The 115,343-nt window shown below is 53.7% G+C and carries 114 protein-coding genes, 5 tRNA genes and 1 riboswitch (2 of these 120 running past the window's edge); of the genes, 95 read left to right on the top strand and 24 right to left on the bottom strand.

Features of this window, described 5'->3' with window-relative positions:
• The 3 genes from IEV29_RS04975 to IEV29_RS04965 form a co-directional block, all read right to left on the bottom strand.
• A protein-coding gene (locus IEV29_RS04975; RefSeq protein ID WP_188380131.1) for a hypothetical protein crosses the window boundary here: on the bottom strand, positions 1-275 show its 5' portion. Its footprint begins 238 nt before the window's first position; only the first 275 of its 513 coding nucleotides appear in the window; the start codon lies at positions 273-275; the stop codon falls past the left edge of the window.
• A 253-nt stretch (positions 276-528) separates the two neighbouring features.
• Positions 529-975, bottom strand: coding sequence for a helix-turn-helix domain-containing protein (locus tag IEV29_RS04970; protein ID WP_229726236.1), 447 nt, complete (start codon positions 973-975; stop codon positions 529-531).
• A gap of 182 nt (positions 976-1,157) precedes the next feature.
• A complete protein-coding gene (locus tag IEV29_RS04965) occupies positions 1,158-1,451 on the bottom strand; it encodes a hypothetical protein (protein WP_188380129.1) in 294 nt (97 codons plus the stop codon).
• Positions 1,452-1,765: 314 nt separating this feature from the next.
• Here IEV29_RS04965 and IEV29_RS04960 point away from each other — a divergent pair, with 314 nt between their 5' ends.
• The 4 genes from IEV29_RS04960 (at position 1,766) to IEV29_RS04945 (ending at position 7,127) form a co-directional block, all read left to right on the top strand.
• The gene (locus IEV29_RS04960; protein WP_188380128.1) at positions 1,766-4,267 is read left to right on the top strand and encodes an ABC transporter permease; all 2,502 of its coding nucleotides are present in this window, start codon (positions 1,766-1,768) and stop codon (positions 4,265-4,267) included.
• A 63-nt stretch (positions 4,268-4,330) separates the two neighbouring features.
• Positions 4,331-4,744, top strand: coding sequence for a group II truncated hemoglobin (locus IEV29_RS04955; protein WP_188380127.1), 414 nt, complete (start codon positions 4,331-4,333; stop codon positions 4,742-4,744).
• A gap of 60 nt (positions 4,745-4,804) precedes the next feature.
• Positions 4,805-6,271, top strand: coding sequence for a DNA recombination protein RmuC (locus tag IEV29_RS04950; protein ID WP_188380126.1), 1,467 nt, complete (start codon positions 4,805-4,807; stop codon positions 6,269-6,271).
• Positions 6,272-6,357: 86 nt separating this feature from the next.
• Positions 6,358-6,530: riboswitch (FMN riboswitch) on the top strand.
• A gap of 99 nt (positions 6,531-6,629) precedes the next feature.
• Positions 6,630-7,127 (top strand): 6,7-dimethyl-8-ribityllumazine synthase, encoded by a 498-nt coding sequence (locus IEV29_RS04945; protein WP_188380125.1) that lies wholly within the window; start codon positions 6,630-6,632, stop codon positions 7,125-7,127.
• A gap of 76 nt (positions 7,128-7,203) precedes the next feature.
• Here the strand turns inward: IEV29_RS04945 and IEV29_RS04940 are convergent, their stop codons facing one another.
• Entirely contained in the window at positions 7,204-10,059 is a 2,856-nt protein-coding gene (locus IEV29_RS04940) for an Rne/Rng family ribonuclease (protein WP_188380124.1), read from the bottom strand.
• 695 nt (positions 10,060-10,754) lie between these two features.
• Here IEV29_RS04940 and IEV29_RS04935 point away from each other — a divergent pair.
• From IEV29_RS04935 to IEV29_RS04920, 4 genes are all read left to right on the top strand, one after another.
• The gene (locus tag IEV29_RS04935) at positions 10,755-11,771 is read left to right on the top strand and encodes an RluA family pseudouridine synthase (protein ID WP_188380123.1); all 1,017 of its coding nucleotides are present in this window, start codon (positions 10,755-10,757) and stop codon (positions 11,769-11,771) included.
• Positions 11,772-11,856: 85 nt separating this feature from the next.
• Positions 11,857-12,516 carry an HAD-IA family hydrolase gene (locus IEV29_RS04930; protein WP_188380122.1) on the top strand — a complete coding sequence of 220 codons (660 nt, stop codon included), beginning with the start codon at positions 11,857-11,859 and terminating at the stop codon, positions 12,514-12,516.
• A 7-nt stretch (positions 12,517-12,523) separates the two neighbouring features.
• Positions 12,524-12,892, top strand: coding sequence for a Rieske (2Fe-2S) protein (locus IEV29_RS04925; protein WP_188380121.1), 369 nt, complete (start codon positions 12,524-12,526; stop codon positions 12,890-12,892).
• Positions 12,893-12,920: 28 nt separating this feature from the next.
• Positions 12,921-13,919: a S49 family peptidase gene (locus tag IEV29_RS04920; RefSeq protein ID WP_188380120.1), complete on the top strand. Its 999-nt coding sequence runs from the start codon at positions 12,921-12,923 to the stop codon at positions 13,917-13,919.
• A 239-nt stretch (positions 13,920-14,158) separates the two neighbouring features.
• Here IEV29_RS04920 and IEV29_RS04915 read toward each other — a convergent pair whose 3' ends face one another.
• Together IEV29_RS04915 and IEV29_RS04910 are read right to left on the bottom strand one after the other, a co-directional pair.
• Positions 14,159-14,905, bottom strand: a complete 747-nt coding sequence (locus IEV29_RS04915) for an SAM-dependent methyltransferase (RefSeq protein ID WP_188380119.1) — start codon at positions 14,903-14,905, stop codon at positions 14,159-14,161.
• A gap of 17 nt (positions 14,906-14,922) precedes the next feature.
• Positions 14,923-15,531: a Maf-like protein gene (locus IEV29_RS04910; protein ID WP_188380118.1), complete on the bottom strand. Its 609-nt coding sequence runs from the start codon at positions 15,529-15,531 to the stop codon at positions 14,923-14,925.
• A gap of 102 nt (positions 15,532-15,633) precedes the next feature.
• On the opposite strand from IEV29_RS04910, the gene IEV29_RS04905 reads away from it, so the two are divergent.
• The 27 genes from IEV29_RS04905 (at position 15,634) to IEV29_RS04775 (ending at position 37,831) form a co-directional block, all read left to right on the top strand.
• The gene (locus IEV29_RS04905) at positions 15,634-16,137 is read left to right on the top strand and encodes a YceD family protein (RefSeq protein ID WP_188380117.1); all 504 of its coding nucleotides are present in this window, start codon (positions 15,634-15,636) and stop codon (positions 16,135-16,137) included.
• 116 nt (positions 16,138-16,253) lie between these two features.
• Complete coding sequence (gene rpmF, locus IEV29_RS04900; protein ID WP_188380116.1) at positions 16,254-16,436, top strand: 50S ribosomal protein L32; 183 nt, start codon at positions 16,254-16,256, stop codon at positions 16,434-16,436.
• A gap of 147 nt (positions 16,437-16,583) precedes the next feature.
• A complete protein-coding gene (gene plsX, locus IEV29_RS04895) occupies positions 16,584-17,672 on the top strand; it encodes a phosphate acyltransferase PlsX (RefSeq protein WP_188380115.1) in 1,089 nt (362 codons plus the stop codon).
• A complete protein-coding gene (locus IEV29_RS04890) occupies positions 17,669-18,655 on the top strand; it encodes a beta-ketoacyl-ACP synthase III (RefSeq protein WP_188380114.1) in 987 nt (328 codons plus the stop codon). Before plsX ends, IEV29_RS04890 begins: the two co-directional genes overlap by 4 nt.
• A 44-nt stretch (positions 18,656-18,699) precedes the next feature.
• On the top strand, positions 18,700-19,632 hold the full coding sequence (gene fabD, locus IEV29_RS04885) for an ACP S-malonyltransferase (protein WP_188380113.1): 933 nt from the start codon (positions 18,700-18,702) through the stop codon (positions 19,630-19,632).
• Entirely contained in the window at positions 19,632-20,372 is a 741-nt protein-coding gene (fabG, locus tag IEV29_RS04880; RefSeq protein WP_188380112.1) for a 3-oxoacyl-ACP reductase FabG, read from the top strand. The genes fabD and fabG overlap by 1 nt, the downstream gene beginning before the upstream one ends.
• A gap of 128 nt (positions 20,373-20,500) precedes the next feature.
• The gene (acpP, locus tag IEV29_RS04875; protein WP_009664389.1) at positions 20,501-20,740 is read left to right on the top strand and encodes an acyl carrier protein; all 240 of its coding nucleotides are present in this window, start codon (positions 20,501-20,503) and stop codon (positions 20,738-20,740) included.
• A gap of 30 nt (positions 20,741-20,770) precedes the next feature.
• Positions 20,771-22,012 (top strand): beta-ketoacyl-ACP synthase II, encoded by a 1,242-nt coding sequence (fabF, locus tag IEV29_RS04870; protein WP_188380111.1) that lies wholly within the window; start codon positions 20,771-20,773, stop codon positions 22,010-22,012.
• A gap of 46 nt (positions 22,013-22,058) precedes the next feature.
• Positions 22,059-22,556 (top strand): protein YgfX, encoded by a 498-nt coding sequence (locus IEV29_RS04865; RefSeq protein ID WP_308632707.1) that lies wholly within the window; start codon positions 22,059-22,061, stop codon positions 22,554-22,556.
• Between the two features lie 55 nt (positions 22,557-22,611).
• Entirely contained in the window at positions 22,612-23,241 is a 630-nt protein-coding gene (rpoE, locus tag IEV29_RS04860; protein WP_188380109.1) for an RNA polymerase sigma factor RpoE, read from the top strand.
• A gap of 64 nt (positions 23,242-23,305) precedes the next feature.
• Positions 23,306-23,878: a sigma-E factor negative regulatory protein gene (locus tag IEV29_RS04855; RefSeq protein ID WP_188380108.1), complete on the top strand. Its 573-nt coding sequence runs from the start codon at positions 23,306-23,308 to the stop codon at positions 23,876-23,878.
• Positions 23,879-23,883: 5 nt separating this feature from the next.
• Positions 23,884-24,888 (top strand): MucB/RseB C-terminal domain-containing protein, encoded by a 1,005-nt coding sequence (locus IEV29_RS04850; protein WP_188380107.1) that lies wholly within the window; start codon positions 23,884-23,886, stop codon positions 24,886-24,888.
• A gap of 29 nt (positions 24,889-24,917) precedes the next feature.
• Positions 24,918-26,384 carry a DegQ family serine endoprotease gene (locus IEV29_RS04845; RefSeq protein WP_188380106.1) on the top strand — a complete coding sequence of 489 codons (1,467 nt, stop codon included), beginning with the start codon at positions 24,918-24,920 and terminating at the stop codon, positions 26,382-26,384.
• Positions 26,385-26,445: 61 nt separating this feature from the next.
• Positions 26,446-26,703: a glutaredoxin family protein gene (locus IEV29_RS04840; RefSeq protein ID WP_188380105.1), complete on the top strand. Its 258-nt coding sequence runs from the start codon at positions 26,446-26,448 to the stop codon at positions 26,701-26,703.
• 179 nt (positions 26,704-26,882) lie between these two features.
• Positions 26,883-28,676 (top strand): translation elongation factor 4, encoded by a 1,794-nt coding sequence (gene lepA, locus IEV29_RS04835; RefSeq protein WP_188380104.1) that lies wholly within the window; start codon positions 26,883-26,885, stop codon positions 28,674-28,676.
• Entirely contained in the window at positions 28,673-29,584 is a 912-nt protein-coding gene (lepB, locus tag IEV29_RS04830) for a signal peptidase I (RefSeq protein WP_188380103.1), read from the top strand. Before lepA ends, lepB begins: the two co-directional genes overlap by 4 nt.
• 19 nt (positions 29,585-29,603) lie before the next feature.
• Positions 29,604-29,999 carry a DUF4845 domain-containing protein gene (locus IEV29_RS04825; RefSeq protein WP_188380102.1) on the top strand — a complete coding sequence of 132 codons (396 nt, stop codon included), beginning with the start codon at positions 29,604-29,606 and terminating at the stop codon, positions 29,997-29,999.
• A 41-nt stretch (positions 30,000-30,040) separates the two neighbouring features.
• A complete protein-coding gene (rnc, locus tag IEV29_RS04820) occupies positions 30,041-31,018 on the top strand; it encodes a ribonuclease III (RefSeq protein ID WP_188380101.1) in 978 nt (325 codons plus the stop codon).
• Entirely contained in the window at positions 31,015-31,917 is a 903-nt protein-coding gene (gene era / locus IEV29_RS04815) for a GTPase Era (protein ID WP_188380100.1), read from the top strand. Before rnc ends, era begins: the two co-directional genes overlap by 4 nt.
• Before the next feature lie 9 nt (positions 31,918-31,926).
• On the top strand, positions 31,927-32,742 hold the full coding sequence (recO, locus tag IEV29_RS04810) for a DNA repair protein RecO (protein WP_188380099.1): 816 nt from the start codon (positions 31,927-31,929) through the stop codon (positions 32,740-32,742).
• A 10-nt stretch (positions 32,743-32,752) separates the two neighbouring features.
• Positions 32,753-33,526, top strand: coding sequence for a pyridoxine 5'-phosphate synthase (locus IEV29_RS04805; protein ID WP_188380098.1), 774 nt, complete (start codon positions 32,753-32,755; stop codon positions 33,524-33,526).
• Between the two features lie 11 nt (positions 33,527-33,537).
• A complete protein-coding gene (gene acpS / locus IEV29_RS04800) occupies positions 33,538-33,930 on the top strand; it encodes a holo-ACP synthase (protein ID WP_188380097.1) in 393 nt (130 codons plus the stop codon).
• Positions 33,927-34,988 carry a beta-N-acetylhexosaminidase gene (gene nagZ, locus IEV29_RS04795; RefSeq protein WP_229726235.1) on the top strand — a complete coding sequence of 354 codons (1,062 nt, stop codon included), beginning with the start codon at positions 33,927-33,929 and terminating at the stop codon, positions 34,986-34,988. The genes acpS and nagZ overlap by 4 nt, the downstream gene beginning before the upstream one ends.
• 23 nt (positions 34,989-35,011) lie before the next feature.
• The gene (gene uvrC, locus IEV29_RS04790) at positions 35,012-36,895 is read left to right on the top strand and encodes an excinuclease ABC subunit UvrC (protein ID WP_188380096.1); all 1,884 of its coding nucleotides are present in this window, start codon (positions 35,012-35,014) and stop codon (positions 36,893-36,895) included.
• A gap of 57 nt (positions 36,896-36,952) precedes the next feature.
• On the top strand, positions 36,953-37,540 hold the full coding sequence (gene pgsA, locus IEV29_RS04785) for a CDP-diacylglycerol--glycerol-3-phosphate 3-phosphatidyltransferase (protein ID WP_188380095.1): 588 nt from the start codon (positions 36,953-36,955) through the stop codon (positions 37,538-37,540).
• 59 nt (positions 37,541-37,599) lie between these two features.
• Positions 37,600-37,675: transfer RNA gene (locus tag IEV29_RS04780), tRNA-Gly, on the top strand.
• Between the two features lie 80 nt (positions 37,676-37,755).
• Positions 37,756-37,831, top strand: a tRNA-Gly gene (locus IEV29_RS04775).
• A 178-nt stretch (positions 37,832-38,009) separates the two neighbouring features.
• On the opposite strand, the gene IEV29_RS04770 is transcribed toward IEV29_RS04775, so the two are convergent.
• The 10 genes from IEV29_RS04770 to hisC form a co-directional block, all read right to left on the bottom strand.
• Positions 38,010-41,150 carry an error-prone DNA polymerase gene (locus IEV29_RS04770; protein ID WP_188380094.1) on the bottom strand — a complete coding sequence of 1,047 codons (3,141 nt, stop codon included), beginning with the start codon at positions 41,148-41,150 and terminating at the stop codon, positions 38,010-38,012.
• Positions 41,151-41,215: 65 nt separating this feature from the next.
• Entirely contained in the window at positions 41,216-42,697 is a 1,482-nt protein-coding gene (locus tag IEV29_RS04765) for a Y-family DNA polymerase (protein WP_229726234.1), read from the bottom strand.
• Positions 42,627-43,412: a translesion DNA synthesis-associated protein ImuA gene (gene imuA / locus IEV29_RS04760; RefSeq protein WP_188380093.1), complete on the bottom strand. Its 786-nt coding sequence runs from the start codon at positions 43,410-43,412 to the stop codon at positions 42,627-42,629. The genes IEV29_RS04765 and imuA overlap by 71 nt, the downstream gene beginning before the upstream one ends.
• A gap of 172 nt (positions 43,413-43,584) precedes the next feature.
• Positions 43,585-44,112 carry a hypothetical protein gene (locus tag IEV29_RS04755; RefSeq protein WP_188380092.1) on the bottom strand — a complete coding sequence of 176 codons (528 nt, stop codon included), beginning with the start codon at positions 44,110-44,112 and terminating at the stop codon, positions 43,585-43,587.
• Positions 44,113-44,235: 123 nt separating this feature from the next.
• Entirely contained in the window at positions 44,236-44,913 is a 678-nt protein-coding gene (locus IEV29_RS04750; protein WP_229726233.1) for a hypothetical protein, read from the bottom strand.
• A complete protein-coding gene (locus tag IEV29_RS04745) occupies positions 44,910-45,887 on the bottom strand; it encodes an MlaD family protein (RefSeq protein ID WP_188380091.1) in 978 nt (325 codons plus the stop codon). Before IEV29_RS04745 ends, IEV29_RS04750 begins: the two co-directional genes overlap by 4 nt.
• A gap of 16 nt (positions 45,888-45,903) precedes the next feature.
• Positions 45,904-46,719 (bottom strand): MlaE family ABC transporter permease, encoded by an 816-nt coding sequence (locus IEV29_RS04740; RefSeq protein ID WP_229726232.1) that lies wholly within the window; start codon positions 46,717-46,719, stop codon positions 45,904-45,906.
• Between the two features lie 80 nt (positions 46,720-46,799).
• On the bottom strand, positions 46,800-47,012 hold the full coding sequence (locus tag IEV29_RS04735) for a DUF2970 domain-containing protein (protein ID WP_188380090.1): 213 nt from the start codon (positions 47,010-47,012) through the stop codon (positions 46,800-46,802).
• A gap of 43 nt (positions 47,013-47,055) precedes the next feature.
• The gene (locus tag IEV29_RS04730) at positions 47,056-47,532 is read right to left on the bottom strand and encodes an SRPBCC family protein (RefSeq protein ID WP_188380089.1); all 477 of its coding nucleotides are present in this window, start codon (positions 47,530-47,532) and stop codon (positions 47,056-47,058) included.
• 35 nt (positions 47,533-47,567) lie between these two features.
• Positions 47,568-48,629, bottom strand: a complete 1,062-nt coding sequence (gene hisC, locus IEV29_RS04725) for a histidinol-phosphate transaminase (RefSeq protein WP_188380088.1) — start codon at positions 48,627-48,629, stop codon at positions 47,568-47,570.
• Between the two features lie 113 nt (positions 48,630-48,742).
• Here hisC and IEV29_RS04720 point away from each other — a divergent pair, with 113 nt between their 5' ends.
• The 3 genes from IEV29_RS04720 (at position 48,743) to oxlT (ending at position 51,670) form a co-directional block, all read left to right on the top strand.
• Positions 48,743-49,465 carry a pseudouridine synthase gene (locus tag IEV29_RS04720; RefSeq protein ID WP_188380087.1) on the top strand — a complete coding sequence of 241 codons (723 nt, stop codon included), beginning with the start codon at positions 48,743-48,745 and terminating at the stop codon, positions 49,463-49,465.
• A gap of 389 nt (positions 49,466-49,854) precedes the next feature.
• Positions 49,855-50,169: a hypothetical protein gene (locus IEV29_RS04715; protein WP_188380086.1), complete on the top strand. Its 315-nt coding sequence runs from the start codon at positions 49,855-49,857 to the stop codon at positions 50,167-50,169.
• Between the two features lie 190 nt (positions 50,170-50,359).
• Positions 50,360-51,670: an oxalate/formate MFS antiporter gene (oxlT, locus tag IEV29_RS04710; protein WP_188380085.1), complete on the top strand. Its 1,311-nt coding sequence runs from the start codon at positions 50,360-50,362 to the stop codon at positions 51,668-51,670.
• A 71-nt stretch (positions 51,671-51,741) separates the two neighbouring features.
• Here oxlT and IEV29_RS04705 read toward each other — a convergent pair whose 3' ends face one another.
• Positions 51,742-52,266, bottom strand: coding sequence for a hypothetical protein (locus tag IEV29_RS04705; protein WP_188380084.1), 525 nt, complete (start codon positions 52,264-52,266; stop codon positions 51,742-51,744).
• A 149-nt stretch (positions 52,267-52,415) separates the two neighbouring features.
• On the opposite strand from IEV29_RS04705, the gene rpsO reads away from it, so the two are divergent.
• The 21 genes from rpsO to IEV29_RS04600 all read left to right on the top strand — a co-directional run bounded on the left by rpsO (position 52,416) and on the right by IEV29_RS04600 (position 72,273).
• The gene (rpsO, locus tag IEV29_RS04700; protein ID WP_188380083.1) at positions 52,416-52,685 is read left to right on the top strand and encodes a 30S ribosomal protein S15; all 270 of its coding nucleotides are present in this window, start codon (positions 52,416-52,418) and stop codon (positions 52,683-52,685) included.
• 225 nt (positions 52,686-52,910) lie between these two features.
• On the top strand, positions 52,911-55,046 hold the full coding sequence (gene pnp, locus IEV29_RS04695; protein ID WP_188380082.1) for a polyribonucleotide nucleotidyltransferase: 2,136 nt from the start codon (positions 52,911-52,913) through the stop codon (positions 55,044-55,046).
• A gap of 132 nt (positions 55,047-55,178) precedes the next feature.
• Positions 55,179-55,925 carry a triose-phosphate isomerase gene (gene tpiA / locus IEV29_RS04690; RefSeq protein WP_188380081.1) on the top strand — a complete coding sequence of 249 codons (747 nt, stop codon included), beginning with the start codon at positions 55,179-55,181 and terminating at the stop codon, positions 55,923-55,925.
• A gap of 55 nt (positions 55,926-55,980) precedes the next feature.
• Positions 55,981-56,367: a preprotein translocase subunit SecG gene (secG, locus tag IEV29_RS04685; RefSeq protein WP_188380080.1), complete on the top strand. Its 387-nt coding sequence runs from the start codon at positions 55,981-55,983 to the stop codon at positions 56,365-56,367.
• 73 nt (positions 56,368-56,440) lie between these two features.
• A tRNA-Leu gene (locus IEV29_RS04680) sits at positions 56,441-56,525 on the top strand.
• A gap of 120 nt (positions 56,526-56,645) precedes the next feature.
• Positions 56,646-57,005 carry an NADH-quinone oxidoreductase subunit A gene (locus IEV29_RS04675; RefSeq protein WP_188380079.1) on the top strand — a complete coding sequence of 120 codons (360 nt, stop codon included), beginning with the start codon at positions 56,646-56,648 and terminating at the stop codon, positions 57,003-57,005.
• Between the two features lie 3 nt (positions 57,006-57,008).
• Positions 57,009-57,485 carry a NuoB/complex I 20 kDa subunit family protein gene (locus tag IEV29_RS04670; protein ID WP_188380078.1) on the top strand — a complete coding sequence of 159 codons (477 nt, stop codon included), beginning with the start codon at positions 57,009-57,011 and terminating at the stop codon, positions 57,483-57,485.
• A 15-nt stretch (positions 57,486-57,500) separates the two neighbouring features.
• Positions 57,501-58,097: an NADH-quinone oxidoreductase subunit C gene (locus tag IEV29_RS04665; RefSeq protein WP_188380077.1), complete on the top strand. Its 597-nt coding sequence runs from the start codon at positions 57,501-57,503 to the stop codon at positions 58,095-58,097.
• Positions 58,097-59,350, top strand: coding sequence for an NADH-quinone oxidoreductase subunit D (locus tag IEV29_RS04660; protein WP_188380076.1), 1,254 nt, complete (start codon positions 58,097-58,099; stop codon positions 59,348-59,350). The genes IEV29_RS04665 and IEV29_RS04660 overlap by 1 nt, the downstream gene beginning before the upstream one ends.
• A 28-nt stretch (positions 59,351-59,378) precedes the next feature.
• A complete protein-coding gene (gene nuoE / locus IEV29_RS04655) occupies positions 59,379-59,858 on the top strand; it encodes an NADH-quinone oxidoreductase subunit NuoE (RefSeq protein WP_188380075.1) in 480 nt (159 codons plus the stop codon).
• Entirely contained in the window at positions 59,855-61,150 is a 1,296-nt protein-coding gene (gene nuoF / locus IEV29_RS04650) for an NADH-quinone oxidoreductase subunit NuoF (protein WP_188380074.1), read from the top strand. The genes nuoE and nuoF overlap by 4 nt, the downstream gene beginning before the upstream one ends.
• A 57-nt stretch (positions 61,151-61,207) precedes the next feature.
• Positions 61,208-63,544, top strand: a complete 2,337-nt coding sequence (nuoG, locus tag IEV29_RS04645) for an NADH-quinone oxidoreductase subunit NuoG (protein WP_188380073.1) — start codon at positions 61,208-61,210, stop codon at positions 63,542-63,544.
• The gene (gene nuoH / locus IEV29_RS04640) at positions 63,544-64,617 is read left to right on the top strand and encodes an NADH-quinone oxidoreductase subunit NuoH (protein ID WP_188380072.1); all 1,074 of its coding nucleotides are present in this window, start codon (positions 63,544-63,546) and stop codon (positions 64,615-64,617) included. The genes nuoG and nuoH overlap by 1 nt, the downstream gene beginning before the upstream one ends.
• A 28-nt stretch (positions 64,618-64,645) precedes the next feature.
• Positions 64,646-65,134: an NADH-quinone oxidoreductase subunit NuoI gene (nuoI, locus tag IEV29_RS04635; protein ID WP_188380071.1), complete on the top strand. Its 489-nt coding sequence runs from the start codon at positions 64,646-64,648 to the stop codon at positions 65,132-65,134.
• Between the two features lie 40 nt (positions 65,135-65,174).
• Positions 65,175-65,816 carry an NADH-quinone oxidoreductase subunit J gene (locus IEV29_RS04630; RefSeq protein WP_188380070.1) on the top strand — a complete coding sequence of 214 codons (642 nt, stop codon included), beginning with the start codon at positions 65,175-65,177 and terminating at the stop codon, positions 65,814-65,816.
• 10 nt (positions 65,817-65,826) lie between these two features.
• Positions 65,827-66,135 (top strand): NADH-quinone oxidoreductase subunit NuoK, encoded by a 309-nt coding sequence (nuoK, locus tag IEV29_RS04625; protein WP_373868088.1) that lies wholly within the window; start codon positions 65,827-65,829, stop codon positions 66,133-66,135.
• Between the two features lie 28 nt (positions 66,136-66,163).
• On the top strand, positions 66,164-68,254 hold the full coding sequence (nuoL, locus tag IEV29_RS04620) for an NADH-quinone oxidoreductase subunit L (RefSeq protein WP_188380068.1): 2,091 nt from the start codon (positions 66,164-66,166) through the stop codon (positions 68,252-68,254).
• A 21-nt stretch (positions 68,255-68,275) separates the two neighbouring features.
• Positions 68,276-69,766, top strand: coding sequence for an NADH-quinone oxidoreductase subunit M (locus tag IEV29_RS04615; RefSeq protein WP_188380067.1), 1,491 nt, complete (start codon positions 68,276-68,278; stop codon positions 69,764-69,766).
• Between the two features lie 108 nt (positions 69,767-69,874).
• A complete protein-coding gene (nuoN, locus tag IEV29_RS04610; RefSeq protein ID WP_188380066.1) occupies positions 69,875-71,359 on the top strand; it encodes an NADH-quinone oxidoreductase subunit NuoN in 1,485 nt (494 codons plus the stop codon).
• An 18-nt stretch (positions 71,360-71,377) separates the two neighbouring features.
• Complete coding sequence (locus tag IEV29_RS04605; RefSeq protein ID WP_188380065.1) at positions 71,378-71,683, top strand: DUF2818 family protein; 306 nt, start codon at positions 71,378-71,380, stop codon at positions 71,681-71,683.
• Between the two features lie 26 nt (positions 71,684-71,709).
• Positions 71,710-72,273 carry an NUDIX domain-containing protein gene (locus tag IEV29_RS04600; RefSeq protein WP_188380064.1) on the top strand — a complete coding sequence of 188 codons (564 nt, stop codon included), beginning with the start codon at positions 71,710-71,712 and terminating at the stop codon, positions 72,271-72,273.
• Between the two features lie 42 nt (positions 72,274-72,315).
• Here the strand turns inward: IEV29_RS04600 and IEV29_RS04595 are convergent, their stop codons facing one another.
• Entirely contained in the window at positions 72,316-73,995 is a 1,680-nt protein-coding gene (locus IEV29_RS04595) for an electron transfer flavoprotein-ubiquinone oxidoreductase (protein ID WP_188380063.1), read from the bottom strand.
• A gap of 156 nt (positions 73,996-74,151) precedes the next feature.
• Here IEV29_RS04595 and IEV29_RS04590 point away from each other — a divergent pair, with 156 nt between their 5' ends.
• From IEV29_RS04590 to IEV29_RS04505, 18 genes are all read left to right on the top strand, one after another.
• Entirely contained in the window at positions 74,152-74,928 is a 777-nt protein-coding gene (locus tag IEV29_RS04590; RefSeq protein ID WP_188380062.1) for an SDR family oxidoreductase, read from the top strand.
• Positions 74,929-74,989: 61 nt separating this feature from the next.
• The gene (locus IEV29_RS04585; RefSeq protein WP_188380061.1) at positions 74,990-75,853 is read left to right on the top strand and encodes an alpha/beta fold hydrolase; all 864 of its coding nucleotides are present in this window, start codon (positions 74,990-74,992) and stop codon (positions 75,851-75,853) included.
• 111 nt (positions 75,854-75,964) lie between these two features.
• Positions 75,965-78,238: a RelA/SpoT family protein gene (locus tag IEV29_RS04580; RefSeq protein ID WP_188380060.1), complete on the top strand. Its 2,274-nt coding sequence runs from the start codon at positions 75,965-75,967 to the stop codon at positions 78,236-78,238.
• Positions 78,239-78,299: 61 nt separating this feature from the next.
• Positions 78,300-78,376: transfer RNA gene (locus IEV29_RS04575), tRNA-Val, on the top strand.
• Positions 78,377-78,637: 261 nt separating this feature from the next.
• Positions 78,638-79,717 carry a dTDP-glucose 4,6-dehydratase gene (rfbB, locus tag IEV29_RS04570; RefSeq protein WP_188380059.1) on the top strand — a complete coding sequence of 360 codons (1,080 nt, stop codon included), beginning with the start codon at positions 78,638-78,640 and terminating at the stop codon, positions 79,715-79,717.
• On the top strand, positions 79,714-80,634 hold the full coding sequence (gene rfbD, locus IEV29_RS04565; RefSeq protein ID WP_188380058.1) for a dTDP-4-dehydrorhamnose reductase: 921 nt from the start codon (positions 79,714-79,716) through the stop codon (positions 80,632-80,634). Before rfbB ends, rfbD begins: the two co-directional genes overlap by 4 nt.
• Positions 80,615-81,508, top strand: coding sequence for a glucose-1-phosphate thymidylyltransferase RfbA (gene rfbA, locus IEV29_RS04560; protein ID WP_229726323.1), 894 nt, complete (start codon positions 80,615-80,617; stop codon positions 81,506-81,508). The genes rfbD and rfbA overlap by 20 nt, the downstream gene beginning before the upstream one ends.
• Complete coding sequence (gene rfbC, locus IEV29_RS04555) at positions 81,505-82,050, top strand: dTDP-4-dehydrorhamnose 3,5-epimerase (protein ID WP_188380056.1); 546 nt, start codon at positions 81,505-81,507, stop codon at positions 82,048-82,050. Before rfbA ends, rfbC begins: the two co-directional genes overlap by 4 nt.
• A gap of 248 nt (positions 82,051-82,298) precedes the next feature.
• Positions 82,299-84,206 carry a threonine--tRNA ligase gene (gene thrS, locus IEV29_RS04550; protein ID WP_188380055.1) on the top strand — a complete coding sequence of 636 codons (1,908 nt, stop codon included), beginning with the start codon at positions 82,299-82,301 and terminating at the stop codon, positions 84,204-84,206.
• A gap of 54 nt (positions 84,207-84,260) precedes the next feature.
• Positions 84,261-84,788 carry a translation initiation factor IF-3 gene (gene infC / locus IEV29_RS04545; protein ID WP_373464206.1) on the top strand — a complete coding sequence of 176 codons (528 nt, stop codon included), beginning with the start codon at positions 84,261-84,263 and terminating at the stop codon, positions 84,786-84,788.
• Positions 84,789-84,943: 155 nt separating this feature from the next.
• A complete protein-coding gene (gene rpmI / locus IEV29_RS04540; protein WP_188381073.1) occupies positions 84,944-85,141 on the top strand; it encodes a 50S ribosomal protein L35 in 198 nt (65 codons plus the stop codon).
• A gap of 23 nt (positions 85,142-85,164) precedes the next feature.
• Positions 85,165-85,524 (top strand): 50S ribosomal protein L20, encoded by a 360-nt coding sequence (gene rplT, locus IEV29_RS04535; RefSeq protein ID WP_188380054.1) that lies wholly within the window; start codon positions 85,165-85,167, stop codon positions 85,522-85,524.
• 141 nt (positions 85,525-85,665) lie between these two features.
• Positions 85,666-86,682, top strand: a complete 1,017-nt coding sequence (pheS, locus tag IEV29_RS04530; protein ID WP_188380053.1) for a phenylalanine--tRNA ligase subunit alpha — start codon at positions 85,666-85,668, stop codon at positions 86,680-86,682.
• A 96-nt stretch (positions 86,683-86,778) separates the two neighbouring features.
• Complete coding sequence (gene pheT / locus IEV29_RS04525) at positions 86,779-89,208, top strand: phenylalanine--tRNA ligase subunit beta (RefSeq protein WP_188380052.1); 2,430 nt, start codon at positions 86,779-86,781, stop codon at positions 89,206-89,208.
• Between the two features lie 20 nt (positions 89,209-89,228).
• On the top strand, positions 89,229-89,645 hold the full coding sequence (locus tag IEV29_RS04520) for an integration host factor subunit alpha (protein ID WP_188380051.1): 417 nt from the start codon (positions 89,229-89,231) through the stop codon (positions 89,643-89,645).
• A gap of 3 nt (positions 89,646-89,648) precedes the next feature.
• The gene (locus IEV29_RS04515; protein ID WP_188380050.1) at positions 89,649-90,038 is read left to right on the top strand and encodes a MerR family transcriptional regulator; all 390 of its coding nucleotides are present in this window, start codon (positions 89,649-89,651) and stop codon (positions 90,036-90,038) included.
• 60 nt (positions 90,039-90,098) lie between these two features.
• A tRNA-Pro gene (locus tag IEV29_RS04510) sits at positions 90,099-90,175 on the top strand.
• Between the two features lie 186 nt (positions 90,176-90,361).
• Complete coding sequence (locus IEV29_RS04505) at positions 90,362-90,646, top strand: hypothetical protein (RefSeq protein ID WP_188380049.1); 285 nt, start codon at positions 90,362-90,364, stop codon at positions 90,644-90,646.
• Between the two features lie 80 nt (positions 90,647-90,726).
• Here IEV29_RS04505 and IEV29_RS04500 read toward each other — a convergent pair whose 3' ends face one another.
• The gene (locus tag IEV29_RS04500; protein ID WP_188380048.1) at positions 90,727-90,909 is read right to left on the bottom strand and encodes a hypothetical protein; all 183 of its coding nucleotides are present in this window, start codon (positions 90,907-90,909) and stop codon (positions 90,727-90,729) included.
• Positions 90,910-91,277: 368 nt separating this feature from the next.
• Between IEV29_RS04500 and IEV29_RS04495 the strand changes: the two genes are divergently transcribed.
• The 4 genes from IEV29_RS04495 (at position 91,278) to IEV29_RS04480 (ending at position 93,835) form a co-directional block, all read left to right on the top strand.
• A complete protein-coding gene (locus tag IEV29_RS04495) occupies positions 91,278-91,445 on the top strand; it encodes a hypothetical protein (protein WP_188380047.1) in 168 nt (55 codons plus the stop codon).
• Between the two features lie 42 nt (positions 91,446-91,487).
• A complete protein-coding gene (locus IEV29_RS04490) occupies positions 91,488-91,964 on the top strand; it encodes a nitrate reductase associated protein (protein WP_188380046.1) in 477 nt (158 codons plus the stop codon).
• A 270-nt stretch (positions 91,965-92,234) separates the two neighbouring features.
• Positions 92,235-93,368, top strand: a complete 1,134-nt coding sequence (locus IEV29_RS04485) for a M14 family metallopeptidase (protein ID WP_188380045.1) — start codon at positions 92,235-92,237, stop codon at positions 93,366-93,368.
• Positions 93,365-93,835 (top strand): CYTH domain-containing protein, encoded by a 471-nt coding sequence (locus IEV29_RS04480; RefSeq protein WP_188380044.1) that lies wholly within the window; start codon positions 93,365-93,367, stop codon positions 93,833-93,835. The genes IEV29_RS04485 and IEV29_RS04480 overlap by 4 nt, the downstream gene beginning before the upstream one ends.
• A 12-nt stretch (positions 93,836-93,847) precedes the next feature.
• Here the strand turns inward: IEV29_RS04480 and IEV29_RS04475 are convergent, their stop codons facing one another.
• From IEV29_RS04475 to IEV29_RS04455, 5 genes are all read right to left on the bottom strand, one after another.
• Positions 93,848-95,083, bottom strand: coding sequence for a DUF2863 family protein (locus tag IEV29_RS04475; RefSeq protein ID WP_188380043.1), 1,236 nt, complete (start codon positions 95,081-95,083; stop codon positions 93,848-93,850).
• Positions 95,084-95,226: 143 nt separating this feature from the next.
• Entirely contained in the window at positions 95,227-97,950 is a 2,724-nt protein-coding gene (acnA, locus tag IEV29_RS04470; RefSeq protein ID WP_188380042.1) for an aconitate hydratase AcnA, read from the bottom strand.
• A gap of 161 nt (positions 97,951-98,111) precedes the next feature.
• Complete coding sequence (locus IEV29_RS04465; protein WP_188380041.1) at positions 98,112-98,600, bottom strand: hypothetical protein; 489 nt, start codon at positions 98,598-98,600, stop codon at positions 98,112-98,114.
• 54 nt (positions 98,601-98,654) lie between these two features.
• Positions 98,655-99,626, bottom strand: coding sequence for an HpcH/HpaI aldolase/citrate lyase family protein (locus tag IEV29_RS04460; protein ID WP_188380040.1), 972 nt, complete (start codon positions 99,624-99,626; stop codon positions 98,655-98,657).
• Positions 99,627-99,700: 74 nt separating this feature from the next.
• Positions 99,701-100,690, bottom strand: coding sequence for a malate dehydrogenase (locus IEV29_RS04455; protein WP_188380039.1), 990 nt, complete (start codon positions 100,688-100,690; stop codon positions 99,701-99,703).
• A 311-nt stretch (positions 100,691-101,001) separates the two neighbouring features.
• Between IEV29_RS04455 and IEV29_RS04450 the strand changes: the two genes are divergently transcribed.
• From IEV29_RS04450 to IEV29_RS04385, 14 genes are all read left to right on the top strand, one after another.
• Positions 101,002-101,778, top strand: a complete 777-nt coding sequence (locus IEV29_RS04450; RefSeq protein ID WP_229726231.1) for a GntR family transcriptional regulator — start codon at positions 101,002-101,004, stop codon at positions 101,776-101,778.
• 127 nt (positions 101,779-101,905) lie between these two features.
• Positions 101,906-102,316 carry a succinate dehydrogenase, cytochrome b556 subunit gene (sdhC, locus tag IEV29_RS04445; RefSeq protein WP_188380037.1) on the top strand — a complete coding sequence of 137 codons (411 nt, stop codon included), beginning with the start codon at positions 101,906-101,908 and terminating at the stop codon, positions 102,314-102,316.
• Positions 102,316-102,681, top strand: coding sequence for a succinate dehydrogenase, hydrophobic membrane anchor protein (gene sdhD, locus IEV29_RS04440; RefSeq protein ID WP_188380036.1), 366 nt, complete (start codon positions 102,316-102,318; stop codon positions 102,679-102,681). The genes sdhC and sdhD overlap by 1 nt, the downstream gene beginning before the upstream one ends.
• A 1-nt stretch (position 102,682) precedes the next feature.
• Entirely contained in the window at positions 102,683-104,461 is a 1,779-nt protein-coding gene (gene sdhA, locus IEV29_RS04435) for a succinate dehydrogenase flavoprotein subunit (RefSeq protein ID WP_188380035.1), read from the top strand.
• 10 nt (positions 104,462-104,471) lie between these two features.
• A complete protein-coding gene (locus tag IEV29_RS04430; RefSeq protein ID WP_188380034.1) occupies positions 104,472-105,182 on the top strand; it encodes a succinate dehydrogenase iron-sulfur subunit in 711 nt (236 codons plus the stop codon).
• Positions 105,183-105,215: 33 nt separating this feature from the next.
• Positions 105,216-105,485 carry a succinate dehydrogenase assembly factor 2 gene (locus IEV29_RS04425; protein WP_188380033.1) on the top strand — a complete coding sequence of 90 codons (270 nt, stop codon included), beginning with the start codon at positions 105,216-105,218 and terminating at the stop codon, positions 105,483-105,485.
• A 64-nt stretch (positions 105,486-105,549) separates the two neighbouring features.
• Positions 105,550-106,845 carry a citrate synthase gene (gltA, locus tag IEV29_RS04420; RefSeq protein ID WP_188380032.1) on the top strand — a complete coding sequence of 432 codons (1,296 nt, stop codon included), beginning with the start codon at positions 105,550-105,552 and terminating at the stop codon, positions 106,843-106,845.
• A gap of 200 nt (positions 106,846-107,045) precedes the next feature.
• Positions 107,046-109,904, top strand: a complete 2,859-nt coding sequence (locus tag IEV29_RS04415; protein WP_188380031.1) for a 2-oxoglutarate dehydrogenase E1 component — start codon at positions 107,046-107,048, stop codon at positions 109,902-109,904.
• A gap of 60 nt (positions 109,905-109,964) precedes the next feature.
• A complete protein-coding gene (odhB, locus tag IEV29_RS04410) occupies positions 109,965-111,227 on the top strand; it encodes a 2-oxoglutarate dehydrogenase complex dihydrolipoyllysine-residue succinyltransferase (protein WP_188380030.1) in 1,263 nt (420 codons plus the stop codon).
• A 50-nt stretch (positions 111,228-111,277) separates the two neighbouring features.
• Entirely contained in the window at positions 111,278-112,705 is a 1,428-nt protein-coding gene (gene lpdA, locus IEV29_RS04405; RefSeq protein ID WP_188380029.1) for a dihydrolipoyl dehydrogenase, read from the top strand.
• Positions 112,706-112,714: 9 nt separating this feature from the next.
• Positions 112,715-113,119, top strand: a complete 405-nt coding sequence (locus tag IEV29_RS04400; RefSeq protein WP_188380028.1) for a hypothetical protein — start codon at positions 112,715-112,717, stop codon at positions 113,117-113,119.
• A gap of 117 nt (positions 113,120-113,236) precedes the next feature.
• Positions 113,237-114,328: a cell division protein ZapE gene (gene zapE, locus IEV29_RS04395; protein WP_188381072.1), complete on the top strand. Its 1,092-nt coding sequence runs from the start codon at positions 113,237-113,239 to the stop codon at positions 114,326-114,328.
• 43 nt (positions 114,329-114,371) lie between these two features.
• On the top strand, positions 114,372-115,049 hold the full coding sequence (locus IEV29_RS04390; RefSeq protein ID WP_229726230.1) for a hypothetical protein: 678 nt from the start codon (positions 114,372-114,374) through the stop codon (positions 115,047-115,049).
• Between the two features lie 232 nt (positions 115,050-115,281).
• Positions 115,282-115,343: the 5' end (the start) of a cold-shock protein gene (locus IEV29_RS04385; RefSeq protein WP_188380026.1), read on the top strand. The gene runs 142 nt beyond the window's last position; the window shows 62 of its 204 coding nt (coding positions 1-62); it begins with the start codon at positions 115,282-115,284; its stop codon lies off the right edge, out of view.

Below are 115,343 nucleotides of genomic sequence, written 5' to 3'. Positions count from 1 at the left end.
TTTGCACGACGTTGTCGCACTACACACGCATCTTTTACTGAATCGGCAGGCTCGGTATGCGGATTGTTGAAGTAGACGCGGCCTTCTGCATCAGTTATCTTGATAATTGCGCCGTGTGATAGTGGCCTGATCAACATGCTGCGAACGGCATTGCAGGTGCAGGAGAGAAGTGTGCACAACTCCCGTGTCGTGCGCGGTTGCTGTTTGATCAGATCAAGTGCGACTGCGACTTTAGTGCCTGCCCGGGGTCGATAAGAGAGATCCAGTTTTGCCATCTTTAGTCTTATGCCCCAGGACGACGTAAGTGGCGGGCATACAATAAATAAATTGCATCAAGGAAATTTGCAGTACAGATTATGCGCGAATGAGTGGCTTTGTCAATTCGTGAATAGTTATCAATTGTTAATGTTGAAAATTCCGAATCCGCCATGAACGATCGTATGCGGCAACGATATCAATCGTCAACGCAAGCATGAAACACTTTTTCAGCAATTCGTGGAGGTGCCGTCACACCAGCGATTGATAACCTTATTTGGCTCTTCGGTTGGTCCCGGAAGGCTTGGTATCTGCGTCGGCCTGCTGTACAGAGAACGGATCGGCAATCACATCAATGATTTTGATGATCTGATCGAGTTTGTAGTCGGGCAGGTTTTGCATGATCTTAAGTGCATCCGCGATGCGCGCGTCTACTGCGGGCGGAATCTGCGCTTCAGTGTGGGACAAATACTGAGGACCTTCGCCTTCGTTCAGCCAGATGAAGGATACCTTGCAAGCCTTCGCAAGCTTCTTGATCGTTTCGGTTTCCGGTCCTTTGACGCCAATATCTTTGAGAATGCGACTAATTGTTGCTTGCGGAACGCCGGACAAGCGCGAAAGCTCGCTTTGAGACTTGATTCGTGCAGCTTTCATTGCCTGATCGAGGCGATTTCCTATATTCATGCGGCCGACTATACATACGCGCATAGAGGCGATCAAAGTTCAATCCATTCTTCGATTGAAATTTAATCCATTCGCGCATAGATGCGCGTGATTCTGAAACGTCTGATCGATCTTTTCCGATCATTTTGTACGTTCGCTGCTTGCGAGCGAGGCAAATTTTCAGAGGCAAAACACGCTGCATCGGGAGTATGGGCCGGAGTGCCCTATGCTTTCGATGCTCACTCATCTTGCGCGTCGGGCTTCATGACTTTTTGCACGCTTTCCTTATTAAGGACGCTGCCCCAGGATTCGATGCGGTAGATATCGCCAAATTTGTGAATCACCATGCCGTACTGTTCGCACAGTTTTTCAACGCCGGCATCAATCAGCGTTTTGTCGATGCCGGTCAGATCATCCAGAGCGGTAGGGGTAGGACGCTCCAGCAGATCGATGGCACATGCCAGAACAAACAGTCGCCTTGCATCGTCGTGCGGATACTGTGGAATGCCGAATTGATTGACACCGATCTCCATGATGTTCTCTCCTCATTGGTGGCGAGCACAGGTGACAAATGTTTTTGACTGTTTTACAGATGTCTGCTGCCGACAAGCATGGGCGTGATTGGATAAATTCCCTGCCTCGCTATCTCTTGACTGCAGGTCGGCACAAAAATTCCGCGCTTGCACAGGCAAGGTGGATTTTGGGCAGGGCGGCAGCGTATGTCCGTCCTTTTCGGCGGCCATGCTGCTTTTGCGCTAGGCTAGCATCTTGTTGTTGTACTGATTGGTACGGCAAGACACCCCCAGGTATTTGGTCGCCTGTGACCAGTTATTAGAAACGGACACGAATGCTATTGCAATCTTTACGTATGACAAGGCGCGACTGGCGTGCTGGCGAGTTGCGTTTTCTGCTGGTGGCATTGATCGTGGCGGTCGCCGCCTTGTCTTCAGTTGGTTTCTTTGTTGATCGCATGCGTAGCCAGCTTGAGCGCGATGCCAATCAACTGCTGGCAGCGGATCTGGTGATCCGTACCGATGAGCCTGTTGCAGAAAGCTTTCGTGCAGAGGCGGAAAAGCGAGGTTTGCAACTTGCTGATACGACGGTCTTTCCCAGCATGGCAACAGTTGGTGAGGGTGATGACAGTGCATCCAAGCTCGCATCCATCAAAGCCGTTAGCGCTCTCTATCCTTTACGTGGTGCGATCAGGATTGCCGATGCGCCGGGAGGGGAGGGACGTGTGGCCGCGCAGATTCCCGCCGCCGGCACAGTCTGGGTGGATGCGGCCTTACTGACGGCATTGAATGCCCGCCTTGGTGATGCCCTAAGGCTGGGTGACAAGACATTCCGTATTGAAAAAATCATTACGCTTGAACCGGACCGCGGTGCGGGCTTCATGAATTTCGCACCGCGCGTGATGCTGTCAAAAAGCGATCTGGCGGCAACCAATCTGATCCAGTTCGGTTCGCGTGTGAGTTATCGATTGCTGATTGCCGGACCTTCTGCGGCAGTGACGGATTTCAGCAAATTTGTTGAAGAGCAGATCGATCTACAAAAGTTGCGTGGCGTAAGGCTGGAGTCACTGGAATCCGGTCGTCCCGAGATGCGTGCGACCCTGCAGCGTGCAGAGCAATTTCTTTCTCTCGTCGGCTTGCTGTCGGCCATGCTGGCGGCGGTGGCGGTAGCCATGGCAGCACGCCGCTTCATGTTGCGTCATGTGAATGCTTGCGCGATGTTGCGTTGTTTGGGGATGACGCAAAATCAGGTGACGGGTTTATTTCTGCTTGAGTTTTTGCTGGTCGGATTGGCTGGCAGTGTGCTGGGTGCACTGGTGGGTTTTGGTGCGCATTTTGTTTTGATTGAATGGCTCGGGCGCCTGGTCAGCAGTGAGTTACCTTCGGCATCGATCATCCCGGCGCTGCAGGCTGTGATGACGGGACTGATCCTGCTGGTCGGGTTTGCCATTCCGCCGATCCTGCAATTACGCAATGTGCCGCATAACCGCGTGATCCGGCAGGAGCAGGCATTGCCCCAGGCGATGACCGTCACGACCTATGCACTGGGTTTGCTGGCATTCGTCGGACTGCTGTTATGGCAAGCGGGTAATGTGCGTCTTGGGTTGATGACGGCGGCTGGTTTTCTTGGAGGATTGGGAGCTTTTGCCGCGATCAGTTGGGGCGCACTGAAATTTTTGCAGTCGTTGCGCGCGGCAACCAAGCATCCTAACTGGCGTTTTGCACTTACCTCATTGCAGCGACGTCCTGGCGCAACTGTAGTTCAGATCGTGGCGCTTGCGCTGGGTTTAATGGCCTTGCTGCTGCTCACCGTGATTCGTGGTGATCTGGTAGACGCTTGGCGTCAGGCCACGCCGCCGGATGCGCCTAATCGTTTCGTCATCAATATCCAGCCGGAACAGAAAGCACAGATCGAAGCCCGGCTGCAGCAAGCTGGTGTGCAGAAGGCGGAGCTGTTCCCGATGATTCGCGGCCGTTTGCTTGCGATCAATGACACGACGGTCAATGGCGAGTCCTTCATCGAAGATCGCGCCAAGCGCCTGGTCGATCGTGAATTTAATCTGTCGACCATGATGACGATCCCGGAGGGGAATGCGATCAAGAGCGGGCATTGGTATGACAACAGCAAGCCGGAAGCATCGGTCGAATCGGGACTGGCGAAAACCCTGAACCTCAAGCTGGGCGACAAGCTGCAGTTTGATATAGCCGGAGAAAAAGTGGATGTCACGATCACCAGTTTGCGTGATCTTGAGTGGGGATCAATGCGCGTCAATTTCTTTGTGATCATTAATCCGTCGGCAATGCAGGATATGCCGCAGACATGGATCACGGCGTTCAATCTGTCGCCAACGCAGATGGCATTGGATAATCAGTTGACGCGTGACTTTCCCAATTTGACGGTGGTTGATATTGGTAGCGTGGTCAAGCAGATTCAGGATGTGGTTGATCAGGTGGTGACAGCCGTGGAATTCCTGTTCCTGTTCACCCTGGCATCAGGGATGTTAGTGCTGTACGCCGCTCTGGTCAGTTCGCAGGATGAGCGCAAGCGCGAAGCAGGTCTGTTGCGGGCACTGGGCGCAACGCGCACGCAGCTATCGCGATCACAATGGATCGAGTTTGTACTGGTTGGCGGCCTTGCGGGCCTGCTGGCAGCCGCAGGCGCGACGGCAGTTGGCTGGAGTCTGGCGCGTTTTGTCTTCGACTTTGCGTGGGTCTTCAGTCCGGTGGTGTGGATCGCCGGCATTTCGGCAGGTGCGGCGTGTGCATTCATCGGTGGCTGGGTCGGTTTGCGGCATGTCTTGAAACAACCGCCGTTGCAGACATTGCGCGAAGCCTGACGATGCGTTTGCATACGCTGTTTGCCGGCTTCATCGCGACGTGATGCGGTATCATAGCGAGCTATGAGTACTGAACAATCTACCGAACAAGCAGTCCAGCGCACGCTTTACGATTTGCTGGATGGCGAGACCGGCGTACGCGCGCTGGTTGACCGTTTTTATGATCTGATGGATCTGGAGCCGGCGTTTGCCGGTATCCGTGCCATGCACCCTCCGTCACTCGACGGTTCACGCGATAAGCTGTTTTGGTTTCTGTCCGGCTGGACCGGTGGCCCTAACCTGTTTGTCGAACGTTTTGGTCATCCACGTTTGCGTGCGCGTCATTTGCCGTTTGCGATTGGCATCAGTGAACGCGATCAGTGGTTGCAATGCATGGATATGGCGCTGGCGGAAGAGGGCATCGTGCCATCGTTGCAGGAACCATTGCGGAAAGCCTTTGCGGAAACCGCCGACTGGATGCGCAATACACACGGCTGACCCGCGTGTTGGTACGACATCCATCCTGATGGCATGTGTTGATTTTTATCTTTCCCTCTCATGACTGAATCTCAATTTTTCATCCTGTTGGCGATCATGGGCATCGGTGTCGCCCTGCAAATCGTCGTGCTGTTGCGCGGCAAGTCAGGGGAGGGCACCGCCAAGCTGATGGAATTGCAGAACGCTCTGCAAAATAGCCAGCAACAACATGCCGAACGCAGCGAGCGCGTTTTACGCGAGCAGGTGCAGTCGACCGCGCAGGCAACGCGACAAGAGCTTGGCACGAACTTCACACAGTTTCAACAGGCGCTGGCTGCCCAGTTGACCAGTGTGGCGACGGTGCAGAATAACCAGATCGATGGATTTGCCCAGCAACTAGCCAAACTGAACGAAGCCAACGCGCAGCAACTGGAAGCAATGCGTCAGTCGATTACCTTGCAGGCACAAGCCGGCAGGGAAGAACAGGCAATTGCATTGCAGCGTTTCGGCGAAACACTGAATCAGACGTTGACGGCACTGACCGAATCGAATGCGCAACGCATGGCGGAAGTGCGCGCCACGCTGGAAAACAAGATTCGTGATCTGCAGACCGACAATGGTGCGCGTCTCGAAGAAATGCGCAAGACGGTCGATGAGAAACTGCACGCCACGCTCGAACAGCGTCTGGGCGAATCCTTCAAACTGGTTTCGGATCGACTGGAAAAAGTGCATCAGGGGTTGGGCGAGATGCAGCAACTGGCGATTGGCGTCGGTGATCTCAAACGGGTACTCACCAACGTCAAGACCCGTGGTACCTGGGGTGAAGTACAACTGGAGATGCTGCTGGAACAATTGCTGACGCCGGACCAGTACGCCAAGAACGTGGAAACGATTCCGCGTAGCGGCGCGCGTGTCGAATTTGCCGTCAAATTGCCGGGCAAGGACGATAGTAACGAACCGGTCTGGATGCCGATCGATGCCAAGTTTCCGAAAGAACAGTACGAGCGCCTGGCCGACGCCGCCGAACGTGCCGATGCGGATGGCGTGGCCGCTGCAGGTCGTGAGCTGGAAGTGGCCATTCGCGGCGAAGCACGCAAGATCGCCGAAAAATATCTCTCGCCACCTCTGACGACTGATTTCGCCATTCTGTTTCTGCCAACCGAAGGCTTGTATGCCGAAGTCATGCGGCGCCCCGGTCTGGCCGACGAGTTGCAACGCACGTGTCGTGTCAGCATCGCAGGTCCTTCGACCTTGTCGGCTTTGCTGAACAGCTTGCAGATGGGTTTCCGTACTTTGGCTCTGGAAAAGCGCTCGTCTGAAGTGTGGCAGGTATTGGGGGCGGTCAAGACCGAATTTGGTAAATTTGGCGAAGTGCTGGCGACGACCAAGGCGACACTGGAACGCGCAGCACGCAATATCGAGCAGGCAGAAACGCGTACGCGCCAGATGTCACGCAAGCTCAAATCGGTTGAAGCATTGCCGACCGAAACCGCGCAGCAATTGCTGGGTGCCGATCTGCTTGGTGATCTGACTGACGACAACGAATGAAAAAATCAGGGCACGCCCTGCAGCAATTTTTCCGGCGTGCTACAGTCTCGCTTCCGATTGAGAAACGACAAATCTCATCTTGATCGGAGCGTTCTCGGGGCGGGGTGCGATTCCCCACCGGCGGTAATGCTGGATGTTCAGCTAGCCCGCGAGCGCCTGACCGGATGTCCTTCCGCTGTTCTGCGGAATCACCGGCAGGGTCAGCAGACTCGGTGTGATTCCGGGGCCGACGGTATAGTCCGGATGATAGAGAACGGGAGGACTTTCGTTGCGTGCGCGTTGGCGTGATGCATCCGTTTTCCCGCTTTGACTTCAAAAAATGCCCCTGTTACTTGAATCGGCAAACAGGAGCCTGAACATGCAGCAAGCTATCGATATCAAATCGAAATCCGCACGTCGCGTCGCCTTCGTGCAATCCACCTGGCACAAGGACATCGTCGATCAGTGCCGTCTCGCTTTCGTTGAAGAAATGAAAAACCGCGGTTATGCCGAAGACGCGATCGACTTCTTTGAAGTCGCTGGCGCCTTCGAGATTCCTTTGCATGCAAAGGTGCTGGCCAAGAGCGGTCGTTACGCTGCAGTTGTGGCCAGCGGTCTGGTTGTCGACGGTGGAATCTATCGCCACGAATTCGTCGCGCAAGCGGTCATCAGCGGTTTGATGCAGGTACAACTGGAAACCGAAGTGCCGGTATTGTCCGCAGTGCTGACGCCACATCATTTCCATGGCGAAGAGCATCAACAGTATTTCCATCAGCACTTCCTGACCAAAGGAAAAGAAGCGGCGCATGCTTGCGCTGATACGATTCAACGCCTTCAGCAGATTGATCTGCTTTTGCAAAATCGTATCGCCGCATAATTCGGGAGTCGGGGCACAAAAAAAGGGGAGCCATTTGGCTCCCCTTTTTGTATGGCAGGTGATTGACGTCTTCGGATTAGCGTTGTGTTTCGACTTGAATCAACGGTTCGGTCGACAGCGGCGGCAATGGTTTACGTTCACGTGGTACGCGTGCCGGCACGACAATTTTCGCCGCTTCTTGCTGCGCCAAACGCAACTTTTCCGGATCGGTTGAAGCCAGTTCCAGACCAGCTGCACGCAATACAGCATCCAGGTCAACAGCGCTGCCATTGGCATGACCATTGACGACGGGACGTGCTGCTGCTGTTGGCGCTTCTTCGATGACGGGCGCAGGGGTTGGCACAATTGCTGGCGCAACCGCTTCAACAACGATATCGCTGACAGGTGCCACGACGGGCTCTGCGGCGGCGACAGGTTCTGCTGCGACAGGTGCTGCTTCCACGGCTACATCAGTGACGGTTTCTGCAGAAGCTACGACTTCTTCCTGTACTGGCGCAACTTCCTGTGGTGCTACCGGTGCAGCAATCAGACTATCCAGCACGCTGACCGGCGCTTCGACTGCCTCCGTTGGTTCTTCAGCTTTGGCAGGTTGAACAGCTGCTTCGGCAACGGTGACAGCAGCGACAGCAACGGCAGCAATTGCCGCTGTGTTGTCGGTCGCGATCTCTGTGTCACCAGATTCGCCAGTTTCGTTTTCCGTTGCGGTTTCGGTATTGTCACGATCACGGCGATTACGGTTGCGGCCGCCACGACGACGACGACGACGTGGCTGATCCTCAGCAGTTGCTGCTTCGATCGGTTGACCATTCACATCCAGAATCACGGCTTCAGTCGCTTCTGAAACCGGCGCAACTGGTGCGGATGTCGGTGCTACGGCGGCGATCACTTGTTCGCCTTGCTCCTTGGTTGCATCCTTGTTGCGTTCTTCACGTGGTGGACGTGGCGTGCGTTCACGGCGGCCTTCGCCACCTTCGCGCGGTTCACGTGCCTCGCGCGGTTCACGCGGCGGCCGTGGTGGGCGCTGTTGTGTCTGGGCTTCAGCGGCTGGTGCTGCCGGCGCAGCTTTGGTCGCGCCTTCTTCACGCTCCTCACGATCACGGCCACCACGGCCACGATTGCGTCCGCGCTGGTTGCGATTGTTGCCACTGCGTTCGCCACGCTCACGTGTGGCTCGTGCATTCTTCTCTTCGGCCGCGGCAGGTGCCGGTGCTACCGGCACAGCAGGCGCGCCACTGAAGAATGCGATCAGTTTCTGGAAGAAACCTTGTGGTTTTGCAACGGGTGCAGCCACTTCTTCCGGCTTACGTTCAAAGATCGGTGCAGGTTGATCGGGTGTAATGCCTTTAACGACAGCTTCCTGACGCGGTTTGGCAACTTCGTCCTTGTTGCGCTTGCCGTAGCTGATGTCGGTGTCGACCTGTTCGCTCATCATGTAGCTGGCTTTCGCATCTTCCAGACGCGGATCGTCGTGCTTGATGCGTTCGAGCTTGTAATGCGGCGTTTCCAGATGCTTGTTCGGAATCAAGATGACGGAAACGCGATGACGTGTTTCCAGTTTCAGGATCTCGCCACGTTTTTCGTTCAGGAGGAAAGCCGCAACATCGACTGGCGTTTGCACGTGGATCGAAGCCGAGTTTTCCTTCATGGCTTCTTCCTGAATGATACGCAGGACTTGCAGTGCGGAAGATTCGGTATCACGGATGTGGCCGGTGCCGTTGCAACGCGGGCAGGTCACGTGGCTGCCTTCGGACAGCGATGGACGCAGACGCTGACGGGACAGTTCCATCAGACCAAAGCGTGAAATCTTGCCCATCTGTACACGGGCGCGATCATGGTGCAATGCCTCTTTCAGACGCGATTCGACTTCGCGCTGATTCTTGGCATTTTCCATGTCAATGAAGTCGATGACGATCAGGCCACCCAGATCGCGCAGACGCAACTGACGCGCGACTTCATCAGCGGCTTCGCAGTTGGTGTGGAAAGCGGTGGTTTCGATATCGCTACCGCGGGTTGCACGTGCCGAGTTGACGTCTACCGATACCAGTGCTTCGGTGTGGTCGATAACAATAGCGCCGCCCGATGGCAGCGGTACGGTACGCGCATACGCGGTTTCGATCTGATGTTCGATCTGGAAGCGCGAGAACAGCGGCACGTCGTCGCGGTAACGCTTCACGCGATGCACCATGTCCGGCATCACGTGGCTCATGAACTGCTGCGCCTGTTCGTAGATGTCGTCGGTGTCGATCAGGATTTCGCCGATGTCTGGCTGGAAATAATCACGGATCGCACGGATGACCAGCGACGATTCCTGATAAATCAGGAAGGCGCCCGGTGCCGACTTGCCTGCGCCTTCGATCGCACGCCAGAGTTGCATCAGGTAATTCAGATCCCATTGCAATTCGTCGACGTTACGGCCGATACCAGCAGTACGGGCAATTACCGACATGCCTTGCGGCAAATCGAGCTTGTCCATCGTTTCGCGCAGTTCCTGACGATCTTCGCCTTCGACGCGGCGCGATACACCGCCACCGCGTGGATTGTTTGGCATCAGGACCAGATAGCGGCCGGCCAGCGAGATGAACGAGGTCAGGGCTGCGCCCTTGTTACCGCGTTCTTCCTTTTCGACCTGCACCATGAGTTCCTGGCCTTCACGCAAGGCATCTTTAATCGATGCGTTGCGGACGTCGATGCCTTCCTTGAAGTAAGTGCGGGCGACTTCCTTGAATGGGAGGAAGCCGTGGCGATCTTCACCGTAGCTGACGAAGCAGGCTTCGAGCGAAGGTTCGATACGGGTGATGACACCCTTGTAGATATTGGACTTGCGTTGTTCGCGTCCGGCGGTTTCGATGTCGATGTCGATGAGTTTTTGCCCATCGACAATGGCAACACGCAGTTCTTCCTGCTGTGTCGCATTAAAAAGCATGCGCTTCATGTTATTGCTCCGCGACCCTAAGGTCATTAGGTTGTCGACGTCGTGTTTGCATCAAGTATGACGAGCTCGCAGTCAGCCAGACGGGCGCATATGCATCGATGAAAACACCATCGGAATTTGCGCAATCTGCAGCGGACGAGCACACATCGTTGACGCTTTGACACGTCGTTACACAACATTTGGTACAGGGGATGTACGCGAGGCAGGAAGGGCTGGGGATGAAATTGCCTTGAATGTGTGAGGCTCAGCGCAAAGCGCTGCCATCACAACGGGCGCGGATGCAATCGAAAGGATGCCGTGATTAACCCAGATTTACGCATTGGCTCGGTGCGCCTCGCTTGAACGAGCACAACAGACAAATTAGACACAAACGCTATTCAGCGACGCAGTGTCACGTGAAAAGTGGGGCAAACGGCAAAACAAATTCAACCACATCAACCAGCAAGCTGTTCGTATTCGACGAGCTTGCCGGACTTTTATCCTAACAATCCAGACATTCTTGACCAACACCCAAGTGCGTTATCCGATTGCAACAACGGTGCAACCTTGACTCGCACAGGGGCGGTGCATACACATCTTTTCCATCGAATTTGCGAAAATGGCGAGGCCGATGGAGACGCCCCTGTGTAGAATGTGCTTTTTATTCTTACACTTGCACCGGCGCTTTGCCGAGGCGAATCGATTATATATTCAAAATGAAGGACTTAGCGAGATTTTCAGGGAAAGAGGTGAAGAAGCCTTTGCCGTCCCAATCCGCACAGGTCCCAAACCCTGCGGCAGCCCAAGTTCAGCTCATTACAATTTCCGATGAGGAAGCCGGTCAGCGTATCGATAATTTCCTGTTACGTATCTGTAAAGGCGTTCCCAAGAGTCATATATATAGAGTGCTGCGCTCTGGCGAAGTGCGTGTCAACAAAGGTCGGATAGATCAAACCTATCGACTGGCTGAGGGTGATATGGTCCGCATCCCCCCAATTCGCGTGGCGGAGAAGGCGGCCAACACTGCACCGGGCGCAGAGTTCAAGATCATTTTCGAAGACAGCCATTTGCTCATTATCGATAAGCCGGCCGGTGTTGCCGTGCATGGCGGATCGGGCGTCAGTTATGGTGTGATCGAACAGTTGCGTGCATCGCGACCAGACGCCAAGTTTCTGGAATTGGTGCATCGTCTGGATCGTGAAACGTCCGGCGTGTTGTTGCTCGCGAAGAAACGTTCTGCGCTGACCAATTTGCATGAGCAAATCCGTGATGGGGAGCCGGACAAGCGCTATTTTGCTTTGGTGCAAGGCGAGTGGAAAAACTCGCGCCAACACATCAAATTGCCATTACATAAATATTCGACGCCAGATGGTGAGCGGCGTGTGCGGGTGCAGGCAGACGGCATGCCGTCGCATACTATCTTCAACTTACGTCAGAAATATGACGGTTACGCCTTACTGGAGGCCGAGCTGAAAACCGGTCGCACACACCAGATTCGCGTCCATCTGGCTTCCAGTGGTTTTCCGATTGCGGGTGACGACAAATATGGTGACTTTGCCTTGAATCGTGCCCTGCAGAAGGCAGATGGAGATCGCGCGCCACTCAAGCGCATGTTTCTGCATGCACATCAGATTACCTTCGTGCATCCGGAAAGCGGCAAACAGATGACCTTCAATGCGCCATTGCCGCCGGAATGTGATCGCTTTCTTCGCAGCCTGAGTAAAGTCGAATAAGCGATACGCAGTCTGCACTATGTATCGTTTTCTATTTACTTGACTGCAAAACGCAAAGGAGAGGTGAGCATCCGTCACCGTTGTCATGCCAAAGAAACAATTTGATTTCATCGTATTCGACTGGGATGGAACCCTGATGGACAGCACGGCAACGATTGTCCAGTGCATTCAGTCTGCCGCACGGGACCTGGGCTTGCCCGTGCCCGATCAACGCAAGGCCTCGCATGTCATCGGCCTGAGTTTGCAGAGTGCGATGGAAGCGGCCATTCCAGATGTTGATCCGAGCTTTTATCCGCAGATCATCGAGCGCTATCGTTATCATTATCTGACGCAGGATCACGGGCTGACCCTGTTTGACGGCGTGCGTGAGATGCTGACAGATCTGGCGGGGCAGGGCTATTTTCTGGCAGTCGCGACGGGAAAAAGTCGCGCAGGACTGGATCGTGCACTGGCTGTCTCCGGACTCAAGCCATTATTTGATGCGACACGCTGTGCTGACGAGACATTTTCCAAACCGCATCCGGCAATGTTGCAAGAGTTGACGCATGAGCTCGGGCAAGAGATGAACCGCACAGTCATGATTGGCGATACCACGCATGATCTGTTACTGGCAAAAAACGCCGGTGCGGCCGGTATCGCGGTGCATTACGGCGCGCATACGGCAGATGACCTTTGTGCGTTGCAGCCCTTGTTCGCTGCCAATTCCGTGGCGGAATTGCACACATGGTTGAATCAGCACGCGTGAGGCAAGGATGAGTCTTCCGATTCCCGTTTGTGATGCAGAAACTCTTACAGAAGGTGGCAAGGGCATCCGTTTTCCCGTAACGGCGGGTGGTGAAGATGCTACCGGTTTTGTCGTCCGTTACAGTGGCAAGGTCTTTGGTTATCTGAATCGTTGTGCCCATGTACCGATCGAACTTGACTGGAACAAGGGTGAATTTTTTGAATCGTCGGGCCTGTATCTGATTTGTGCCACGCACGGTGCGATGTATGAGCCGGAAACGGGCCTGTGCAAATTTGGTCCATGTCGCGGTCGCCGTCTGCGTCTGCTGCATGTCATAGAGAAAGATCATCAGGTATTCTGGCAACCGGATGATTACGTAACGCCTGCGCGTGCATGAGCCGCGCGGGAACCTTTAGAGTGCAATTATGAGCAACGATTTCGATCAGGATGGATTGGCAAACGGACGTGCGAATGCTACGCCGCGCAAGGATGGCTGGGAGCGCGAAGTACTGGAAAAACTCGCATTCGCCACAATCAAGGAGCAGCGTGCGCGTCGTCGGTGGGGCATTTTCTTCAAGTTGGCAACGTTGACGCTTATCTGTTTCGCCATCTGGACCGGCATGAACAGCGCCAGCGACGGCAAGGAAAACGTCGGACCGCACACGGCACTGATCAAGATTGATGGCACGATCGAAGCAAAAGGTGCAGGCGATGCAGAAACGGTCATTTCGGCCTTGACCAAGGCATATGCCGATCCCGGTGTGGTTGGCATCATTTTGCAGATCAATAGTCCGGGTGGTAGTCCGGTGCAGGCGGGCATCATCAATGACGAGATAACACGTCTGCGTGCCGAGAATCCGAAAAAGCCGCTGTACGTTGTGGTGGGTGAGGTCTGCGCGTCCGGTGGTTATTACATTGCCGCGGCAGCCGATCGCATTTACGTCAACAAAGCCAGTATCGTCGGTTCGATCGGTGTATTGATGGATGGTTTTGGTTTCACCGGGGTGATGGAGAAGGTTGGTGTCGAGCGTCGTCTGTTGACGGCAGGTTCCAACAAGGCCTTCATGGATCCTTTCAGTCCGCAGTCCGATACGCAAAAAATCTATGCGCAGGACATGCTGAATGAAATTCATCAACAGTTTATCGACGTGGTGCGCAAGGGACGCGGCGCTCGTCTGAAGGAGACGCCGGATACCTTTTCCGGTCTGGTCTGGAGTGGTGCGAAATCAGTGGAGCTCGGTTTGGCAGATGGCTTTGGTACGGTAGAAAGCGTGGCGCGTGATCAGCTTAAGTCCAACAATATTGTGGACTACACGCAGCGCGAAGGATTGTCTGACCGTGTACTGAGAAAATTCGGCGCTGCTGCTGGTGCTGCTGCCATCAAGGCAGCGCTGCCAGAGATGACGACGCCGACCTTGAAATAATGCACAGGAAATGCGTGTAAAGTTGTTTTCACGTTCCCTTGATTTTTTATGCGACTGGACTATATTGAAGGCGTCACCATCATCCAAAGATGCAAGGACAACAGCATTGATAACACTGGGTTATTAATGGTTGACGTCAGGTGACACCATCGGGTCCATGACCCATTCAGATGCCTTCTCGGAAGGCAGGCAAAGCGGCGATGAAACATCGCCGCTTTGCATTTTATCTGCAGAAAATTTCAATCAGCCAATAGTAAAAATACTGTTGGCCGCTTATGGAATTCTGGCGTTTTGCCGCCCGCCAAGTCCGCTTTCCATCTTGCTGCAGTTTGCGTCTTGATCGCTTCGGTTTCGAGCGTCAAATCGGTTGCGACACAGATCAGTGTGTTGGCCTGGCAGGTCGCGGCCAGTGTTTCGAGCATGGCCGTATTTCTGTAGGGCGTTTCAATAAAAAACTGTGTCTGCTTTTCGTTGCGGGCGCGCTCTTCCAGCTGCCTGATGCGTTTCATGCGCGCCGCAGCGTCAACCGGCAAATACCCATTGAAGGCAAAATTTTGTCCACTCAAGCCGCTTGCCATCACTGCGAGCAATAGCGATGAGGGGCCAACCAGCGGTTTGACGGTGATGCCATGGGCATGCGCCAGTCGCACCAGATTGGCACCGGGATCGGCGACGGCAGGTACGCCCGCCTCCGAGATCAAGCCGCCATCCGCACCTGCAAGAATGGGTTCCAGTAATTGTGGCAATGCCTTTTTATCCGTATTGATATTAAGCTCGGCAATGCGTATTTCCTGCAATGGTTTGCTTAAAGGATGCTGGTCGTTGATTAGCTTCAGAAATGCGCGTGTTGTCTTGGCATTTTCGGCCACGAAGTAATCGAGTCGCGCAGTAATGGACTGAACCTCAGCGGGAATAATGTGCGCCAATGGTTGCTCGTGACTTGATAGTCCAAGTGTATTGGGGATCAGATAAAGAATGCCAGGCATAAATGGGGTAAAAACACTCAGTGAAAAAACGCGATACCGGCGCGACGTAACATGCTTGTCAATGCGATCAATGGCAGACCGGTGAGGGCGGTCGGATCGTTGCTTTCCACGCTTTCCAGGATGGCGATACCCAGGCCTTCGTTCTTGGCACTGCCGGCACAATCATAGGGTTGCTCTGCGCGCAAGTAGGCATCCAGTTCGTGATCGGGGAGATTGCGGAAGGTCACGCGCGTTTGAATGTTGTCGACTTGAACAGGAGTGAGCGCGTCTGACCGATTGTCGACCAAACATAAGGCGGTATGAAAAATAACAGTGCGGCCCCGCATCATTTGCAGTTGTTGCAATGCATTCGCATGATTGCCGGGCTTGCCAATTTGCTTGCCATCCAGCGTGGCGACCTGATCCGAGCCGATAATCAGGGCGTTTGGAATATGAGCGGAAATTGCTGCAGCTTTTGCTTGCGCCAAGCGTAAAGCGGTCGCTTCCGGGGATTCTCCAGCCAGAGCCGCCTCGTCGATATCTGGTGAAATCGTGTCAAAAGGCAAACGCAGGCGCGACAGCAATTCCTTGCGGTAAATGGAGCTTGAGCCAAGAATCAGGCGCGGTTGTGTGTCAGAAGAAGACATTTTTCGATTTATTTGAATGACCGCTCAATAAAAGCACGCTAACGCTTTGACGAATAAGGAAAAAGCCTGTTATTATCGCAGGTTTTCCGGGTTCGGCCAGTCATGAGCGCTTCAGTCATCGACGTTTTTGAGTTTTGTCGGCATGCGGAGCAGCGCGATGGTGTGCTGTCCGGGCAGGATTTGCCTCGATTGCTGGAGGAGTCTGCTGATAAAAATCAGGTGCCGACGGTTTCCTGGTCGTTGCAGGGCGGTGTCAATCAGTATGGGCATCCACAGATTGCGATGCAGGTTTCTGGCAAGACGACCTTGGTTTGCCAGCGTTGCATGAAGCCATTGGACTATGTGTTCGAGTCGGCGCAAATGCTGGTGCTGGCAAAGTCGGATGCGCAAGCGGACGAAATTGAAGCATTGCTGGATGATGAGTCTGTCGATGTAATCGTCGGCGATAAGGCAATGAAAATTGCAGACTTGATCGAGGATGAGGCGTTGCTTTCTCTGCCATCGTCACCGCGCCATGAGATTTGTCCGGATCAGAATGCAACCGCATTTCTGGAAGAAGTGAAAAAGCCTTCTCCCTTTGATGTTCTCAAAGGATTGAAGCAGTAATTCGCGATGCCTGCGCTGTGCAGGTGTTGGTTTGGTAGCAAGAATTGTCGATTTGCAGCAGTTGTGCAAAGCGAATATGTTAGAATTTTCGAACTTAAGGTTTAGGAGTCGTAATCATGGCTGTTCAGCAAAACAAGAAAACCCCGTCCAAACGCGGCATGCATCGCTCGCACGACTTTCTGGTCGCGCCACAGTTGAGCACCGAACAAACCACGGGTGAAACGCATATGCGTCACCACATCAGCCCTAACGGCTTCTATCGCGGCCGTAAAGTACTGAAAACCAAAAACGACGAATAATCCATTCTCGTTAAGGCGAAGAAAGCGGCGCGTTGAGTTCATGACTTTGGCGCCGTTTTTTCATATGCTGATCCAGCGCATTACGTCATTTGATCAAGCCGAATTTCCGGTCCTTTGTGCGGCTGGACTGCGCCCTGAATCAAACCGATGACAATTAAAATATCTATCGACTGCATGGGTGGCGATCACGGCCCGGCAGTTACTATTCCTGCCGCTCTTGCGTTCGCCGAGAGCGAACCGGAAGCCGAGCTTATTCTGGTCGGCCCTGAAGCAGTGCTTTCTCTGGAGTTGGAAAAACTCAAGGCGTCTCATCATCCCCGTTTGCGTATCGTCAACGCCACCGAAGTGGTGACGATGGAGGATACGCTTGAAGTCGCTTTGCGTCGTAAGCGTGATTCGTCCATGCGTGTGGCAATCAGCCTGATCAAGGATGGACGCGCCGATGCCTGTGTTTCCGCAGGGAATACAGGCGCCTTGATGGCAATCTCCCGCTACGTTCTGAAAACGATTCCTGGTGTCGATCGGCCTGCGATCTGTAGTCTGATGCCGAATCAGAAGGATCGTCCTACCTACATGCTCGACCTTGGTGCCAACGTCGATTGCGAGCCGCAACATCTCCATCAGTTCGCCTTGATGGGTTCTGCATTGGTTTCCGCGATGGAGGGCAAAAGCCGTCCGACGGTCGGTCTGTTGAATGTTGGCGAAGAAGACATCAAGGGCAATGATCTGGTCAAGCAGACTGCATTGTTGCTGCGCGCCGATCACGAGAAAGGCACGCTGAATTTTTACGGAAATGTTGAAGGCGATGACATTTTCAAAGGCACGACTGATATCGTCGTCTGCGATGGCTTTGTCGGCAATGTGACGTTGAAGGCTTCCGAGGGCCTGGGGCGTTTCGTCAAGAGTGTGCTGACGAGCGAATTGAAGAGCGGTCCGTTGAACATGCTCGGCGCGATCATTGCGCGTGGCGCATTGAAGAAGATTTCGCAGCGACTGAATCCGTCCCGCTACAATGGCGGCAGTTTGCTTGGTTTGCGCGGCCTGGTATTTAAAAGCCATGGTGGTGCGGATGCTTACGGCTATCAGTGGGCAATCCGTCGCGCATTCGATGCAGCCAAGAATGATCTGATTTCCCGTATTTCGGTCAAAATGACCGATTTCATGCCGCAGCCTCTGATCGCTGTCGAAGCAGATCGGATGATTGCAACAGAAGACATAGAACATAAAACCGCATGACTCTCCATAGCAAAATCGTCGGGACAGGCAGTTATCTGCCGCCCAATCGTGTGACCAATCACGATCTGGCAGCCCAATTGGCTGCAAAAGGTATTGAAACTTCGGACGAGTGGATCGTCTCTCGTAGCGGCATCGCTGCGCGTCACTATGCCGCCGAAGGCGTACAGTCGAGTGATCTGGCTGTCGAAGCTGCCAAGAAGGCGCTGGAGATGGCGCAGTTGTCGGCCAATGATATCGATCTCGTGATTCTGGCAACCTCTACCCCGGATTTTTTCGGTGGTTTCCCCAGTACGGCTTGCGTTGTGCAGCGTAAACTCGGCATCGATAATGGTTGTCCTGCATTGGACGTGCAGGCAGTCTGCAGCGGTTTTGTCTATGCATTGACGACTGCTGACAAGTTCATCAAATCCGGTGCGCACAAGAATGTGCTGGTGATCGGCGCGGAAGTGTTTTCACGCATTATCGACTTCAGTGACCGCACGACTTGTGTCTTGTTTGGTGACGGGGCTGGCGCTGCGGTACTGACCGCATCGGAAGAGCCGGGCATTCTGGCAACCAAGTTGCATGCCGATGGCAGTTACGGCGATATCCTTTGTGGCCCCGGACGCATTAGTAATGGTGTACTGGAGGGTAGCGCGTTCATGTACATGGATGGTCAGGCCGTCTTCAAGCTCGCGGTCGGCCTGCTGGACAAGGTTGCAAACGAAGCACTGGAACTGGCCGGTATGCAATCGTCCGAGGTTGACTGGATCGTGCCGCATCAGGCCAATATCCGCATCATGCAGGGCACGGCGAAGAAGCTGGGGCTGGGCATGGATAAAATGATTGTCACGGTGGATCAGCATGGCAACACATCTGCTGCTTCGATTCCGCTGGCGCTCGATGTCGGTGTGCGCGATGGGCGTATCAAGCCCGGCCAGAACGTCATGATGGAAGGCGTTGGCGGTGGCTTTACATGGGGCGCAGTCCTCGTTCGCATGTGACATGCCTTCACGGCACCTTCCCATAAAACAGAAATAGAGACAGCATGACAAAATTTGCATTTGTTTTTCCCGGCCAAGGTTCTCAGGCGATTGGCATGTTGAATGGCTTTGCCGATAATGCGGTTGTGCAGCAAACACTGGCAGAAGCCTCGGATGCCTTGCAGTTTGACCTGGCTAAATTGATTGCCGAAGGTCCGAAGGAAGAGCTGGATCTGACGACCAATACGCAACCGGTGATGTTGACAGCCGCCGTCGCGATGTATCGTGCATGGATTGCTGCCGGTGGCAAGGCGCCTGCTGTGGTTGCAGGACACAGTCTGGGGGAGTACTCGGCGCTGGTTGCTGCTGGTGTCATTCCATTTAAGGACGCGGTGCCGCTCGTACGTTTTCGTGCCAAGGCGATGCAGGAAGCAACGCCGGTCGGTTTTGGTGGCATGGCAGCGATTCTTGGCTTGTCCGACGCAGATGTGTTGGCAGCTTGTGCAGAAGCTGCGCAGGGCGAGGTTGTCGAGGCTGTCAATTTCAATGCGCCGGCGCAGGTAGTGATCGCCGGTCACAAGGCTGCGATTGAACGTGCATGTGAGGCAGCCAAAGCCAAAGGTGCAAAACGCGCCTTGCCATTGCCGGTTTCGGCGCCGTTCCATTCGTCCTTGCTCAAGCCAGCCTCGGATCGTCTGCGCGAATATCTTGCTCCGCTCGCTTTCACAGCACCGAGCGTTCCCCTGATCAATAACGTGGATGTCGCCATTGTGAACGACGTCGATGGCATCAAGGATGCGTTGGTGCGCCAGGCTGCAAGCCCTGTACGTTGGGTTGAGACCGTACAGAAGATGGCGGCAGATGGGATTACGGATGTTGTAGAGTGCGGTCCGGGCAAGGTACTCGCTGGTTTGACCAAACGGATCAATGGTGACGTTGCAGGTCATGCCATTGTTGATCAGGCATCGTTGGATGCGGTTTTGGAGGCGTTGAAGTAATGGAAAAACAACTGACAGGTCAAATTGCGCTGGTAACGGGTGCTTCGCGCGGGATCGGACGCGCCATCGCGCAGGAACTGGCAAAGCAGGGCGCCAAGGTTATTGCGACGGCGACGTCGGAATCGGGTGCTGCCGCAATTTCGGCGTATCTCGGCGAGAATGGCAAAGGAATTGTTCTCGATGTTACGGACGCGGCCCGTACGGCAGCCGTCATTGACGAGATTCAAAAAGAGGTCGGCGCGGTGACAATTCTGGTCAACAATGCCGGCATCACGCAAGATCAACTGGCAATGCGTATGAAAGACGACGAGTGGGATAGCGTTATTTCCACCAATCTGACGGCAGTCGGTCGTTTGTCCCGTGCGGTTTTGCGCGGCATGATGAAGGCAAAACAAGGCCGTATCATCAACATTACCTCGGTGGTTGGTTCTGCCGGCAATCCAGGGCAAATGAATTATGCCGCTGCCAAAGCCGGTGTGGCCGGCATGAGTCGTGCGCTGGCGCGCGAGATCGGTAGCCGCAATATCACGGTTAACTGTATCGCTCCCGGCTTTATCGATACGGATATGACCAAGGCATTGAGTGAAGATCAGATCAATAGTCTGCAACAGCAAATCCCGCTGGGTCGTCTTGGACAGCCCGAGGATATCGCTGCAGCAGTCGGTTTTCTGGCTTCGCCACAGGCAAGTTACATCACTGGTACCACGTTGCATGTCAACGGCGGTATGTACATGAGCTAAGTTGTATTAAGTTAGGTGCTTTTGACTTCTGTTTCGACTTTCTTCGTGACAAAAGCCAAAAGTAAATTATCGGTGCGCAAACCTGCTAAAATGCGCGCACTTTCTGTAACCACTCATTGGAGTTAAACATGTCGGACATCGAACAACGCGTTAAGAAAATCGTCGCTGAACAACTGGGCGTCGCTGAAGCAGACATCAAAATCGAATCGTCTTTCGTTGACGATCTGGGCGCCGATTCTCTGGATACCGTTGAACTCGTCATGGCACTCGAAGACGAATTCGAAATGGAAATCCCTGACGAACAAGCTGAAAAAATCACCACGGTGCAACAGGCGATCGATTACGCCAAGGCACACGTCAAGGCCTAATTTGTTTTTGAACGACTCCAGGAGAATTGCTTGAGCCGCTCTAGTAAACGTCGTGTTGTCGTCACTGGTCTGGGTTGTATTTCCCCCGTTGGCAACAGCGTTGATGAGGCTTGGAATGCTCTGATCGCCGGCAAGTCCGGGATTGCGAACATTACCAAATTCGATGCATCGGCTTTCAGCACGCATTTTGCGGGCGAAGTGAAAGACTTTCGCATTGATGACTACATCCCTGCGAAAGAAGCGCGCCATATGGATACCTTTATCCATTACGGTATCGCTGCTGGCATGCAGGCAGTCAAGGACAGTGGTCTGGTTGTAACGGAAGAGAATGCCGATCGTATCGGTGTTCTGGTCGGTTCGGGCATTGGCGGCTTGCCAATGATCGAGGAGACGCACGCAGAACTGACCAACCGCGGTCCACGTCGCATCAGTCCATTTTTCGTACCTGCTTCGATCACCAACATGATCTCGGGGCACCTTTCGATCATTTACGGTTTTAAAGGCCCGAATCTGGCAATCGTCACGGCGTGTACCACCGGTTTGCATTCGATCGGCGCTGCCGGTCGCATGATCGAATACGGGGATGCGGACGTCATGATTGCAGGTGGTGCGGAATCGACGATTTCACCACTTGGCTTGGGTGGCTTTGCCGCTGCGCGTGCGCTGTCGTCACGTAATGACGATCCGGCAACGGCATCGCGTCCCTGGGACAAGGATCGTGACGGTTTTGTCCTCGGTGAGGGCGCCGGTGTCATGGTTCTTGAAGAGTATGAGCATGCCAAAGCGCGTGGCGCGAAAATCTATGCGGAGTTGGTAGGTTTCGGTATGAGTGGCGATGCCTACCATATCACTGCTCCAAACATGGATGGTCCGCGTCGCAGCATGGTCAATGCATTGAAAAATGCAGAGATCAATGTGGATCAGGTGCAGTACCTGAACGCACACGGTACGTCGACGCCTCTGGGCGACAAGAACGAGTCGGATGCGATCAAGGCTGCATTTGGTGATCATGCAAAAAAACTCACCGTCAATTCGACCAAGTCGATGACGGGCCACTTGTTGGGTGGCGCCGGAGGGCTGGAGTCGGTCTTCACGGTATTGGCTGTGCATCATCAGATTTCACCGCCAACCATCAATATCTTTAATCAGGATCCGGAGTGCGATCTTGATTACTGCGCAAATACGGCCCGTTCCATGCCGATTGAGTACGCCATGAAGAACAACTTCGGTTTTGGCGGCACCAACGGTACGCTGATCTTCGGCAAGGCCTGATAGAAATCCGATTGCCCGAAAGGGGAATCGGATTTTTTCTCTTCTCATGTCAATTGCGGTTACTGCCCTGATTCATCCGTCGCGATGTTTGTCGATGATGGTGGGCATCATGTTCAGCTTGATTCTGCTGATCGCAGCGTTGATTGGTGTGGGTGCAGTTGGTGATTTGCTTCTGATAACGAGATTGCTGCTGGCACTCATGATTGTTGTCATGGCGGCATTGTTATATCGACATTGGTATCGCCGTCGTGCTTCTTGCAAGTTAAGTATTTCAGGAACAGGTCAGATTCGCTTGCAGCGATTGAATGCCGGGCGGAGTGAGCAGAATCTGGAAGAAAGCGAGTCAATGACTCTGCTCCCTGCATCAACGCTTTGGCCGCACTTGTTGATTTTGCATTTGCAGGATACGCAAGGCAGTATCGAAGTAGTATTGATCATGCGAGATTCTGTTTCGCAAGAAACCTTTAATGCCTTGCTTGTGGCCAGTCGTTGGTTGAGTAATCGACAACCAGAGACTGAGCCGCCAGCGATGCGGCAAAATTAATGTAGGAATCCGCGAACTAATCAAGTTACGCTCAGTCAATAGCACGACCGCGTGCATGTTGCAGCATTACAAGGGACTAGGATTGACGACAGAACGCGATATTGATCAACAGCTAGTCGAGCGCGTACAAGGCGGCGACAAAAAAGCTTTCGAGCTGCTGGTGACCAAATACCAACGAAAATTGATGCGACTGGTATCGCGGCTTGTACGCGACCAGGCGGAAGCTGAGGATGTTGTGCAGGAGGCATTTATCAAGGCCTACCGTGCGCTCCCGCAGTTCCGCGGCGACTCTGCGTTTTATACGTGGCTGTATCGTATTGGTATTAATACAGCAAAGAATTATCTGGTAACCCAGGGGCGTCGTGCGCCGACATCAACCGAGGCAGATGTCGAGGAGGCCGAAACTTTTGACGATGGCGACCACCTAAGAGATATCAACACGCCGGAATCGTTATTGGCGACCAAGCAGATTGCTCAAACCTTGAATGTTGCAATGGGGGAGTTGCCGGAAGAATTACGGATGGCAATTACACTGCGTGAAATTGAAGGGTTGAGCTACGACGAAATTGCTGAATCGATGGGTTGTCCGATTGGCACGGTACGTAGCAGGATCTTCCGGGCGCGAGAGGCGATCTCGGAAAAATTAAGACCGTTGCTGGATACGGCAATCGACAAGCGCTGGTAACAATAAAAACAGATTCACTTTTTGCTGCAAATACAGGGGTAGCCTTAATTTTTTCGAGGTTGTAATGAATACGATGAATATGACGCGGGAACAGATTTCTGCCTTTGCCGACAGTGCACTGGACGACAGTCAGATCGACATGGCGCTGGTAGCGTTGCGTCAACCGGAAGGTCGTGCTGCGTGGGACGAGTATCACCGGATTGGTGATGCGCTGCGTTCCGACGAGTTGAGTGTGCCAATGAGCGCCGATTTCAGCGCCCGCATGTTCGCGCGGCTGGATGCCGAACCCACCATCATGGTGCCGGCAGTCAAGCAGGCTGTCGTGGCACGCAAGAGCGCGGCAAAACGCTTTGCGATGCCTGGCATGGCCGCCGCGGCTGTTGCTGTTGTTGCGTTTCTCGCCGTCCCTAACATGGTGCCGCAGCAACCTGCGACCGTCGCCTCGGCGCCTGTCGTCGCAACCGTTGCTTCTGCTTCGCCGGAAGCTGTGACGACTGTTGCAAGCGATGAAGGTGAAGTACTGCGCGATCCACGCATCGATGACTATTTGCTGGCGCACCAACGTTTCTCGCCGTCTGTCTACAGCACTGCGCAATATGCTCGTTCAGCGACGTTCGCTGTTGAATCGGAAAAATAATTGTTATGCGGCAGACATTAGGTCTCTTTAAATTCGTCGTTCTGTTTTCGGGTTTTCTGGCTTTCACTGCGCATGCCGAGTCTGTTGATTCTGTCAACGACTCGCGCGAGGCGCAGGTATGGTTAAAGAAGATTCAATCCTCTGCCCAGAAACTCAATTATTCCGGGACCTTTGTCTATCAGCAGGGTAATCAGGTGCGCACCTCGCGCATCTCGCATATTCGCAGTGGCAAGAATGAGCTGGAAAAGCTGGAAATCTTGGATGGCAAGCCGCGCGAATACATTCGTAACAATGAAGAGATCGCCTGCTACATTCCGGAGACCAAGTCGATTCGTGTTGAAAAACGTGTTTCCCAGGATGTGTTCCCTGCAATTCTTGGCGCGCATCCGAATGAACTGGTCGATCACTACGCGTTGAAGCAGGGCGAAGTCGGCCGTGTTGCAGGACATGATTGCCAGACCGTGTTGCTGACGCCAAAAGACAAGCTGCGTTACGGGTATAAGCTCTGGATCGAGAAATCGACCGGCTTGTTGTTGAAGGCGCAGACCTTGAATGAAAAAAATGAGGTCGTTGAGCAGATCGCCTTTACCCAAATCGTGATCGGCAACGTTGATCCGGCCTCCGTCAAAACGAGTTTCAAAAATACGCAGGGCTGGCGGGTCGACAATGCCGTCATGAGTGAGGCCAACCTGTCTGGCTGGGCAGTCAAGGCAGTCCCGCCTGGCTTCAAAAAAACACGCGAGATGAAACGACTGATTACCGACACGCCAGCGGATGCCAATGCACCTGCCAGCTCGCGTGAAGTATCACAAATCGTCTATTCCGACGGATTGGCAGCCATTTCTGTCTTTATCGAAGCGGGCTCGCAAAGCCGTACCGAAGGTTCGATGCAGCAGGGTGCCATGAATATCGTCGGCAAACGCCAGGGTGATTACTGGCTGACCATCGTTGGCGAAGTGCCTGCCGCTGCCATCAAGCAGGTCGCAAACTCGATCGAGTTCAATCCCTGATATTTCGTTCGCTCCCTTGTAGGTGAAATATGAAACAACTCCGCAAACATTTGTCCGTTGCGCTGCTGGGTGTTGCTGGCGTATTTGTCATTCCAGCGGTTGCTCCGCTTTCACTGGCTGTGGCGGCGACATCCGTTGCCGGTCTGCCGGACTTTACCGACCTCGCCGAAAAGGCGGGACCCGCAGTGGTGAATATCCGCACGGTTGAGCGCGTCAAGACCAGTCAGAGCGGCTCCTCCGCACAAGATGAGGAAATGCAGGAGTTCTTCCGTCGCTTCTTCGGCGCACCTTTGCCGCAATTGCCATCGCCACGCAATCGTCGCTCCAATCCGGGTGCGGAAACAGAAGAGCAGGTGCCGCGTGGTGTCGGTTCTGGTTTCATCATTTCTGCCGACGGTTACATCATGACCAACGCACATGTGGTTGATGGTGCGGATGAGGTGTTTGTCACGCTGACCGACAAGCGTGAATTCAAGGCGAAAATCGTTGGTGCCGACAAACGTACAGACGTGGCGATCGTCAAGATCGAAGGCAGCAACCTCCCGCGTCTGGTGATGGGAGACTCTGAAAAGATTCGCGTTGGTGAATGGGTAATGGCAATCGGCTCGCCTTTCGGCCTGGATAACACGGTAACGGCGGGCATCGTTTCCGCCAAGGCGCGCGATACGGGTGACTATCTGCCGTTGATTCAGACGGATGTCGCGGTGAATCCGGGCAATTCCGGCGGTCCGCTGATCAATATGCGCGGCGAAGTGATTGGTATCAATTCGCAGATTTACAGCCGCTCGGGCGGTTTCATGGGTATTTCATTTGCGGTGCCGATTGATGAGGCGATGCGCGTCGCCGATCAACTGCGTACCACTGGCAAAGTCACGCGTGGTCGCATTGGTGTGCAGATCGGGGACGTGACCAAGGATGTGGCGGAGTCGCTGGGATTGCCACGTGCGCAAGGCTCCTTGGTGCAGCGTGTGGAGCCGGGCGGTCCTGCAGAAAAAGCCGGTGTCGAGGCGGGCGATGTGATTCTCAAATTTAACGGTACTTCGATCGAGCGCTCCAGTGATTTGCCTCGCCTGGTTGGTGCGACCAAACCTGGTTCCAGATCCACGCTGACTGTCTGGCGCAAAGGTGCCATGCGTGATTTGTCCGTGAACATCGCCGAACTGGAAGCAGATCAGGCCGTTGTGGCACAGCCGCAAAAACCGAAAGGTCCACGGACGGCGAATGCCTTGGGTCTGGTTGTTAGCGAATTGACGCCACCGCAGTTGAAAGAACTGAAAATCGACGGAGGTGTACTGGTGGACCTGGCAGAAGGGGCATCAGCGCGCGCAGGTCTGCGTTCGGGCGATATCGTACTGCGTCTGAATAACACCGACGTCAAGGATGTGAAGCAATTCAACGAGCTGGTTGCCAAACTGGATGCGAAGAAGACCGCCTTGCTGCTGGTGCGGCGAGGTGATTCATCGCAGTTCGTCACAGTCAAACCCTTGTCGCCATAAGGCGACGCACAACAAGGCTGCATGCTGATCGAGCTGCAGCCTTTTTTCTTTAGGTGCTTGTGTGCGACGGCTGATCCTGTACTCGCGTAGCTACTGCCATCTATGCGATGACATGCGGTTGGCGTTGCTGGCGCTGAGTCCGACGGTTGCGCAGTGGCTGGAGGTCGTGGATGTCGACCACGATCCTGCCGCATTGGCTTTGTACGATGAATTGGTGCCGGTGCTGATCGGTCAGGATGATCGTGCCGAACCGCGGATGCTTTGCCATTATTTTCTGAATGAAGCAGTTGTACGTGAATTTATGGCTGATGCGACATGATGCTGCTCGCGTATGCATAAAGCGAAAGTGCATTGCGGACGATGTGCTTGTATGCAATTTGCCGGCTTTTTGCCTCTGAAATCCGGTAGAATGCCGGGTTGTCATCCCTCTGTTACAGGGCGCTCGCCGGGGAAGGTTTCCTCGCTCGTGGCGCTTTTTTTGTAGTTGCCAATCGGTTAATGAAGAATATCCGCAATTTTTCCATCATCGCGCACATCGATCACGGTAAATCCACCCTGGCTGACCGCATCATTCAATTGTGCGGCGGCCTGTCCGAACGCGAGATGGATGCGCAAGTGCTCGACTCGATGGAGTTGGAGCGCGAGCGTGGCATCACCATCAAGGCACAGACTGCCGCGCTGCAATACAAGGCACGCGATGGCGAAGTCTATAACCTGAATCTGATCGATACACCGGGCCACGTTGACTTTTCATATGAAGTCAGTCGCTCCCTGTCGGCTTGCGAAGGCGCTTTGCTGGTCGTCGATGCCTCGCAAGGCGTGGAAGCACAGACGGTCGCGAACTGCTATACCGCACTCGATCTGGGTGTGGAAGTCGTGCCGATTCTGAACAAGATCGATTTGCCGCATGCCGATCCGGATAATGCCAAGAAGGAAATCGAAGACGTCATCGGTATCGATGCCAGTGACGCGACCGTTTGCTCGGCAAAAACCGGTCTTGGTGTCGAAGACGTCCTGGAAAGTCTGATCGCCAAAGTGCCGCCGCCAAAGGGTGATCCCGACGCGCCATTACAGGCATTGATCGTCGATTCCTGGTACGACTCGTACGTCGGTGTCGTGATGCTGGTGCGCGTGGTCAATGGCACCTTGCGTCCGAAAGACAAGATTCTGTTGATGGCTACCGGTTCGCAGAATCTGGTTGAGAACATCGGCATCTTTACGCCGCGCTCCGTGTCGTTGCCGCAACTGACGGCCGGCCAGGTAGGTTTCATCATCGCGGGTATCAAGGAACTGACAGCCGCCAAAGTGGGTGACACCGTCACGCTGGCAAGCAAGCCGGCACCTGAGCCGCTGCCTGGTTTCAAGGAAGTGCAGCCGCAGGTGTTTGCGGGCCTGTTTCCGGTCGAGGCCAACCAATACGATGCACTGCGTGATTCGCTGGAAAAGCTCAAACTCAATGACGCTGCGCTGATGTATGAGCCAGAGGTTTCGCAGGCGCTGGGCTTCGGTTTCCGTTGCGGTTTCCTTGGTTTGCTGCACATGGAAATCGTGCAGGAGCGTCTGGAGCGCGAGTTTGACATGGATCTGATCACGACCGCACCCACCGTGGTGTACGAGGTCGAGATGCGCGATGGCTCGGTGATCCGTGTCGACAATCCATCCAAGATGCCCGATCCGTCGAAGATCAACGAAGTGCGTGAACCAATCGTTACCGTCAATCTGTACATGCCACAGGAGTATGTTGGTTCGGTCATGACCTTGTGTAACGGCAAGCGTGGTGTGCAGATGGACATGGCCTATCACGGCCGTCAGGTCAAACTGATCTATGAAATTCCAATGGCAGAGATCGTGCTTGATTTCTTTGACCGTCTGAAATCGACGTCGCGTGGCTACGCGTCAATGGATTACGAGTTCAAGGAAAACCGCGCCTCGGATGTGGTCAAGGTCGATATGCTGATCAACAGCGAGAAAGTCGATGCGCTGGCGATCATCGTGCACCGTGCCAATGCACCTTATCGTGGACGTCAGGTCGCGGCGAAGATGCGTGAACTGATTCCACGTCAGATGTTTGATGTAGCAATCCAGGCGGCCATTGGTGCCAATATCATCTCGCGTGAAAACGTGAAGGCGTTGCGCAAGAACGTGCTGGCCAAGTGTTATGGCGGCGATATCACGCGTAAACGCAAGCTGCTCGAGAAGCAGAAGGCCGGTAAGAAGCGCATGAAGCAGGTGGGTTCGGTTGAGATTCCGCAGGAAGCGTTTCTGGCCATTCTACAAGTGGAAGATAAATGACATTGCAAGACATCCTCGGCAATTTTTCGCTGATTCTGTTTGTTCTGACGATCGGCACCGGCATTATCTGGGTACTCGACAAGTTCTATCTGTCGAAACAGCGTGAAGCCAAGGCGAACGCGGTCCTGGCCGAATTTGACGCACGTAATGCCAAGCTGGCGGGTGAGGGCGTCAAGCCGGACGATACCGGTCGTGCCGCACTGAAAGCGGATTTGCTGCGTCAACCAACCTGGATCGAGTATTCGGGAAGTTTTTTTCCGGTTATCGCCCTGGTTTTCTTTCTGCGTTCCTTCCTGTACGAACCATTCAAGATTCCGTCGACCTCGATGCTGCCTACACTGGAAGTCGGCGATCTGATTCTGGTCAACAAATACCAGTACGGTATCCGTCTGCCGATCATCAACAAGAAAATCATCAGCATCAGTGATCCGCAACGCGGTGATGTGATGGTTTTCAAGTATCCGGAAAACATGGCCCTTGATTACATCAAGCGTGTGGTGGGCGTGCCAGGCGACACCGTGGCGTACAAGGACAAGAAGCTGACCGTCAACGGCGTGCCCGTCAAGTACGAAGGCTTGCCTGATTATCTGGATCAGGAAACCCTCAGCTACTCCAAGCAGTTCCGTGAACAACTGGGTGAGGCGAGCCACCAGATTCTCAATAACCCACGCGCACCATCCTATGTGCCGAATCCCCATGATTTTCCAAACCGGGAATTGTGTACGTACGATGCAGAAGGCTTTACCTGCAAAGTGCCGGATGGACAATATTTCATGATGGGTGATAATCGGGATAACAGTCTGGACAGCCGCTATTGGGGATTTGTGCCGGATAAAAACATTGTCGGAAAGGCATTTTTTATCTGGCTGAATCTGGGTGACCTGGGACGGATTGGTCGCTTCCATTAACGCAGTCGGGGAGGACTGTATGGCATCTTCAGCGTCGTTTTTCAGCCGCAAACAGCAAGGCGTCAGCCTGACCAGCCTGATTTTGCTGCTTGCCGTGGTCTGTATGGTTGCGGTTCTGGCAATGAAGATCACGCCAACAGTCACCGAGTATTTTTCTGCCAAGAAAGCAATTGAAAGCGTCAAGGCTGGTGGCGGTTCCTCTCTGGAAATGCGCGCAGCCTTTACCCGTCAGGCAGAAGTCGGCTATATCACTTCCCTCAAGGCAAGTGATTTGAATATTGTGCGCAATGGCGACGTGGCAGATATCAGTTTTGCCTACCAGAAAGAAATTCACCTGGTTGGCCCGGTCAGCTTGCTGATCGACTATTCGGCGTCAACCAACCCAAGTCGAACCGGCAAACCTGCGGTACCATGAGCAGATGAAAACGCGCATTGCGCGCCTCAAACGATAGAACAATGGATTTGACGTTATTGCAAACCCGGCTGGGTCATACATTCAAGGATGCTGTGTTGTTGCAGCAGGCTTTGACGCACCGCAGTCATAGTGGGGTGCATAACGAGCGGCTTGAGTTTCTGGGGGACTCCATCCTCAACTGCGTGGTTGCGTCCCTGCTGTTTGATCGCTATACGAAGATCGATGAAGGTGACCTTTCACGCCTGCGTGCCAATCTGGTCAAGCAGCAGTCCTTGTACGAAATCGCGCAGCGTCTGGAGCTGTCACATTTTTTGCGTTTGGGCGAAGGTGAGCTGAAGTCCGGAGGATTCCGTCGTCCCTCAATTCTGGCCGATACGCTGGAAGCATTGTTCGGTGCGATCTATCTGGATGCCGGTTTTGATGTGGCGCGTGATGTGATTCGTGCGCTGTATATTCCGATCCTTGATTCGGTTGATCCGAAAACCTTGGGTAAGGATGCCAAGACCTTGCTGCAGGAATACCTGCAAGGCAAAAAAATTCCACTGCCCCAATACAATGTGGTCGCTACACACGGTGCGGCCCACAATCAGGAATTCGAGATCGAGTGTCTGGTACCAAAACTCGATATTCAAGTCTTCGGTACTGGTGGCAGTCGCCGGGCCGGTGAGCAGGCTGCCGCCAAATTGGCGCTGGAAGCCGTACAAGCTGCGCTGGCCAAGACGCCAGCCACGGCACGCAAGAACAAACCGCGTACCGCACAATTGAAGCTGGCGGGTATTGCAACCGTTCAGACGGATGCGGCAACGGATGAGCAACGCAAGGCCGCATCAAAATCGCCACGTGCGGATGGCAAATCAGGCAAGGCTGATGAAAAATCGCAGGATGCGGTCGCCGAAAAGCCGGCTGAACAAATCGTGGACGAGCGCCAGCAGAGCCTGATTGCCGAACCGAATCGTGCACGTGATGGTGATCCTGATGTGGCACTGTCTCCTTCTTCTTCCCATACAAAAATTGCATGACTGAATCTAACGCGCTGTCCGACTTCCGCTGTGGCTATATTGCGATCGTCGGCCGCCCCAATGTCGGCAAATCGACGCTGATGAATCAACTGATCGGAGCCAAGGTCAGTATTACCTCGCGCAAGGCACAGACAACACGTCACCGCATTACCGGCATCCAGACGCTGGAAGATGCGCAGTTTGTGTACGTCGATACCCCGGGGTTCCAGACACGTCATTCCAACGCCCTGAACAAAACATTGAATCGTACTGTCACCAATACGCTGACTGCGTCGGATGTGATTCTGTATGTGATCGAAGCCGGGAGGTTTGGTCAGGCAGATCAACAGGTGCTCGACCTCATACCCGCCGATGTGCCATGCATTCTGGTGATCAACAAGTCGGATCGCATCAAGGACAAGGCTGGCTTGATGCCGTTTGCCCAGCAGGTTGCTGCCAAGCGCGATTTCACGGCGATTGTGCCGGTGTCTGCCAAATTGCGGTTCCAGCTCGATAATCTGCAAGGCGAAATCAAAAAGCACTTGCCGCAAAATCCGCCGATCTTCGATGAGGACGATATTACCGATCGCAGTGAAAAATTCCTCGCAGCAGAAATCGTACGCGAAAAAGTGTTCCGTTTCGTTGGCGATGAATTGCCCTACACAAGCACGGTTCTGATCGAACAGTTCGAGCAGGAAGGTGATTTACGTCGAGTTTTTGCGGCAATTCTGGTTGAGCGCGACACCCACAAATCGATGGTGATTGGCAATAAAGGGGCGCGTCTGAAAGACATTTCTACCCAGGCACGCCTTGATATGGAACGCTTGTTCGGTGGGCCGGTGTATCTGGAAATCTGGGTCAAGGTCAAATCCGGCTGGGCCGACAACGAAGCCGGTCTGCGTGCGTACGGCTACGAATAATCAGGCGCAATGGCCGCACTCTCTGCCGACAGCACTTCTTCAGTGAGCGCTTCCGATGTCCGGAGTGCGCCAGAACCCGTGGCAAAATCCTCGCGTCGCAAGCCGCCGGAAAAAGAATTGCGGATTGCTGATCAGCCAGGCTTCGTTCTGCACAGCTACCCCTACAAAGAAACCAGTCTGATCGTCGATGTATTTTCACGGGACCATGGCCGTATCGCGCTGGTTGCCAAAGGTGCCAAACGGCCACATTCGCAACTACGAGGTGTCCTGCAAACCTTTCAACCGCTTTCAGTCAGCTGGAGCGGAAAATCAGAAGTCCGCACTCTCACCAAGGCCGAATGGGTTGGCGGTTTGCTGCCCTTGGAAAAATCCGCATTGCTATGCGGTTTTTACCTGAACGAACTGCTGGTCAAACTGCTGGCGCGTGATGACCCGCATCCTGCCTTGTTCAATCATTATGTCAGTGCACTCAATCACCTGGCACATGATGAGCCACCTGCCATTGTCTTGCGTAAATTCGAACGTGCCTTGTTGCGAGAAAGCGGCGTGGCAGGAGACTGGACGCGTTGTACCGTCAGTGGAACACGAGTCCTTGCCGATCAGCTCTATGTCGTCGATCCCGAATCCGGTCCACGGCCGGCGCGGGTTGCGGATACCTGGCCCAAGGTGCTCGGCAAGACGCTGCAGGACATGGATAATGAAGATTACGCCGATGCGGCGACGCAAACGCAAAGCAAGTTTCTGATGCGTTTTCTGCTCGCACATCACTTGAATGGCACTACATTGAATACACGGCAGATCCTGATCGATCTGCTGCAGCTATAACGGAACCAGCATGAGCTTTCTGCAACCGAATCATCCGACGATCGAACTGGGCATCAATATTGATCACGTCGCGACCTTGCGCAATGCACGCGGTACGGTTTACCCCGATCCCTTACAGGCTGCGCTGTTGGCTGAAGAGGCAGGTGCGGATGCGATCACACTGCACTTGCGCGAAGACCGCCGTCATATCAAGGATGCGGATGTCGAGCTGATTCGTCCGCAGTTACGCACGCGCATGAACCTGGAGTCGGCGGTGACTACCGAGATGATCGATTTCGCCTGCCGCATTTTGCCGCAAGATGTTTGTCTGGTTCCAGAGCGACGGGAAGAGGTCACGACAGAAGGTGGGCTGGATGTCGTGCGTTATTTTTCCGATGTCAGTGCGGCGGTGCGACAACTGCAGGAAAAAAATATTCGCGTCAGCCTGTTCATTGATCCTGATGCGGAACAGATTCAGGCTGCAAAAGAGGCCGGCGCGCCCGTCATCGAATTGCATACCGGACGCTATGCCGAAGCGCATGCGCAAACAGAACAGCTTGCGGAGTTGCAGCGCATAGAATCTGCCGTGCGCGAGGGAATGAAGCACGGCCTCAAAGTCAATGCAGGTCATGGTCTGCATTACACCAATGTACAGGCGATTGCTGCGATCCCGGATATTGCCGAACTCAATATCGGTCACGCGATCGTGGCACATGCGGTCTTTGCCGGTTGGCAAAATGCGGTGCGCGAGATGAAGGCGATCATGGTTGCGTCGCGCCTGTCGGCACACTCGTCGCCACGCTGAGGAGCGCGTTTGTGATTTACGGTATTGGCACGGACATCATTCAGATTGCGCGCGTTGAAGCGGCACTCGGTCGCCATGGTGACCGGTTTGCCGAGCGCGTGCTCGGTGAGCAGGAGCTGGAGAAATACCATCGCCGCAAAGCCAAGGTGGAAGCCCGCGGTTTACGTTTTCTGGCAACACGCTTTGCCGCCAAGGAAGCTTTTTCCAAGGCGATTGGTCTGGGCATTCGAATGCCAATGACCTGGCGCGCGATGCAGGTGCTCAATGCACCCAGCGGTAAGCCGATCGTGGTCACCAGCGGCAAGCTGCAAGCCTTCATGGAAGAGAATGGGTTGAGTGCCCAAGTAACGATTACCGATGAGGTCGACTATGCCGTCGCCTTTGTCATTGTGGAGAAAAAATGAACGCAGTCGTCCATGCCAATCTGCCAGATGCATTCGGTCCTGTAATGCTTGATGTTGTCGGCACGAGCTTGAGTGACGATGACATTCGCCGCATTCGCGATCCGCTTACGGGTGGCGTGATTCTGTTCGCGCGCAATTATCAGAATCGCGCGCAGCTGACTGCCCTGACATCCGCCATTCATGCAGCACGTCCAGGCATCGTGATTGCAGTCGATCACGAAGGCGGTCGCGTGCAACGCTTCAAGACCGATGGATTTACGCATCTGCCATCGATGCGCAAGCTTGGCTTGTTGTGGGACATGGATGTACTGGCGGCCACCAAGGCGGCAACCGATGTCGGTTTTGTGCTTGCGAGCGAATTACGCGCATGTGGTGTGGATTTGTCTTTTACGCCGGTGCTGGATCTGGATTATGGCGAGTCGGGCGTGATCGGTGATCGCTCCTTTCATCGCGATGCGCGTGTCGTGACCTTGCTGGCAAAAAGCCTCAATCACGGCTTGATGCTGGCGGGTATGCTCAATTGCGGGAAACATTTTCCGGGACATGGTTACGTCAAGGCCGATTCGCATCTCGAAATTCCGGTGGACGAACGCTCGCTGGACGAGATTCTCGCGGATGATGCCGCGCCCTATGGCTGGCTCGGTTTGAGTCTGGCGGGTGTGATGCCGGCACATGTGATCTATCCCAAAGTCGACAAGAATCCTGCCGGTTTTTCACGCAAATGGTTGACGATGTTGCGTGAAAGATTCGGCTTCAAAGGCATCATCTTCAGTGACGATCTGAGCATGGAAGGTGCCAGTGTGGCCGGCAATGTTGTCGATGGCGCGCAGGCAGCGCTGGCTGCTGGCTGCGATATGGTCCTGATCTGCAATTCGCCCGACAAAGCGGATCAATTGTTGGCTGGATTGCGCATGAAACCGGGTAAAGAGGCAGCAGCATCTTCTGCACGCATCGCCGGACTGGCGCCTTCCACCTCGGCGTTGGATTGGGATTCTCTGCAGCAGGATGCGCGCTATCAGGCAGCGAAGAAAACGGCGCTCGAACTGGCGGCAGGCTAAGTCAGATGACGCAGGAAACGGACATGTCCGACCAACCGCCAGAGAGACGGGAGCAAGAACAGGATGCGCCAGATGCGCGTGCCATCGTGCTGGCGACGGTTGCCAAGTTACCGAATCTGCCCGGTGTTTATCGTTATTTCGATGCCGAAAATAATCTGCTGTACGTCGGCAAAGCCCGTGATCTGAAGAAACGGGTTTCCAGCTATTTCCAGAAAAATCTTGCCAGTCCACGCACCGCATTGATGGTGGAGCGTATTGCGCGACTCGAAACCACGGTCACGCGTAGCGAAGCCGAAGCGCTGCTGCTCGAAAACAATCTGATCAAAACGCTGCAGCCACGGTACAACATTCTGTTCCGCGACGATAAATCGTATCCGTATCTGAAGATTACGGGACAGGCGTTTCCGCGCATGGCGTATTACCGTGGGGCGGTCGACAAGAAGAATCAGTATTTCGGTCCGTTTCCCAGTGGCTGGGCCGTCAAGGAATCGATGCAGATTCTGCAGAAGGTATTTCTGCTGCGGACCTGTGAGGATTCGGTCTATGCCAACCGCACGCGTCCATGCCTGTTGCATCAGATTCATCGTTGCAGCGCACCGTGTGTCAATTTCATCAGCAAGGAAGAGTACGCGCTTGATGTTGAGAACGCTGCCAAGTTCTTGCGTGGGCGTCAGACCGAAGTGCTGGAAACTTTGCAGGCAAAAATGCTGGCGTATGCCGAAGAGATGAACTTCGAGCAAGCGGCTGTTGTACGTAACCAGATTACGGCCTTGTCACGCGTGTTGCATCAGCAAAGCATGGATACGGGCAGCGAAACCGACATCGACATCGTTGCGGTCGTGGTACAGGGCGGACGCGCCTGCGTCAATCTGGCGATGGTGCGTGGCGGTCGTCATCTGGGCGATCGTGCTTACTTTCCAACGCATGTCGACAGCGCGCCGACGAATGCGGAAGAGTCACTGGCTGCCGAAGTGATGAAAGCATTTCTTGCGCAGCACTACATCGACAAGTTCGTGCCGTCTTCACTGATCGTGAATACCGAGTTTGACGATCCCGAGTTGATGCTGGCGCTGATGGCGCAATGCGGGCATCGCATCAATCTGATCTTTCAGCCGCAAGGTACGCGCCGTCAGTGGCTGGAGATGGCGCAGAAAGGTGCCGAAATTTCGCTGGCGCGTCTGCTATCCGAACAGGGTTCGCAGCAAACGCGCACGCGCTTGCTGATTGATGCGCTTGGTATTGAAGTCGAGGATATCGAAACATTCCGCGTCGAGTGTTTCGATATCAGTCACACGCAGGGTGAGGCAACGCAGGCGTCATGCGTGGTGTTTCATCATCACGCCATGCAGAATGGCGAATATCGTCGCTACAACATCAACGACATTACACCGGGCGATGATTACGCTGCCATGCGGCAGGTACTGCAGCGACGGTACGAGAAAGTCGCCAATGGTGAGGGCGTGATGCCGGATGTGGTGTTGATCGACGGCGGTAAAGGTCAGGTCGAAATGGCGCGTCAGGTGTTCACCGAGCTTGGTCTCGACATCAGTCTGATCGTCGGTGTGGCCAAAGGCGAAGGGCGCAAAGTGGGTCTGGAAACGCTGGTTTTTGTCGATGGACGTGCGCCGCAGGAACTTGGCAAGGAATCCGGTGCTCTGATGCTGATTGCGCAGATTCGCGACGAAGCGCATCGCTTTGCGATTACCGGTATGCGAGCCAAGCGAGCCAAGGCACGTCAAACATCGCGTCTCGAAGAAATCGAAGGAATCGGTGCCAAACGGCGACAAAAACTGTTGGCACGTTTTGGTGGCTTACGGGGCGTGATCGATGCCAGTGTGGAGGATTTGGCGTCGGTCGAGGGCATTTCGCGTCAATTGGCGGAAGACATTTACAAGCAATTGCATTAGATTACGGGGGCGGCGCCTTATGGCGTATGCTGTACCGACTGGAAAACAAGTTCTGCCATGCCTTTCAATATCCCGATTCTCCTTACCTGGTTGCGTGTTGCGCTGATCCCGCTGATGGTTGGCGTGCTGTATATCCCCGATTCCTGGCTGGGTTCGTTCAACAAGACGCAGGGGCTGATCGCCACCGTTATTTTCATCGTGGCTGCACTGACGGACTGGATTGATGGCTTTCTGGCACGTCGCTGGAATCAGACCTCGGCATTTGGTGCATTTCTCGATCCGGTCGCCGACAAGCTGATGGTGGCGGGTGCCTTGCTGGTGCTGATTGAATTGCAGCGTGTTGATGCCATCATTGCCTTCATCATTATTGGCCGCGAGATTACGATTTCTGCCTTGCGCGAGTGGATGGCACGGATTGGTGCTTCCAAGTCGGTAGCGGTCAGCTCGCTGGGCAAGATCAAGACGGCGGCGCAAATGACGGCAATTCCAATGTTGCTTTATTACGAAGATATTTTCGGTATCAATCTGCAATTCTGGGGCGACAAGCTGTTATGGGTTGCCGCGGTGCTGACGGTATGGTCAATGTTTTACTACTTGCGCAAGGCGTGGCCACTGATCAAAGAGAAGGGTGGAAATTTGCTGTAAATGGCAAGCAAGATTGCTTGACAAGTGAAGGCATTCCTCTATAATGCACACCTGTCGATGCGGGAGTAGCTCAGTTGGTAGAGCGATACCTTGCCAAGGTATAGGTCGAGAGTTCGAGACTCTTCTCCCGCTCCAAAGTTTCTAAGAAGGAAGCTGATCCAGGCTTCCTTTTTTAATCTGATGGGTGCGCATAATCCCATCGACAAAAAGTTTATGCGGGAGTAGCTCAGTTGGTAGAGCGATACCTTGCCAAGGTATAGGTCGAGAGTTCGAGACTCTTCTCCCGCTCCACATACGGTAGAGTTTTTCGGAACTTCACTATAAAAAAGGAACCTTGGGGTTCCTTTTTTATTTCCATTTTGCCTTTTTCACAGCGTGCTTCCTGCAGGCATAGATGAACATTGCTTTGTCAGCAGAGTTGCGCCTCCGGCTTGCCCAAACGGGTATGTGATTTTTTCCTTGCACAGCATTATTGAAAATCACGACTGTTGATATTCAAAGCGCCCAGCAAATGGGAATGATCCACGATGCGCTTGGCAACCAGATGATGCACGTCGTCCTTGGTTTGCCAGATGCCATAGACCGTCATCAGCTGCGCATTGAGAATTTCCTTGCGCTGCTTTTCAATCAGATCCGGCCAGATGATGACGTTGGTGATGCCGGTTTCATCTTCCAGTGTGACAAACATGGTGCCTTTTGCTGTTGGTGGTCTCTGACGCATGGTGACGATTCCCGTTGTACGCGCAATTTTTCGATTGGCAAAACCACGCATTTCCAGTGCGGTTGATAAATTCATTTGCTTGAGTCGGGGTCGCAACAGGGCAAGCGGATGCCGCTTGAGGGTGAGCCCGACACTGGCGTAATCAGCCACGATTTCCTGTCCTTCACTGGCAGACGGGAGGATGAGAGGTGCTTCGTTGATGGGGGCATCACGCAATAGGGCCGACGCAGGTCGCATTGCCGAGACATCCCATTTGGCCTGTCGACGATGGCCACTCAATGGCAATAACGCATTGGCGCGTGCGAGTGCGCCGAGTTCGAACTGATCGAGTTGCGCGCGACGTGCCAGATCATCGATGCTGCAGAATGGTTGCTGCATGCGTGCACGAACAATCCGCGCCGCGCTGTCTGAGGAAAGTCCCTTGATCATCGACAATCCGAGACGTACTGGCGGCATGTTCGAATGGATATCTTCCAATGTACATTCGATATCGCTTTGCATGACATCAACGGGATAGACAGGCACGCCATGACGTTTAGCATCTTGCACGAGCTGGGATGCAGAATAAAAGCCCATTGGTTGCGAGTTCAGCAAAGCAGCCAGAAAGACGGAGGGATGATGCCGCTTGATCCAGGCGGATATATAGACCAGCAGGGCAAAGCTGGCGGCGTGCGATTCCGGAAAGCCGTATTCACCGAAACCTGCAATCTGTCTGATCAATCGTTCGGCAAACTCAGGCTCGAAGTTGTTTTTTGCCAGACCGGCTCTCAGTTTGTCGTTGTATTCCTCTAGCGTGCCTTTGCGTTTCCAGGCTCCCATGGCACGACGCAGCTTATCGGCCTCACCGGGCGTGAAGCCTGCCGCATCGATAGCGATCTGCATGACTTGCTCTTGAAAGATTGGAACGCCATGCGTTCGTTCCAATGCATTTTTAAGCTCATCACGCAGGACAAGTTCTCCCCTGGGAATGTGCCGCTGTGTCAAATATGGATGTACCATGCCGCCCTGTATCGGGCCGGGACGCACGATAGCGACCTGTACGACGAGGTCATAGTATTCACGTGGACGCAGGCGCGGCAACATCGACATTTGTGCACGTGACTCGATCTGGAAGACGCCAATGGTGTCGGCTTGGCAGATCATGTCGTAAGTGTAGGGATCTTTATCCGGGATGTTGCGTATCTCGTAAGCTGGCTCATTCAGGCGTACACGCAGCATATCGATGGCACGTCGTATGGCGGACAGCATGCCAAGTGCCAACACATCGACCTTGATCAGTTTGAGCGATTCAAGATCATCTTTGTCCCATTGAATGACACTGCGATCTTTCATTGATGCATTCTCGATCGGGACGAGCCTCGCCAGATTGTCGCGCGCAATGACAAAGCCCCCGACGTGCTGAGAGAGGTGGCGTGGAAAGCCGATCAACGTTCCGGTTAATTCCACCAGTTTTTGCACGATGGGGGATTGCGGGTCAAAACCGCATTCCCGCAATCGCTCTTCGCGTACTTCTCGTCCATCCCACCATTTGTGTGAAGTGGATAGGCGATTAACCTGATCGAAATCCAGTCCGAGTGCCTTGCCAACATCCTTCATGGCGGAGCGTGGGCGGTAGGTAATCAGTGAGGCGGCAAGCGCGGCACGATGGCGGCCGTACTTTTGGTAGATGTACTGCATGACTTCTTCACGGCGCTGATGTTCGAAGTCGACATCGATATCCGGTGGTTCGTCACGCTCGCGTGAGATGAAGCGCTCAAACAAGACGCTGCTCTGCTCCGGATTGACGGCGGTAATGCCAAGGCAAAAGCAGACCACGGAATTGGCTGCGGAACCGCGTCCCTGACAAAGGATGTTACGGCTGCGCGCAAATTTGACGATGTCATAGACCGTCAGAAAAAAAGGTTCATAACCCAGCTCGGTAATAAGCGTGAGTTCATGTTCTATCTTTCTCTGAATATCTGCGGGGATGCCTGTCTCGCGCCAATGGTTGGCTGCACCTTCATAAGTCAGACGCCGTAAATAGCCGGACAGGGTTTCGCCCTGCGGTACGATTTCTTCCGGATACTGGTAGCTGATCTCGGTCAGAGAAAAATTGCAGCGCGCGGCAATGCGGAGGGTTTCCTGCAACAAGTCGGCGGCATATATCTGCGCCAGTCGCATCCGTGATCGCAGATGCTGTTCGGCATTGGGCTGCAGGTCCAGGCCGCAATCGGCGACCGTTTTTCCCAGTCGGATGGCTGTCAGTGTGTCCTGCAAGGGCTTGCGTGAACGGACGTGCATGAGCACGGCACCGCTTGCGGTGAGCGGCAATGCGGTTGCTGCGGCAACCGCGTGTAGCTGTGCCAGCCAGGCATCGTCATCCGACCAGTACAACAATTCGACGGCTATCCAGGCACGAGTCGGAAACGTCCGGGCAAGCCATTGCGCCTGCTCTTCAATGATCTTCTGATCTGTCCCGCGCTGTGGAATCAGGAGGGCGAGGCAATCCGGCAGTCCGGCAAGATGTGGTGCGGACGACAACGTGTTCGCATGCTCCAGATCGTGACGATGCAGTTCGTAACGGCCTTTTTCGGCACGTCGGCGTCCGATGGTGATGAGCTCGGACAGGTTGCCGTAACCGTTCAGATTGGTCGCCAGCAGGACGACCTTGGTACCGCAAGCGAGGGTGATCTCGCTGCCAAGAATCAGGCAAAAGTTGTCGCCTCGTTTTTTTGCTTCTACGTGTGCACGTACAACGCCAGCGAGCGAGCATTCATCGGTGATGGCAATGCCGCGGTAACCCAATTGAAATGCGCGCTCGACCAGTTCTTCCGGGTGTGAGGCACCGTGCAGAAAGGTAAAGTTGGACTGGCAATGCAGCTCGACATAGTCAGGTAGTGCATGGGACATGTGTAAGCCTGAAATTTATTTACTCATGTGTATGAGCGCCAATGAGGTGTCGCATGCATGAACGCTCATCCAAACAAGCCGTGCAAGAACCAGCGCGGACCATCGTCTTCCGTGCCAATGCGCGTGCGAAAAATCCAGAGCAGCAAATGTTGTTCATTCTCGGCAATGAAATAGTCACGTGTGGCCAGTGCGTCATCCCACCAGCCGGCTTCAATGCGTTCTGGTCCGGTGAGCAACAATAATGGCGAGTGATAAACCGGCTTGTGCTGACGGGTACGCAGTGGCAGTGGTTGCGGCAATAACCAGCTTGGTCTGGTTGCGGCGCTGAGAGGCTGTCGACGCGATCTGTTCTGCTGTTGGGGCGATACGTTGAACACACTGCTTGCGACATTGCTGTATTCCGGTCGATGGTCACCCCATGGTGCAAGTTGCTTGACCGCGTCTTTCCCCAGGCGATTCTGCAGGCGTTCGATCAGACGACTACTTGATTCTGACTGCGATGCAGATGTGGCAAACAGTTCGGTATTCGGTGCGGCCTGTTGCGCAATCTGATCGGCATGCAGTGACAGTTCGATCACAGGTGCATGCAATGTCAGCAGCGCCAGCCGCTCGCGCAGCAGAAGCGTCAAATGCTCCGGGTCGCGACTTGCCATGCCCAGCACAATCGTCAGAGGTGTGCGTTGATGATCACGTCGACGACTCGATTCGTGATGCATCCAGAGCGTGATGCCCGAGACAACTGCGTGACGGGCGGTCAGCCAGCCAGTGAGTTGCAATACCAGACGGCGTGCTGCAAATAACAGCGATTCGGCATGTTCTACGCGGGATATCAGCTCTAGTCTTGCCTGAAAAATCGTGGGCGCTTCAAACCATGCGTGGGCTTCGGTTTCCTTGCCATATGCGCGATCGATTTCGGTCAGCAGCAGTTTGCCGAAACGACGTGTGATGCCAGCGCGCGGCAATTGCCGCAATTGGCCGAGTGTGTGACAACCAATACCATGCAAGGTGTCGATCCAGGGTTGAGCATGAGTGAGTACATGGACCGGCAGAGAATCGAGTGCGTGCTGTTCGTCGTGGAATGTTTTTTGTGACGGACATTGTGCGAGCAGCCAGGCGGCAGTCGCTGTGGAGGCCATGGCAAGATTGCCGTGCAAGCCCAGTTGCCGGATGCCCTGCAACAAGCGGTGCGCAATATTGTCGGCACCGCTGAACAGACGCAGGCTGGCAGCGACTTCCGCCAGCAGTCCGCATCCGCGCAGGGTGACGTGCGGTGTAAAGTGCAGGCTCCATAGTGCGGCTTCGTGCAGGGCACGTATTTCTTCCGGTGGCGTGCGTGGAACGATTTCCAGCTGAGCGTTCAGCGCACGCGCATTCCCCTCCGACATGCCAGCACGAATGCCCGCATCAAGCGCTGCCGTATTACACCAGCCAATGCGCTTGTGGTCCGAGACAGCCAGCGGTAACTGTGCAAGTTGCTCAGATGCGTACCGGCATCGCAGCACGATGTCGAGCGGCAGTTGCGGCAAGTGCAGCGCGATCCACAGCATAGGAAGGGACTGGAAAAACGGGTTTGCTCATGGCGCGTGTTGCAAATGGCGTCACGAGAATATCGGGGATGGAGAGCGGAACGAGAACAGGTTCTGTATGGACAGGGCCACGGCGTTTAATGATCTCGACCGACATGCGTCCGCTTGCCGCAGGCCGACATACCATGCGTAACGGTGCCGGTGAAGATTGCGTGCTGTCTTCCAGCGGACGGAATACAAACGTCAGGCCATCGCCATTGGCTGCGGCCAGTTGCAGGCGTCGCAAATGATCGGTGCGTGCCTTGGGCAGCCAGCATAACAGGGCGCCAAAGCTGGCGCTCTTGAGCGCCTGTTCTACTGCCCAGATGCGATCGGTTGGTTTGTCTGCCTCGATCAGCAAGACGTGTTTGAGATCAATACCCAGTTCGGTCAGTGCAGCCGCAAAAGGAATATGCGGTGGTGCCAGCAGAATGACGCTTTTACCGGCCTTGGTCAGTTGCGAGAGCGTGGGTGCCAGCAGACGTAATTCGCCAATGCCCGGATTCGACAAAAGTAATTCGATCAGTACAGAAGGTGGCCAACCGCCGTTGGGCAATTCCTTGTCGAGCAGACGAAAGCCGGATGCCACAGGCCTGGTTTGGCTTGCGCCCATCTGATTGCCACGCCAGACATTGTCCGGCAGTGTCGCCAGAATGGATGGTTGCGAATGTGCTTGTGCTGTCGAAAGGGCTGCCATGAAAACCTCCAAATACGATCGGAATAGCGCGCTACTGGCGTAAGCGCACGATCAATATACTGTATATTCATACAGTATAAAAGGTCTGTCTGGCATTTAACCGAAAATATTTATCGGCGTTGTTTTTTGCCTCCGTGGTGGATGGACTGCGCTCAAGCGCCGTGACGTGGCGTTATTTGCTTTGTACTTCCTTGACGATTTCGTTGCTGAGTGCTTCGACTTGCTTGTCCGTCATCGGCGAGAAAATGCCCTGCCATGCGGAAGACGTCGTGTTGTAGTTGCGTTCACCCAGCAGGGCGCCGGTGCGGGCATTGATGAACTTGACATTCGCATCGACGAAGGCATTGCCGGAGAAGGCGCCGAGGCCGTAACGGGTGCCAGTGCCGATATAGCGATAATCCTTGATCTGGACGGCGATGACCGTGCCATCCTGACCAGTCGCGCGTGGTTTGCCTTCCTGTTCGCTGTAGCCGGCACCAATGCCGCTTGCCGCTGTTTTCATGCCGTATTGCCAGGCTGCTTTCAATTTTTCCCAGTCGCCGCCAGCGGTGTGCTGTTTATCGCCGCTCAGGTTGAGGGTGATGTTTTTGGCGGATGCGGCGGATGTTTTGATCGCGGGTGCGCTGGATGAGGTGTTGTTGACGGTCGCAGCACAGCCGGTCAGGAGGAAGAGGGTGAGGGGCAATCCAAGCATTTTCATTTGTCGTTCTCCAAGGGGGCAAAAGAAAAGATATCAAAAAGACATCTTTTTTATCATAACCCAACTTGCAAGAACTTCAAAATGTGCTGGCTTGTGTGTGTTCCTTTGGGAAAGGTCGGGAAATTAACGCGGCGTTGACTTGCTTGACTCAATCAACGCCATGCGGCGACGTATGCGTTGCGCTTCTTCTGCGGCACCTGCTTGCTCGGCACGCATTGCTTGCACGTTCAGCCAAGCCAGTAACGGACGTTGCCATCCTTGTGCCGAGGCAGTATCCACGGCCGTTTGCAGAACGGTAGGGGTTGCGCGATGACTGCGAAATAGCACGCCGGCAGCAATCAGGCGCGCGAAGGGATCGTCGATGCCTTGCAATGCGGCTGCGGCGGCAGTGTCACTTGAGGCAGCAGCCGTCGAACGTTGTGTTGTTGGCAGGAGGGAGACTTCCTGTGTTGTGATCGTTCCTGCCAGATAATCGGCATAGGCGCGTTCCTCTGCGGACGCATCCTGACGCAATCGGGTGAAACCGGCGCAGTCTTCCAGAATCAGACTGGCCACACGTGCTGCGCAGCGTGTCAGTTCCAGTCGTGCCAGCAGGTCAATCTTGCCGGTGCGAGCGACTTCCTTGTAGGCGAGCGCAAACTCCTGTTGCTCGACACGATCATTGCCTTCGAGGTAGGCGGTGGTTGATCGTTCGATGCCGCTTTTGGCCTCCATCTGCCAGTCGGGGGCGGGTGTGCCGGCACAGGCCGTCAGCAAGAATAGCGAAACCAGAATGGTTGTGCGTGAAAGAGAGAACATCATGGCAGTTTCAACTCCGTATCACGTGCAAATGGCCATTTGCGGTTGAGTTCATTGACCAGTTGTTCGACCTTGCGCACGCTTTTATCGACATCGCCGCGCAAGGTGTCCAGATCAGCCGTTGCTGCACGGGCGTTACCGGCAACTGCTTGTGCATCCGTCAAAACGCTGTCGAGTTTTTTCAGACTCTGACGCGCTTCGCCGAGCATGGCGTTGAGCTGGACGATGGTGGCCTGACTGTCGCCATCCTTGCCGAATACCTGCGCATCGGCCTTGGCCAGCAAACCGTCGACGCGAGTGAGCACGCTATTGGCGCGGTCAATCGTGACGACCATTTTCTGTGCATCCTTTTCATTGCCGAGCAAGGCACCGAGCGCACCATTCGGCCCGTTCAGTTTTTCGGTCAGCGCCTGTACGTTGGCCAAGGTTGCATAGAGCGAAGATTGCGCGTCGCTCAGGCTGTTGAGGTTTTCGATCAGTTGCTTGGCGGATGCAACCAGCAAGGGGATTTCTGCCGCGACGTCGCCGACCAGCAAGACACGCTCGGCACCGGCTTCCAACGGCGGGTCATCCGGCAAACCGGTGAACGCGCGCAGTTTGGCGCCACCAACGATTGGTTTTTCCATCGCGAAAACGCTGGAACTGCGTAGCCAGTGCGCATCTTTTTCGGCAACAGCGACGATCATGCGTGCCTTGCCATCCTTGCCCAGTTCAATGCGGCTGACCCGTCCGATCGGAAAGCCGGAGAATGTCAGATCCATGCCTACTGTCACGCCCTCCGCATCGTCGGCCAGCAATACCAGATCCTGCGTGGATTCGAACGCGCCGCGTGCATACATCAGATAACCAATCGCGCTGCAGATCATCACGACCAGAAAGACAAGCAGCATGGCTGCCTTGAACTCAAGATTGCCGGGCGCAAGTGCAGCGGCAGTCGATGGCGGCAGGGAGTCGGATGGGGGTGTTTGTTCAGGCATGAATACTTGACCGGAGTTAGTAGTAGTTGCCCATCAAGGAGGCAATTTCAATCAGCAGTAAAACGGCAAAAAGCCGCACCATGGCAGCCAGTTCGTTGGCGGCTTTGGAGCGGCTGTGCAATGGCACACCTTGCGTTGAGTACAGCGCCGATGCAATCGGAATCAGGGAAACGGCCAGGCTGAAAAAGACCGTCTTGAGAACAAAGATCATGGTCACGGCGGGATTGAAGATTTGCCCGACGATGCGTGTGTAGCCGGGTAAAGCCCAGTGATTGAAACCATAGATCGATAGGTAAGCAAGAATCAGTGTCAGGATGCAACTCAACGCCGCCAGCATCAGAACCGAAAAAATACCGGCAGCGGCGCGAGGAAAAAACTCCAGTCGCAACGGGTCAAGGCCTTGTGCACGCATGGCATGCAGGTCGCCGCGCGCGCGCATCTCAGCCAGTTCGACGCCGTCGGGCAAGGTGCGACGCAGGGCGATGAAGAGTGCGGCCGTCAGCGGAATCAACTCGAGCACCAGCACGCGCACGACCATCTCCAGCGCATAGCGAGACAGGCCGTAGCTGACCGCCGTGACGACCACAATACGGATCAGGATCAGACTGATTAACGCGGATAGAACAGTGAACCAGATCAGGTTGGCATTGGTACCCAACACAATCTGATAGGCGACAGCGCGGCGATGTTCACGGCGATAGCTGGCCGGTGAAAACATCAGTGACAACATCATTACGCCGAACAGCAGGGTGCGCCAGCTACCGACAAGCCAGCGCTGGGCGCTGCGGCTCATGCGGAAAAGCGGATTGGATGTCGAAGCCTTGACGATCATAGTGGCATGGTAGCAGCGATTTTTATGCCAGACATGTGGAAGTGTTGACGCGATGGGAAAGAAGGTGCTGCGATTCGCGCTTATCCGGTCGCCAGAGATACCAGTGCCAGTAGCAGTGCGATGAACAGCGCTGCGCCAATCAGTGCGGCAAGGATGACGTAGACAGGATTGAGTCCGGTGACATCCGTCTCGTAATCGCTGCGTCTTCGCAAACCGATGAATGACCAGAACACGGCGATCAACGTGGCGATGAAGGATTTCTTTTGCGGCGGTTGTTTGTTTGGCTCCTGCATCACAACTCCTCGTTCAGGTTAGTGATGGTGCAATGATGGTCGGTCAGAGCGTGGCGAGTAATTCGGCCAGTTGATCGGCGCATTTGCCCCAGCCTTCATGGAACCCCATTTTTTCATGTGCTTCACGATCTTCGACACGCCAATGGACGACACGCGCGGTGTATTTGGTTTTGCGTCCGCCGTCTGCTGCTTCGAAGGTGATGATGCCGGTCATGAAGGGTTTTTCCGATGGCAGCCAGGCGCTGATATAGGCATCCGTAAATACCAGACGTTCATTGGGTATGACGTCCAGATAGATGCCTTGATTCGGATACTCATTGCCATCCGGATCGCGCATGACAATCAGGTTGCTGCCGCCAGCACGCACGTCGTTTTCCACCCTGGCGATGCTCCACGGCCTGGGCACAAACCATTGTTTGAGCAGTGCCGGATCCGTCCATGCCTTGAAGACGAGAGCAGGTGGCGCATCAAACGTACGACTGAGTATCAGTGTGCGATCTGCGGGTGTTGCTGTCGTCATGGCATTCTCCTTTGACCCGGCATGCAACCGGTGGGTTAGGTGGTGAGCTGCGTTAATGCTTCGATCAATTTACTGCATTCTTCCTGCGTGCCGATGCTGATACGCAAATACTGGTTGATGCGTGGATGCTTGAAGTGGCGCACGATAATGGCACGTTCGCGTAATCCTGCCGCTAGCTGTTCCGCAGAAAATGCGGAATGCGTGGCAAAGACAAAGTTGGCGCTGGATGGCAAAACGGAGAATCCGAGTTTTTGCAGCGCTTGCGTGGTTTGTTCGCGGTTGGTGATGACGTCGGACAGCGTTTTCTGAAAGTATGCTTCATCCTGATAACTGGCGATGGCGCCAGCAACGGCCACGCGATCCATTGGATAGGAATTGAAACTGTTTTTCACGCGTTCCATACCATCGATCAAATCCTTGTGGCCAACAGCAAAGCCGACACGCAGGCCTGCCAGTGAGCGCGATTTGGAGAAAGTGCGCACGACCAGCAGATTCGGATAGCGCTGTGTCAATGGCATGGCCGTTTCGCCTCCGAAGTCGACATAGGCTTCATCCACAACGACCAGCGTGTTTGGTTTGGCGATCAGCAGATTCTCGATGGTCGAGAGTGGTAATGGAATACCGGTTGGTGCATTCGGATTCGGGAAGATGATGGCACCGCAGTCACGATCAATGTAATCGGCCGTACTGATTTCCATCTGCTGCGTGAGCGCGACTTCGTCATAGTCGATGCCATACAGCTTGCAGTAAACCGGATAGAAGCTGTAAGTGATGTCAGGGAAAAGCAGTGGCGCATCATGCTTGAGCAGCGCCATGAATACAAAAGCCAGTACTTCATCGGAGCCATTGCCGACAAAAATTTCTTCAGGTTTGACCTTGTGATAAGCGGCCAACGTCTGCTTGAGCTGTGAAGAGTCCGGGTCAGGGTAGAGGCGCAATGAATCCGCAGTGACCGCGTGCATGGCCGCCATGACTGCTGGCGAAGGCGGATACGGATTTTCGTTGGTATTCAGTTTGATCAGACCGCTGACCTTCGGTTGTTCGCCGGGAACATAGGGTGTCAATGTGCGTACCAGCGGGCTCCAGAATTGGCTCATGCATTTTCCTTTAAAGATAGAGCGTTATTCTATAGCGAGCCGGAGCTGAAAATGATGTTGATGGACAGAAGTCGCGCAATGACTGGCTCAGGCGCTTCTGGTAGAGTGCCGCCATGAGTAAATTGTCCCTTGACCGCATCCTGCAATCGCAGGGATTCGGCACCCGTAAATATTGTCGTAATCTGATCGAAGACGGCGAAGTCAGTATCAATGGCGAGATTGTCGATGACTACCGTGCGACATTCGATACGACTGGCCTGCATTTCACGATTTTTGATGAAGAGTGGGAGTATCGCGAGCATGTTTATATCGTGCTCAACAAGCCGGCCAACTTCGAATGTTCACGCAAGCCCAGCCATCATCCGGGTGTGCTGACGTTGTTGCCGGAGCAGTTCACATGGCGCGAGTTGCAGCCGGTGGGACGTCTGGACCATGATACGACCGGGATGCTGCTGATGTCGGACGACGGGCCATTCATCCATGCTCAGTCTTCGCCCAAGCGACATATTCCGAAAGTCTATGTGGCGACGACCCATGAACCGGTTACGGATGCCTTGATTGCACAACTGCTGGATGGCGTGCAGTTGCATGACGAACCCGCGCCGCTGGCGGCACAGACCTGCCGCAAGGTCGATGATTATCAGATCGAGATCGTGCTGGAGCAGGGCAAATACCATCAGGTCAAGCGCATGCTGGCAGCGGCTGGCAATCACTGCTCGGCATTGCGCCGTATTGCAATTGGCGAGTTGATGCTGGATGCGTTGGATCTGGCCGAGGGAGAGTGGACTTATCTGGACGAAGCGCAACTGGCGCTGTTACGACCTGCTCAGTCTTGATATCTAATGAAGGGGCAGAATCTGCGTGATTTTGCCCTCGCTTGTTTTCTGGTGAACGTTCGTTTGCCGTTCTGCTTGCAGCCTGTTTTCGTTTCTCTGCTTGTTCCCTATCTTTTATCCACTTGTGGCGCCGGATGACGATGTGATCGTTCGTTCGTGATTCCGTACACCCAGACCGGATAAGGGTTTGCGGCGGATAGTCATCTTGTCATGTTGCCCCTTTCTGACGGTTTCTGAATATCAGTCAGTCGCGGCTTGAATATCTTCCGACATTTATTTTTAAATCGCACTATAATCAATTCACTGTCATAACAGATATTCACAAATGAAATTGTTTTGAAATATTTCAAGAGTGTTGAATTGTCTTTCTGATACTTGCCTTTGATGCCATGAAATCGCGTTCCCTGATGACCTTATGTCTTTCGCTTCTGCTGCTGTTCTCGCAGCAGATGGCGTTCGCGGGTGCGCTCGACCATGTGCAGCGAACGGCATTCGATCACCAGTGCACGATGGAAGAGGGCGCAGCCGCTGATGGCGAGCTCTTCAAGCATCTGGCGATTGACGAATGCGACGACGCGCCTACCAGTGCCGTTTATTCGCAGGCAGTCCACAAGACTGTCTTCCATACAGCAGCAGTAGCTTTCGAGCAGCTGTTCTACGTCACTCCTTCTCACTACTTCTCGCGCGCTCCGCCGCGCCTCTAGCGGATAGTCGGCGCAGGCATCGTTACGGCGGTGTGCACTGCAACGAAACGAACAGACGGCTCAGACCGTAGCGTTTTTGCAGTCCCTGATGCAGCCGGATCACGGCTATCCGCAGTCATCCAGAACACGACCTGATCGGCCCTGTGCGGCCCGACAGGAACAGGACTTCATGACTTGAGAGGTAGTAATAATGAATAGCACGCAAACTGCAGTCGCCAATGCGGGCGGCACAGGTTACAAAAATCGCTGGGCCCAACTGTTCATCGGCATCATTTGCATGGCCTTTGTCGCCAATCTGCAATATGGCTGGACCTTGTTTGTTACACCAATGGACGAAGCACACCACTGGGGCAAGGCAGCCATTCAGCTGGCATTCTCGATTTTCATCGTGACCGAAACCTGGCTGGTGCCAATCGAAGGTTATCTGGTTGATAAATTCGGTCCGCGTCCGGTGGTTGCGGGCGGTGCGATCTGTGCCGGCCTTGGCTGGATCATCTACAGCTTCGCGTCGACCTTGCCAATGCTGTATGCCGGTGCCGTTGTCTCCGGTATTGGTGCCGGTTGTGTCTACGGTACCTGCGTGGGTAATGCGCTGAAGTGGTTCCCGGATCGTCGTGGTCTGGCTGCTGGTCTGACTGCTGCCGGTTTCGGTGCCGGCGCTGCGGTCACCGTGATTCCGATTGCCAACATGATCCAGACCTCGGGATACGAAAAAACCCTGCTGACCTTCGGCATCATTCAGGGCGTGGCGATTTTTGTTCTGTCGATGCTGTTGGTGAAGCCTGTCGCACCGAAAGCTGCTGTTGCCAAAGCCGGTACTGCCAACAAGAAGGACTACACGACCAAAGAGATGCTTGGCATGCCGATTTTCTGGGTGTTGTATGTGATGTTCGTGCTGGTGGCTTCCGGTGGCCTGATGGCAACGGCGCAGCTTGGTCCCATCGCAACCGACTACGGTCTGGCTTCGTTGCCTGTCACGCTGTTCGGTGTGACCTTGCCCTTGCTGACGATGACCCTGTCCATCGATAACGTGGCAAACGGTATTACGCGTCCATTGTGCGGTTTCGTTTCCGACAAGATCGGTCGTGAAAATACCATGTTCATCGTCTTTATCGGTGAAGGCTTGTCGCTGCTGGGCCTGATGACCTGGGGCCATAACATGTATGCCTTCATGGTGTTTGCTGCACTGATCTTCCTGTTCTGGGGTGAAATTTTCTCCATCTTCCCGGCAACCTGTGCCGATATCTTCGGTTCCAAATTTGCCGCCGGTAACTCCGGTACGTTGTACACGGCAAAGGGGACGGCTGCATTGCTGGTGCCGTTGGCTTCGGTATTTGCCGTGAATGGCAACTGGAGCCGCGTGTTTGTTGCGGCTGCCGTGATCACGATCGCTGCAGGTTTGTCGGCCAAGCTACTTCTCGGTCCGATGCGCAAACGTCTGCTGGCCAAGGAGGCAGGCCTGGCGCAGCAGGAAGAGGCGCAACAGGGCGTGGCAGCTTAATACGTTGTTTTCGCGTCTAATGTGAAAAAAGCCGATGCATCTGCATCGGCTTTTTCATTGGGCGACTGAAATCAGCTGCCAAAAAAACCAAACATGCCATCGTTTTCAAAGCGCAGATCTTGCGTGTTTTGCATCAGCGTGACGATGCCATTCTGGTTGAAGTGAATGTACATGACGGAATTCCACGCACCGCTTTCCCTGTAGTGGTAAGACCAGACTTCCAGTTGCTGGCGCGGCAGATAGGAGGTTTCGGATGGATGCCCCACTGTACGCAACACATCCATTTTGGTTGCGCTATTCAGCGTGATTTTCGCAAAGTGCTGTGTAGTCAGCACCTGTTCGTACGAACGCAACTTGCGATCGGGCCCAAATTTGGCAAGATGAGTGGCCTGTCCCCAGGGATTGCGGTTGTACTCAAGAATGTCGCCATCGTCGCTCGGAATGCGTGCAGTCGGTGCTCCCAGTTGGCTGATAACCTGCTCTTCAGTCTCGCCAAGTTGCAATGCGGCAGGTTGCCAGACGGCACATGCGCTCAACGCAAGCGTTAAAATGGCGGCAGCGGCGGTCTGTACTATTGTTTTTTGGCTACTTTTCATCGTTTTCCTCTGAAATCAGGCAAGAAGTTTGAAGCGGGCCTGCATTTTCCGTTATACTCCCGCCTTGGTCATTTCGACCAAATCTATTAATTGTTGTTCACGATGTGCCGGGGTTGTGACTCCACGCATCGCATGTGAAAGGTCTTATCATGTCGCTCGAAAAATCCGCAAAGGCAAGCATTGTTGCCGATAACGCACGCAGCCAAAACGATACCGGTTCGCCGGAAGTGCAAGTCGCTCTGCTGACCGCACGCATCAATGACCTCAATGGTCACTTCAAAGAACACTCGAAAGATCACCACTCCCGTCGTGGTCTGATCATGATGGTTAATCGTCGTAAAAGTTTGCTCGCTTACCTGAAAAGCAAAGATCTGAATCGCTATCGCGATCTGATCGCCAAGCTCGGTCTGCGTAAGTAATTCGTTGCAGCATATTATCCAGCTTTACTGAAAGTGCCTGCGTCAGTTCTCTGATGCGGGCATTTTGTTTTTTGCAGTTTGCTTGTGTAGGGCGAAGTGGCAGTGAAAACCGGAATTGATAACCGGAGTGGAGCAGGAGATTAAACGATGCATGTTCCGTGTGTCGTTGTGGTGAGGTGAACGACAGCCCCTGAAAATCTGTCGGCAAATTAGAAAGGAACATCCGTGTTTAATAAAGTCACCAAAACTTTCCAGTACGGCCAGCATCAGGTCACGCTTGAAACGGGCGAAATCGCTCGTCAATCTACGGGCGCCGTACTTGTATCGGTTGAAGATACCGTTGTTCTGGCAACCGTTGTTGCCAAGAAGGATGCCAAGCCAGGTCAGGATTTTTTTCCGTTGACCGTTGATTACATCGAGAAATCGTATGCAGCCGGCCGTATTCCAGGCGGCTTCCTCAAGCGTGAAGGTCGTCCTTCCGAGAAGGAAACGCTGACCTCGCGTCTGATCGATCGCCCAATTCGCCCATTGTTTCCAGAGGGCTACCTGAATGAAGTGCAAATCATCGTGCACGTTCTGTCGGTCAATCCGGAAATCGATCCGGACATTCCAGCCATGATCGGTGCATCGGCTGCCTTGTCGGTTGCCGGTATCCCATTTGCCGGCCCTGTCGGTGCTGCCCGTGTTGGCTATATCGATGGCCAATATGTTCTGAACCCAACCGCAACGCAATTGACCAAGTCGCAACTGGATCTGGTTGTTGCGGGTACCGAGCGCGCTGTGTTGATGGTGGAATCGGAAGCGCAGCAACTGTCAGAAGAAGTCATGCTGGGTGCCGTTGTTTACGGTCACGAGCAAATGAAAGCCGTGATCGATGCAATCCATGAACTGGTGCGTGATGGCGGCAAGCCGGAAGTCCAGTGGTCACCGGCACCGAAAAACGACGCGCTGATCTCGCGCGTTGCGCATTTTGCAGAAAGCAAGCTGCGCGCTGCCTACCAGACCAAAGACAAGCAGGCACGTACGACGAAGCTGAAAGATGCCTCTGCTGAAGTGATGGCGGAGCTGGCAGCTGAAGCCGCATCGATCGGTGGCGAAGCGCCGGATGCCGCTGAAGTCGGCAATATCCTGTTCGATCTGGAAGCCAAGATCGTTCGCTCGCAAATCCTCGAAGGCGAACCACGTATCGACGGTCGCGACACCCGCACCGTTCGTCCGATCTCGATCCGTACGGGCGTATTGCCACGTACCCACGGTTCGGCATTGTTCACACGCGGTGAGACGCAGGCACTGGTCATCGCCACGCTGGGTACTGCACGCGACGAGCAAAAGATCGATGCACTGATGGGTGAATACTCGGATCGTTTCATGATGCACTACAACATGCCTCCGTTTGCAACCGGTGAAACCGGTCGTGTCGGCACGCCGAAGCGTCGTGAAATCGGTCACGGTCGTCTGGCCAAACGTGCACTGGTTGCTGCGTTGCCAGCGCCGGAAGAGTTCAGCTATTCGGTACGTCTGGTATCGGAAATCACCGAATCCAACGGCTCGTCGTCGATGGCGTCGGTTTGCGGCGGCTGCCTGGCGCTGATGGATGCTGGCGTACCAATGCAATCGCACGTTGCTGGTATTGCGATGGGTCTGATCAAGGAAGGCAATAAATTTGCCGTTCTGACCGATATTCTGGGCGACGAAGATCACCTCGGCGACATGGACTTCAAGGTTGCCGGTACGGCAAACGGTATCACCGCGCTGCAAATGGATATCAAGATCCAGGGCATCACCAAGGAAATCATGCAAGTCGCACTGGCGCAGGCAAAAGAAGGTCGCGTGCACATTCTGGGCGAAATGGAAAAAGCGCTGCCAAGCGGTACCGCTGGCAAACTGTCCGACTTTGCGCCACGCCTGATTACCATCAAGATCAATCCGGAAAAAATCCGTGACGTCATCGGTAAAGGTGGTGCGGTGATTCGTGCATTGACTGAAGAAACCGGTACGCAGATCGATATCAGCGATGAAGGTGTTGTTACCATCGCTTCCGTTGATGCAGCTGCAGGTCAGGAAGCCAAGCGTCGTATCGAAGAGCTGACCGCTTCGGTTGAAGTTGGAAAAATCTACGAAGGTACGGTTCTCAAGCTGCTGGATTTCGGCGCCATCGTGCAAGTCATTCCAGGCAAAGACGGTTTGTTGCACATCAGCCAGATTGCCAACGAGCGTGTCAACGCCGTTGCCGACTATCTGAAAGAAGGTCAGCAAGTTCGTGTGAAAGTGCTCGAGACGGACGACCGTGGTCGCTTGAAATTGTCCATGAAGGCAGCGGTTGCGGATGAAAATCCGGAGCCGGCAGCTGTTCAGGAATAAGCAGCATTGCTTCGATAAGCCGCCCGACGCGCAAGCCGAGGGCGGTTTTTCTTTGCGGTAATCGTTGCTTCAGTTTGACCGTGCTCTGTGCAGCGGGCTAGAATAGCGGGTTATTGGAATTCTGGATTACTTATGCGCCGCAAACTCGTCGCAGGCAACTGGAAAATGAATGGCAGCCTGGCTGCCAATGCTGCGTTACTGGCGGATGTGAAAGCCGATTTCGCAAGTGAGGCCTGTGATGTTGCGGTGTGTGTGCCGGCACCTTATCTGGCACAGTGCCAGGCTTTGCTGGATGGTAGTCCGATTGCGCTGGGCGCGCAGGATGTATCGAAGCATGAAGCGGGCGCGTATACGGGTGAAGTTTCCGCTGCGATGCTGCTGGAGTTCGGCTGTCGTTATGTCATCGTTGGTCATTCGGAGCGGCGTGCCGCTTTCGGTGAAAGTGATGAACTGGTAGCAGATAAGGCAGCACGTGCCATTGAGGCGGGATTGGTGCCGATCGTGTGCGTGGGTGAAACACTGGCGCAGCGCGAAGCAGGGCAGACCGATACGGTCATTGGGGCGCAAATCGATGTGGTGCTTCACCGTCTTCTGTCCGGCACTGTTGATCGGATTGTTGTAGCATACGAGCCGATTTGGGCGATTGGTACCGGTAAAACGGCCACGCCGCAAATGGCGCAGGATGTGCATGCAATGTTGCGCAAACGCATACAAGCGGTTGATGCGCAGGCTGCGAATGTTGTTCGAATTCTGTACGGCGGTAGCATGAAGCCGGACAATGCCGCAGAGTTAATGGCGATGCCGGATATTGATGGCGGCCTTGTTGGTGGTGCGGCATTGAAGGCCAAGGATTTTCTCGCGATTGCGTGTGATGTGTAATGGCGAAGCAATAACGAGTTTATTTACGATTATCTAGAACTGGAAGTTAAATTAAATGAATAGCATGCATACCCTCATCGTCGTCCTGCAGGTGCTGTCGGCACTGGCGATCATTGGCCTTGTGCTATTGCAGCATGGTAAAGGTGCTGATATGGGTGCGTCGTTTGGTTCTGGTGCATCCGGTAGTTTGTTTGGTGCAACAGGTTCTTCCAACTTTCTCTCGAAGATGACGGCGCTTGCAGCGGTCATCTTTTTTTCGGCAACGCTGGGTCTGGCATTTGTAAGTAATGCGCCTGCCACTGTTGGTGGTGGTGTGATGGAAAACGTTCCGGTTTCTGACGTTCCTGGTGCTGCACCCGCTGCGCCGGCAAGTTCTTCCGTGCCGGGTGAAAAACCAGCGGCGCCAGTCGGAAATGATCGTTCCAACGAAGTGCCAAAATAACTTTGTGTTCTTCCTGTTTTGATGTGATTGCACATTGAATAAAAGCATCAAAGCAGGTTAAAATAGAAGTCTTGCCGACGTGGTGAAATTGGTAGACACGCTATCTTGAGGGGGTAGTGGCGAAAGCTGTGCGAGTTCGAGTCTCGCCGTCGGCACCATAAAATTTAAAAGGCCAGCAAGGGTGAGTCCAAGCTGGCTTTTTATCGACAGAGTCCTGGGCTCCGTCAAACAAGTATTTTTGCGAAATTTGCCAACCGCTTAGCCAATATACTGTCATCGTGAATCTCGAAAACTATTTCCCCGTCTTGCTTTTCATTTTGGTGGGCATCGCTGTTGGTGTCCTGCCTCAGATTCTCGGGCGCGTTCTGGGTCCGTACAATCCTACTGCACAAAAACTTTCTCCTTACGAATGCGGCTTTGAGGCATTCGAGGATGCGCGCATGAAGTTCGATGTGCGCTATTACTTGGTTGCGATTCTTTTCATTCTCTTCGATCTCGAAGTTGCCTTCCTGGTTCCTTGGGCGGTAGCCATGCATGATGTCGGAATGGTGGGATTTTGGGCGATGATGATTTTCATTGGTGTACTGACCCTGGGTCTGGTGTACGAATGGAAAAAAGGCGCGCTGGATTGGGAGTAAGTCATGGCAATTGAAGGCGTATTGAACGAAGGTTTCATCACCACCACGGCTGACAAGCTGATCAACTGGACGCGTACGGGCTCGCTGTGGCCGATGACGTTTGGTTTGGCGTGCTGCGCGGTGGAAATGATGCATGCAGGTGCGGCGCGTTACGATCTGGATCGTTTTGGTGTGGTGTTTCGTCCCTCGCCACGTCAGTCCGATGTGATGATTGTTGCCGGTACCTTGTGCAACAAGATGGCGCCAGCCCTGCGCAAGGTGTATGACCAGATGCCGGAGCCGCGCTGGGTGATTTCGATGGGTTCCTGCGCAAACGGTGGTGGTTACTATCACTATTCCTACAGTGTCGTTCGCGGTTGCGATCGTATTGTTCCTATTGATGTGTATGTGCCTGGCTGTCCTCCGACTGCCGAGGCGCTGCTGTACGGCATTCTGCAATTGCAGAACAAGATTCGTCGTACCTATACGATTGCTCGATAAAGACTGCGGTTAGATATGACGACCAAACTCGAACTTCTCGAAGCGGCTCTGCGTAACGCGCTGGGTGATCAGCTTCAAACTTTGACGGTGGCGCTGGGTGAAGTGACCATCGTTGTCAAGGCGGCAGATTATCTGTCTGCCATGCGTGTGCTGCGTGATCACTCGGATCTGCGTTTCGAAGAGCTGATCGATCTCTGTGGCGTGGATTACTCGACGTATGGTGATGGCGTCTGGGAAGGTCCGCGTTTTGCCGCGGTTTCCCATTTGCTGTCGATCTCGCATAACTGGCGTCTGCGTGTGCGTGTATTCGCGCCGGATGATGAGATGCCGGTAGTTGCTTCGGTTATCGATATCTGGCCGGCAGCAAACTGGTTTGAACGTGAAGCATTCGACTTCTACGGCATCCTGTTTGAAGGTCATAACGATCTGCGTCGCATTTTGACCGACTACGGCTTTATCGGCCATCCTTTCCGTAAGGATTTCCCTGTCTCTGGTTACGTTGAAATGCGTTACGACCCTGAGCAAAAGCGCGTGATTTACCAGCCGGTCACGATTGAGCCGCGTGAAAACGTGCCACGTGTGATCCGTGAAGAACAGTACGGGATGAAATAATGGCTGAGATCAAGAATTACACACTGAACTTCGGTCCTCAGCACCCAGCAGCACACGGCGTGTTGCGTCTGGTGCTTGAGTTGGATGGTGAAGTCATTCAACGTGCGGATCCGCATATCGGTCTGCTGCATCGCGCAACCGAAAAGCTCGCTGAACAAAAAACCTATCTGCAATCTGTGCCTTACATGGATCGACTCGATTATGTGTCGATGATGTGCAACGAGCACGGTTACGTGATGGCGATCGAAAAACTGCTGGGTCTGGAAGTGCCTTTGCGTGCCCAGTACATCCGCGTCATGTTCGATGAAATCACCCGTATCCTGAATCACCTGATGTGGATCGGCGCACATGCGCTGGACGTGGGCGCAATGGGCGTGTTCCTGTACGCATTCCGTGAACGTGAAGATCTGATGGACTGCTATGAAGCAGTGTCGGGTGCACGTATGCACGCTGCTTATTATCGTCCAGGTGGCGTCTATCGTGATCTGCCGGACAGCATGCCGCAGCACAAGGCTTCGGTCGTGCGCAATGCAAAAGCGATCCAGAAACTGAACGAAAATCGTCAAGGCTCGCTGCTGGACTTCATCGAAGATTTCACCAATCGTTTCCCGACTTATGTCGACGAATACGAAACCCTGTTGACAGATAATCGTATCTGGAAACAGCGTCTGGTTGGTGTGGGTGTGGTTTCGCCTGAGCGTGCGAAGGCAATGGGCTTTACCGGTCCGATGTTGCGTGGTTCCGGTATTGAATGGGATCTGCGCAAGACCCAGCCTTACGAAGTTTACGACCTGCTGGATTTTGACATTCCTGTCGGTACCAACGGCGATTGCTATGACCGTTATCTGGTACGTGTCGAGGAGATGCGTCAGTCCAATCGCATCATCAAGCAATGTATCGAATGGCTGCGTAACAACGCTGGCCCTGTCATGACCGACAACCACAAAGTGGCACCGCCATCGCGTGTTGGCATGAAGTCGAACATGGAAGATCTGATTCACCACTTCAAACTCTTTACCGAAGGCTTCCACGTGCCGCCAGGTGAGGCGTATGCGGCGGTGGAGCATCCGAAGGGCGAGTTTGGCGTTTATCTGATTTCCGATGGTGCCAACAAGCCATATCGCATGAAGATTCGTGCGCCAGGTTTTGCGCACTTGCAGGGCATGGATGAAATGTCCAGAGGCCATATGCTGGCAGATGCTGTGACCATCATTGGTACGCAGGATATCGTGTTTGGTGAGATTGACCGCTGATCCGCGGGCAATGAGTAGAGGCATAAAAATGCTGTTATCAGAACAAGCGTACAAAAAAATCGATCGCGAGATCGCCAAGTTCCCACCAGAGCAGCGTCAGTCTGCCGTGATGGCAACGCTGGCGATTGCGCAAGTTGAAACCAACTGGTTGTCGCCGGAAGTCATGCAGGAAATCGCTGACTATCTGCGCATGCCTGCCATTGCGGTTCAGGAAGTCGCGACTTTCTACAACATGTACAACACCAAGCCGGTTGGCAAATCGAAAATCTCGGTTTGCACCAATCTGCCTTGCCTGCTGTCGGGCGGTGAGCGTGCAGCGCACTATCTGAAAGAAAAGCTGGGCATTGACTATCGTGAAACGACCGAGGACGGCCAGTTCACGCTGCTGGAAGGCGAGTGCATGGGTGCCTGTGGCGATGCGCCGGTCATGCTGGTCAACAATCATCGTATGTGCAGCTTCATGTCGAACGAAAAAATCGATGCTCTGGTAGAGGAACTGAAGAAATGACCAGCTTGCACAATCGTCATATCAAGCCGTTGATTTTTGCAAATCTGACTGGCGATAACTGGGGTTTGCAAGACTACGTCAAACGTGGCGGCTACGAATCTCTGAAGCGTATTTTGAGCGAAGGCATGACGCCTGATCAGGTCATCGCTGAAGTCAAGGCATCGACGTTGCGTGGTCGTGGTGGTGCGGGCTTCCCAAGTGGCTTGAAGTGGAGCTTCATGCCGAAGAACTACGAAGGCCAGAAATATCTGGTCTGTAATTCGGATGAAGGCGAGCCTGGTACATTCAAGGATCGCGACATCCTGCGTTACAACCCGCATTCGGTGATCGAAGGTATGACGATCGCTGCCTATGCGATGGGTGTGACGGTCGGTTACAACTACATCCGTGGCGAGATCTTCGGCGAATATCAACGCTTTGAAGAAGCGCTGGAGCAGGCGCGTGCGGCCGGTTTCCTCGGCGATAACATTCTGGGTTCGTCTCATAGTTTTCAGCTGCACGCATTCCATGGTTACGGCGCCTACATCTGCGGGGAAGAAACCGCGTTGCTGGAATCGATCGAAGGCAAAAAAGGGCAGCCGCGCTTCAAGCCGCCTTTCCCAGCCAGCTATGGTTTGTTTGGTAAGCCAACCACGATCAACAATACCGAGACGTTCGCTGCTGTCCCGTTTATCTTCCAGGTAGGCGCAGAAGCTTATGCCGGACTGGGCAAGCCAAACAACGGCGGCACCAAGATTTTTTCGGTGTCAGGCGATGTGACCAATCCTGGCAACTACGAAATTCCTCTGGGTACGCCTTTCGCGACCTTGCTTGAACTGGCAGGTGGTGTACGCGATGGCAAAAAACTCAAGGCAGTCATCCCGGGTGGCTCTTCCGTGCCTGTCGTGCGCGGTGACGTCATGATGGCAACCGATATGGATTACGATTCGGTCGCAAAAGCAGGTTCGATGCTGGGCTCCGGCGCAGTGATCGTGATGGACGAGACCCGTTGCATGGTCAAGTCACTGTTGCGTCTTTCGTATTTCTATTTTGAAGAATCCTGTGGTCAATGTACGCCGTGCCGTGAAGGTACTGGCTGGTTGTATCGCATGGTGCAGCGTATCGAAAACGGTCAAGGTCGTGCAGAAGACCTCGACATGCTCAATTCGATCGCTGACAACATCCAGGGTCGTACGATTTGCGCACTCGGCGATGCGGCCGCAATGCCAGTTCGCGCAATGATCCAGCAGTTCCGTGAAGAGTTTGTGTACCACATCGAGCATAAGCATTGCTTGGTGCCCGCTTACGTATAGCAGCCCACTTCGTATATTGATACCTAGTGAGAACACTGACGCAGAAAAAGCAAAGCCATGGTTGAAATTGAAATAGACGGCAAAAAAGTCGAAGTGCAGGAAGGCAGCATGGTTATGGATGCTGCCAACAAACTCGGCACATACATTCCGCATTTTTGCTATCACAAGAAACTCTCCATCGCGGCAAACTGCCGCATGTGCCTCGTCGAGGTAGAGAAAGCGCCTAAGCCGCTGCCAGCGTGTGCAACGCCGGTTGCACCGGGCATGATCGTTCGCTCCAACAGCGAAAAAGCGGTCAAGGCTCAGAAGGGCGTGATGGAGTTCCTGCTCATTAATCACCCGCTTGATTGCCCGATCTGCGATCAGGGTGGTGAGTGTCAACTGCAGGATCTGGCCGTTGGTTATGGCGGTTCGGCTTCGCGTTACGAAGAAGAAAAACGCGTCGTGGTCCCGAAAGACGTCGGTCCGCTGATCTCGATGCAAGAGATGAGCCGTTGCATTCACTGCACACGCTGCGTTCGTTTCGGTCAGGAAGTCGCCGGCGTCATGGAGTTCGGCATGCTGAACCGTGGCGAGCACGCTGAGATCACTTCGTTCGTTGGCAAGACCGTTGATTCCGAACTGTCTGGCAACATGATCGATTTGTGTCCAGTTGGTGCACTGACGTCGAAGCCTTTCCGTTACAGCGCTCGTACCTGGGAGCTGTCGCGTCGCAAATCCGTCAGCCCGCACGACAGCCTTGGCGCCAATCTGATCGTTCAGGTTAAGGCCGGCAAAGTCATGCGTGTATTGCCGCTCGAAAATGAAGACGTCAATGAATGCTGGATTTCGGACAAGGATCGTTTTGCCTACGAAGGTCTGAACAGCGAAGAGCGTCTGACCAATCCGATGATCAAGCAGGATGGCAAGTGGCAGGAAACGGACTGGCAGACTGCATTGGAGTATGTGGCGCACGGTCTGCGTAACATCCGTCACGAACATGGCGCTGATTCGATCGCTGCCCTGGCGACGCCAAACTCGACACTGGAAGAAATGTCGCTGCTGCAGAAACTGGTACGCGGCATCGGTTCCGACAACGTTGATTTCCGTCTGCGTCAATCGGATGCATCGCTGGATGCATCGATCAAGCCTTGGCTGGGCATGTCGATCAATGAGTTCGCTGCGCTCAAGCGTGCATTCGTGATCGGCTCCTTCCTGCGCAAGGATCATCCATTGCTGGCATCGCGTCTGCGTCTGGCAGTGAAGGGCGGCGCAAGCGTCAGCATCCTGCATGCAACAGACGATGATCTGCTGATGCCGATCGCAAACAAGATGATCAAGGCACCATCCGATTGGTTGGCTGCGCTGGGTGAAGTGATTGTTGCAGTTGCAGAAGCACGCGGTGTTGCTGCACCTGCAGGTTTTGATGGTGTGGTCGCTTCTGCTGAAGCAAAACAGATTGCTGCAAGTCTGCTATCAGGCGAGCCCAAGGCAGTGCTGCTGGGTAATGCGGTGTTGCAACATCCAGAGGCCGCCAAACTGCACGCTGCCGCACAATGGATTGCACAAAACACCGAAGCCAAGTTTGGTTTCCTGACCGAAGCGGCTAACACCGTTGGCGGTTACCTGGCAAATGCATTGCCAGGTCAAAACGGTGCGAATGCCGTGCAAATGTTTGCGCAGCCACGTAAAGCATATGTTCTGTTGAATGCAGAGCCGGAGCTGGATAGTGCCAATCCGCAAGCTGCACGCGCCGCGCTGAATCAAGCCGATATGGTTGTCGTGATGTCGGCATTTAAACACGGTGCTGATTTTGCTGACGTGATGCTGCCGATTACGCCGTTCTCGGAAACATCCGGTACGTTCGTCAACTGCGAAGGTCGCGCACAAAGCTTCAATGGCACGGTCAAGCCTCTCGGCGATGCACGTCCAGGCTGGAAAGTCCTGCGTGTCCTCGGCAATCTGCTTGAACTGAACGGCTTCGACTACGAAACCTCGGAAGCGATCCGTAACGAAATCATCGGTGCCAACGCGCCAGCTGATGCGCAATTGCAACCACGTCTGAACAACATTGGCAAAGCGCTGCCACAAGCTGCATCTGCAGTAACGGGTTCACTGGAGCGCGTTGCGGACGTATCGATCTACGCAACCGATGCAATCGTTCGTCGTTCCGAGCCACTGCAAAGCACACGTGATGGCGCTGCGCCAAAAGCATGGCTGTCTGCTGATCTGGCTGGCAAACTGGGCATCGCTGCTGGTGATCAAGTCAAGGTTGTACAAGGTAATGGCAGTGCAGTGCTGGTTGCTGCAGTCGACAAGACGCTGCCAGTTAATGTCGTGCGCGTGGCCGCTGGACATCAGTCCACTGCCAGCCTCGGCGCAATGTTCGGTCCTATCAGCGTGGAGAAAGCGTAATGGATCAAGTATTACTGTCCATCCACGCAACGGGTGACGCATTTTTTGGCTATTACTGGCCACTCGTCTGGAATCTGGTCAAGATCATTGCGATCGTTGCGCCTCTGATGGGTGCAGTTGCTTACATGACCTTGTGGGAACGTAAGCTGATCGGCTGGATGCATGTACGTCATGGGCCCAACCGTACCGGTCCGCTAGGCCTGCTGCAACCGATTGCCGACGGCGTCAAGCTGCTGCTGAAAGAAGTTGTTGTTCCTGCGAAATCGAATAAGGCATTGTTCGTGATCGCACCGGTCATGACCATCATGCCATCGCTGGTGGCTTGGGCGGTGATTCCTTTCGGACCGGAAGCGGTTCTGGCAAATGTCAATGCAGGCTTGCTGTTCGTGATGGCAATTACCTCGCTGGAGGTCTACGGCATCATCATTGCAGGTTGGGCATCGAACTCGAAATATGCATTTCTGGGTGCAATGCGTGCCTCGGCACAGATGATTTCTTACGAAATCGCGATGGGCTTCTGCCTGGTCGTCATTCTGATGGTATCCGGCTCGATGAACCTGATCGATGTTGTGACGACACAGACACAAGGCCGTTTTGCTGACATGGGTCTGAATTTCCTGTCGTGGAACTGGTTGCCGTTGCTGCCGCTGTTCATTATCTATGTTGTCTCTGGCACGGCTGAACTGAACCGCCACCCGTTCGACGTTGTGGAAGGGGAGTCGGAGATCGTCGCAGGTCACATGGTTGAATATTCCGGTATGTCGTTCGCGATGTTCTTCCTGGCCGAGTACGCCAATATGTGGCTGATCTCGCTGCTGACTTCGTTGATGTTCCTCGGCGGTTGGGCGGCACCATTTGATTTCGCGCCATTCACCTGGATTCCAGGCTGGATCTGGTTGGGCCTGAAGACCTTCTTCGTGATTTCGCTGTTTGTCTGGTTCCGTGCATCGTTCCCACGTTACCGCTATGACCAGATTATGCGTTTGGGTTGGAAAGTGTTCATTCCACTGACCTTGGTCTGGTTCCTGGTCGTTGCGATCTGGATGAAGACACCACTGAATATCTGGAATTAATCAAGGCTGAGCAAAGAGGAAGCCAAAGATGGAAGCAATTAAGGATTTTTTCGGTAGCCTGATGCTGCGCGAGCTCTTCAAGGGCATGGCGCTGACTGGCCGCTACTTGTTTGCACGAAAAATTACCGTGCAGTTCCCGGAAGAGAAAACACCGCAGTCGGTGCGTTTTCGTGGTTTGCACGCATTGCGTCGCTATCCAAACGGTGAAGAGCGCTGTATTGCTTGCAAACTGTGTGAAGCAGTTTGCCCGGCAATGGCGATTTCGATCGAGTCGGACCAACGTGCCGACGGGACGCGCCGTACCACACGCTATGACATCGATCTGACCAAATGCATTTTCTGCGGCTTCTGCGAGGAATCCTGCCCGGTTGATTCGATCGTTGAGACACATATTCTCGAATACCACGGCGAGAAGCGCGGCGACCTGTACTACACGAAGGAAATGCTGCTGGCTGTGGGCGATCGTTTTGAACCTGAAATCGCTGCTGCGCGTACTGCAGATGCGGCCTATCGTTGATTAATCATTTGGCGGCATTGCGCTGACTTTCTGGCTGACTATGGACTTTACAACCTTTCTTTTCTACGCATTCGCAACGATCCTCGTGTTCGCTGCTTTGCGAGTCATCACTGATCGCAACCCGGTGCATGCCGCGTTGTATCTCGTGCTGACATTTGCGGCAGCATCCGCTTTGTGGATGCTGATCAAGGCAGAATTCCTGTCGATCGTCTTGGTGCTGGTGTATGTCGGTGCCGTTATGGTTCTGTTCCTATTTGTGGTCATGATGGTGGATATCAAGCTCAGCAAGCTGCGTGAAGGCTTCTGGGGTTACTTGCCACTGGCTGCCGGTATCGGTGCGGTAATTGTTCTGATGATGGCCGGTGTGTTGTTCCAGGGCTTCTGGAAGTCGCATGTCGAAGTGCCAGCAGGCGCCGATATGATCGGCAATACCAAGGAACTCGGCAAACTGATTTACACGGATTATCTGTATGCATTTGAACTGGCAGGCTTGCTGCTGCTGGTCGGTATGGTTGCTGCGGTCGCGCTGACCATGCGCAAACGCAAGGACAGCAAATACTTTGCGCCGGGCGATGCGGTTCGTGTGCGCGCTTCCGACCGTGTCCGCGTCGTGAAGATGAAGGCAGAGCCACGCCAAAATGGCGACGATCAATCCGCTGCACCGTCGGCAGAACAAAAATAAGGGGAGTGTTGTGGAGTTATCGCTCGTTCACTATCTGATTCTCGGCGCGATTCTGTTCGCGATCTCGATAGTCGGTATTTTTCTGAATCGCAAGAACATCATCATCTTGCTGATGGCCATCGAATTGATGCTGTTGGCGGTGAATATGAACTTTGTGGCGTTTTCCTACTTTCTGGGCGACGCGGCAGGTCAGATTTTCGTCTTCTTCATCCTGACCGTCGCTGCTGCTGAAGCTGCAATTGGTTTGGCTATCCTGGTATCGCTGTTCCGTACCTTGGATACCGTGAATGTAGAAGATCTCGATAGCCTCAAAGGCTGATTCCGAACAATAACGAATAAGGTTCATCATGGCGGGGCAACTTAACCCTAACCTCCTTCTGGTCGTACCTCTGGCGCCGCTCGTCGGCTCCATGATCGCCGGCCTGTTTGGTACCAAATTTTTTGGCAATCTGATCGGTCGCAAGACCGCCCATACCGTGACCATTCTCGGTGTGTTGATCTCGTTCATTCTGTCTGCCCATACCTTCATGCAGGTGATGGATGGCGCGACCTTCAACGGTAGCGTCTACACCTGGTTGACGGTTGCCGGGATGAAGATGGAAGTTGGCTTTCTGGTCGACAGTCTGACGGCAATGATGATGTGTGTCGTGACATTCGTGTCGCTGATGGTTCACATCTACACGATCGGTTACATGGAAGAAGACGAGGGCTACAACCGTTTCTTCTCGTATATTTCGCTGTTTACGTTCTCCATGCTGATGCTTGTCATGAGCAACAACTTCCTGCAACTGTTCTTCGGTTGGGAAGCAGTGGGTCTGGTTTCGTATCTGCTGATCGGTTTCTGGTACAAAAAGCCAACGGCAATTTTTGCGAACATGAAGGCGTTCCTGGTCAACCGTGTCGGTGACTTCGGCTTCATTCTCGGTATCGGCCTGTTGCTGGCTTACGCCGGTTCGATGGACTACGCAGAAGTCTTTGCGAAGAAAGAACAACTCGCGACGCTGTCGCTGCCAGGCACCGACTGGGCATTGCTTACGGTGGCCTGTATCTGCCTGTTCATCGGTGCGATGGGTAAATCGGCTCAGTTCCCGCTGCACGTGTGGTTGCCTGATTCGATGGAAGGCCCAACCCCGATTTCCGCGCTGATTCACGCCGCAACCATGGTTACCGCAGGTATCTTCATGGTGTCGCGTATGTCGCCATTGTTCGAACTGTCGGATACAGCCTTGTCGTTCATCCTCGTTATCGGTTCGATCACTGCGTTGTTCATGGGCTTTCTGGGCATTATCCAGAACGATATCAAGCGCGTGGTTGCCTACTCGACGCTGTCGCAGCTCGGTTACATGACGGTGGCACTTGGTGCATCGGCTTACTCGGTTGCCGTATTCCACCTGATGACCCACGCATTCTTCAAGGCGCTGCTGTTCCTTGCTGCGGGCTCGGTCATCATCGGTATGCACCACGACCAGGATATTCGTAATATGGGTGGCTTGCGTAAATACATGCCAATCACCTGGATCACGTCGTTGCTGGGTTCGCTGGCACTGATCGGTACACCACTGTTTTCGGGCTTCTACTCGAAGGACAGCATCATCGAAGCTGTGCACGCAACGCATATCTGGGGTTCGGGCTTTGCCAACTTTGCCGTGCTGGCTGGCGTTTTCGTGACGGCGTTCTACTCGTTCCGTATGTACTTCCTCGTGTTCCACGGTGAAGAGCGTTTTGGTAAAGAGCATGCACATCACGATGATCACGCACATGCCAAGGCCGGTCACGACGACCACGCTCATGATGATCATGCACACGATGACCATGCCCATGACGAACACCATGGTCTGGCCCCAGGTCAGAAGCCGCACGAGTCGCCATGGGTGGTCACGCTGCCGCTGATTCTGCTGGCGATTCCTTCGGTTTTCATCGGTTACATTGCGATCGAGCCAATGCTGCACGGAACGTTCTTCAAGGACGTGATCTTTGTCGATCCTAAGCATGGTGGCATGGCTGAGTTGAACGAAATGTTCCACGGCGCAATGGCAATGGCCATTCACGGTCTGCAGACGGCACCATTCTGGCTGGCGCTGGCGGGTGTGGTTGCTGCGTACTACTGCTACATGGTTAATCCGCGTGTACCTGCATGGTTCTATAACAAGTTCCGTGCGATCCACACGCTGCTCGAGAACAAGTACTACATGGACAAGTTCAACGAATTCTTCTGGGCGGGTGGTGCACGTATGCTCGGTGGTGGTTTGTCCAATGTGGGCGACAAGACTCTGATCGATGGTCTGATCGTCAATGGCAGTGCCAAGGCGGTGGGCTGGTTCTCGCGTGTCATTCGCGTGCTGCAGACCGGTTACATCTATCACTACGCGTTTGTCATGATTCTCGGTGTGCTGGGTTTCCTGATTTACTTCCTGCCATTCCCATCGTTCGCCAAATAAGTTAGCGAAGCAAATAAAAATATGATGCAGTCTACATTTCCTATTTTGAGTCTCGCGATCTGGTTGCCGATTGCGTTTGGCGTCCTTGTACTTGCGATTGGTCGTGATGAGAATCCCGGCTTGTCCCGTGGCGTATCGCTGATCGGTTCGATCGTCAGCTTCCTTGTGACGTTGCCGCTGATCAGCGGTTTCGACAAGGCGGCGCATGGCATGCAGTTTGTCGAAAAGCACAGCTGGATCGAGATTTTCAATATCAACTACTCGCTGGGTGTTGATGGCATGTCGATGTGGTTTGTTGTACTGACCGCATTCATCACGATCTTTGTCGTGGTCGCTGCATGGGAAGTGATCGAAACACGCGTTTCGCAGTATCTGGGTTCATTCCTGATCCTGTCCGGCATCATGATCGGCGTGTTCTGTGCACTGGATGGCATGCTGTTCTACGTGTTCTTTGAGTCGACCCTGATTCCGATGTTCATCATCATTGGTGTCTGGGGTGGTGCAAACCGCGTGTACGCGTCGATCAAGCTGTTCCTCTATACCTTCATGGGCTCGCTGCTGATGCTGGTGGCAATGCTGTATCTGTACTTCCAGTCCGGAAACAGCTTTGACATCCTGGCATGGCATGCGCTGCCATTGCAGATGAACGAACAGATTCTGATATTCCTGGCATTCCTGATGGCATTTGCTGTCAAGGTCCCGATGTGGCCAGTGCATACCTGGTTGCCTGATGCACACGTCGAGGCGCCTACCGGTGGTTCGGTTGTGCTGGCAGCGATCATGCTGAAGCTGGGGGCTTATGGCTTCCTGCGTTTCTCGATGCCGATTGCACCGGACGCAAGTCACTATCTGTCCGGCTTCATGATTACCTTGTCGCTGGTTGCCGTGATCTATGTTGGTCTGGTCGCACTGGTACAGAAAGACATGAAAAAGCTGGTCGCCTATTCGTCGATCGCGCACATGGGTTTTGTAACGTTGGGCTTCTTCATGTTCAACGACATGGCAGTGCAGGGCGCTATCGTGCAAATGATCTCGCACGGTTTTGTATCCGGCGCCATGTTCCTGTGTATCGGTGTGTTATATGACCGCATGCATACACGTGAAATCGCTCAATACGGCGGTGTTGTGAATGTGATGCCGCGCTTTGCTGCGTTCTTCATTCTGTTCTCGATGGCAAATGCGGGCTTGCCAGCGACCTCCGGATTCGTCGGTGAGTTCATGGTGATTCTGGGTGCAGTCGAATATAACTTCTGGATCGGCATGCTGGCAGCAACGGCTCTGATTCTCGGCGCAGCCTATTCGCTGTGGCTGGCAAAACGCGTGATTTTTGGCGAGATTACCAACCATCACGTGTCTGAAATGACGGATCTGAACAAGCGTGAATTCCTGATGCTGGGTGTCCTCGCGATCTGTACGCTGGTGATGGGTCTGTACCCGGCGCCATTTACTGATGTGATGCAAACCTCGGTTTCCGATCTGCTGCAGCATGTTTCGGTTTCCAAGCTCAATTAATGAATGATGAGCGCACCGCAGTGGAGTCCGCTGCGGCTGATGTAACGGCGGGGAATTTCGTCATAACAACCGCAACCGCGCAACTGAACGCATAACAATCGCGACAACATGAATAACTTGAATCTGATACCGGCTCTTCCTGAAATCTTTCTGGCAATTGCGATTTCCGTAATTCTGCTGGTTGATCTGTTCACGAAGGATGTCAAACGCAACATTACCTACGTTCTGTCGATCGTTGCGATGGGTGTGTGCGGTCTCATTACCTTCAGCAGCCTCGGTAACGGCGAAACGGTCTACACCTTCAATAACATGTTCGTGGCCGATCCGATGTCGGACATTCTGAAACTGTTTTCCTATCTTGCCGTTGCGTTGACTCTGGTCTATTCGCGCCGGTACGCAAGTCAGCGTGACATGATCGGTGGCTTCAAGGGCGGTGAGTTCTATATCTTGGCCTTGTTCTCGCTGCTGGGTCAGATGGTCATGATTTCGGCTAACAATTTCCTGATCATCTACCTCGGTCTGGAAATGATGTCGCTGTCGCTGTACGCACTGGTCGCAATCCGTCGCGATCACGCTATTTCGACCGAAGCGGCAATGAAATATTTCATTCTGGGCGCACTGGCTTCCGGTTTCCTGCTCTACGGCATCTCGATGCTGTACGGCGCAACCGGTTCGCTTGACCTGACCGAAGTCGCCCAGGCAATTGGTACCGGTGCAGTGAACAAGCCTGTTCTGGTGCTGGGGCTTGTATTCGTGGTGGCAGGTCTGGCATTCAAACTCGGTGTCGTACCGTTCCATATGTGGGTACCTGACGTTTATCAAGGCGCGCCAACGGCTGTCACTCTGTTGCTGGGTGGTGCACCAAAGCTGGCAACCTTCGCCATCACGATTCGTTTGCTGGTGGAAGCGCTGCCAGCCTTGTCGATCGACTGGCAGCAAATGCTGACCATCTTGGCTGTGTTGTCGATGGCGATTGGTAACGTGACTGCGATCATGCAGACCAACATCAAACGCATGTTGGCCTATTCGACGATTTCGCAAATGGGCTTCGTCTTGCTTGGTCTGTTGTCGGGCGTGATTACGGCACCGGATGGTTCCGTAACGAACGGCTACGGCGCTGCCATGTTCTATTCGATTACCTATGTCATGACGACGCTGGGTGTGTTCGGCATCATCATGCTGCTGTCGCGTGCCGGTTTTGAAGCCGAAAACATTGATGACTTCAAGGGCCTGAACCAACGCAGCCCATGGTTTGCGCTGGTCATGCTGTTGTTCATGTTCTCGCTGGCAGGCGTGCCGCCAGTCGTCGGCTTCTATGCAAAATTGTCGGTTCTGCAAAGTGTTGTTGCCAATGGCCAGATCTGGCTTGCGATCTTCGCTGTGCTGTTCTCCCTGATCGGTGCGTTCTACTATCTGCGCGTCGTCAAGGTCATGTACTTTGACGAACCTACCCAGACTGAAAAGCTGGCAGTAACGCCAGATGTTGGTATTGCACTGAGTGCCAATGGGGTGGCTGTCTTGGCCTTGGGCTTGTTGCCAGGCCCGTTGATGGCTGTCTGTGCTGCAGCGATTGCCAGAACGCTGGCAGCCTGATCCGGATAGCCGGTTTCAGTGGATGTCTCACTAGCAGGCTGGTTCATCATTTTGTTGGCACTGTTCTGTGCCAACGTTCCATTCTTCAATGAACGGGTTTTTGCCGTCATTCCAACCAAACGGGCTGTGAAGTCCGTTTGGTTGCGGCTATTTGAACTGTTCGTTCTCTATTTTTTTGTTGGTCTGGTTGCGTATTTGCTGGAAGCAAGGATGGGTAACGTGTTTTCCCAGGGATGGGAATTTTATGTCGTTACGGGATGCCTGTTTCTGGTTTTTGCCTATCCGGGATTCGTGATGCGTTATATGCGCAGACAAAAGCGCTGAGCGCGCTGTAATGGCGAGGAGTTGGCATGGATGATCATTTGAAAGAAACGAAAATCGATAGCGCGCTTGTCTACGATGGCTCGTTTCTAAAGGTCATCAAAGATACGGTGCGTCTGCCAAACGGAAATGCCGCGACGCGGGAATATATACCGCATCCGGGAGCGGTCGTGATCCTTCCGGTGCTCGACAATGGCAGACTGCTGCTTGAACGGCAGTATCGCTATCCAGTCGGACAGGTTTTTATCGAATTTCCTGCGGGGAAGATCGATCCGGGTGAAGATCCGCTTGTGTGTGCCAAACGTGAGTTGCTAGAAGAGACTGGTTATACGGCAACCGACTGGAAATTTGTCTGCAAGATTCATAATGCGATAGCCTACTCGGATGAATCCCTGGATATCTACATTGCCCGTGGATTGACGGCAGGTGAACGCAAACTGGATGAAGAAGAGTTTCTGGATGTCTTTGATTGCACACCACAAGAATTAACATCGTGGGTCCGTTCGGGGCAGATTACGGATGTAAAAACGATCATTGGCTCGTTCTGGCTGGAAAAAATTCTTTCCGGAGGCTGGCAGCCTATCGGTCGCTAAGCAACAAAAAGCCGCGCAATGCGCGGCTTTTTGTTGCTGTCATCACATATTCGGATAATTGGGCCCGCCGCCACCTTCCGGGGTGACCCACACGATGTTTTGCATCGGGTCCTTGATATCACACGTCTTGCAGTGCACGCAGTTCTGCGCATTGATCTGCAGGCTGTCTTGATTGGTATCGTCTTTTACGAATTCATAGACGGCAGCCGGACAATAGCGCGCCTCAGGTCCCGCGTACGTGGCAAGATTGACCTTCACCGGAATCGAAGGGTCTTTGAGTGTCAGATGCGGGGGCTGATCTTCCGAATGATTGGTATTGGACAGAAAGACCGATGACAGACGGTCGAACGTCAATACGTTGTCCGGTTTCGGATAAACGATCGGTGCAAACTCCGAGGCCGGTCGCAGAGCCGTATGGTCGGCATGCGTATTGGTCAGCGTCCACGGACCTTTGCCTTTGAAGACAAGTTGATCAATGCCGAACAACAAGGTACCCGTTATCAGACCTTTGCTCATCATGGGCTTGAAGTTGCGTGCAACGTGCAGTTCTTCCTTGAGCCACGATTGCTCGAAGGCAGCCGGATAGGCAAGCAGTTCATCGTTCTGACGACCCTGCGACACGGCATCGAAGGCAGCATCGGCCGCCAGCATGCCCGTCTTGATCGCGGCATGGCTCCCCTTGATGCGACTGCCATTGAGAAAACCAGCATCGCAACCAAGCAGCGCACCACCCGGAAAGACGGTTTTCGGCAATGCCTGCAGCCCACCAGCGGTGATGGCACGGGCACCATAGGAAACGCGTTTGCCACCTTTGAAGAAGCGACTGATTTCCGGATGCGTTTTGTAACGCTGAAATTCCTCGAATGGCGATAGGTAGGGATTGGCGTAACCGAGACCAACGACGTAGCCGACCACGACCTGATTGTCTTCCAGGTGATACAGGAACGAGCCGCCATACGTGTCATTGCTCAGCGGCCAGCCAGCGGTATGGATCACGAGCCCTGGCTGATGCAGGGCGGGATCGATTTCCCACAATTCCTTGATGCCGATTGCGTAGCTCTGCGGTGCCTTGCCTGCATCGAGCTTGAAGCCTTCGATTAACTGACGCCCCAGATTGCCACGCGCTCCTTCTGCAAACAGCGTGTACTTGGCGTGTAGCTCCATGCCAAGCTGGAAGGCATCGGTCGGCCGTCCATCCTTGCCGACGCCCATATTGCCAGTCGCAACGCCTTTTACAGCACCTTGCTCGTCGTACAGTATTTCAGCCGCCGGAAAGCCGGGAAAGATTTCCACGCCCAGTGCTTCGGCCTGTTCGCCCAGCCAGCGCACGACGTTGCCAAGCGAAATGACATAGTTGCCATGATTCTGTAAGCAGGCCGGCAGGATGAAGTTGGGTGTTTTGTACGCCTTGTCTTTGGTCAGGAACAGGAATCGGTCTTCGGTGACGGCTGTCTTCAGTGGCGCATTACGTTCCTTCCAGTCAGGAAACAGCTCGCTCAGAGCCCGCGGATCCATGACCGCACCAGAAAGCGTATGCGCACCGAGCTCACTCCCTTTCTCAAGAACGCATACGGAAATATCACCACCCGTTTCTGCGGCGCGCTGCTTGAGACGGATTGCAGCCGCCAGGCCGGCAGGGCCACCACCTACGATGACCACATCGTATTCCATCGCCTCACGCGGGCCGTATTGTTCGAGGAGAGAGGAGGAGCTGGACGTCATGTTCAAAATCAAATTTCCTATGCGACGGATGGCTGGGAAACAGGCAGTGTTTCCGGGCTAACTGCGTGTTGCGTAACTTTCGTGTAATGATACCGTTTCCGGCAGGTTTTTTTCTGCCCAGTTGCAAACCATTATTCTTAAAAGACAGGGGATCACGTGGGTGTAGAAGTCAATTTTGAAGGCAAGGTCGCTTTGATTACCGGTGCATCCAGCGGATTGGGCGCACGCTTTGCCAAAGTATTGGCCATGGCGGGGGCGCAGGTCATTCTGGCTTCGCGCCGGATCGATCATCTGAAGGAGTTGCGTGCCGAGATCGAGGCAGAAGGCGGCGCTGCGCACGTCGTTGCGCTGGACGTGACCGATTACGCCAGCATCAAATCTGCGGTAGCGCATGCGGAAACAGAAGCCGGTGCAATCGATATTCTGGTCAACAATGCCGGTGTATCGAGCAGCCAGCGCTTGATTGACGTCACGCCGGAAGACTATGCATATGTCACCGATACCAATCAGCGTGGTGCCTTTTTTGTCGCGCAGGAAGTCGCCAAGCGCATGATTCTTCGCTACAAGGGGGATGCGCGTAAGCAGCACCGCATCATCAATATCGCCTCATTAGCCGGTCAGCGTGTGGTGCCAGAATTGGCTGTGTACTGCATGAGCAAGGCAGCTGTCATCCAGATGACCAAATCGATGGCGCTGGAGTGGGGGCAATTTGGCATCAACGTCAATGCGATTTGTCCGGGCTATATCGGTACGGAAATCAATCTCGATCACTTCAGCAGTGAACAGGGGCGACAGCTGATCAATACCTTGCCGAGAAAGCGAATTGGTAAACCAGAAGACCTGGATGGCTTGCTTCTGTTGCTGGCTGCCGAAGAGTCGCATTTCATCAATGGTGCGATCATGAACGCAGATGACGGTATGGGTGTGCAATAAGAAGTCTGAAATTGCACCTCCGTAAATGTGTGCAATCTGATTTTCCTTCGTGCGTGTCGCCATGACAAATCCCGTGATTCGTTACGTTTATTGCTTATCGCCTGCAGGCCTGCATCGCATGGCCTACAAAGAATGGGGCGATCCGGCCAACCCGGATGTGCTGGTTTGTGCACACGGACTCACACGGGTTTCCGACGATTTCGACGTGCTGGCATCTCGTCTGTGTGATCGTTATCGTGTGATTTGTCCGGACATCGTTGGCCGCGGACGCTCCGATCATTTACGTGACCCGCAGTACTACGCTATTCCGCAATATGTTGCCGATGTGGTGACATTGATTGCGCGTCTGGATGTCGAGCGTGTGCACTGGGTCGGCACATCGATGGGTGGCTTGATCGGCATGGTGCTGGCAGTACAACCGGCCAATCTGATCGGTAAGTTGGTGTTGAACGATATTGGCCCGTCGTTGAATGCCGCAGCGATGACGCGTATTGCCGAGTACATCGGTCAGTCACCGCATTTCCCCTCTTTTGACGAAGCACTCGCTTATGTAAAGGCCATTTCTGCCTCATTCGGTATGCATGACGAATACCAGTGGCGCAAGCTGGCGACGGATGTGCTGAAGGAAAGCGAAGGTGGCTGGTGCTTTACCTACGATGCGGCGCTTGCTATTCCTTTCAAGGCGATGACCATGGAGAGTGTGCAGGCATCACAAAAGCTGTTATGGGATGTCTATGATGCGATTCGTTGCCCGACCTTGCTCTTGCGGGGCGTGCATTCGGATCTCTTGTCGCGGGAAACGGCAGAAGAAATGACGCGTCGCGGTCCGCGCGCACAATTACTTGAGTTGCCGGATGTGGGGCATGCGCCGACTTTACTGGTGCCGTCGCAGATTGATCCGGTTTGTGAATTTCTGCTGTCGTGATGTGAGCCGGCAGGGGGGGCAAGATTATTCATGCCGGAATTCCGCCTTGCCATCAGCCAGCACGGTATACTTGCCGACGTTAGCGACGCTTCTGTCGCATTTGGAATGTGAATGGTTTCCACTGTTTCTACGCAAGCTGATACGCGAGAATTGCTTTGCTCCGATTTAAGTGAGCAGGATGGTCTGCGCGTGCTGACTGCGCTGAATTTCGTCAAGCCTTTTTACGAAGGTCACAAGATTTCGGCTGATAAAGGCGTGGTCGAAAGCGGACAGGATACCTATCAATTTTCCGAAACGGTCGCCAGTATTCTGGCGCAGATCGAAACGGATGCCGATACGCGTATTGCTGCACTGTTGTTCGAATTGCCTGTGATCGATGCCGATGCAGCAGCCAGGATTGAAGAGCTGTTTGGGACGGGCGTGGCCGAACTGGTGAATGGCGTGCGGCAACTGATGCGTTTGCATGAGCAGACATTCGTGCAAAACGAGATTCAACGTAACAAGAATGCGGCGCAGGAAGCGGCAGCACAGCTTGAAGTCTTGCGCAAGATGCTGCTTGCCATGGCAGTCGATATGCGTGCCGTCCTTGTTCGCCTGGCTTCACGCGTGGCGACCCTACGTTATTTTGCCGACCGAAAATTGCAGAATGAGCGTTCGCGCCAATACGCAAGAGAGACATTTGATCTTTACACGCCACTCGCCAATCGTCTGGGTATCTGGCAGCTGAAGTGGGAGCTGGAGGATTTGTCCTTCCGCTTCCTCGAGCCGGATTCCTATCGACGGATTGCTTCGCTTCTTGAAGAAAAACGTGTCGAGCGTGAGGCATTCGTTGCCAACTCCATCAAGCGCCTGGAGTCCGAGATGGCCGCAGCGGGGATTAAGGCTGAGGTATATGGTCGTCCCAAGCACATCTACAGTATCTGGAGCAAATTGCGTGGCAAGGATATCGAGTTTGCCGATCTGTATGACGTGCGTGCTTTCCGTGTCATTGTCGACGACATCAAGAGTTGCTACACCGTGCTGGGGATCGTTCATAACATCTGGACACCGATGCCGGCTGAATTTGACGATTACATTGCACGCCCCAAGCCGAATGGATACCAGTCTCTGCATACGGTGGTTGTCGCAGAAGACGGTCGGCCACTGGAGGTGCAGGTCCGTACCAAGGACATGCACGAATTTGCCGAATACGGTGTGGCGGCACACTGGCGCTACAAGGAAGCAGGCAATTCCAACTTCACCGGTCAGAAATACGATGAAAAAATCGCCTGGTTGCGGCAGTTGCTGGCGTGGAAGAGCGAGGTGGTCGATGCTGTCGTTAGCCAGGAAGATGTGCATCGCGACTGGGTGGAAAAGCTCAAGTCGGCATCGCTGGATGACCGCATTTATGTACTGACGCCTCAGGCACGCGTGATCGAATTACCTTACGGCGCCACGCCGATCGACTTTGCATATCATTTGCATAGCGACGTCGGCCACCGCTGCCGCGGCGCGCGCGTCGATGGCGCGCTGGTGCCACTGAATACGCAACTGAAAAGCGGGCAGACAGTCGAGATCATCACGGCCAAAGGCGGTAACGGCATCAGTGTCGGCCCATCGCGTGACTGGTTGTCAGCAGGTTATGCCGCCAGTTCACGTACACGCGCCAAAGTCCGCGCATGGTTCAACGCCATTGATCAGCAGGAGACCCTGGCGCACGGTCGGGCGCTGGTGGACAAAGTTCTGCAGCGAGAAGGTAAGACATCGATCAATCTGGAAGACCTTGCGCATACTTTGGGCTTCGTCAAACTGGACGATTTGTTACTGGCAGTCGGCAAAGATGAGTTTGGCCTGCGCGCTATCGAGCTGGCACTGCGTGGGGAAGATCCCAATGCACCACGTCTGACAGATGAAGATGCCGTCATCGCGCGCAAGAGCCGTGCATCCAGCGTGGTGCAAGGAGCCAAATCAGGCGTGCTGGTCGTCGGAACGGATGGCTTGATGACGCAATTGGCACGCTGCTGCAAACCCGCGCCACCAGATGAGATCGTTGGATTTGTCACGCGAGGCAAAGGCGTGTCGATTCATCGCTCCGACTGCAAAAATTATCTGGAGATGCAGAAGAAGGCGCCGGAGCGTGTCATCCAGACCGAGTGGGGCGCATCGAGCAGCACCGTTTACCCGGTTGATATTTTCGTGCTGGCGGCGGACCGGCAGGGATTGCTGCGCGATATCTCCGATATCTTCCTGCGCGAGAAGATCAATGTCATTGGTGTGAGTACGCAGAGTTCAAAAGGTCAGGCACGCATGGCATTTACGGCCGAGATCGGCTCGACTGCGCAGTTGCAGAAAGCATTAAATATCATTGGCGAAGTAAATGGCGTGCTGGAAGCAAAACGGCACTAACGAAAAATTTCGGGGAAGCACTAGGCAAACCATTTTTCTCTGGTTATAATCTCGCTTCTTTAGGCGCGTAGCTCAGCTGGTTAGAGCACTACCTTGACATGGTAGGGGTCGTTGGTTCGAGTCCAATCGTGCCTACCAACACAAAACGTTTGAACCCGAGTCAGGCGTTAAGCAGTACAAAATGGAAGCCTTGTGGCTTCCATTTTTTTTGTTCTTTCTCTTCGTCATCTTGTATAAGATGGCAGTCATCAGATTGTTTTTTTGCAATATTCAGTCCCCATAGCTTGAAGCGGTTCCGGTTGGTATTGCATGCCGTTCACGTTATCTCTGCATGTCGGCCATCAAGAATGGTAAATTTGCCCAGACATCCCTGATGCACTAAAGAATAAGGATGAAAGAATGATTTTGGTAACGGGTGGCGCTGGATTTATCGGCGCAAATTTTGTCCTCGACTGGTTGGCGCAGAGTGAAGAGCCCGTTCTGAATGTAGACAAGCTGACATATGCCGGCAATATGCATAATTTGCTCAGTCTGCAAGGAGACAGCCGTCATGTTTTTTCACAGACGGATATTGGCGATTACGATGCAGTTCTTGCGCTGTTGAAAAGCTATCGTCCGCGCGCCGTACTCAATTTTGCAGCCGAAAGTCATGTGGATCGTTCCATCTGTGGTCCTGAAGATTTCATTCAGACCAATGTCGTTGGTACCTTTCGGTTGCTGGAGGCAGTGCGGGTCTACTGGAATGAATTGCCAGATAGGGAGCGCGCGGCATTTCGCTTCCTGCATGTCTCTACCGATGAGGTATATGGCAGTCTGACTGCTACTGCTCCTGCATTTGCAGAAACCGATAAATACGAACCTAACAGCCCCTATTCCGCGAGCAAGGCAGCGAGTGATCATCTCGTGCGTGCCTGGCATCACACGTATGGTTTGCCGGTCCTGACGACAAATTGCAGTAACAATTACGGGCCTTATCACTTTCCCGAAAAGTTGATTCCGTTGATGATCGTCAATGCCTTGGCCGGCAAGTCGTTACCGGTCTATGGTGATGGCATGCAGATTCGCGATTGGTTATATGTCAAAGATCATTGCAGTGCGATACGCCGCGTGCTTGAAGCCGGGCTGGTGGGGCAGACATACAACATCGGTGGCTGGAACGAGAAGCCGAATATCGAGATCGTGCATACGATATGTGCTTTGCTGGACGATTTGCATCCTCGGCATGATGGCAGTTCATATTCAGAGCAAATTACGCATGTGCAGGATCGTCCGGGACATGATCGTCGTTACGCAATCGACGCAAGTAAAATTGAACAAGAATTGGGTTGGAAGCCCGCAGAAACACTGGATACCGGTATTCGTAAAACCGTCGACTGGTATCTGGCCAACCCGACATGGGTTGAGAACGTGCAAAGCGGGGCGTACCGTGAATGGATGCAGCAACAATATAGCGCCAGTGTGAAAACGGCTACAGCATGAAAATCCTTCTATTTGGGAAGAATGGACAGGTGGGTTGGGAGCTGCAGCGTAGCCTTGCATCTCTGGGGCACCTGATTTCGCTTGATGCGAATAGTCGTGACTATTGTGGCGACTTCTTGCAACCGGAAGGATTAAAGCAAACGGTATTGCAACTGCGGCCTGACGTGATTGTGAATGCGGCCGCGCACACTGCAGTTGACAAGGCTGAGACTGAAAGTGCAATTGTCCGTACGGTCAATGCTGTTGCGCCTGGCGTATTGGCCCAAGTTGCCGAACAGGTGGGCGCACTGTTGGTCCATTACTCAACGGATTATGTGTTTGATGGTAGTGGCGAGACACCATGGCAAGAAGACGATGTGGCTGTTCCTCTGAATGTGTATGGGCAGACGAAGCTGGAGAGCGAGCGGCTGGTTTCCCAATATTGCTCACGCCATCTGATTTTTCGCACGAGCTGGGTCTATGGTGCCCGCGGTGGCAATTTTGCTAAGACGATGCTGCGCATGGCGCAAGAGCGAGATTCTCTATCAGTCATCAATGACCAGTTTGGCGCACCGACCGGGGCAGATTTGCTGGCCGATATTACTGCGCATGCGATTCTTCAGGCGTTGCATAGCCCGGAAAAGGCCGGTCTCTATCATTTGGTTGCGGGTGGGTGTACGACATGGCATGGTTATGCCGCTTTTGTGATTGAGGAAGCGCTCCGAATGGGTGTGCGGCTCAAGGCGACTGGCGAGAAAATTCAGGCTGTGCCAACCAGTGCATTTCAAACTGCGGCAACGCGACCGCATAACTCAAGGCTCAATACCAGAAAACTGCAGCAGACGTTTGGTCTTGTGTTGCCGCAATGGCAGACCGGCGTATTGCGTATGTTGCAGGAGATCTCCGGCATCAATGGATATGACGATGAAAAAACGTAAGGGCATTATTCTGGCGGGCGGCTCGGGTACGCGCTTGCATCCGGCAACATTGGCGATCAGTAAACAGCTGCTGCCTGTTTACGATAAGCCGATGATTTATTACCCCTTGAGTACCCTGATGCTGGCTGGAATCCGGGATGTGCTGATTATCAGCACATCCCAGGATTTGCCTCGATTCGAGCAATTGCTCGGTGACGGTAGTCAGTGGGGGATGCATCTGGAGTATGCCGTGCAGCCCAGTCCAGATGGATTGGCGCAGGCTTTTATTATCGGCGAAAAATATTTGGACGGACATCCAAGTGCATTGGTGCTCGGAGATAACCTGTTTTATGGACACGATCTGTCGCGTGTGCTGCAGGAGGCAAACAACGATCAAGCCAGTGCGACGGTGTTTGCCTATCATGTACTCGATCCTGAGCGATATGGTGTTGTTGCATTCGATGCCACTGGTAAGGCCACGAGCATCGAGGAAAAGCCGATCAATCCCCAAAGTAATTATGCAGTGACCGGGTTGTATTTCTATGACGAAAAGGTCGTTGATATTGCAAAATCCATCAAGCCAAGTGCACGAGGGGAATTGGAAATCACGGATCTTAATCAGGTCTATCTGGAGCAAGGGCAACTCACCGTAAAAATCCTGGCGCGTGGCTACGCATGGCTGGACACAGGAACGCACGAGAGTTTAATGGATGCGGGCCAGTTCATCGCTGCGCTGGAGCGTCGACAGGGCTTGAAGATAGCTTGTATTGAAGAGATTGCGTGGCGCAGCGGATGGATTAATAGCGTGGAGCTCGAAGCGTTGGCGCAACCGTTGAGAAAGAATGATTATGGTCAGTATCTTCTTCGTATCTTGAGCGAAAAGGTCTTTGCATGATCGTTACCAAGTTGGATATACCGGAGGTTATGCTCATCGAACCGAATGTGTTTGGGGACGCACGCGGCTTTTTTTTTGAAAGTTTCAACCAAAATGCATTCGGTCAAACGGTAGGAAGGAACGAAGTATTTGTTCAAGATAATCACAGCCGCAGTGCAAAGCATGTCCTGCGCGGGTTGCATTATCAAATTCAGAAACCCCAAGGCAAATTGACGCGTGTCATCAGAGGCGTCGTATTTGATGTTGCGGTTGATATAAGAAAAAGTTCTCCAACTTTTGGCAAATGGGTTGGTGCGGAGCTAAGTGAATTTAATCATCGGCAACTGTGGATACCGGCCGGCTTTGCCCACGGTTTCATCGTCTTGAGCGAATCAGCGGATTTTCTGTACAAAACAACGAATTATTACGCGCCGCAGTATGAGCGTTGTATTGCATGGAACGATCCGGCGATTGGCATCGATTGGCAAATTTCAGGAGAGCCCAGACTCTCCCTAAAAGATCAGCAAGGATTATCGCTGGATGCTGCGGAAGTGTTTGAATGATAGCGGTATCGTTTCTGGTACAATCACGAGCTTCGAATATGGCAATAACGTCCGCCATTTATCAATTTTGTATAAGGTCGAGAAAGGCACCATGGTTATGACACCGCGAACTAGCAACTTGCAGTTTGTTATGTAACGCCAATCGGCCTTTGACAGTTTGTGAAGATGCGCGGCTGGTCCGCGTTTTTTTTCGTCTGAATTTTGATTGCAATGATGTGCCACAGTAAAGAACGGCACTGGAGAAATAGATGGTTACCGTAAGACTTCCGGATGGTTCGCAACGTCAGTTTGATTCTGCCGTAACAGTGGCGCAGGTAGCAGCCAATATCGGTACGGGTTTGGCCAAGGCAGCACTCGCTGGCAAGGTTGATGGCAAGGTGGTTGATACGTCCTTTCTGATCGAGCAGGACGCCGATCTGGCCATCATTACAGACAAGGATGCTGAAGGGTTGGATGTCATTCGTCACTCGACTGCGCATCTGTTGGCTTACGCAGTCAAAGAATTGTTCCCTGAGGCGCAGGTGACAATCGGTCCGGTGATCGACAACGGTTTTTACTACGACTTTTCCTATAAGCGTCCTTTCACGCCGGATGATCTGACGGCGATTGAAAAGAAAATGACCGAATTGGCAAAAAGGGATGAGCAAGTCACGCGCAAGGTATTGCCACGTGATGAGGCCGTCGCGTACTTCAAATCGATCGGTGAACACTACAAGGCGGAGATCATTGCCTCGATTCCTGCCAATGAGGATGTGTCGCTCTACGCCGAAGGCAGCTTCACTGATCTATGCCGCGGTCCGCACGTGCCGTCAACCGGTAAACTCAAGGTCTTCAAACTCATGAAGTTGGCCGGTGCCTATTGGCGTGGCGACTCCAAGAATGAGATGCTGCAACGTATCTACGGCACGGCGTGGGCAAAGAAAGAAGAGCAGGAGCAATACCTGCATATGCTGGAAGAGGCGGAAAAGCGCGACCACCGCAAACTCGGCAAGCAACTCGACTTCTTCCACTTCCAGGATGAAGCGCCAGGACTGATTTTCTGGCATCCCAAAGGCTGGACAATCTGGCAACAGGTCGAGCAGTACATGCGTCATGCCTATCAAATCAACGATTATCAGGAAGTGAAGGCGCCACAGATTCTGGACGCCAGCCTGTGGGGGAAGACAGGACATTGGGACAACTATCGCGAAAACATGTTCGTGACGGAATCCGAAAACCGTTCTTACGCGCTCAAGCCCATGAACTGTCCAGGTCATGTGCAGATTTTCAACTCGGATCTACGCAGCTACCGTGATTTGCCGTTGCGCTACGGCGAGTTTGGTCAATGCCATCGCAACGAACCTTCAGGTGCATTGCACGGCACGATGCGCGTACGCGGCTTTACGCAGGACGATGGACATATCTTCTGTACCGAAGAACAGATTCAGTCGGAGGTGATGGCTTTCCATCCGCAGGCAATGAAGGTCTACGAAGATTTTCGTTTCACCAATATCGATGTCAAGATTGCATTGCGTCCGGAAAATCGGATCGGTACGGATGAAATCTGGGATAAAGCCGAAGATGCACTGCGTACTGCGTTGCGTTCATGCGGTGTGACCTGGACGGAATTGCCAGGCGAGGGTGCGTTCTACGGCCCGAAGATCGAGTATCACCTGAAAGACAGTCTGGGTCGTCCTTGGCAGGTTGGCACTATGCAGGTCGACTTTTTCATGCCGCAGCGCCTGGGTGCGGAGTATGTCGATGTGGATAACACCAAGAAGACGCCTGTCATGCTGCATCGTGCGATCGTGGGCTCGCTTGAGCGTTTCATCGGAATCTTGATCGAAAATCATGCGGGTGCAATGCCGTTATGGCTGGCACCTGTGCAGGTTGCCGTGCTGAATATCTCTGACGCGCAGGCTGATTACGCACGTGATGTTGCACAAAACCTGAAAAAACAAGGGTTTAGAGTGCAGCTTGATTTGCGTAATGAGAAGATTACCTATAAAATACGCGAGCATTCCGTTCAGAAGCTGCCGTATATCATTGTGATTGGCGATAAAGAGCGGGACGCAGGTACAGTGGCCGTGCGAGCGCGAGGGAACGTCGACTTGGGTGTAATGCCTGTCGATGAATTGGTGAAGCGCCTCAAAGATGAGGTCGAAACCAAAGCCTGAGGGATAAAACCCATTGCGCGAAAGCACGGCTTAATTATTTGATTTTTAAAGGAAATTGCGATAGCTACTGACAAGTCTCATCGAATCAACGGTGAAATTACAGCGCCTGAATTGCGTTTGAGCGGCGTCGACAACGAGCCGCTTGGTATTGTGAGTCTGGCCGAGGCCTTCCGCCTGTCGGAAGAAGCCAACGTCGATCTGGTCGAGATTGCGCCAAATGCGCAGCCACCAGTTGCTCGTCTGATGGATTACGGTAAGTTCAAGTATCAGGAGCAAAAACGGGCACACGAAGCCAAGCTGAAGCAGAAAGTCATTCTGGTCAAGGAAGTCAAATTCCGACCTGGTACCGATGATGGTGATTACAACATCAAGCTGCGTAACCTGGTGAAGTTTCTGGAAGACGGCGACAAGACCAAAATTACCTTGCGCTTCCGTGGTCGTGAGATGGCTCACCAGGACATCGGTATGCGTATGCTGGAGCGTCTAAAAGCGGATCTGGAACCTTATGGTCAGGTCGAGCAGTTTCCTAAGATGGAAGGGCGTCAGATGATCATGGTCATCGCGCCGAAGAAGAAAAAATAAGATTCGTACTGATTGCCATCATGGCAATCAGTGCAAATAGCAGTGGACTCGATTCTGCTGCATAACAAGTGAGAGCAGGCATCCAAGTGTAACGAAATTGTTGCCACCTGCAATCATACAAAATGGAGCTGTCCGAAAAAGGACAGATGAGTGTCATGCCTAAAATGAAAACGAAAAGCAGCGCCAAAAAGCGCTTTCGTGTCCGTCCGGGTGGAACCGTGAAACGCGGTCAAGCGTTCAAGCGTCACATCCTGACCAAAAAAACCACCAAGAACAAACGTCAGCTGCGCGGTGCAGTCGGTGTTCATGAAACAAACATGAACTCGATCCGTGCAATGATGCCGTCCGCCTAACCTCATAATCCCAAGGAGCAATCATGCCTAGAGTTAAACGTGGGGTTACCGCACGGGCCCGCCATAAAAAAGTTCTTGACCAAGCCAAAGGCTATCGTGGTCGCCGCAGCAAGGTTTATCGTATTGCCAAGCAAGCTGTCATGCGTGCTGGTCAGTATGCTTACCGTGATCGTCGCAACAAGAAACGTGTATTCCGCGCTCTGTGGATCACCCGTATCAATGCAGCATCGCGTGAACATGGCCTGACCTACAGCAAGTTCATGAATGGCCTGAAACGCGCTTCCATCGAACTGGACCGTAAGGTTCTGGCAGATATGGCCGTGATGGACAAGCCAGCATTTGCTGCAATCGTCAATCAGGTGAAAGCCAACATCGCTGCTTAAGTAGTGTTGTGATCGCACGCGTCGTCTGCGGACGGCGCAGCAATATCGCGGGGCAGGGTTCATACCTATGCCCCGTTTTATTTTCTTGTTCCACTTTTGCATTCCTTTTCGGCTTTTATTCATAAGGCGAAAACAAACCGCATGAATCTTCTAGATCAACTCGTCACGCAAGCCCAGACCGATTTTGCCGCTGCACCCGATGCGGCCGCTCTGGAAAATGCCAAAGCAAAATATCTCGGCAAGACCGGGCAGATCACCGAGCAGATGAAGAGCCTCGGCAAGCTGGCACCTGAAGAACGCAAGGCGCAAGGTGCCGTTATCAACGCGGCCAAGGAAAAAATCGAACAGGCACTGACAGCGCGTCGTGATGCGCTCTCGAATGCGCAGATGGAAGCACGTCTGAATGCAGAAGCCATCGATGTCACCTTGCCTGGTCGCGGTCGTGGCACCGGCGGTATTCACCCCGTAATGCGCACCTGGCAGCGCGTTGAGGAAATTTTCGGCTCAATCGGTTTCGATGTGGCAGATGGTCCCGAAATTGAAAACGACTGGACCAACTTCACCGCATTGAACAGCCCGGAAAACCATCCAGCGCGTTCAATGCAGGACACCTTCTACATTGAAGGAAACGATACACTTGGCAAGCCTTTGCTGCTGCGTACCCATACCAGTCCGATGCAGGTGCGTTATGCCCGCATGAACAAGCCGCCCATTCGCGTGATCGCGCCTGGCCGTACCTATCGGGTCGACAGTGATGCGACGCATTCGCCGATGTTCCACCAGGTCGAGGGTCTCTGGATCGACGAGAATGTCAGCTTCGCCGATCTCAAGGGCGTGTACCTCAACTTCGTCAAAGCCTTCTTCGAGACGGATGATTTGCAAGTGCGCTTCCGTCCATCCTATTTCCCATTCACAGAGCCATCGGCAGAGATCGATATCGCTTTTGGCAGCGGTCCTCTCAAAGGGCGCTGGCTGGAAGTGTCAGGCGCTGGTCAGGTGCATCCGACCGTGCTGCGCAATATGGGTTTTGATCCGGAACAGTTCATCGGTTTTGCCTTCGGTTCGGGCCTCGAGCGCCTGACGATGCTTCGTTATGGCATCAACGATCTGCGTCTGTTCTACGAAGGCGATTTGCGTTTCCTGAAGCAGTTCAATTAAACGGTGGGCAGGTTGCGCGATGCCGTATGCATTGCGCGCGCAGATCTGCATTCCTTTTTTGTATTTGTGATGTTTGTGGCAAAAGGTTTTTAAATCATGCAATTTTCCGAAAGCTGGTTGCGTACGATGGTCAATCCGAACATGACGTCGGATGAGTTGGCGCACATGTTGACGATGTCGGGTCTGGAAGTCGAGGAAGTCGAACCGGTTGCGCCGCCATTTTCCAGCGTCGTTGTGGCTGAAGTACGCGAGATTGCCAAGCACCCGGATGCAGACCGCCTGAATGTCTGTCAGGTTGATGCTGGCACCGGTACGTTGCTCAACATCGTGTGCGGTGCGCCAAACGTGCGTGTCGGCATGAAGGTCGCCTGTGCGATGGTCGGTGCCGTTTTGCCGCCGGGCGAGGATGGCAAGCCATTCAACATCAAGCTTGGTAAATTGCGCGGTGTCGAATCGCAAGGCATGTTGTGTTCAGCGAAAGAGCTCAAGCTGTCGGATGAGCAGGGCGGCTTGATGGATTTGCCATCGGATGCGCCAGTCGGACAGAATTTCCGTGACTATTACCAGCTTAATGATCTGAAGTTCACGATCAAGCTGACACCGAATAAGGCGGATTGTCTGTCGGTGTTGGGCGTGGCGCGCGAAGTGGCTGCCTTGACCGGTTCGACACTGAAAGCGCCAAGCTATCAGCCCGTTGCGGCAACGATCAGTGATGTGCTGCCAGTTCGTATCGATGCGCCGGATCTCTGTGGTCGTTTTGCGGGCCGTATCATTCGTGGTTTGAATGCCGAGGCGCAAACACCGGAATGGATGAAACAACGTCTGGAGCGTAGCGGCCAGCGTCCGATTTCGGCATTGGTCGACATCTCCAACTATGTCATGCTGGAGCTGGGCCAGCCGACGCACGTGTTTGACCTGGACAAGATCCAAGGCGGCCTGACGGTGCGCTGGGGCAAGCAAGGCGAATCGCTGAAGCTCTTGAACGGCAATACGGTGGCGATTGACGAGTGGATCGGCGTCATTGCCGATGACAAGGAAATCGAATCGCTCGCCGGCATCATGGGTGGTGATGCCACGGCGGTGTCGCTCGACACTCAGAACATCTATCTGGAAGCGGCTTTCTGGTATCCGAATGCAATTCAGGGGCGCGCCCGTCGTTTCAATTTCTCGACCGATGCAGCGCATCGTTTCGAGCGAGGTGTCGATTTTGCCGCGACGGTGGAACGTATCGAGCGCATCACGGCATTGATCATCGAAATTTGCGGACAAGCTGGTAAGACAGTTGTCGGTCCTGTCGATGACCACATCGTCAATCAACCGGCGCGTGCTGCGGTGGCCGTGCGCACCGCACGTGCGGCCAAGGTGATCGGCGTGGCGTTGAATGATGATCAGATTGCAGACATCTTCAAGCGTCTGGGACTTGCCTTTACCCAAGGTGACGGTACATTCTCTGTGACACCGCCTTCGTATCGCTTCGATATCGAGATTGAAGAAGATCTGATCGAGGAAATCGCTCGTGTCTACGGCTTCGAGAATATCCCGGCCTTGCCGCCGGTTGCTGCCAATGCGATGCGCATTGCACCGGAAAACAAACGTTCGTTGTTCACGATTCGTCGCCAGTTGGCCGATGCCGATTATCAGGAAGTGGTGAACTACAGTTTCGTCGAACAGGCATGGGAAGCAGATTTCGCCGCCAATACCGATCCGATCCGTCTGCTCAATCCGATTGCAAGTCAGATGAGTGTCATGCGTTCCTCCATGGTCGGCAGTCTGATCGCCAACGTGCGCTATAACCTGAATCGCAAGGTTAGCCGTATCCGTCTGTTCGAGATTGGTGCTGTCTATTTGCGTAATACAGTCAAGGAAGACGGTCCATTGTCTGTTGCCGGTTTTGATCAGCCCAAACATGTTGCCGCGATTGCCTATGGTCCGATTGCCGACGAACAATGGGGACAGGGTGCGCGCAACGTCGACTACTTTGATGTCAAGGCGGATCTGGAAGCACTGCTGGCGCCGAAGAAACCCACTTTCGCCAAATGCGATCATCCTGCCCTGCATCCGGGGCGTGCCGCCCACGTCCTGCTCGATGGCAAACAAATTGGCGTGATTGGTGAGCTGCATCCTCGTTGGCAGCAAAAATATGATTTGCCGCTGGCGCCTGTTCTGTTCGAAATCGAAGCGGCTGCATTACAAGAAGTCGGGCTGCCCGTGTACAAGGAAATTTCCAAGTTTCCGGCTGTCACGCGCGACCTCGCTTTGGTGGTTAAGCAGCATGTCAGCATGCAGGAATTGCTCGACGTTTTCGATGCGGAGAAAGCGGCTAATCCAGCATGCAAGATTTTGCAAGTGGTTGTTTTATTTGATGAATATCGTGGCAAAGGATTGGAGGCAGATGAAAAAAGCCTTGCTTTCCGCTTCACCTTGCAAGATACTCAAACGACCCTGCAGGACGATCTGGTTGATGCTGCCATGAACGCATTTGTCGCTGCGGCAGGTAAGCATCTTGGTGCCAGATTGCGCGCTTGACGCAGCAGGGAAACACAATGATGAATGACGTGAATTCAGCAGAACTTCAATCCGTACTGACAGCCGACCTGAACCGGGCCATGCTCGAGTCTCAGGTGCGCTCGCAGGCAGAAAAAGATCTCCCGACCCTGACCAAGGCCGAGCTGGCAGAGTTGCTGTTCGAGCAAGTTGGCCTCAACAAGCGCGAAGCCAAGGATATGGTCGAGACTTTTTTTGATGAGATTCGTGATGCCCTGGAGCGGGGTGAATCGGTCAAGCTTTCTGGTTTTGGCAACTTCCAGTTGCGCGACAAGCCGCAACGTCCTGGTCGTAATCCTAAAACCGGTGAAGAGATTCCTATCACGGCGCGCCGTGTCGTCACCTTCCACGCCAGTCAAAAACTCAAGGGTATGGTGGAAGACACTACGCAACATGCCGTGACGCAGACGCCAGCCTGATAGATGACAGAACGTCTCAATAAACCGGAACCGGTGGTCTTGCCACCGATCCCCGCCAAACGTTACTTCACCATTGGTGAAGTCAGCGATCTGTGTGGCGTCAAACCGCACGTCTTGCGCTACTGGGAGCAGGAGTTCACACAACTCAAGCCGGTCAAGCGTCGCGGCAACCGCCGCTACTACCAGCACCATGAGGTCTTGCTGATTCGTCGCATCCGTGAGCTGCTGTATGAACAGGGCTTTACCATCAGTGGCGCGCGTAACAAGCTGGACAGCCGTATTCATGATGCGAATGCAGATGATGTCGTTGTGCAGGAAGAGGCTCAAGCGCAAAGCGCCCAACTGACGGCGATTCGTACCGAGCTGCAAAGCATTCTGGCGCTGTTGAAGTGAGCTTGGCGATGCAGGACGATGGCAAAACTAGATGTCGCTCTGCTATAATTCCCGGCTCGTCGGGGCGTAGCGCAGCCTGGTAGCGTACTTGCATGGGGTGCAAGGGGTCGTGTGTTCGAATCACACCGTCCCGACCAAAAAATCGAAAGGTTACATTCGTCAAGGATGTAGCCTTTTTTGTTTTTGACTCACCTATCTCACAAGAAAATTGCCGTTTTTTAGGAATCAATTGCCGACCTGATGTTCCAAGCAACCAAAGGACCGGCTGCCATGTGCGTTATCATGGGCAGCTTGATCGGTTTATTTTTGATGAGGAGATCGGCATGGCGCATGAAGAAAAGCGAGTGAAGAACAAGTCACATTACGAAACCTACAAAGGCTGGGATGTCTCGGTGCAGATTGCTGCACATTTGTCCGGTGCAGAAGTCGATAAGGCGTTTCCCGAATTTATGCCGCGTATCTTCGTGACCGAGTATCACGGTGGTCGAGACTTCACAAGCAAGGAAGTGATAGATGGTCAATCGTATCCGACGCAGGAACAATGCATCGAGCGCGGCATCATCGCTGCGCGTGAATATATCGATCGAAAGACGCTAAAAGCTGCGTGAACTGGTTCGGTTGAAATGCACCCAAAAGAAAAAAGCCCCATAAGGGGCTTTTTTATGGCCCGCTAGCGCGAGCAGAAGGGTCAAGATTTTTTGTTGATGGCATCAGCCTTGTCACGCAGCTTGTCGGCAACGGCAAATTCCGATTGGGAATCCACGCTCATCATTTTGTCGCTGTTTTGACGATCATTCTGCTTTTTGCTGTGGCTGGCTTGTGGCGCGTTTTTTTTCGACGAATTATTTTGTTTTGTATCTCGATTCGACATGCTTGACTCCTTCACTTATTGATCACGTTTTCATCGTATCCGGCTGTGTATCGGCTGCGTATCGGACAAGCTGACGACTCGACGTCGGAAAATCCGTCATCAGTGGCCTTGCTTCGCTGCAATGATGCGCACATGAAAAAAGTTGAAGAAAATCATGTGCTTGTCTCAGTCTTGCACGGCTTATCCACAGGATGATCCACAGTTTTTCGGGATAAGTCACGGCACGAGCTTCATTCCTATTTGTACTGACAGAGGGTGAGGATTCGTCCTACAGGCAAAGGGTTGTCTCGCTGATTTTGCCTTCAGTCATCCTTGTTTATAGTGGACTATGAAAGATTTCATAACACCTCGCATGAAAGGAGAGCATCATGGCCAAGGAAAACGATAAACTAGTACCTGCAAAACCTGCTAACCCGACAACGCCCGGACATGCAAAAGATCCACGTTGGATTGCCGGAGACAGAATTGCAAAAGACAATGAAGAGAAATTGGGTAAGGATGATCTGGACGACAAGGACGAAAAAATCGGCGGCTGATCTCGCTGCCGGGTCCGTATTCATAAAAAGCGTGGTCGCATCATGACCGCGCTTTTTCAATTTGAGCAGGATGGTCGATATGCATTGCGACGCATACCGATGATCGTGCGATTCAATCTGGATGCCATTGGTATTAGATTCGATTTTCCGGCGTGGGCCGTCTTGACTCGGGAGGAGCGGCAAGAACTCGTTGACCTGCCGTGCACGACGGACGCACAAAAAGCACGGTATCGACAACGCATACTCGACATGTTGGCTCCCCACGCTGAATTACCCGACCTTGGTCTGGAAGACATTGCTGTGGACTCGGACCCACCATGGCGCTCGTCAACTGTACCCGCCGATGTAGTAGATACCTTGTCAGAACTGGATTTGCCGATCCCTACCGATGTGCATTGGCAGGCCTTGAGCGATCTCCAGCGCTTCGTGCTGATCAAGCTGACGCGTCGAGGTCACAAGAATGCGAATTTGCAGGCCGCACTCGATGAGTTCGGACTGAACGAGGACGGAATCGCTTAATTGATAATGCAAGCTTCTTCCTGTTTTCCTACATGGGAATCAGGTATTAGCTGATAGATGGGCTTGCCGAGTCTCGGTACACTGCAACGCATCATCACCGGAGCCGGCGGTTCGAAAATATACCGGCACCAATTCTTCAGTTGCATGCGGTCGCATCATCTCGGTTGAACGGCAAATGGCCCGTTCAACATCAGCAGGAATCCCCTACAATCGATGAATTCCGAAATGGCTTTCGGCATTTAGAATTTTTTGCGATTGGATGTGTTCCCTATGCCTCTTCATATCAGCGCCGCGTTTGATGGTGGTGCCATCGACGTCGTTCGTGCGGACGAACCGCATGCCATTGAACTCAGGCTCCGTAAAGACAGTCATGCCGATATCGCGCAATGGTTCTATTTTCGCCTGCACGGAGCGCGTGGTCAGCGCTGCTCCATGCGATTTCTGAATGCGTCGGAGGCGACGTATCCGGATGGCTGGCAGGACTATCAGGCGGTGGCAAGCTACGATCGTGAGCACTGGTTTCGTGTACCGACGACCTTTGACGGCAGGGCCATGACGATTGCGCATACGCCACAACATGACGATATCTACTATGCCTACTTCGAGCCTTATTCATGGGAGCGTCATTTACGTTTGCTGGCACGCTCGCAAATAGCTGCACATGCGCGTATTGAACATCTGGGTAGTACGGTCGATGGGCACGATCTGGACATGATCGTAATCGGCAACCCGGCGGCGCGCAAAAAAATCTGGGTGATTGCGCGGCAGCATCCGGGCGAGACCATGGCAGAGTGGTTTGTCGAAGGCATGGTCGATGCCTTGCTGGATACGCAAAATGAAACCGCGCAGCAGGTATTGGCGCATGGTGTCTTCTATCTTGTTCCCAACATGAATCCGGATGGCGGTATTCGTGGCAATCTGCGTACCAATGCGGCCGGTGCCAATCTCAATCGTGAATGGATGACGCCATCGATTGAAACCAGTCCAGAAGTTTTCTACGTCAAGCAGCGCCTACATCAAACGGGATGCGATCTATTCCTCGATATTCATGGTGATGAGGGATTGCCGTATGTGTTTGTCGCCGGTAGCGAAATGCTGGAAGGTTTTACTGAGCGCCAGATGCAGGAACAAACGCTCTTTATCCAGCGCTTGCAGCAGGCTAGCGAGGATTTTCAAACAGAGTTTGGCTATCCATCAGGGAAATATCGTGCCGACATGCTCAAACTGGCATCCAAATACATCGGGCATACATTCAAATGCGTTTCGCTGACGTTGGAAATGCCATTCAAGGACAATGCGCGCACGCCGGATGCCAAGGTTGGCTGGAATGGCGCGCGTAGTGCAGAACTGGGGTGCGCCATGCTGCATCCGATTCTGGATAACCTCAAGCGGAGCGCACGATGAGTGTAGAGATCGAGCGGAAATTTCTGGTGGTTGGTGATGCCTGGAAGTCGCTGGGTACGGCGACGACGTTACGGCAAGGTTATCTATCGTCACATCCTGATCGCGTAGTGCGGGTACGCGTAGAAGGGCAGACGGCGACTTTGACGATCAAAGGCAAGAATCAGGGGATCAGCCGTGGTGAATGGGAGTATGGCATCCCGCTGGAAGAAGCCAATGCCTTGCTCAGCAATCTGTGCGAACGGCCCCTGATCGAAAAGATGCGCACGCGTATCACCCATGCGGGCATGGTTTGGGAGGTGGATGCCTTCTCGGGCGACAATGCGGGTCTGGTAGTTGCCGAGATCGAGCTGGAGAGCGAAACGCAACGTTTCGACAAACCGGACTGGATTGGTGCAGAAGTGTCGGATGATCCGCGTTACTTCAACGCCAATCTGCTCAAGCATCCGTTTAGCAAATGGGAAGCTTGAGCGTGTGACGGATCAATGCAGGTGTTCGGTCGTTGTGGCTTCTTCCGGCATTTCTGCATGCACCAGTTCGGCGTCAGGATCAGGGAAGAGCGGGGCACCGCAATCATCGCAGAACTCCATGGAGAATTGCTCGATATGGCGTTTGATACGGATGATGCCGCATTCTTCTAGCAGGGCATGGATTTCTTCAATTGGCGACTTTGGAGGCGCCTCACCCGCTGCAATCGCGTCGGTCCTATCTTCGGACTCATCGCCTTCCTCGTCACCGTACAACGGCCAGATTACGCCGTATAGAACGTCCGGTTGATTGACTGGTGCAAAGCCAATGCGATATTCATCCACGCGACCTTCTTCGCTGGACTCTTCTCCAAAACTGCCAATGATGGCTTGCAAGGCTGCCGGCTCGATGTTGAGGGTGTGCACCAGATAATGCACGGCGGCGCGAATCGATGCAGGACGGATCTGTTTATCACCCTCCCGGCATGCGACGAAATACGCTTCAGGTAGCAACAGTTCAATCCCGCAACCGGGGAGCAGGCGGGCAATGTTCGGCAGTGCTTGCGTGTTCCATTGTGCCAATGCGGCATCGCGATCTGCGAGATCGGCTGTAGTTTGCCAGCGGAACATGGGCTCGCCACTTGCAACTGTCACGACTGCCAGCAGATAGCGCGTATCTGCCAGAAATGGCGCCGTTTCTGCTTGCTGCAACGTGGCCTTGATCGGCGTTTGACTAAGCGCTGCCTGTGCCATCTGCTGCGTTAAAACAAAAATGTCGCTATGCGTGCGCGGTAGCTGATCGATCGAGAACAGCATTGGTGCCATGGCCAGTCTGGCATGGTCGGACAGGATGTGTGCATGCAGATGCGCCGAGAGTGTCGTGACCATCTCCGCAGGAATACTGCCGGAGGCGATCGAGAAGCGTGTCCACGCAAGAATAGGTACAGCGATCAACAGGGCATCGTGCTGCACACCATCCAGTTCGATGACGCAGGACTCACTAGCCGCTTCAGCCGCTTCGGTCAGGGCGTCGTAGGCGAGCGGCGCCTGCTTGAACAGATGGTCGAGTGCCGCATCGAGCGTTTCCTGATGGCGTGTACGCAGTAGTTTATGCAGTAACGTTTCAATCTGTTTTTCCCATTGACGTTCTTCGACGCGGCTGGAAGCCTGAATGATGGCCTGGGCGAGCATGGTCAGGCGGTGACCATCGGCCGATAACTTGCGTGAAGCATTTTTGAGAGGGCGACGCATGGAACCTGAATCTGCAATATAGGAATTGTCTATTGTAGTGGAACTATGAACAGACCCATCATCAAATGTAATCGTTGCCATGGTTTGGGACAAATAAAAAAGCCGCATGCGGTGCATGCGGCTTTTTCCGGATTGCTGGGTAATCAGGCTGCCAGCAGCTGACGCAATACGAATGGCAAAATGCCGCCGTGTTTGTAGTAATCGATCTCGATCGGTGTATCGATACGCAGCAAAACGTTCACTTCCTGTGAACTGCCATCGGCGCGGTGAATGACGAGCGTGAGTTCCTGTTGCGGGCGCAGTTCGCCGTCGAGACCTTTCAGATCAAAGGTTTCATCGCCTTTGATACCCAGCGTCGTGACGCTATCGTTGCCGAGGAACTGCAGCGGCAACACACCCATGCCGACCAGATTGGAACGGTGAATACGCTCGTACGAACGTGCGATCACCGCCTTCACGCCCAACAGTTGCGTGCCTTTGGCCGCCCAGTCGCGCGAGGAACCGGTGCCGTACTCTTCGCCGGCAAACACCATGGTCGGCGTGCCTTCGCGTTGATAACGCATGGCGGCGTCGTAGATCGACATTTCTTCACCGGTTGGCTGGTGCAAGGTAATGCCGCCTTCCACGCGCGAACCATCGGCCTTCATCGGGATCATGAGATTTTTGATACGCACGTTGGCGAAAGTGCCACGCATCATGATTTCATGATTGCCACGACGTGAGCCATAGGAGTTGAAGTCGGCTTTCAACACGCCGTTTTCGGTCAGCCATTTACCGGCCGGGCTGCTTTCCTTGATCGCACCTGCTGGCGAGATGTGATCGGTGGTAATGGAATCACCAAACACACCGAGTGCGCGTGCACCCTGAATGCCGGTCGCTGCTGCCGATGGCACCATGCCAAAGTCATTGAAGAACGGTGGCTCGGCGATATAGGTGGACGATGGCCAGTTGTAGACCTGACCTTCGGCCACGCCTTTGATGCCTTCCCACAATTTGCCTGGCGCAGTTTTGACTTGCGCGTAATTGTCCTTGAAGTTCCTGGCATTCATCGCGAACTTCATTAGCTTGGCCACTTCCTGCGTGGTTGGCCAGATGTCGCCCAGATAGATGTCCTTGCCGCCTTTGCCTTTACCGACCGGCTCGGTCATCAGGTCACGCTGTATCGTGCCTGCGATCGCGTAAGCAACAACCAGTGGTGGTGATGCCAGAAAGTTGGAGCGGATGTTCGGATGGATGCGTGCTTCGAAATTTCGGTTGCCCGAGAGAACAGCCGAGGCAACGATATCGTTTTGTACGATCGCTTCGTTCATCGCTGGCGTCAGGTCGCCGGCATTACCGATACAGGTCGTGCAACCATAAGCGGTGACGCCAAAGCCGAGTTTTTCGAGATAGGGCAGCAGGCCTGCTTCTTCCAGATAGGTCGTCACGATGCGTGAGCCTGGCGCGAGCGAGGTTTTGATGTGCGGCGCGACTTTCAGGCCGGCTTCCACTGCCTTTTTCGCGAGCAGACCGGCGGTCAGCAGAACGCTTGGATTGGAGGTGTTGGTGCAGGAGGTAATCGCTGCAATCAGAACATCGCCATTTTTTACTGCCACGCCATCGGAATTGACGTAGGTGGCGCCGAGATCCTCTGCCTTCTTGTTGAACCCGTTTTCTGTCACCGGCTTGACGAACAGATCAGCAAACTGCTGCTTGACGTTACCGATTTCGATGCGGTCCTGTGGACGTTTCGGCCCCGCCAGCGATGGGGCAACCGAACCGAGGTCCAGTGCGACGACGTTGGTGTAGTCGATTTCGCCGGATTTTGGCGTACCGTACAAACCTTGTGCCTTGAAGTAGGCTTCAAAGGCGTCGATCTCTGCCTTGGTGCGGCCGGTACCCTTGAAGTAATCGATGGTTGCATCATCAACCGGGAAGAAACCCATGGTTGCACCGTATTCTGGTGCCATGTTGGCGATGGTGGCGCGGTCGGTCAGCGAGAGCGATTCAGTGCCTTCACCAAAGAATTCGACGAATTTGCCGACCACTTTTTCCTTGCGCAGCAATTCGGTAATGGTCAACACCAGGTCGGTTGCCGTCACGCCTTGACGCAGTTGGCCGGTCAGGTTGACACCGACCACGTCAGGCGTCAAGAAGTAGACCGGCTGACCCAGCATGCCGGCTTCTGCCTCGATACCGCCGACGCCCCAGCCAACAACGCCGATGCCGTTGATCATGGTGGTATGCGAATCGGTACCGACCAGCGTGTCCGGATAGTACACGTCGGTTTTACCTTCAGTTTTTTTGTGGACACCACGTGCCAGATATTCGAGATTGACCTGGTGCACGATGCCAAAGCCTGGAGGCACGACGCCAAAAGTGTCGAAAGCCTGCATGCCCCATTTCATGAACTGGTAACGCTCATTGTTGCGCTGGAATTCGAGGCGCATGTTCAGGTCCAGCGCTTTCTTTTCACGGAAATGATCGATCTGCACGGAGTGATCGACGACCAGATCGACCGGCACCAGTGGTTCGATATTTTTTGGATCCTTGCCCATGCGCGATGCCACACCGCGCATGGCGGCCAGATCGGCGAGCAGAGGGACGCCGGTGAAATCTTGCAGAACGACACGTGCCACGACAAATGGAATTTCGTCGGTACGGGCCGCATTGGGAGCCCATTGTGCGAGTTGCTGCACGTGTTCTTCGGTCACTTTTTTGCCGTCGCAGTTGCGAAGAACGGATTCCAGCACGATACGAATCGAAACGGGCAAACGCGATACATTGATACCGAGTTTCTTGCCCAATGCCGGCAGCGAATAGAACGCACCTTTCTTGGAACCTGAGATATTGAATTCCTTAAGCGTATTCAATGTGTTGCGCGACATGTTGTTTCTCCTTGATGCGTAGATGATGCTGATAGCTGCCGAAATTCAGGTTGCTGTAGCGACTTCGCCGAACGTCGGCTGCAAGATGCGATGTCGCAGGTAATGCAAAGGTGGTACCAGGCAAGACATTGTCTGTCTTGCCGTTTGAAACGTTGTGTTGATTATCCTTTTGCTGCAAATGCCTTTTGCTGTTCAGGATTGCGACATTCGTTTGCCAGTTGTTGTCCCTTGCGTGAATCTAGCAACATGGCTTTGGACGGAATGTTGATCCAGACAATGCCGTAGCGGCGGTTTTCAAAGCGGTTGGCGCCGGTGCTGGTGCCGATACGGCGTAGACGTTCGACCGAATTTTTCCAGCGCAGCGCGATGTACTGATCATCGCTTTCATTATGGTAGGTCGTGATCTTGACGCCAAATTCGCAAGTGTATTCGGTCACGATGGAGCCTTCGATTTCCGCCTTGCCCAAATCCTCTTCCTTTTCATCGGCGATCAGGGCAGCGCCTGCCGATGCTGCGACGGCGGGTTTGGCCGCTTTTTTAACCACGGGTTTCTTGGCGGGGGTTTCTTTGGCGGATGCCGATTGCGCCATGCTCGGCATGACTGTGGCAGACATGCCGAGCATTAGTAGTGCGCAAAACAGTTTTTTCATGCAGAGATCTCCATATTTTTGCATCCATTGCGTTCTGCGCAAGGATCATCAGGTTCATATCATTGTTTGTATCGAGGCTGGCAGCGGAATACCGCTTGCTCTCGCTTTTTGCACGATGGTCCAGTAATAGCGATAACTTGCACGATCATGCAAGGTTCCATTGTGCTGGATTGGTCCCCACTGTACAGCCTGAGCTTGCGACAAAATTGCAGCCGCTTCGTTCACCTCATCCAGTTGCGGTGCCAATGTTTGCACGATTGGACGAATCTGTCCCGGATGGATGCTCCACATCCGCGTATAACCAAACTGACGCGAGGCCAGTTGTGCATCGCTCGTCACAACGCCGAGATCGCGTATTTCCGTGGTGACGCTGTGGGATGGTGTCTTGCCGTGTGCGTGGCAGGCCGCCGAAATTTCGAGTTTGGCACGGGTGACCAGCGGATGGGTAAATTGCGCCGGCGAGCGCATGGCATCACCCGGAATCGCACCATAGTGTGCGGACACAAAATCCATGATGCCGAACGACAGGCATTCGACTTGCGGTAACGCCGCAATCGCATGCACGTCGGCCAAAGCACCGTGCGTTTCGATCAGAACATGGACGGGCAAGTTTTGCCGTCCATTGTGTTCTGCGTGACGATTGACAACGGCAATCGCATCGTCGACATCGTCAGCGCTGCTGACTTTGGGAATGACGACATAAGCCAGTTTCTTTGCCGCATGACCCAGAATGATTTTTATATCTTGTTCAAACAGGGGGCTGGCAACGTCATGGACGCGCGTGCCGATGCGGTTGAAGCGATTTTCCTCGCTTGCAAGCATATGTCCGAGCAGGTGTGCGTGCTGCTCTTCATTGCCATGAGCAGCGCCATCCTCGCAATCGAAGGTGATGTCGAAAACGGGGCCCAGCTCCTGTTGCAGGGCGAGGGATTTTCGCATCAGTTTTTCGGAGCCGGCGTAATGGTCACAGACCGGGATTGAGACCGGAGGGCAGGAACCTTGGAACAGGACTTCAGAAGGGTGCATGTGTGTGGGGTTGGCTTGCTTGGGGGCTGGCTGAACGAAAAGACGGATGGCTGAGCCATCCGTCTTGAAGTATTTCAACTGAGAAGGTGTTTGATGCTTTCGCGTTCCTCAATAAGCTCTTTCAAGCTGAGATCGATATGTTCCTTGGAAAAGGTGTCCATGTCGAGTCCTTCGACAACTTTATATTCACCATTTTCGGTAGTCACGGGAAAGCCGAAGATAATGTCTTCATGGATGCCATATGAACCGTCTGCCGGAATACCCATCGTCGTCCATTTGCCGTTGGTGCCGAGCAACCAGTCCCTGACATGATTGACCGCGGCATTGGCGGCCGAAGCTGCAGAGGACAGCCCGCGCGCCTCGATGATGGCCGCGCCGCGCTTGCCAACGGTCGGCAGGAACACATCGTTGTTCCAGTCTTCGTCATGGATCGCATCACGGACCGATACGCCATCTGCGGTTGCAAAACGATAATCGGGATACATGGTGGTCGAGTGATTGCCCCAGACGAACATCTTGTCGATCGAGGCAACGGGTTTGCCGAGCTTGATCGCAATTTGCGAGACGGCGCGGTTGTGATCCAGCCGCAGCATCGCGGTAAAGTTCTTGCGTGGCAGGCTCGGTGCCGATTTCATGGCGATGTAGGCATTGGTGTTGGCCGGATTGCCCACCACAAGCACCTTCACATTGCGTGATGCAACGGCGTCCAGTGCCTTGCCTTGTACGGTAAAAATCTGAGCATTGGCTTCCAGCAAATCCTTGCGCTCCATGCCGGGGCCACGTGGTCGGGAGCCAACCAGCAGCGCAACATCCGCATCCTTGAATGCCGTCATCGGATCGCTATGTGCGCTCACACCCGCAAGGAGGGGGAACGCGCAGTCCTCCAGTTCCATCATCACGCCCTTGAGTGCCTTTTGCGGCTTTTCATCCGCGACTTCCAGTAACTGCAGGATGACAGGCTGATCCTTGCCGAGCATATCGCCATTGGCGATACGGAAGAGCAGGGAATAACCGATCTGGCCGGCTGCGCCGGTAATGGCAACACGCAAAGGGGCTTTGGCCATTGAAACCTCCAGAAAAGATGATGGGTATCGAATCTGCTGTGAAATGAATTGTATGCCAAGCAATGATACCGGTGAATGCCCGAGAAGTCAGCGCGGTAAATCAGGAGGGAGATCCACATGCGATGCAGTGCATTGCAACGGGTACGCCTGAATGATTTTCGCTATTGCCGAGCTTGATGAGGCACATGCCTGCGACGAGTGTAAGTGTCGGCTCATTTGCTGTCAATATTTATCTTATGTCTTATATAAGACATATTAATTTTCATAATTTTCTGGACGGTATGGCGGGTTCTGTGTTGAAATCCCTCATCATGAGCTCTGCCCATACTTCATTGCCGTCCGGACAACCCATCACTGCCAATGGCAGTGGTGCGCCGACGTTCAGTCCGCTGTATCAGCAGATCAAGAAGCTGATTCTGCAAGGCCTGCAATCGAATGAGTGGCGTCCTGGCGAAATGATTCCAAGCGAAATGGAGCTCGCTGGTCGTTATGGTGTAAGTCAGGGTACGGTGCGTAAAGCGATTGACGAGCTTGCCGCTGAAAATCTTGTGGTGCGTCGGCAGGGGAAGGGAACGTTTGTTGCCAGTCATCTTGAGGCACGATCGCAGTTCCGCTTTCTTCGCCTCAAACCGAACGTCGGCGCGGCGCACTATCCGGATAACACGATTATTGAAGCGCGGCGATTGCGTGCGCCGGCCGATATTGCGCGTCAACTGGAAATCAAGACAGGCGATTCGGTAATCTTCATGCTGCGCATGCAGTCGTTTGATGGTGTGCCGACGATTCTTGAAGAGCTGTGGCTGTCGGGAGCCATATTCAAAGGTTTGTCGGTGGAGCGTATGCTGGCGTACAAGGGGCCAATGTACGCGTTGCTGGAAACGGAGTTTGGTACGCAGATGTTGCGTGCCACGGAAAGCATTCGCGCCGTCGCGGCGGATGAGCGTGTGGCCGCATTGCTCGGGTTGCCGCTGAACACGCCGTTATTAAGTGTCAATCGCGTGTCCTATACCTATGGCGATAAAGCGGTGGAAGTGCGACGCTCTTTGTATGTCACGAACGATCATTACTATCACAATGATTTGAGTTGAGGTATCCACTCGCGCGAGCAGATCGATGAAAAGAGGAGGTGGTCGATGAAAATTATTAACGCGGGTTGGTGTGTCGCATCAAAATCGGTCAAAATATGTGGTTACAATCCTATGCGAAAGCCACGCCATGTCTGAATCAAGCAAAGCCGGCAAACCGCAGTTCCGCAATATCGGGCTGACAGACCTCGTACGTTATCGCCTGCCATTGGCGGGCATCCTCTCGATTTTGCACCGTATCAGCGGTGCAATCATCTTCCTGCTGCTGCCTTTTATCCTCTTCTTGCTGGATAAAAGTCTCCTGTCTGAAATTTCATTCGAACACTTCAGAGGCATTGCCGCGCATTGGTTCGTCAAGCTGATCATTCTGTTATTGGTATGGGCCTATCTTCATCATTTCTGCGCCGGTATCCGTCATTTGCTGATGGATATGCACATGGGGGTCGACAAGCAAGCTGCACGTAAGTCTGCTGTGATTGTCTTTGCAGTCAGTCTGCCTTTGGCTGGATTGATTGCACTCAAACTGTTCGGAGTTTTCTGATGGCGAAAGACAATATCGGACCGCATCGCCTTGTGGTCGGTGCGCATTATGGATTCAAGGACTGGCTTGCGCAGCGCATTACCGCCATTGTGATGGCGGTTTACACCATCGTTTTGCTGGTTGCCTTTTTAGGTGCCAGTGAAATCAGTTATGAAGGCTGGGCCGGACTCTTTGCGCAGCAATGGTTCAAGCTGCTGACCTTTGTCACCTTGCTTTCCCTGTTTTATCACGCCTGGGTTGGTGTGCGTGATATCTGGATGGATTACATCAAGCCCGTATCCCTACGCCTCGCATTGCAGGTTGCCACCATCTTGTGGCTGGTCGCTTGTGCCGGATGGTCGGCGCAGATTCTTTGGAGAGCGTAACTTGGCTGCAATCAAAACATCGATTCCGACCCGTCACTTTGACGCGGTGATCGTCGGTGCCGGCGGCTCCGGCATGCGTGCATCTTTGCAACTGGCGGAGGCTGGACTGAATGTCGCCGTCCTGTCCAAGGTTTTCCCGACACGCTCGCATACGGTTGCTGCGCAGGGTGGTATCGGTGCATCGCTGGGCAACATGGCGGAAGATAACTGGTACTGGCACATGTTCGATACCGTCAAAGGATCGGATTATCTGGGCGATCAGGATGCGATCGAATTCATGTGTCGTGAAGCACCAAAAGTTGTGTACGAGCTCGAGCATTTCGGCCTGCCGTTCGATCGCAATCTTGACGGAACGATTTATCAACGTCCTTTCGGTGGGCATACGGCAAACTTTGGTGAGAAGCCAGTGCAGCGCGCGTGCGCGGCGGCAGATCGTACCGGACATGCCTTGCTGCATACGCTGTACCAGCGCAACATGCGCGCCAGAACGCATTTCTATGTCGAATGGATGGCCATCGATCTGATGCGCGATGCAGAAGGCGATGTCATTGGTGTCGTGGCGCTGGAAATGGAAACCGGTAATGTCATGATGCTGGAAGCGAAGACGACCCTGTTTGCCACCGGCGGCGCTGGTCGTATCTGGGCAGCATCGACCAATGCCTTCATCAATACCGGTGACGGCATCGGTATGGCAGCGCGTGCAGGATTGCCGCTGGAGGATATGGAGTTCTGGCAATTTCACCCGACGGGTGTGGCTGGTGCAGGTGTGCTGATTACCGAAGGTGTGCGTGGTGAAGGCGGCATTCTGGTGAACAGCCAGGGCGAACGTTTCATGGAACGTTATGCGCCGACCCTCAAGGATCTGGCGCCGCGGGACTTTGTTTCGCGCTCCATGGATCAGGAAATCAAGGAGGGGCGGGGCGTCGGCCCGAACAAGGATCATGTGATGCTGGACTTGCGTCATATCGGTGCTGACACGATTCGCAAACGCCTGCCTTCGATTCTGGAGATTGCGCACAAATTTGCCAACGTTGATGCAACCCGTGAACCGATTCCGGTGGTGCCGACCATTCACTATCAGATGGGCGGTATTCCAACCAATATCCACGGCCAGGTGGTCGAACCGCGCAATGGCAACCCGAACCATGTGGTCAACGGGCTGTATGCAATCGGTGAATGTGCGTGCGTTTCCGTTCATGGTGCCAATCGCCTGGGGACCAATTCCTTGCTCGATCTGATCGTGTTCGGTCGTGCGGCAGGGAATCACATTGTAGGCAGCAATCTGCGCAAACGTCAGCACAAGCCATTGCCAGCGGATGCGGCAGACATGGCATTGTCGCGTTTGTCTCGGCTGGAAAGCAGCACGGGAAGCGAGCGCGTGCAGGATGTCGCCAATGCAATCCGATCGACGATGCAGCATCACTGCGGTGTGTTCCGGACAGACGAATTGCTGCAAGGTGGCGTCAAGAAAATCATGGAGCTTGATGAACGCCGCAAGCACGTCTCGTACAAGGATAAATCGCGTGTCTTCAATACCGCACGTATTGAAGCGCTGGAACTCGATAATCTGATCGAGACCGCCAAGGCAACCATTATTTCGGCGGCGGCGCGCAAGGAATCGCGTGGTGCACACGCCCATCGCGACTATGAAAAGCGCGATGATGACAACTGGATGAAACACACCCTGTATTACTCGGAGGGTAATCGTCTCGACTACAAACCGGTCGTGACCCAGCCGCTGACGGTGGACACATTCAAGCCGAAACCACGTACTTTCTAAAGGTCAGAACATGGCACGTACGCTCAGACTTCAGATCTATCGCTATGACCCTGACAAGGACGCCAAACCGTACATGCAGGATGTGACGGTGGAATTGCAGGATCATGACAAAATGCTGCTCGACGCCTTGCAACGCATCAAGGCATCGGTTGATGACTCGCTCGCGCTGCGACGCTCCTGCCGCGAGGGTGTGTGCGGTTCCGATGCGATGAACATCAACGGCAAGAACGGATTGGCCTGTACGACCAATCTCAACGAGTTGACCGAACCGATCGTTTTGCGCCCGTTGCCGGGTTTGCCGGTGATCCGTGATCTGATCGTCGACATGACGCAGTTCTTCAAACAATACGATTCGATCAAACCTTATCTGATTAACGATACAATTCCGCCTGAGAAGGAACGCTTGCAGTCGCCGGCAGAGCGGGAAGAGCTGGATGGTCTGTACGAATGTATACTGTGCGCATGCTGCTCGACATCCTGTCCATCGTTCTGGTGGAACCCGGACAAGTTCGTCGGACCGGCGGGGTTGCTGCAGGCATATCGATTCATTGCCGACAGCCGTGATCATGCGACGGGTGCGCGACTCGATAATCTGGAAGATCCTTATCGATTGTTCCGCTGCCATACGATCATGAATTGTGTGGATGTCTGCCCGAAAGGACTGAATCCAACCAAGGCAATTGGCAAAATCAAGGAACTGATGGTCCGACGTACTGTATAGTCGCGACCTTTCTGCATGTGAACAGGAGCGACGATGTCAGTGTCTCACCAAGCCGATCCTGTGAAACGCGCGCGACTGCGCTGGCGCGGTCGCCGTGGCCTGCTGGAAAACGACCTGATCGTTACACGTTTTCTCGATGCATTCGAGGAAACGCTGAGCGATGAGGAAGTCGAGGCATTTTCCATCTTGATGGAATTGCCGGACAACGATTTACTGAATCTGCTGCTTGCACGTAACGAACCGGAAGAATCTCTCGATCTGCCGCACGTGCATGCACTGCTGGAAAAAATGCGTGCGGCATGACACCGACCGCATTTTGATTTTGTGATTTCCTTGAAATCGACCCTTGTTACTAGAAGGAAGAGCTATGCCACAAGCACAATCTGACACCAAAGCCACGCTGTCGTTTTCCGACGGCTCGCCATCGGTGGAGCTGCCGATCTACAAGGGAAGTCTGGGGCCGGATGTCATCGATATCCGCAAGCTTTACGGTAGCACCGGCAAATTCAGTTATGACCCGGGCTTCATGTCCACGGCGTCTTGCGATTCCACGATCACCTACATCGATGGTGATAAGGGCGAACTGCTGTACCGCGGTTATCCGATCGAGCAACTGGCCATGAACAATGATTTCATGGACATCAGTCATCTGCTGCTCAAGGGCGATCTACCGAACGAATCACAGAAAAACGATTTTGTCGGCACCGTCAAGAAGCACACGATGCTGCACGAACAGATGCAGTTTTTCTTCCGCGGTTTCCGTCGCGATGCGCATCCGATGTCGGTGCTGGTTGGTACGGTGGGTGCTCTCGCTTCGTTCTATCACGATGCGCTGGATATCAGCGATGTGCACCATCGTGAGTTGTCGGCGATTCGTCTGATCGCAAAAATGCCGACCCTGGTCGCGATGTCTTACAAGTATTCGGTTGGTCATCCATTTGTTTATCCGCGTAATGATTTGTCGTACACGGCAAACTTCATGCACATGATGTTCTCGACACCAGCCGAACAATATCGCATCAATGATGTGCTGGTTCGTGCACTGGATCGCATTTTGTTACTGCACGCAGATCATGAACAAAACGCCTCAACATCGACCGTGCGTCTGGCAGGTTCGTCTGGCGCCAATCCATTTGGCTGTATTGCGGCGGGGATTGCTTGCCTGTGGGGACCGGCGCACGGTGGTGCGAACGAAGCAGCTTTGAACATGCTGCGCGAAATCGGCACGGTTGAACGGATCCCGGAATACCTGGAAAAGGCCAAGGACAAGAACTCCGGATTCAAACTGATGGGTTTTGGTCACCGCGTTTATAAAAACTTCGATCCACGTGCCAAACTGATGCGCGAAACCTGCTACGAGGTGCTGGAAGAGCTTGGCTTGAAAAACGATCCGTTGTTCAAGCTTGCAATGGAGCTTGAGCGCATTGCGCTGGAAGACGAATACTTTGTGTCGCGTCGTCTCTATCCAAACGTCGATTTCTATTCGGGTATTGTGCAATCTGCGCTGGGCATTCCGGTTCAGTTGTTCACGGGCATCTTTGCCATGGCGCGTACCGTTGGCTGGGTTGCTCAGTGGAACGAAATGATTTCCGATCCTGAGCAAAAAATCGGTCGTCCACGTCAGTTGTACATTGGCGAACAACACCGCGACGTCTCGAAATAAATGTAATTGATGACAAAGTAAGGGTGGTGTCAGGCACGCTGCCCGATTTGCAGTTAAGCTTTTGTAATCGTAACAAGCAAGAAATATGTAATTAGTCCTTCCCCACAACTTGATGTGCAATCCGCTAACCGGTCAGGCCGTGCCGCGGAAGGTTGAATAACCCGCTAATCTCGCGAAACGCGAAGAAAGGTGAGCAACAGATGATGCAGCAGTCGATCTCCAATTCTTATCTGTTTGGAGGGAATGCTCCGTACGTTGAAGAACTGTACGAGGCTTATCTCGACAATCCGGGCTCCGTGCCCGACAACTGGCGTGCCTATTTCGACGCCATGCAACACATTCCCGCCGTTGATGGTTCAGCGCGCCCTGACGTGGCGCATGCATCCGTTATCGCCTCTTTTGCGGAACGTGCCAAGCACGGACCGATCCGTACTGTCACTGCAGCGGCCGATCCAGAAATGGAGCGCAAGCGCGTGGCGGTCGCACAGCTGATTGCCGCCTATCGTGTGCTGGGCAACAACTGGGCCAATCTTGATCCTTTGCAGCGGCAGGAACGTCCATCGATTCCGCAACTGGAACCGACTTACTATGGTTTTACCGATGCGGACATGGATATCGTGTTCAATATCAGCAATACCTATTTCGGTACCGAAAATGCGTCGCTGCGCGATCTGTTGAATGCACTGCGTGATACGTATTGCCGCTCGATCGGGCCGGAGTTCATGTACATCAGTGATCCGAAGCCAAAGCTATGGCTGCAGGAAAAATTCGAATCGATTCGCTCGCAACCTGTGTTCAGCATCGAAAAGAAAAAACACATCCTTGAGCGTCTGACGGCCGCCGAAGGTCTCGAACGCTATTTGCATACCAAATACGTTGGACAAAAACGTTTCTCGCTGGAAGGTAGTGAAAGCTTTATCGCTGCCCTGGATGAAGTGATTCAGCGTGGGGGCGAAAAAGGCGTACAGGAAATCGTGATCGGCATGGCCCATCGTGGTCGCCTCAACGTGCTGGTCAATATTCTCGGCAAGACCCCGCAGGAACTGTTTGCTGAATTTGAGGGACGTCATGGCGACGATCTGCCATCGGGTGACGTCAAGTATCACCAGGGCTTTTCATCGGATATCAGCACGCCGGGTGGGCCGGTTCACATTTCGCTCGCCTTCAATCCATCTCACCTCGAGATTGTGAATCCCGTGGTTGAAGGATCGGTGCGCGCACGTATCGAGCGTCGTGGTCAGAATGATCCGTCGCAGCAGGTGCTGCCGGTCCTGATCCATGGTGACGCGGCGTTTGCTGGTCAGGGCGTCGTGATGGAAACGTTGAATCTGGCACAGACGCGTGGTTATGGTACTGGCGGTACGGTCCATATCATCATCAATAACCAGATTGGTTTTACCACGTCGGATCCGCGGGATTCGCGTTCCACGCTGTACTGCTCGGACGTGGCAAAAATGATTGAGGCGCCCGTGTTGCACGTCAACGGCGACGATCCTGAAGCCGTCGTTCTTGCCGCACAGATTGCACTGGATTACCGTCTCGAATTCCGCAAGGACATCGTGGTCGACATCATCTGTTATCGCAAACTCGGCCATAACGAACAGGATACGCCGGCGCTGACGCAGCCGTTGATGTACAAACGCATCGCCCAGCTGCCGGGAACGCGCAAGTTGTATGCCGACAAGCTGCTGGCACAAGGTGCGATTTCGGATGAGGGTGGCGAAGATCTGGTCAAGGCTTATCGCGAGGCTATGGATGCCGGCAAGCACACGATTGATCCTGTCATCTCCAACTTCAAGAGCAAGTATGCGGTCGACTGGCTGCCATTCCTGAATCGTAAATGGACGGATGCGGCGGATACTGCCGTTCCGATCACGGAGCTCAAGCGCTTGTCCGAACGTGTCGTGACCTTGCCGGAAAACTTCAAGGTTCACCCTCTGGTAGAGAAGGTGCTGGAAGATCGCCGTGCCATGGGCAAGGGTGAGATGAATCTCGATTGGGGCATGGCTGAACATTTGGCGTATGCCTCGCTGGTCAGTTCCGGTTACGCCGTTCGTCTGACCGGACAGGATTCCGGTCGCGGCACGTTCGTGCACCGTCATGCGATTCTGCATGATCAAAATCGCGAGCGTTGGGACGCCGGTACCTATTGCCCGTTGCAGAACGTATCGGACCAACAGGCGTGGTTCCGTGTGATCGATTCCGTGTTGTCGGAAGAAGCGGTGCTGGCTTTCGAGTACGGTTATTCGACGGCTGAACCCAATACGTTGGTGATCTGGGAGGCGCAGTTCGGTGATTTCGTCAACGGTGCACAGGTTGTGATCGACCAGTTCATTAGTTCCGGTGAAGTGAAGTGGGGGCGTGTTTCCGGTCTCGTCATGATGCTGCCGCATGGTTACGAAGGTCAGGGGCCGGAGCACTCTTCGGCACGTCCCGAGCGTTTCCTGCAACTGTGTGCGGACAACAATATGCAAGTGGTGCAGCCGACGACTGCAGCGCAGATTTTTCACTTGCTGCGTCGCCAGATGATTCGCTTGTTCCGTAAGCCGCTGGTTATCCTGACGCCGAAATCGCTGCTGCGTAACAAGGATGCTGGTTCGCCCTTGTCTGAATTGGCAAAAGGCTCGTTCCAGACTGTGATCGGTGAGATCGATGAAAAAGTCGACCCGAAAAAAGTCAAACGCATCATCGCGTGTTCCGGTCGTGTTTATTACGATCTGGTGGCCGCACGCAAAGAGCGTAACCAGTACGACGTTGCGATCATTCGAGTCGAGCAGCTTTATCCATTCCCGCACAAATCGTTTGCGGCCGAATTGCGCAAGTTCCCGAACGTGACCGAGATGGTGTGGGCACAGGACGAGCCCCAAAATCAGGGTGCATGGTTCCAGATTCAGCACAACATTCTGGAAAACATGGCGGAAGGACAGAAGCTGGCCTATGCCGGTCGTCCTGCCAGCGCGTCGCCTGCTGTCGGTTATTACGACAAACATTACGCACAACAGAAAGCATTGATTGAAGCGGCTTTTACCAAGCTGAAAGGCTTTGTACAAACCAAATAAAGACCCTGCAGCAAGCTGGATGCCGGCTTGCTGCATGAACAACCCGAAACGGAGAGTTACATGGCAATTTTAGAGGTGAAAGTTCCGCAGTTGTCGGAATCGGTGGCAGAAGCGACGCTTTTGCAGTGGCATAAAAAAGTCGGCGAGGCAGTTGCTCGCGATGAGAATCTGATCGACATCGAAACGGACAAGGTTGTGCTGGAATTGCCAGCACCGGCTGCGGGCGTAATCAAGCAGCTTCTCAAGGAAGACAGCGCGACGGTAACCGCGGGCGAAGTCATTGCCCTGATTGATACCGAAGGCTCGCCAGCAGAAAAATCCGCGGCGCCTGCCGAGAAGAAAGATGAACCTGCCGCCAAACCGGCCGAGGAGCCGGTTTCTTCGCGTCCGATCGAAGCGAAGTCGTCTGCCGGCGTCGCCATGCCAGCAGCCGCCAAAATGCTGTCGGAGAACAATCTGTCGGCCGGCGACGTGCAGGGCTCGGGCAAGGATGGCCGCGTGACCAAAGGTGACGTAATCAATCAGCTGGAGAAAAAACCTGCAGCGTCTGCGGAAGCGGCCGCGCCGGCAGCAAAACCAAGCCTGCCGCAAGTGCCAGTGCCGGTTAACCCGGCGTTGTTGAATCGTCCGGAAGAACGTGTGCCCATGAGTCGTCTGCGCGCACGGGTCGCGGAACGCTTGTTGCAATCGCAGCAAAGTAACGCGATTCTGACAACCTTCAATGAAGTCAACATGCAGCCCGTTATCGACTTGCGTAGCAAGTATCGCGACAAGTTCGAGAAGGAACATGGGGTCAAGCTGGGCTTCATGTCGTTCTTCGTCAAGGCTGCCGTCGCTGCCTTGAAGAAGTATCCGATCATCAATGCATCAGTCGATGGCAATGACATCGTGTATCACGGTTATTTTGATATTGGTATCGCCGTTGGTTCGCCGCGTGGCTTGGTCGTGCCGATTTTGCGTGATGCCGACCAGATGTCGATCGCAGAGATCGAGAAGAAAATCGGTGAATTCGGTGCCAAGGCGAAGGATGGCAAATTGACTCTGGACGACCTGACCGGCGGTACATTCTCGATTTCCAATGGCGGCATCTTCGGCTCCATGTTGTCGACGCCGATCATCAATCCGCCACAGTCTGCAATCCTCGGTATTCATGCCACCAAGGATCGTGCGGTTGTGGAGAATGGTCAGATCGTGATTCGCCCGATGAACTACCTCGCATTGTCTTACGACCATCGCATTATTGATGGCCGCGAAGCGGTGCTTGGATTGGTAGCGATGAAAGAGGCGCTTGAAGATCCTGCACGTCTGCTGCTCGATCTCTGATAACGATAAGAGACGCCTTTTGATGAGGCGTCTCGTTCAGGAGTCTAGGTATGTCAAAGAATTTTGATGTCGTTGTGATCGGTGCAGGGCCAGGCGGCTACGTGGCTGCCATTCGCGCCGCGCAACTCGGTTTGTCTGTTGCATGCATCGACGATTGGAAGAACGAGAAAGGTGGCCCCGCGCCCGGCGGCACGTGTACCAACGTCGGCTGTATTCCCTCAAAAGCATTGCTGCAATCTTCGGAGTATTTCGATCATGCCGGTCACGCGTTTGCTGATCATGGCATCGAGATGAAATCGCTATCGCTGAATCTGAAAGCCATGCTGGCACGTAAGAACACGGTGGTGAAACAGAATAACGATGGCATTCTGTATTTGTTCAAAAAGAACAAGGTTACGTTTTTTCACGGTCGTGGCGCATTTGCAAAGCCGGAAGGAGAGGGACACACGGTCCGCATTACGGGTGCGACGGAAGAAACGGTCATTGCCAGGCACGTGATCATCGCCACCGGGTCGGTGCCACGTGCCCTGCCGGACACACCGTTTGATGAAAAACTCGTGTTGTCGAACACCGGGGCGTTGGCGATGTCGGAGGTACCGAAGCGCTTGGGTATCATCGGCGCTGGCGTCATCGGACTGGAAATGGGGAGTGTCTGGCGGCGTCTCGGTGCCGAAGTCAAAATCCTTGAGGCATTACCTGCGTTGCTGGGTGCCGCGGACACGCAGGTGGCTACAGAGGCAGGCAAGCTGTTTGCCAAACAGGGGCTGGATATCGAGCTCGGTGTAAAGATCGGTGCCATCACAGTAGGTAAACAAGATGTCACCATTCATTACTCGGATAGCAAGGGAACAACACAGAAAGCGCAGTTTGATCGCCTGATCGTGTCAATTGGTCGTGTACCGAATACAAATGGCTTGAATACCCAAGAAGTTGGCTTGAAGCTGGATGACCGTGGGTTCATCGCAGTCGATGATCACTGCAAAACAAACCTTCCTAATGTGTGGGCTGTGGGGGATGTCGTACGCGGTCCGATGCTTGCACATAAATCCGAGGAAGAGGGCGTTGCGGTAGCTGAACGTATTGCCGGACAGCATGGTCACGTGAACTTCAACACCATTCCATGGGTCATTTATACTTCTCCCGAGATTGCATGGGTTGGCAAAACCGAGCAGCAGTTGAAAGAAGCGAAGGTTGAGTATAAAACCGGTACATTCCCTTTTCTTGCCAATGGTCGTGCACGGGCACTGGGCGATACGACGGGCTTCGTGAAATTTATCGCAGATGCCAGATCGGATGAAATTCTTGGTGTGCATATCATTGGTCCGACTGCATCCGAGCTGATTTCGGAAGCAGTGGTGGCGATGGAATTCCGCGCATCCTCAGAAGATATTGCACGTATTTGTCATGCACATCCTTCGTTGTCAGAAGCCGTCAAGGAAGCGGCGCTGGCGGTGGATAAGCGGGCTTTAAATTTTTAGGAGTCATTCATGTGGCGCTACGCCGGATTGGTTTTTTCCTTCCTGTTGATCGGTTGTGCAAGTACAGGCCCGAATAACGGTCAGGTATATATTGCATCTGCCGAAAACGGCCAGGAATTCGGTGGCGCTAGCTGTACGGTGTTGAATAATGCGCAAAGCTGGAACATCGTCACCCCAACGACATTATCGATTGGTCGTGCAAGCGGCGAGCTACGGGTCGTCTGCAATCGGGCAGGTTATCGGACTTCGGAAGTGCGTTTGCCGCCAATTAGTGGCGGTTCGGGATCCAATGTCGGTGTCGGTCTGGGAGGCGGCACGGGTGCTGTCGGCTTGGGCTTGGGATTTCGCGTACCGATCAGCTCCAGCGGCGGTTATTACCCGTCGCGCGTCATTGTCAACATGAACAGACTGTAAGGCCGCGCGTGTGAAACAAATGGGCGAGCAATGTCTCGCCCGTTTTTTTGCCTGTTGCATCGCAAGCCAAGCGCAGATTTGCGAAATAGAAAAGAATACTTGGAGGAGTCGATGGCCATGAATGTGGCTGAGTTTTACGAGCATGCCTTGTCCGAACGTGGTTTTACCGCTGACGATGCACAACGGCGTGCGGTTCAACGTCTGCAGCAAGCCTACGATGAATGGGTGGCGTTCAACGCCAGGCGTCAAAATGTATTGATGCGCATACTGCGTGATCCGCCGGTCCCACGTGGTTTGTATATGTGGGGCGGCGTCGGGCGCGGAAAATCATTTCTGATGGACAGTTTTTACTCTGTCGTCCCGCTGGAAAAGAAGACGCGCGTGCATTTCCATGAATTCATGCGTAGCGTGCATCGTCAACTCGATGAGTTGAAGAATATTGCGGATCCACTGGAAGAAGTTGCCAAACGCGTGGCGAAAAAATATCGTCTGATCTGCTTTGACGAATTTCATGTGACGGACATTGCTGATGCGATGATTCTCTATAACCTGCTCAAGGCCCTGTTCGCACATGGCGTTTCCTTTGTGGTCACGTCCAATTTCGAACCGGACACCTTGTATCCGGATGGCTTGCATCGAGATCGCGTGTTGCCGGCAATCGCCTTGCTCAAGGAAAAGCTCGACATCATGAATGTCGATGGTGGTCTGGATTATCGAAAGCGCGCATTGAGTCAGGTAGAGGCGTATCATGCGCCACTCGATGAAAGGGCATCATCTGCCTTGCTTGCTGCGTTTATGCGCATCGCAGAGGTAGCGGACGAAGAGCCGGTGATCAATATTGAAGGTCGCGAAGTACGTGCCGTGCGTCGTGCCGGCGGTGTAATATGGTTTGATTTCCAGACCTTATGCGGCGGCCCACGTTCCCAGAACGACTATCTGGAGCTGGCGACACGCTTTCATACGCTGATTCTGTCGGATGTTCCCGCGATCTCGGCATCGATGTCTTCGGAGGCACGGCGCTTCATCTGGTTGATTGATGTACTTTACGATCACAAGATCAAGTTGTTGATATCGGCTGCAGTGCCTATGGAAGAGTTGTACACCGTGGGTGCCTTGTCGATGGAGTTTCAGCGTACGCTGTCGCGTCTGATCGAGATGCAGTCAGATGAATACATGGAAGCAGAGCGCCGTCATAGTGGTGTAATTTGATAAGCCGTTATAGGCATATATGGTTGGTGACATGAAATTTTGTTTGAAAAAAGTACTGCTGGTGTCGCTCTTTCTGCCAGTTTCGCAAGGGTGGGCGCAATCCACGGAGGTGGATGCGTCGATTACGTCTTATACGGTGACGGCGGTTGTACAGCGCTATCCGTCGGGTTCAATTCAGTCCGGAGAGACAGCCAATCAGGCTATCAAGGATGTGGGCGAAAGTCGCCAGAAGATCGATGCGCGCTATGCGGCTGAAAAGCAGGCTTGTTATCCCAAATTCTTTACCAATGCCTGTTTGAACAAGGCAAAGGAGAGACATTATGAGAGCCTGCAGGCGGTGCGTCCGATCGAGCTGGAAGCCAATTCCTACATTCGTCATGCGCGTGTCAGTGAGCGCGATCAGCGCCTGGAAGAAAGTGCCAAGGCACGTGAAGCACGGGCAAAAGGCAATACTAGCGTCCCGGTTCCGCAAATCAACGATATGCCTCGCGAATCCGGTTTGTCGGATGCGCAGCGTGCGGCACGTGCACAGGATGTCGCGGACAGAAATGCCGAACGTGCGGAACGTGAGCGTCAGCGCAGGGCCGCTGAGGAAAGCAACGCCAAGCAGCGCGCACAGAATGTGGAACGCTACGAAGAAAAGGTCCGAGAGTCGGAAGAGCGTCAGAAGGAAGTGGCACGTCGCAAGGCGGAGCGGGCGGCAGAGCAGCCTGTCAAATGACAATCAGACATGTGTGTTGCGTTTGGCAACAGTAATGCACCGTTTTAGTACCGATTCTTTGGTGAATAACAACGGCACGAGAAGCTAAACGGAAATTTAACTTTTTTATTTTTATCCGGTTATAATCAGCTATCGTGGAGATTCGAGTTGGTGGTGCAGTATGTCTGTCATTTCTATCTTGGTTGAAACGATCCACGGGCGTAAGCCCATTTAACTGAAATTAGGAATAGTAATGGCAACTGGCATCGTAAAATGGTTCAATGATTCGAAGGGTTTCGGCTTTATCACCCCTGA

Origin of the sequence: Oxalicibacterium faecigallinarum (assembly GCF_014635705.1) — a bacterium.
In the GTDB taxonomy this organism is placed as follows: domain Bacteria; phylum Pseudomonadota; class Gammaproteobacteria; order Burkholderiales; family Burkholderiaceae_D; genus Oxalicibacterium; species Oxalicibacterium faecigallinarum.
This window is presented reverse-complemented; position numbering and strand designations above follow the sequence as displayed.

Excerpts from the sequence above, each read along its gene's own strand:
- rpoE (WP_188380109.1), top strand. The coding sequence starts at position 22,612 with ATGTTGCAGCATTACAAGGGACTAGGATTGACGACAGAACGCGATATT.
- IEV29_RS04850 (WP_188380107.1), top strand. The coding sequence starts at position 23,884 with ATGCGGCAGACATTAGGTCTCTTTAAATTCGTCGTTCTGTTTTCGGGT.
- pheS (WP_188380053.1), top strand. The coding sequence starts at position 85,666 with ATGAATCTTCTAGATCAACTCGTCACGCAAGCCCAGACCGATTTTGCC.
- IEV29_RS04500 (WP_188380048.1), bottom strand. The coding sequence starts at position 90,909 with ATGTCGAATCGAGATACAAAACAAAATAATTCGTCGAAAAAAAACGCG.
- nuoH (WP_188380072.1), top strand. The coding sequence starts at position 63,544 with ATGGATCAAGTATTACTGTCCATCCACGCAACGGGTGACGCATTTTTT.
- IEV29_RS04865 (WP_308632707.1), top strand. The coding sequence starts at position 22,059 with ATGTCAATTGCGGTTACTGCCCTGATTCATCCGTCGCGATGTTTGTCG.
- rfbB (WP_188380059.1), top strand. The coding sequence starts at position 78,638 with ATGATTTTGGTAACGGGTGGCGCTGGATTTATCGGCGCAAATTTTGTC.
- IEV29_RS04505 (WP_188380049.1), top strand. The coding sequence starts at position 90,362 with ATGGCGCATGAAGAAAAGCGAGTGAAGAACAAGTCACATTACGAAACC.
- IEV29_RS04855 (WP_188380108.1), top strand. The coding sequence starts at position 23,306 with ATGAATACGATGAATATGACGCGGGAACAGATTTCTGCCTTTGCCGAC.
- rfbD (WP_188380058.1), top strand. The coding sequence starts at position 79,714 with ATGAAAATCCTTCTATTTGGGAAGAATGGACAGGTGGGTTGGGAGCTG.
- IEV29_RS04930 (WP_188380122.1), top strand. The coding sequence starts at position 11,857 with ATGCCAAAGAAACAATTTGATTTCATCGTATTCGACTGGGATGGAACC.
- imuA (WP_188380093.1), bottom strand. The coding sequence starts at position 43,412 with ATGGCAGCCCTTTCGACAGCACAAGCACATTCGCAACCATCCATTCTG.
- IEV29_RS04460 (WP_188380040.1), bottom strand. The coding sequence starts at position 99,626 with ATGCACCCTTCTGAAGTCCTGTTCCAAGGTTCCTGCCCTCCGGTCTCA.
- odhB (WP_188380030.1), top strand. The coding sequence starts at position 109,965 with ATGGCAATTTTAGAGGTGAAAGTTCCGCAGTTGTCGGAATCGGTGGCA.
- IEV29_RS04920 (WP_188380120.1), top strand. The coding sequence starts at position 12,921 with ATGAGCAACGATTTCGATCAGGATGGATTGGCAAACGGACGTGCGAAT.
- nuoN (WP_188380066.1), top strand. The coding sequence starts at position 69,875 with ATGAATAACTTGAATCTGATACCGGCTCTTCCTGAAATCTTTCTGGCA.
- thrS (WP_188380055.1), top strand. The coding sequence starts at position 82,299 with ATGGTTACCGTAAGACTTCCGGATGGTTCGCAACGTCAGTTTGATTCT.
- rpmF (WP_188380116.1), top strand. The coding sequence starts at position 16,254 with ATGGCTGTTCAGCAAAACAAGAAAACCCCGTCCAAACGCGGCATGCAT.
- IEV29_RS04450 (WP_229726231.1), top strand. The coding sequence starts at position 101,002 with ATGAGCTCTGCCCATACTTCATTGCCGTCCGGACAACCCATCACTGCC.
- IEV29_RS04660 (WP_188380076.1), top strand. The coding sequence starts at position 58,097 with ATGGCTGAGATCAAGAATTACACACTGAACTTCGGTCCTCAGCACCCA.
- IEV29_RS04770 (WP_188380094.1), bottom strand. The coding sequence starts at position 41,150 with ATGTCCCATGCACTACCTGACTATGTCGAGCTGCATTGCCAGTCCAAC.
- IEV29_RS04415 (WP_188380031.1), top strand. The coding sequence starts at position 107,046 with ATGATGCAGCAGTCGATCTCCAATTCTTATCTGTTTGGAGGGAATGCT.
- IEV29_RS04755 (WP_188380092.1), bottom strand. The coding sequence starts at position 44,112 with ATGAAAATGCTTGGATTGCCCCTCACCCTCTTCCTCCTGACCGGCTGT.
- IEV29_RS04515 (WP_188380050.1), top strand. The coding sequence starts at position 89,649 with ATGACAGAACGTCTCAATAAACCGGAACCGGTGGTCTTGCCACCGATC.
- nagZ (WP_229726235.1), top strand. The coding sequence starts at position 33,927 with ATGAACGCAGTCGTCCATGCCAATCTGCCAGATGCATTCGGTCCTGTA.
- fabD (WP_188380113.1), top strand. The coding sequence starts at position 18,700 with ATGACAAAATTTGCATTTGTTTTTCCCGGCCAAGGTTCTCAGGCGATT.
- acpP (WP_009664389.1), top strand. The coding sequence starts at position 20,501 with ATGTCGGACATCGAACAACGCGTTAAGAAAATCGTCGCTGAACAACTG.
- IEV29_RS04905 (WP_188380117.1), top strand. The coding sequence starts at position 15,634 with ATGAGCGCTTCAGTCATCGACGTTTTTGAGTTTTGTCGGCATGCGGAG.
- IEV29_RS04475 (WP_188380043.1), bottom strand. The coding sequence starts at position 95,083 with ATGCGTCGCCCTCTCAAAAATGCTTCACGCAAGTTATCGGCCGATGGT.
- IEV29_RS04455 (WP_188380039.1), bottom strand. The coding sequence starts at position 100,690 with ATGGCCAAAGCCCCTTTGCGTGTTGCCATTACCGGCGCAGCCGGCCAG.
- IEV29_RS04730 (WP_188380089.1), bottom strand. The coding sequence starts at position 47,532 with ATGACGACAGCAACACCCGCAGATCGCACACTGATACTCAGTCGTACG.
- rnc (WP_188380101.1), top strand. The coding sequence starts at position 30,041 with ATGGATTTGACGTTATTGCAAACCCGGCTGGGTCATACATTCAAGGAT.
- IEV29_RS04595 (WP_188380063.1), bottom strand. The coding sequence starts at position 73,995 with ATGACGTCCAGCTCCTCCTCTCTCCTCGAACAATACGGCCCGCGTGAG.
- IEV29_RS04750 (WP_229726233.1), bottom strand. The coding sequence starts at position 44,913 with ATGATGTTCTCTCTTTCACGCACAACCATTCTGGTTTCGCTATTCTTG.
- rplT (WP_188380054.1), top strand. The coding sequence starts at position 85,165 with ATGCCTAGAGTTAAACGTGGGGTTACCGCACGGGCCCGCCATAAAAAA.
- lepB (WP_188380103.1), top strand. The coding sequence starts at position 28,673 with ATGACATTGCAAGACATCCTCGGCAATTTTTCGCTGATTCTGTTTGTT.
- IEV29_RS04935 (WP_188380123.1), top strand. The coding sequence starts at position 10,755 with ATGAAGGACTTAGCGAGATTTTCAGGGAAAGAGGTGAAGAAGCCTTTG.
- IEV29_RS04400 (WP_188380028.1), top strand. The coding sequence starts at position 112,715 with ATGTGGCGCTACGCCGGATTGGTTTTTTCCTTCCTGTTGATCGGTTGT.
- sdhD (WP_188380036.1), top strand. The coding sequence starts at position 102,316 with ATGGCGAAAGACAATATCGGACCGCATCGCCTTGTGGTCGGTGCGCAT.
- IEV29_RS04955 (WP_188380127.1), top strand. The coding sequence starts at position 4,331 with ATGAGTACTGAACAATCTACCGAACAAGCAGTCCAGCGCACGCTTTAC.
- IEV29_RS04485 (WP_188380045.1), top strand. The coding sequence starts at position 92,235 with ATGCCTCTTCATATCAGCGCCGCGTTTGATGGTGGTGCCATCGACGTC.
- pgsA (WP_188380095.1), top strand. The coding sequence starts at position 36,953 with ATGCCTTTCAATATCCCGATTCTCCTTACCTGGTTGCGTGTTGCGCTG.
- nuoL (WP_188380068.1), top strand. The coding sequence starts at position 66,164 with ATGGCGGGGCAACTTAACCCTAACCTCCTTCTGGTCGTACCTCTGGCG.
- nuoF (WP_188380074.1), top strand. The coding sequence starts at position 59,855 with ATGACCAGCTTGCACAATCGTCATATCAAGCCGTTGATTTTTGCAAAT.
- IEV29_RS04740 (WP_229726232.1), bottom strand. The coding sequence starts at position 46,719 with ATGATCGTCAAGGCTTCGACATCCAATCCGCTTTTCCGCATGAGCCGC.
- sdhC (WP_188380037.1), top strand. The coding sequence starts at position 101,906 with ATGTCTGAATCAAGCAAAGCCGGCAAACCGCAGTTCCGCAATATCGGG.
- lpdA (WP_188380029.1), top strand. The coding sequence starts at position 111,278 with ATGTCAAAGAATTTTGATGTCGTTGTGATCGGTGCAGGGCCAGGCGGC.
- nuoE (WP_188380075.1), top strand. The coding sequence starts at position 59,379 with ATGCTGTTATCAGAACAAGCGTACAAAAAAATCGATCGCGAGATCGCC.
- nuoI (WP_188380071.1), top strand. The coding sequence starts at position 64,646 with ATGGAAGCAATTAAGGATTTTTTCGGTAGCCTGATGCTGCGCGAGCTC.
- IEV29_RS04430 (WP_188380034.1), top strand. The coding sequence starts at position 104,472 with ATGGCACGTACGCTCAGACTTCAGATCTATCGCTATGACCCTGACAAG.
- recO (WP_188380099.1), top strand. The coding sequence starts at position 31,927 with ATGGCCGCACTCTCTGCCGACAGCACTTCTTCAGTGAGCGCTTCCGAT.
- IEV29_RS04665 (WP_188380077.1), top strand. The coding sequence starts at position 57,501 with ATGACGACCAAACTCGAACTTCTCGAAGCGGCTCTGCGTAACGCGCTG.
- IEV29_RS04480 (WP_188380044.1), top strand. The coding sequence starts at position 93,365 with ATGAGTGTAGAGATCGAGCGGAAATTTCTGGTGGTTGGTGATGCCTGG.
- IEV29_RS04745 (WP_188380091.1), bottom strand. The coding sequence starts at position 45,887 with ATGCCTGAACAAACACCCCCATCCGACTCCCTGCCGCCATCGACTGCC.
- IEV29_RS04965 (WP_188380129.1), bottom strand. The coding sequence starts at position 1,451 with ATGGAGATCGGTGTCAATCAATTCGGCATTCCACAGTATCCGCACGAC.
- IEV29_RS04720 (WP_188380087.1), top strand. The coding sequence starts at position 48,743 with ATGAGTAAATTGTCCCTTGACCGCATCCTGCAATCGCAGGGATTCGGC.
- IEV29_RS04735 (WP_188380090.1), bottom strand. The coding sequence starts at position 47,012 with ATGCAGGAGCCAAACAAACAACCGCCGCAAAAGAAATCCTTCATCGCC.
- IEV29_RS04825 (WP_188380102.1), top strand. The coding sequence starts at position 29,604 with ATGGCATCTTCAGCGTCGTTTTTCAGCCGCAAACAGCAAGGCGTCAGC.
- secG (WP_188380080.1), top strand. The coding sequence starts at position 55,981 with ATGAATAGCATGCATACCCTCATCGTCGTCCTGCAGGTGCTGTCGGCA.
- rfbC (WP_188380056.1), top strand. The coding sequence starts at position 81,505 with ATGATCGTTACCAAGTTGGATATACCGGAGGTTATGCTCATCGAACCG.
- IEV29_RS04630 (WP_188380070.1), top strand. The coding sequence starts at position 65,175 with ATGGACTTTACAACCTTTCTTTTCTACGCATTCGCAACGATCCTCGTG.
- tpiA (WP_188380081.1), top strand. The coding sequence starts at position 55,179 with ATGCGCCGCAAACTCGTCGCAGGCAACTGGAAAATGAATGGCAGCCTG.
- fabG (WP_188380112.1), top strand. The coding sequence starts at position 19,632 with ATGGAAAAACAACTGACAGGTCAAATTGCGCTGGTAACGGGTGCTTCG.
- IEV29_RS04580 (WP_188380060.1), top strand. The coding sequence starts at position 75,965 with ATGGTTTCCACTGTTTCTACGCAAGCTGATACGCGAGAATTGCTTTGC.
- rpmI (WP_188381073.1), top strand. The coding sequence starts at position 84,944 with ATGCCTAAAATGAAAACGAAAAGCAGCGCCAAAAAGCGCTTTCGTGTC.
- IEV29_RS04940 (WP_188380124.1), bottom strand. The coding sequence starts at position 10,059 with ATGAAGCGCATGCTTTTTAATGCGACACAGCAGGAAGAACTGCGTGTT.
- IEV29_RS04615 (WP_188380067.1), top strand. The coding sequence starts at position 68,276 with ATGATGCAGTCTACATTTCCTATTTTGAGTCTCGCGATCTGGTTGCCG.
- nuoG (WP_188380073.1), top strand. The coding sequence starts at position 61,208 with ATGGTTGAAATTGAAATAGACGGCAAAAAAGTCGAAGTGCAGGAAGGC.
- IEV29_RS04890 (WP_188380114.1), top strand. The coding sequence starts at position 17,669 with ATGACTCTCCATAGCAAAATCGTCGGGACAGGCAGTTATCTGCCGCCC.
- lepA (WP_188380104.1), top strand. The coding sequence starts at position 26,883 with ATGAAGAATATCCGCAATTTTTCCATCATCGCGCACATCGATCACGGT.
- IEV29_RS04425 (WP_188380033.1), top strand. The coding sequence starts at position 105,216 with ATGTCAGTGTCTCACCAAGCCGATCCTGTGAAACGCGCGCGACTGCGC.
- IEV29_RS04600 (WP_188380064.1), top strand. The coding sequence starts at position 71,710 with ATGGATGATCATTTGAAAGAAACGAAAATCGATAGCGCGCTTGTCTAC.
- IEV29_RS04705 (WP_188380084.1), bottom strand. The coding sequence starts at position 52,266 with ATGAAAAGTAGCCAAAAAACAATAGTACAGACCGCCGCTGCCGCCATT.
- IEV29_RS04925 (WP_188380121.1), top strand. The coding sequence starts at position 12,524 with ATGAGTCTTCCGATTCCCGTTTGTGATGCAGAAACTCTTACAGAAGGT.
- gltA (WP_188380032.1), top strand. The coding sequence starts at position 105,550 with ATGCCACAAGCACAATCTGACACCAAAGCCACGCTGTCGTTTTCCGAC.
- IEV29_RS04520 (WP_188380051.1), top strand. The coding sequence starts at position 89,229 with ATGAATGACGTGAATTCAGCAGAACTTCAATCCGTACTGACAGCCGAC.
- IEV29_RS04845 (WP_188380106.1), top strand. The coding sequence starts at position 24,918 with ATGAAACAACTCCGCAAACATTTGTCCGTTGCGCTGCTGGGTGTTGCT.
- IEV29_RS04490 (WP_188380046.1), top strand. The coding sequence starts at position 91,488 with ATGACCGCGCTTTTTCAATTTGAGCAGGATGGTCGATATGCATTGCGA.
- rpsO (WP_188380083.1), top strand. The coding sequence starts at position 52,416 with ATGTCGCTCGAAAAATCCGCAAAGGCAAGCATTGTTGCCGATAACGCA.
- IEV29_RS04945 (WP_188380125.1), top strand. The coding sequence starts at position 6,630 with ATGCAGCAAGCTATCGATATCAAATCGAAATCCGCACGTCGCGTCGCC.
- IEV29_RS04465 (WP_188380041.1), bottom strand. The coding sequence starts at position 98,600 with ATGAAAAAACTGTTTTGCGCACTACTAATGCTCGGCATGTCTGCCACA.
- IEV29_RS04495 (WP_188380047.1), top strand. The coding sequence starts at position 91,278 with ATGGCCAAGGAAAACGATAAACTAGTACCTGCAAAACCTGCTAACCCG.
- oxlT (WP_188380085.1), top strand. The coding sequence starts at position 50,360 with ATGAATAGCACGCAAACTGCAGTCGCCAATGCGGGCGGCACAGGTTAC.
- rfbA (WP_229726323.1), top strand. The coding sequence starts at position 80,615 with ATGACGATGAAAAAACGTAAGGGCATTATTCTGGCGGGCGGCTCGGGT.
- zapE (WP_188381072.1), top strand. The coding sequence starts at position 113,237 with ATGAATGTGGCTGAGTTTTACGAGCATGCCTTGTCCGAACGTGGTTTT.
- IEV29_RS04910 (WP_188380118.1), bottom strand. The coding sequence starts at position 15,531 with ATGTCTTCTTCTGACACACAACCGCGCCTGATTCTTGGCTCAAGCTCC.
- IEV29_RS04585 (WP_188380061.1), top strand. The coding sequence starts at position 74,990 with ATGACAAATCCCGTGATTCGTTACGTTTATTGCTTATCGCCTGCAGGC.
- plsX (WP_188380115.1), top strand. The coding sequence starts at position 16,584 with ATGACAATTAAAATATCTATCGACTGCATGGGTGGCGATCACGGCCCG.
- uvrC (WP_188380096.1), top strand. The coding sequence starts at position 35,012 with ATGTCCGACCAACCGCCAGAGAGACGGGAGCAAGAACAGGATGCGCCA.
- IEV29_RS04670 (WP_188380078.1), top strand. The coding sequence starts at position 57,009 with ATGGCAATTGAAGGCGTATTGAACGAAGGTTTCATCACCACCACGGCT.
- hisC (WP_188380088.1), bottom strand. The coding sequence starts at position 48,629 with ATGAGCCAATTCTGGAGCCCGCTGGTACGCACATTGACACCCTATGTT.
- pheT (WP_188380052.1), top strand. The coding sequence starts at position 86,779 with ATGCAATTTTCCGAAAGCTGGTTGCGTACGATGGTCAATCCGAACATG.
- IEV29_RS04805 (WP_188380098.1), top strand. The coding sequence starts at position 32,753 with ATGAGCTTTCTGCAACCGAATCATCCGACGATCGAACTGGGCATCAAT.
- IEV29_RS04950 (WP_188380126.1), top strand. The coding sequence starts at position 4,805 with ATGACTGAATCTCAATTTTTCATCCTGTTGGCGATCATGGGCATCGGT.
- acnA (WP_188380042.1), bottom strand. The coding sequence starts at position 97,950 with ATGTCGCGCAACACATTGAATACGCTTAAGGAATTCAATATCTCAGGT.
- IEV29_RS04915 (WP_188380119.1), bottom strand. The coding sequence starts at position 14,905 with ATGCCTGGCATTCTTTATCTGATCCCCAATACACTTGGACTATCAAGT.
- IEV29_RS04715 (WP_188380086.1), top strand. The coding sequence starts at position 49,855 with ATGAAATCGCGTTCCCTGATGACCTTATGTCTTTCGCTTCTGCTGCTG.
- IEV29_RS04960 (WP_188380128.1), top strand. The coding sequence starts at position 1,766 with ATGCTATTGCAATCTTTACGTATGACAAGGCGCGACTGGCGTGCTGGC.
- IEV29_RS04765 (WP_229726234.1), bottom strand. The coding sequence starts at position 42,697 with ATGCTGTGGATCGCGCTGCACTTGCCGCAACTGCCGCTCGACATCGTG.
- era (WP_188380100.1), top strand. The coding sequence starts at position 31,015 with ATGACTGAATCTAACGCGCTGTCCGACTTCCGCTGTGGCTATATTGCG.